The sequence below is a fragment of the Chryseolinea sp. H1M3-3 genome (assembly GCF_029360725.1).
GTDB lineage: Bacteria > Bacteroidota > Bacteroidia > Cytophagales > Cyclobacteriaceae > Chryseolinea.
On sequence record NZ_JARKMY010000014.1, the window covers coordinates 115,343 to 230,685 of the forward strand.

92 protein-coding genes (1 of these 92 cut by a window edge) are annotated in these 115,343 nt (G+C 41.2%); 38 read left to right on the forward strand and 54 right to left on the reverse strand.

From position 1 onward, the window contains the following. Window positions 1–69: 69 nt before the first annotated feature. Entirely contained in the window at window positions 70–2,721 is a 2,652-nt protein-coding gene (locus P2W71_RS21730; protein ID WP_276373482.1) for a carbohydrate-binding family 6 protein, read from the forward strand. 25 nt (window positions 2,722–2,746) lie between these two features. Here P2W71_RS21730 and P2W71_RS21735 read toward each other — a convergent pair whose 3' ends face one another. From P2W71_RS21735 to P2W71_RS21755, 5 genes are all read right to left on the reverse strand, one after another. Beyond that, complete coding sequence (locus tag P2W71_RS21735; RefSeq protein WP_276373483.1) at window positions 2,747–5,215, reverse strand: ABC transporter permease; 2,469 nt, start codon at window positions 5,213–5,215, stop codon at window positions 2,747–2,749. A gap of 139 nt (window positions 5,216–5,354) precedes the next feature. Beyond that, window positions 5,355–9,572, reverse strand: coding sequence for a two-component regulator propeller domain-containing protein (locus tag P2W71_RS21740; protein ID WP_276373485.1), 4,218 nt, complete (start codon window positions 9,570–9,572; stop codon window positions 5,355–5,357). Window positions 9,573–9,887: 315 nt separating this feature from the next. Next, window positions 9,888–11,414 carry a DUF5050 domain-containing protein gene (locus P2W71_RS21745; RefSeq protein WP_276373486.1) on the reverse strand — a complete coding sequence of 509 codons (1,527 nt, stop codon included), beginning with the start codon at window positions 11,412–11,414 and terminating at the stop codon, window positions 9,888–9,890. 66 nt (window positions 11,415–11,480) lie between these two features. Further along, window positions 11,481–13,205: a RagB/SusD family nutrient uptake outer membrane protein gene (locus P2W71_RS21750; RefSeq protein ID WP_276373487.1), complete on the reverse strand. Its 1,725-nt coding sequence runs from the start codon at window positions 13,203–13,205 to the stop codon at window positions 11,481–11,483. Window positions 13,206–13,223: 18 nt separating this feature from the next. Then, window positions 13,224–16,328 carry a TonB-dependent receptor gene (locus tag P2W71_RS21755; RefSeq protein WP_276373488.1) on the reverse strand — a complete coding sequence of 1,035 codons (3,105 nt, stop codon included), beginning with the start codon at window positions 16,326–16,328 and terminating at the stop codon, window positions 13,224–13,226. A 337-nt stretch (window positions 16,329–16,665) separates the two neighbouring features. Here P2W71_RS21755 and P2W71_RS21760 point away from each other — a divergent pair, with 337 nt between their 5' ends. The 4 genes from P2W71_RS21760 to P2W71_RS21775 all read left to right on the forward strand — a co-directional run bounded on the left by P2W71_RS21760 (window position 16,666) and on the right by P2W71_RS21775 (window position 19,437). Further along, on the forward strand, window positions 16,666–17,538 hold the full coding sequence (locus tag P2W71_RS21760) for a poly(3-hydroxybutyrate) depolymerase (RefSeq protein ID WP_276373490.1): 873 nt from the start codon (window positions 16,666–16,668) through the stop codon (window positions 17,536–17,538). A gap of 15 nt (window positions 17,539–17,553) precedes the next feature. Beyond that, entirely contained in the window at window positions 17,554–17,925 is a 372-nt protein-coding gene (locus P2W71_RS21765; protein WP_276373492.1) for a VOC family protein, read from the forward strand. Window positions 17,926–17,949: 24 nt separating this feature from the next. Then, entirely contained in the window at window positions 17,950–18,750 is an 801-nt protein-coding gene (locus P2W71_RS21770) for a helix-turn-helix domain-containing protein (protein ID WP_276373493.1), read from the forward strand. 63 nt (window positions 18,751–18,813) lie between these two features. Then, window positions 18,814–19,437, forward strand: coding sequence for an SDR family oxidoreductase (locus tag P2W71_RS21775; RefSeq protein WP_276373495.1), 624 nt, complete (start codon window positions 18,814–18,816; stop codon window positions 19,435–19,437). A gap of 72 nt (window positions 19,438–19,509) precedes the next feature. On the opposite strand, the gene P2W71_RS21780 is transcribed toward P2W71_RS21775, so the two are convergent. The 4 genes from P2W71_RS21780 to P2W71_RS21795 all read right to left on the reverse strand — a co-directional run bounded on the left by P2W71_RS21780 (window position 19,510) and on the right by P2W71_RS21795 (window position 22,455). After that, a complete protein-coding gene (locus tag P2W71_RS21780; protein ID WP_276373497.1) occupies window positions 19,510–19,887 on the reverse strand; it encodes a VOC family protein in 378 nt (125 codons plus the stop codon). A gap of 21 nt (window positions 19,888–19,908) precedes the next feature. Further along, window positions 19,909–20,448, reverse strand: a complete 540-nt coding sequence (locus P2W71_RS21785) for a DUF4199 domain-containing protein (protein ID WP_276373498.1) — start codon at window positions 20,446–20,448, stop codon at window positions 19,909–19,911. Between the two features lie 113 nt (window positions 20,449–20,561). Further along, window positions 20,562–21,032 carry a LuxR C-terminal-related transcriptional regulator gene (locus P2W71_RS21790; protein ID WP_276373500.1) on the reverse strand — a complete coding sequence of 157 codons (471 nt, stop codon included), beginning with the start codon at window positions 21,030–21,032 and terminating at the stop codon, window positions 20,562–20,564. 58 nt (window positions 21,033–21,090) lie between these two features. Continuing rightward, on the reverse strand, window positions 21,091–22,455 hold the full coding sequence (locus P2W71_RS21795) for an enolase C-terminal domain-like protein (protein WP_276373501.1): 1,365 nt from the start codon (window positions 22,453–22,455) through the stop codon (window positions 21,091–21,093). Between the two features lie 341 nt (window positions 22,456–22,796). On the opposite strand from P2W71_RS21795, the gene P2W71_RS21800 reads away from it, so the two are divergent. The 3 genes from P2W71_RS21800 (at window position 22,797) to P2W71_RS21810 (ending at window position 28,414) form a co-directional block, all read left to right on the forward strand. Continuing rightward, window positions 22,797–25,001 carry a beta-galactosidase trimerization domain-containing protein gene (locus tag P2W71_RS21800; RefSeq protein ID WP_276373502.1) on the forward strand — a complete coding sequence of 735 codons (2,205 nt, stop codon included), beginning with the start codon at window positions 22,797–22,799 and terminating at the stop codon, window positions 24,999–25,001. A gap of 321 nt (window positions 25,002–25,322) precedes the next feature. Beyond that, complete coding sequence (locus P2W71_RS21805; protein WP_276373504.1) at window positions 25,323–27,707, forward strand: ABC transporter permease; 2,385 nt, start codon at window positions 25,323–25,325, stop codon at window positions 27,705–27,707. Between the two features lie 140 nt (window positions 27,708–27,847). Beyond that, window positions 27,848–28,414: a cupin domain-containing protein gene (locus P2W71_RS21810; RefSeq protein WP_276373505.1), complete on the forward strand. Its 567-nt coding sequence runs from the start codon at window positions 27,848–27,850 to the stop codon at window positions 28,412–28,414. Window positions 28,415–28,425: 11 nt separating this feature from the next. Here the strand turns inward: P2W71_RS21810 and P2W71_RS21815 are convergent, their stop codons facing one another. Together P2W71_RS21815 and P2W71_RS21820 are read right to left on the reverse strand one after the other, a co-directional pair. Continuing rightward, a complete protein-coding gene (locus P2W71_RS21815) occupies window positions 28,426–28,752 on the reverse strand; it encodes a hypothetical protein (protein WP_276373506.1) in 327 nt (108 codons plus the stop codon). 15 nt (window positions 28,753–28,767) lie between these two features. Continuing rightward, the gene (locus tag P2W71_RS21820) at window positions 28,768–29,142 is read right to left on the reverse strand and encodes a MotA/TolQ/ExbB proton channel family protein (protein WP_276373507.1); all 375 of its coding nucleotides are present in this window, start codon (window positions 29,140–29,142) and stop codon (window positions 28,768–28,770) included. Window positions 29,143–29,360: 218 nt separating this feature from the next. Here P2W71_RS21820 and P2W71_RS21825 point away from each other — a divergent pair, with 218 nt between their 5' ends. The 9 genes from P2W71_RS21825 to P2W71_RS21865 all read left to right on the forward strand — a co-directional run bounded on the left by P2W71_RS21825 (window position 29,361) and on the right by P2W71_RS21865 (window position 36,949). Further along, on the forward strand, window positions 29,361–30,401 hold the full coding sequence (locus tag P2W71_RS21825; RefSeq protein WP_276373508.1) for a histidine kinase: 1,041 nt from the start codon (window positions 29,361–29,363) through the stop codon (window positions 30,399–30,401). A gap of 12 nt (window positions 30,402–30,413) precedes the next feature. Then, window positions 30,414–31,121 carry a LytTR family DNA-binding domain-containing protein gene (locus tag P2W71_RS21830; RefSeq protein ID WP_276373509.1) on the forward strand — a complete coding sequence of 236 codons (708 nt, stop codon included), beginning with the start codon at window positions 30,414–30,416 and terminating at the stop codon, window positions 31,119–31,121. Window positions 31,122–31,224: 103 nt separating this feature from the next. Next, a complete protein-coding gene (locus P2W71_RS21835) occupies window positions 31,225–31,920 on the forward strand; it encodes a porin family protein (RefSeq protein WP_276373510.1) in 696 nt (231 codons plus the stop codon). Window positions 31,921–31,931: 11 nt separating this feature from the next. Continuing rightward, window positions 31,932–32,555: a hypothetical protein gene (locus tag P2W71_RS21840; RefSeq protein ID WP_276373512.1), complete on the forward strand. Its 624-nt coding sequence runs from the start codon at window positions 31,932–31,934 to the stop codon at window positions 32,553–32,555. Between the two features lie 262 nt (window positions 32,556–32,817). Beyond that, on the forward strand, window positions 32,818–33,849 hold the full coding sequence (locus P2W71_RS21845; RefSeq protein ID WP_276373514.1) for a DUF4097 family beta strand repeat-containing protein: 1,032 nt from the start codon (window positions 32,818–32,820) through the stop codon (window positions 33,847–33,849). Between the two features lie 115 nt (window positions 33,850–33,964). Further along, the gene (locus P2W71_RS21850) at window positions 33,965–34,384 is read left to right on the forward strand and encodes a VOC family protein (RefSeq protein WP_276373517.1); all 420 of its coding nucleotides are present in this window, start codon (window positions 33,965–33,967) and stop codon (window positions 34,382–34,384) included. 71 nt (window positions 34,385–34,455) lie between these two features. Further along, entirely contained in the window at window positions 34,456–35,928 is a 1,473-nt protein-coding gene (locus tag P2W71_RS21855; protein ID WP_276373519.1) for a DUF6298 domain-containing protein, read from the forward strand. Between the two features lie 157 nt (window positions 35,929–36,085). Then, window positions 36,086–36,289, forward strand: a complete 204-nt coding sequence (locus P2W71_RS21860; RefSeq protein WP_276373520.1) for a DUF3606 domain-containing protein — start codon at window positions 36,086–36,088, stop codon at window positions 36,287–36,289. A gap of 63 nt (window positions 36,290–36,352) precedes the next feature. Next, on the forward strand, window positions 36,353–36,949 hold the full coding sequence (locus tag P2W71_RS21865) for a chemotaxis protein CheB (protein WP_276373522.1): 597 nt from the start codon (window positions 36,353–36,355) through the stop codon (window positions 36,947–36,949). A gap of 2 nt (window positions 36,950–36,951) precedes the next feature. On the opposite strand, the gene P2W71_RS21870 is transcribed toward P2W71_RS21865, so the two are convergent. After that, window positions 36,952–37,446 (reverse strand): DUF1648 domain-containing protein, encoded by a 495-nt coding sequence (locus P2W71_RS21870; protein ID WP_276373524.1) that lies wholly within the window; start codon window positions 37,444–37,446, stop codon window positions 36,952–36,954. A 128-nt stretch (window positions 37,447–37,574) separates the two neighbouring features. On the opposite strand from P2W71_RS21870, the gene P2W71_RS21875 reads away from it, so the two are divergent. Then, window positions 37,575–38,375 (forward strand): hypothetical protein, encoded by an 801-nt coding sequence (locus P2W71_RS21875; RefSeq protein ID WP_276373525.1) that lies wholly within the window; start codon window positions 37,575–37,577, stop codon window positions 38,373–38,375. A gap of 47 nt (window positions 38,376–38,422) precedes the next feature. On the opposite strand, the gene P2W71_RS21880 is transcribed toward P2W71_RS21875, so the two are convergent. Next, a complete protein-coding gene (locus P2W71_RS21880) occupies window positions 38,423–38,623 on the reverse strand; it encodes a 4-oxalocrotonate tautomerase family protein (protein WP_276373527.1) in 201 nt (66 codons plus the stop codon). Window positions 38,624–39,391: 768 nt separating this feature from the next. Between P2W71_RS21880 and P2W71_RS21885 the strand changes: the two genes are divergently transcribed. The 3 genes from P2W71_RS21885 to P2W71_RS21895 all read left to right on the forward strand — a co-directional run bounded on the left by P2W71_RS21885 (window position 39,392) and on the right by P2W71_RS21895 (window position 43,405). Then, window positions 39,392–41,359 (forward strand): TonB-dependent receptor plug domain-containing protein, encoded by a 1,968-nt coding sequence (locus P2W71_RS21885; RefSeq protein WP_276373528.1) that lies wholly within the window; start codon window positions 39,392–39,394, stop codon window positions 41,357–41,359. A gap of 5 nt (window positions 41,360–41,364) precedes the next feature. Next, entirely contained in the window at window positions 41,365–41,874 is a 510-nt protein-coding gene (locus P2W71_RS21890) for a YfiR family protein (RefSeq protein ID WP_276373529.1), read from the forward strand. 196 nt (window positions 41,875–42,070) lie between these two features. Continuing rightward, entirely contained in the window at window positions 42,071–43,405 is a 1,335-nt protein-coding gene (locus tag P2W71_RS21895) for an NAD(P)/FAD-dependent oxidoreductase (RefSeq protein WP_276373530.1), read from the forward strand. Window positions 43,406–43,451: 46 nt separating this feature from the next. Here P2W71_RS21895 and P2W71_RS21900 read toward each other — a convergent pair whose 3' ends face one another. Then, entirely contained in the window at window positions 43,452–44,555 is a 1,104-nt protein-coding gene (locus tag P2W71_RS21900) for a DUF5009 domain-containing protein (protein ID WP_276373532.1), read from the reverse strand. Between the two features lie 261 nt (window positions 44,556–44,816). On the opposite strand from P2W71_RS21900, the gene P2W71_RS21905 reads away from it, so the two are divergent. The 3 genes from P2W71_RS21905 (at window position 44,817) to P2W71_RS21915 (ending at window position 49,555) form a co-directional block, all read left to right on the forward strand. Then, window positions 44,817–45,878, forward strand: coding sequence for an amidohydrolase family protein (locus tag P2W71_RS21905; RefSeq protein WP_276373533.1), 1,062 nt, complete (start codon window positions 44,817–44,819; stop codon window positions 45,876–45,878). 47 nt (window positions 45,879–45,925) lie between these two features. Continuing rightward, window positions 45,926–48,850 (forward strand): glycosyl hydrolase, encoded by a 2,925-nt coding sequence (locus P2W71_RS21910; protein WP_276373534.1) that lies wholly within the window; start codon window positions 45,926–45,928, stop codon window positions 48,848–48,850. A 66-nt stretch (window positions 48,851–48,916) separates the two neighbouring features. Further along, a complete protein-coding gene (locus tag P2W71_RS21915; RefSeq protein ID WP_276373535.1) occupies window positions 48,917–49,555 on the forward strand; it encodes a DUF6624 domain-containing protein in 639 nt (212 codons plus the stop codon). 89 nt (window positions 49,556–49,644) lie between these two features. Here P2W71_RS21915 and treS read toward each other — a convergent pair whose 3' ends face one another. Beyond that, window positions 49,645–52,980, reverse strand: coding sequence for a maltose alpha-D-glucosyltransferase (gene treS / locus P2W71_RS21920; protein ID WP_276373536.1), 3,336 nt, complete (start codon window positions 52,978–52,980; stop codon window positions 49,645–49,647). A 341-nt stretch (window positions 52,981–53,321) separates the two neighbouring features. Between treS and P2W71_RS21925 the strand changes: the two genes are divergently transcribed. Further along, the gene (locus P2W71_RS21925; protein ID WP_276373537.1) at window positions 53,322–55,793 is read left to right on the forward strand and encodes a transglycosylase domain-containing protein; all 2,472 of its coding nucleotides are present in this window, start codon (window positions 53,322–53,324) and stop codon (window positions 55,791–55,793) included. A gap of 127 nt (window positions 55,794–55,920) precedes the next feature. On the opposite strand, the gene P2W71_RS21930 is transcribed toward P2W71_RS21925, so the two are convergent. Continuing rightward, complete coding sequence (locus P2W71_RS21930) at window positions 55,921–57,135, reverse strand: response regulator (RefSeq protein ID WP_276373538.1); 1,215 nt, start codon at window positions 57,133–57,135, stop codon at window positions 55,921–55,923. Between the two features lie 164 nt (window positions 57,136–57,299). Here P2W71_RS21930 and P2W71_RS21935 point away from each other — a divergent pair, with 164 nt between their 5' ends. From P2W71_RS21935 to P2W71_RS21960, 6 genes are all read left to right on the forward strand, one after another. Next, window positions 57,300–57,800, forward strand: coding sequence for a GNAT family N-acetyltransferase (locus P2W71_RS21935; RefSeq protein WP_276373539.1), 501 nt, complete (start codon window positions 57,300–57,302; stop codon window positions 57,798–57,800). A gap of 61 nt (window positions 57,801–57,861) precedes the next feature. Beyond that, window positions 57,862–58,833: a VWA domain-containing protein gene (locus tag P2W71_RS21940; RefSeq protein ID WP_276373540.1), complete on the forward strand. Its 972-nt coding sequence runs from the start codon at window positions 57,862–57,864 to the stop codon at window positions 58,831–58,833. After that, window positions 58,830–59,483 carry a tetratricopeptide repeat protein gene (locus tag P2W71_RS21945; protein WP_276373541.1) on the forward strand — a complete coding sequence of 218 codons (654 nt, stop codon included), beginning with the start codon at window positions 58,830–58,832 and terminating at the stop codon, window positions 59,481–59,483. Before P2W71_RS21940 ends, P2W71_RS21945 begins: the two co-directional genes overlap by 4 nt. After that, window positions 59,480–60,091 carry a hypothetical protein gene (locus P2W71_RS21950; RefSeq protein WP_276373543.1) on the forward strand — a complete coding sequence of 204 codons (612 nt, stop codon included), beginning with the start codon at window positions 59,480–59,482 and terminating at the stop codon, window positions 60,089–60,091. The genes P2W71_RS21945 and P2W71_RS21950 overlap by 4 nt, the downstream gene beginning before the upstream one ends. Before the next feature lie 46 nt (window positions 60,092–60,137). After that, the gene (locus P2W71_RS21955; protein WP_276373544.1) at window positions 60,138–61,316 is read left to right on the forward strand and encodes an acetyl-CoA C-acyltransferase; all 1,179 of its coding nucleotides are present in this window, start codon (window positions 60,138–60,140) and stop codon (window positions 61,314–61,316) included. 200 nt (window positions 61,317–61,516) lie between these two features. Then, entirely contained in the window at window positions 61,517–62,935 is a 1,419-nt protein-coding gene (locus P2W71_RS21960; RefSeq protein ID WP_276373545.1) for a toxin-antitoxin system YwqK family antitoxin, read from the forward strand. Window positions 62,936–63,781: 846 nt separating this feature from the next. On the opposite strand, the gene P2W71_RS21965 is transcribed toward P2W71_RS21960, so the two are convergent. Beyond that, a complete protein-coding gene (locus P2W71_RS21965) occupies window positions 63,782–64,258 on the reverse strand; it encodes a hypothetical protein (RefSeq protein WP_276373546.1) in 477 nt (158 codons plus the stop codon). A gap of 166 nt (window positions 64,259–64,424) precedes the next feature. Here P2W71_RS21965 and P2W71_RS21970 point away from each other — a divergent pair, with 166 nt between their 5' ends. The 6 genes from P2W71_RS21970 to P2W71_RS21995 all read left to right on the forward strand — a co-directional run bounded on the left by P2W71_RS21970 (window position 64,425) and on the right by P2W71_RS21995 (window position 70,172). Continuing rightward, the gene (locus tag P2W71_RS21970) at window positions 64,425–65,387 is read left to right on the forward strand and encodes a phosphoribosylaminoimidazolesuccinocarboxamide synthase (RefSeq protein WP_276373547.1); all 963 of its coding nucleotides are present in this window, start codon (window positions 64,425–64,427) and stop codon (window positions 65,385–65,387) included. A gap of 3 nt (window positions 65,388–65,390) precedes the next feature. Then, window positions 65,391–65,771 carry an STAS domain-containing protein gene (locus tag P2W71_RS21975; RefSeq protein ID WP_276373548.1) on the forward strand — a complete coding sequence of 127 codons (381 nt, stop codon included), beginning with the start codon at window positions 65,391–65,393 and terminating at the stop codon, window positions 65,769–65,771. Window positions 65,772–65,850: 79 nt separating this feature from the next. Continuing rightward, window positions 65,851–66,771 carry a ribonuclease Z gene (locus tag P2W71_RS21980; RefSeq protein ID WP_276373549.1) on the forward strand — a complete coding sequence of 307 codons (921 nt, stop codon included), beginning with the start codon at window positions 65,851–65,853 and terminating at the stop codon, window positions 66,769–66,771. 165 nt (window positions 66,772–66,936) lie between these two features. Beyond that, window positions 66,937–67,713, forward strand: a complete 777-nt coding sequence (locus P2W71_RS21985) for a queuosine precursor transporter (RefSeq protein ID WP_276373552.1) — start codon at window positions 66,937–66,939, stop codon at window positions 67,711–67,713. Window positions 67,714–67,833: 120 nt separating this feature from the next. Beyond that, window positions 67,834–69,573, forward strand: a complete 1,740-nt coding sequence (locus tag P2W71_RS21990; RefSeq protein WP_276373553.1) for an ABC transporter ATP-binding protein — start codon at window positions 67,834–67,836, stop codon at window positions 69,571–69,573. A 212-nt stretch (window positions 69,574–69,785) separates the two neighbouring features. Further along, window positions 69,786–70,172, forward strand: a complete 387-nt coding sequence (locus P2W71_RS21995; RefSeq protein WP_276373554.1) for a hypothetical protein — start codon at window positions 69,786–69,788, stop codon at window positions 70,170–70,172. A 91-nt stretch (window positions 70,173–70,263) separates the two neighbouring features. Here P2W71_RS21995 and P2W71_RS22000 read toward each other — a convergent pair whose 3' ends face one another. The 25 genes from P2W71_RS22000 to P2W71_RS22120 all read right to left on the reverse strand — a co-directional run bounded on the left by P2W71_RS22000 (window position 70,264) and on the right by P2W71_RS22120 (window position 103,934). After that, window positions 70,264–74,058: a T9SS type A sorting domain-containing protein gene (locus tag P2W71_RS22000; protein WP_276373555.1), complete on the reverse strand. Its 3,795-nt coding sequence runs from the start codon at window positions 74,056–74,058 to the stop codon at window positions 70,264–70,266. Between the two features lie 609 nt (window positions 74,059–74,667). Next, window positions 74,668–76,569 (reverse strand): nucleoside-diphosphate sugar epimerase/dehydratase, encoded by a 1,902-nt coding sequence (locus P2W71_RS22005; RefSeq protein WP_276373556.1) that lies wholly within the window; start codon window positions 76,567–76,569, stop codon window positions 74,668–74,670. Beyond that, on the reverse strand, window positions 76,566–76,763 hold the full coding sequence (locus P2W71_RS22010) for a hypothetical protein (protein ID WP_276373557.1): 198 nt from the start codon (window positions 76,761–76,763) through the stop codon (window positions 76,566–76,568). The genes P2W71_RS22005 and P2W71_RS22010 overlap by 4 nt, the downstream gene beginning before the upstream one ends. After that, the gene (locus P2W71_RS22015; protein ID WP_276373558.1) at window positions 76,763–81,361 is read right to left on the reverse strand and encodes a T9SS type A sorting domain-containing protein; all 4,599 of its coding nucleotides are present in this window, start codon (window positions 81,359–81,361) and stop codon (window positions 76,763–76,765) included. The genes P2W71_RS22010 and P2W71_RS22015 overlap by 1 nt, the downstream gene beginning before the upstream one ends. Before the next feature lie 190 nt (window positions 81,362–81,551). Next, on the reverse strand, window positions 81,552–82,682 hold the full coding sequence (locus P2W71_RS22020) for an aminotransferase class I/II-fold pyridoxal phosphate-dependent enzyme (RefSeq protein ID WP_276373559.1): 1,131 nt from the start codon (window positions 82,680–82,682) through the stop codon (window positions 81,552–81,554). 445 nt (window positions 82,683–83,127) lie between these two features. Continuing rightward, complete coding sequence (gene xrtF / locus P2W71_RS22025) at window positions 83,128–83,676, reverse strand: exosortase family protein XrtF (protein WP_276373560.1); 549 nt, start codon at window positions 83,674–83,676, stop codon at window positions 83,128–83,130. 155 nt (window positions 83,677–83,831) lie between these two features. Further along, window positions 83,832–84,458, reverse strand: a complete 627-nt coding sequence (locus P2W71_RS22030; protein ID WP_276373561.1) for an acetyltransferase — start codon at window positions 84,456–84,458, stop codon at window positions 83,832–83,834. Window positions 84,459–84,605: 147 nt separating this feature from the next. Further along, the gene (locus tag P2W71_RS22035; protein WP_276373562.1) at window positions 84,606–85,238 is read right to left on the reverse strand and encodes an acetyltransferase; all 633 of its coding nucleotides are present in this window, start codon (window positions 85,236–85,238) and stop codon (window positions 84,606–84,608) included. Then, window positions 85,225–85,830 (reverse strand): sugar transferase, encoded by a 606-nt coding sequence (locus tag P2W71_RS22040; protein WP_276373563.1) that lies wholly within the window; start codon window positions 85,828–85,830, stop codon window positions 85,225–85,227. The genes P2W71_RS22035 and P2W71_RS22040 overlap by 14 nt, the downstream gene beginning before the upstream one ends. A gap of 108 nt (window positions 85,831–85,938) precedes the next feature. Then, window positions 85,939–87,057 carry a glycosyltransferase family 4 protein gene (locus P2W71_RS22045; RefSeq protein ID WP_276373564.1) on the reverse strand — a complete coding sequence of 373 codons (1,119 nt, stop codon included), beginning with the start codon at window positions 87,055–87,057 and terminating at the stop codon, window positions 85,939–85,941. Between the two features lie 168 nt (window positions 87,058–87,225). After that, on the reverse strand, window positions 87,226–88,218 hold the full coding sequence (locus P2W71_RS22050; RefSeq protein ID WP_276373565.1) for a polysaccharide deacetylase family protein: 993 nt from the start codon (window positions 88,216–88,218) through the stop codon (window positions 87,226–87,228). Then, complete coding sequence (locus tag P2W71_RS22055; protein ID WP_276373566.1) at window positions 88,215–88,820, reverse strand: hypothetical protein; 606 nt, start codon at window positions 88,818–88,820, stop codon at window positions 88,215–88,217. The genes P2W71_RS22050 and P2W71_RS22055 overlap by 4 nt, the downstream gene beginning before the upstream one ends. Window positions 88,821–89,433: 613 nt before the next feature. After that, complete coding sequence (locus P2W71_RS22060; protein ID WP_276373567.1) at window positions 89,434–90,414, reverse strand: GNAT family N-acetyltransferase; 981 nt, start codon at window positions 90,412–90,414, stop codon at window positions 89,434–89,436. Window positions 90,415–90,500: 86 nt separating this feature from the next. Further along, window positions 90,501–91,649 (reverse strand): glycosyltransferase, encoded by a 1,149-nt coding sequence (locus P2W71_RS22065; RefSeq protein ID WP_276373568.1) that lies wholly within the window; start codon window positions 91,647–91,649, stop codon window positions 90,501–90,503. Beyond that, complete coding sequence (locus tag P2W71_RS22070; protein ID WP_276373569.1) at window positions 91,642–92,757, reverse strand: glycosyltransferase; 1,116 nt, start codon at window positions 92,755–92,757, stop codon at window positions 91,642–91,644. Before P2W71_RS22070 ends, P2W71_RS22065 begins: the two co-directional genes overlap by 8 nt. Continuing rightward, entirely contained in the window at window positions 92,754–93,908 is a 1,155-nt protein-coding gene (locus tag P2W71_RS22075) for a glycosyltransferase family 4 protein (RefSeq protein ID WP_276373570.1), read from the reverse strand. The genes P2W71_RS22070 and P2W71_RS22075 overlap by 4 nt, the downstream gene beginning before the upstream one ends. Then, the gene (locus P2W71_RS22080) at window positions 93,890–95,527 is read right to left on the reverse strand and encodes a hypothetical protein (RefSeq protein ID WP_276373571.1); all 1,638 of its coding nucleotides are present in this window, start codon (window positions 95,525–95,527) and stop codon (window positions 93,890–93,892) included. Before P2W71_RS22080 ends, P2W71_RS22075 begins: the two co-directional genes overlap by 19 nt. A 48-nt stretch (window positions 95,528–95,575) precedes the next feature. After that, a complete protein-coding gene (locus P2W71_RS22085) occupies window positions 95,576–96,820 on the reverse strand; it encodes a polysaccharide pyruvyl transferase family protein (RefSeq protein WP_276373572.1) in 1,245 nt (414 codons plus the stop codon). Between the two features lie 30 nt (window positions 96,821–96,850). Next, window positions 96,851–97,780, reverse strand: coding sequence for a glycosyltransferase (locus tag P2W71_RS22090; RefSeq protein ID WP_276373573.1), 930 nt, complete (start codon window positions 97,778–97,780; stop codon window positions 96,851–96,853). Further along, window positions 97,777–98,514 (reverse strand): FkbM family methyltransferase, encoded by a 738-nt coding sequence (locus P2W71_RS22095; protein WP_276373574.1) that lies wholly within the window; start codon window positions 98,512–98,514, stop codon window positions 97,777–97,779. The genes P2W71_RS22090 and P2W71_RS22095 overlap by 4 nt, the downstream gene beginning before the upstream one ends. Before the next feature lie 4 nt (window positions 98,515–98,518). Then, window positions 98,519–99,541 (reverse strand): glycosyltransferase, encoded by a 1,023-nt coding sequence (locus P2W71_RS22100; RefSeq protein WP_276373575.1) that lies wholly within the window; start codon window positions 99,539–99,541, stop codon window positions 98,519–98,521. A 37-nt stretch (window positions 99,542–99,578) separates the two neighbouring features. After that, window positions 99,579–100,421: a glycosyltransferase family 2 protein gene (locus P2W71_RS22105; protein ID WP_276373576.1), complete on the reverse strand. Its 843-nt coding sequence runs from the start codon at window positions 100,419–100,421 to the stop codon at window positions 99,579–99,581. Window positions 100,422–100,428: 7 nt separating this feature from the next. Beyond that, the gene (locus P2W71_RS22110) at window positions 100,429–101,580 is read right to left on the reverse strand and encodes a glycosyltransferase (RefSeq protein WP_276373577.1); all 1,152 of its coding nucleotides are present in this window, start codon (window positions 101,578–101,580) and stop codon (window positions 100,429–100,431) included. Window positions 101,581–102,187: 607 nt separating this feature from the next. Further along, window positions 102,188–103,150 carry a glycosyltransferase gene (locus P2W71_RS22115; RefSeq protein WP_276373578.1) on the reverse strand — a complete coding sequence of 321 codons (963 nt, stop codon included), beginning with the start codon at window positions 103,148–103,150 and terminating at the stop codon, window positions 102,188–102,190. 4 nt (window positions 103,151–103,154) lie between these two features. Further along, window positions 103,155–103,934 (reverse strand): glycosyltransferase family 2 protein, encoded by a 780-nt coding sequence (locus P2W71_RS22120; RefSeq protein ID WP_276373579.1) that lies wholly within the window; start codon window positions 103,932–103,934, stop codon window positions 103,155–103,157. 153 nt (window positions 103,935–104,087) lie between these two features. On the opposite strand from P2W71_RS22120, the gene P2W71_RS22125 reads away from it, so the two are divergent. Continuing rightward, window positions 104,088–104,855 (forward strand): FkbM family methyltransferase, encoded by a 768-nt coding sequence (locus tag P2W71_RS22125; RefSeq protein WP_276373580.1) that lies wholly within the window; start codon window positions 104,088–104,090, stop codon window positions 104,853–104,855. 68 nt (window positions 104,856–104,923) lie between these two features. Here the strand turns inward: P2W71_RS22125 and P2W71_RS22130 are convergent, their stop codons facing one another. The 12 genes in view from P2W71_RS22130 to P2W71_RS22185 are tightly spaced (at most 48 nt apart) and all read right to left on the reverse strand, a layout consistent with a single transcriptional unit that may run on beyond the window. Continuing rightward, a complete protein-coding gene (locus tag P2W71_RS22130) occupies window positions 104,924–106,069 on the reverse strand; it encodes a glycosyltransferase (protein ID WP_276373581.1) in 1,146 nt (381 codons plus the stop codon). A gap of 21 nt (window positions 106,070–106,090) precedes the next feature. Next, window positions 106,091–107,038, reverse strand: coding sequence for a class I SAM-dependent methyltransferase (locus P2W71_RS22135; RefSeq protein WP_276373582.1), 948 nt, complete (start codon window positions 107,036–107,038; stop codon window positions 106,091–106,093). Window positions 107,039–107,075: 37 nt separating this feature from the next. Beyond that, window positions 107,076–108,062: a glycosyltransferase gene (locus P2W71_RS22140; RefSeq protein WP_276373583.1), complete on the reverse strand. Its 987-nt coding sequence runs from the start codon at window positions 108,060–108,062 to the stop codon at window positions 107,076–107,078. Between the two features lie 48 nt (window positions 108,063–108,110). Next, entirely contained in the window at window positions 108,111–108,944 is an 834-nt protein-coding gene (locus P2W71_RS22145; protein WP_346659969.1) for a DUF5672 family protein, read from the reverse strand. A gap of 12 nt (window positions 108,945–108,956) precedes the next feature. Next, complete coding sequence (locus P2W71_RS22150; RefSeq protein ID WP_276373584.1) at window positions 108,957–109,757, reverse strand: FkbM family methyltransferase; 801 nt, start codon at window positions 109,755–109,757, stop codon at window positions 108,957–108,959. Window positions 109,758–109,784: 27 nt separating this feature from the next. Beyond that, window positions 109,785–110,756: a hypothetical protein gene (locus tag P2W71_RS22155; RefSeq protein WP_276373585.1), complete on the reverse strand. Its 972-nt coding sequence runs from the start codon at window positions 110,754–110,756 to the stop codon at window positions 109,785–109,787. 8 nt (window positions 110,757–110,764) lie between these two features. Next, the gene (locus P2W71_RS22160) at window positions 110,765–111,475 is read right to left on the reverse strand and encodes a PIG-L family deacetylase (RefSeq protein WP_276373586.1); all 711 of its coding nucleotides are present in this window, start codon (window positions 111,473–111,475) and stop codon (window positions 110,765–110,767) included. A gap of 6 nt (window positions 111,476–111,481) precedes the next feature. After that, a complete protein-coding gene (locus P2W71_RS22165) occupies window positions 111,482–111,958 on the reverse strand; it encodes a GNAT family N-acetyltransferase (protein WP_276373587.1) in 477 nt (158 codons plus the stop codon). Beyond that, window positions 111,942–112,919 (reverse strand): hypothetical protein, encoded by a 978-nt coding sequence (locus P2W71_RS22170; protein WP_276373588.1) that lies wholly within the window; start codon window positions 112,917–112,919, stop codon window positions 111,942–111,944. The genes P2W71_RS22165 and P2W71_RS22170 overlap by 17 nt, the downstream gene beginning before the upstream one ends. Continuing rightward, complete coding sequence (locus P2W71_RS22175) at window positions 112,906–113,730, reverse strand: amidohydrolase family protein (protein ID WP_276373589.1); 825 nt, start codon at window positions 113,728–113,730, stop codon at window positions 112,906–112,908. The genes P2W71_RS22170 and P2W71_RS22175 overlap by 14 nt, the downstream gene beginning before the upstream one ends. Beyond that, window positions 113,727–114,380 (reverse strand): methyltransferase domain-containing protein, encoded by a 654-nt coding sequence (locus P2W71_RS22180; RefSeq protein WP_276373590.1) that lies wholly within the window; start codon window positions 114,378–114,380, stop codon window positions 113,727–113,729. Before P2W71_RS22180 ends, P2W71_RS22175 begins: the two co-directional genes overlap by 4 nt. Further along, window positions 114,364–115,343 carry the 3' portion of a hypothetical protein gene (locus P2W71_RS22185; protein WP_276373591.1) on the reverse strand. It continues 31 nt past the right edge of the window, so the window shows 980 of its 1,011 coding nt (coding positions 32–1,011); its start codon lies off the right edge, out of view; its stop codon occupies window positions 114,364–114,366. The genes P2W71_RS22180 and P2W71_RS22185 overlap by 17 nt, the downstream gene beginning before the upstream one ends.

Sequence of the window (115,343 nt, forward strand, 5' to 3'; positions counted from 1 at the left end):
GACAAAACTTCATACCACAGTACCTTAGCAGAGACTAGAAATAATCGTTCAAAACAAAAAAGCTTTCATATGCTTCAAAGAATTTGCTTTTATTTAATCCTCTGCGGCAGCTTCACCCAAGTCTTTGGCCAGCAATCCGTTGATATTTACTATAAAGAATCGTCTGAAGTAGCATTTGCCGTTGTTAAAATAAGCGCAAGTTTAAAGCAACAGGGATACGAAGTAAAAACCAATCTCAAAGCAAGCCAGCGCGCAAAAGGAAAAGGAATTAACATTATCTTCAATAAGATTGGTGACACGGGGTGGACGAAATCCATTACTCATGTGTCACCATCTGTGACTTCCACCATTGAGCCAGAAGGCTTTAACATTCAGCAGAACATAAACGAAGGAGTATCCAACATCTTTGTTAGCGCACAAGATCAGGCCGGCTTGATGTATGGGGGCCTTGAGTTAGCAGAACTGATAAAATTTAAAGGAATACCATCAATCACCAATATTCATCAAAATCCCTACATGAAAAAGCGTGGTGTAAAGATGAATATCCCCCTGGATGTCCGGACGCCTAGCTACACCGATATGTCTGACGCTGCCCAACAAAACATTCCTGAAATGTGGAGCATGGAATTCTGGAAAGAATATATGGATAGTTTGGCTAGCTACCGATATAACTTCGTTTCATTGTGGAGCCTGCATCCCTTTCCATCACTCATAAAGGTGCCCGAGTATCCAGATGTAGCATTAGATGATGTACATCGTTCAAAGGCAAAATTCCAGGAGTACTATTCTACCCGCGCAACGGGATTCGACGCTCCGGAAATCATAAACAACTATGAGATTGTTAAAAAAATATCAATCGATGAAAAAATCAAATTCTGGCAGGCTGTGATGCAATATGGAAAAGAGCGGAACATACAGTTTTACATCGTTACCTGGAATATTTATACCTGTGGTACCAATGGAAAATATGGCATTACCGACGATATCAAAAACGACGTTACAAAAGACTATTTCAGGAAAAGTATCAAACAGTTATTCTTAACCTATCCTTTGCTGGCAGGCATTGGTTTAACCACGGGTGAAAATATGCCCGGTGCCGATTTCCAAGCGAAGGAAGACTGGTCATTTGATACCTATGCGCAAGGGGTTATCGACGTAACAAAAATTCAACCCGAACGCAAAATCACACTGATCCATCGGCAGCACGAGGCAGGTGCACTCGACATCGTTAAAAAATTCAGTCCCCTCATCGAAAACAAAAATATCAATTTCGTTTTCAGTTTTAAGTATGCCCAGGCCCATGTGTATAGTTCCACAAAACAAATTCACCATCATGAATTCGTAAAACAGATCCAGGAAACTGAAAAATTCAAAACCTTATGGACGCTGCGCAACGACGACGTATATTACTTCCGTTGGGGGTCACCAGACTTTGTAAGGGATTTCATCACGAATATTCCGATGGACGTTACTGAAGGATATTACTATGGATCCGATCAATACGTTTGGGGGCGTGAGTTTCTGGATAAATACCCGGATACAAAAAGACCGATTGAAATTGCAAAACATTGGTATCAGTGGATGCTTTGGGGTAGACTTGGATATAATCCGACAATCAACAACAGCTTGTTTATAAATTATCTTGAGCAGAAATATCCTGAAACAGAAGCGAAAAAACTTTTTGAAGCTTGGCATTCCGCATCCATGATCTATCCGCTTACCACAGGGTTTCACTACGGGGCACTTGACTTTCAATGGTACATCGAGGCCAGTAAGTCAAGACCAGAACCCGCACAAACGGCCTCCGGCTTTCATGACGTCAACCGCTTCATTACCCTGCCGCCCTATAAAGCAACGGACTTTCTTTCAATTCCGGATTATGTTCAAATGAAATCTGCTAATACCTCATTTACAGGTACAACACCTTTTGAAGTCGCAGAAAATATAAATCACTCAGCCAACGATGCATTGAGATTTGCAACGCGAGTTTCCCCGCATGACAACGACGAATTGTTTAAGACAATTGAAGACATAAAAGCGATGGCGTATCTGGGAAAATATTACGCTCATAAAATAAATGCAGCTACTTATCTTGCTTTGTTTAGGAAAAATGAAGGCAACAATCATCATGTGGAAATGATCGATGAATTAAACAACGCTGCATTGTATTGGCGCTACTATTCGTCGACTGCTCTAGCAAGGTATAAAAATCCTCTATGGACAAATCGTGTCGGCCATGTCGATTGGCGCGACATATACAGGTACGTGATTAAAGATATCCTCGATCAACAGGGTGAAGTTCATTTACCGAATATGGAAACAACGCCTGGCGGAACAATCCTTGAAGCAGAGGCAGCCATCCTTGAAAATGCTAAGGTGTCTTCAGAAACGCCAGGTTTTACCGGCGAGGGATATGTATTTAGCTCGGATTCTGCTAACAAAATTACCTTAAGCTATATTGCTCCCACAACTGGAAAATATATTATCGAATTCCGTTACGCATGGAAACCTACTGTTGATATTAGCAAAAATTCATTTGCTACGATAACAGTAAACACGAATAATGGCCCCTCCAATGACATTACCTTCTGGCCAAGTGGAACTGCCCAAAATTGGGTTTGGGACCAAATTGAAGTCAGCTTCACCAAAGGTGAGCAAAGACTATCGTTTACCCTACCAGAAGAAGTTCAGTTAGATCATGTTAATGTGTATAGGCGGTAGGTGGTAATGGTAGCATAAAACAATTTCACTCATACTTAATTGCTTTGATTGGATCGGCCACCGAAGCCTTAAAGGTTTCATAGCTAACCGTCAATAGTGTAATGATCATCAGCGCAGCAATACAAAATACAAATATCATGGCGCTCAACGGTATCCGATAAGCAAAGCCGCTTAGCCATTGATCTGACAGGTACCACGATAAAGGTATGGCAACAGCGCTGGCAATTAAAAATAAAACTATAAAGTTCTTTAGAAACATTTTCACTATTTGGCTGGACGACGCCCCCATCACTTTACGGATACCAACCTCCTTTGTTTTTTGTTCTGCTGTGTAAGAAGCAAGACCATATAGACCAAGTATGGTTATTGCTAATGCCAGCACAGCAAAACTTTTCGCCATGCCTGAAATTCTGCGCTCCGTTTCATACATCCTGTTGAACTCGTCTCTTAGAAACCAATAATCAAACCCAACTCCAGGTATAACTTCTTTCCATGTTTTTTCCAGGAAGGCGATCTTTTCGGCAATCTTTCCTGCAGGTAGTTGAACGTAAACAATTTTATCGATCTGATGCGGCCGGGGATTAAGAACCAAGGGTTCAATTGTATAGTGCGCCGATCGGAAGGGAAAATCTTTTATTACCCCGATAACATTTCCATGTCGTCGAGATTGAACATGTTCAGCAGAAAGCCCTATCACGTCCTCTGGTGTTTTATTCAGCGCTTTAACGGCTGCTTCATTCATCAGAAATGCGGATGAATCGGCGGTATTATTAGGATCAAAATTTCTTCCCGCGATAAATTCAAGATCATAGGTCGCAGGAAAATCAAAATCTACGTTAAGTTGATTCCATTGGTATTCCTGATCACTGACATCTGCAAATCTATATACAGCGCCTGTCGGACCAAAAAAATCAAGCCGAGGCAAGTGATTTCCAATAGTAACATGTTCAATATCCGGGTCCGACAAAACAGCGTTCTTAAATGGCTGATACTTTTCCGGAGGAGCGCTTCCGCCATATCGGATTGATAAAATTTGATCTCCTTTTTCATTGAGCTTCGACTCCTGCATTAAATTCATTTGCTTTAGAATTACAACGGTAGCGATCACCAGAATCATCGCTACACTGAATTGAAGGGTAACCAGTGACGTACGGAACAGGTCTGCACCCTTTCCCTTGGTAAGCTTACCCTTCAAAACTTCGGCTGGCTTGAAAGCCGAAAGAAAAAAAGCGGGATAGCTGCCGCCTACAATGGTGACAAACACAACGGTGAGACTGATGATCAAAATTATTTGAGGATTGAACAGATCCAGTATTCCAAATGACTTGTTTGAAAGTGTGTTAAACGCGGGAAGTAAAACTACTACCAAGACCATGGCGACAACCAGCGATAAAAGCGTGACCAATCCGGATTCTTGAATGAATTGAAACGCTAATTCCGAGCGCATGCCGCCGAGTGACTTTCGCATGCCGACCTCCTTCGCGCGTTTAGATGAACGGGCTGTAGCGAGGTTCATATAATTTATGCAAGCGATAACCAATATTAGAATTGCAACACCACTGAAAATTGCAAGGTAAGTTTTATCTCCTCTGGTGTTGGCTTCCCAACTCATGCGTGAATCAAAATGAATATCTTTCATATTGACAACATCAAATCCCAGTTTACCCCCCTGTGCCTGAAATGCCGAATCAGTCTTAAACGTTTCTTCCGTCAGCCTGGCCAACTCAGTTCTTAAATTTTTGGTGTCCGATCCTGGTGTTAATTTCACGTAAGTGTAAAAGAAACCACTGTTAAAGCTCATGCTGTTGTAATACTGCTCAAAACCATTTGCCTGCTGCTGATCAAAAATCATTTTTACAGACAGGCTATTGATGATGTATTTTGGCTTGAAGTGAGAGTTTGATGGATAGTTTTTGTATACGCCCGTTACCACGAGTTCAATCTCTTGACCATTCCCCAGGAAAGGGTGCTTCATAGTAATGGGCTGATTCAACGCTTCCTGATTACCAAAAAGGGTTTTCGCACCTTCCTCGCTCAGCAATATGCTATTGGATAATTCTAACGCTTTTTTCGGGTTACCATTGATCAATGGAATATTCAGTACTTCTCCAAAGCCATTGCTAACCCACCGGATTTCTTCCGTTAAAATAATTTTATCTGTTGGCTTGTGATGCAAAGTAGTAGGATAACCAAACCAATCTTCTTTGGCAACCGATTCAACCTCGGGCAAAGTTTGCTTCAGACGATTCGCCCAGCCACCAGGTACCAATGGAAAATAATCAATTCGTCCTTCCCGGTTATGAATGCTTACAGCCAATGCATAAATGTCCTCGTAACCAGGATGGTTAGTGTTGTAGCTCAACTCATCTTCTACGTATAGAAAAATGCATATGGCACTGGCAAGCCCAACCGCCAAGCCAAAAACATTGATAAATGTATACGACTTTTGTTTTAGAAAATTTCTGAAGGCGATAACAAAGTAATTGCGTAACATATAATGACGTTATGTTCCTGAAATTAACGAACGATTTACAGTTTCGATACCTTACTGAATGGATTTCAATAAAAATACCACAAGGTGGTGGATCAAAAAGCACTTACCTCACGAATTGTAAGTTCGGATTTTCCTTTTATCAGATATCTATTCCCGACTCAATTTTCGTCATGTACTCTGATGGACTTAAACCAAATTGTTTTTTGAAACAAGTTCGAAAGTATTGCAAATCATTGAAGCCAACATTATAAGTTACTTCGGCGACTGTCAATTTTTGTTGCTTCAGTAATTGAGCGGCGCGTTTCAAGCGGATGGTTCGTATAAACTCGACCGCGGTTTGACCAGTGAGTGCCTTTATCTTACGATATACTGCCAGGGAATCCATTTCAAGTTCTTTTCCCAGACTCTCTACTCTGAAATTTGAATCAGCAATATTTTTTTCAATGATCAACAGTACGTTCTTTAAAAATTTTTCGTCCAGAGAAGTTATACTGATCTCCTTAGGTTCCAGTATCAACTTTTTGCTTTCGGTAAATCTTGCCCTCAATATTTCACGGGATCGGATTAAATTTTTTGCCCGAACCTTCAACTCATATGAGTTAAATGGTTTTGATAAATATTCATCAGCTCCTGTTTCAAGTCCTTCGATTTTGCTTTCTAAATCCGCCTTTGCAGTCAATAATAAGATAGGAATATGCGAAGTGTAAATATTATTCTTCAATGTCCGGCATAACGTTATTCCGTCCATGCCTGGCATCATGACATCTGAAATAATCAAGTCGGGAATCATTTCCATTCCTTTCTTAACGCCATCATTGCCATCTGCTGATTCAAATATCTGAAAGCATTCTTCCAGGCTTTGTCTGATGTACGTGCGCATATCCGTATTGTCTTCCACTATGAGGATGCGCGGCAAATCATTGTGTCCTTCATTTTCCGTTGTCATTTCCAATGAGGGTGCCGGCCCCAAAGCATAGATGTTATCAAACCCAATAATAGTTTTATTGCCGGCAACAATTGGCCCATCACTTTCATCAATTTCTGCCGCGGTCAAATGATCTTTGCCCAATAAAAACAATACTTTAAAGGAAGATCCTTTTCCTTCAATGCTTTCAACACGTATTTCGCCCTTGTGCAATTCCACTAACTCTTTTGTCAGCGACAATCCAATACCCGAGCCCTCCGAGTTGCTATGGTGAGCAACCTGATAGAAGTGATCAAAGATTGAACTGATGTACTCTTGAGGAATTCCAGCGCCACTGTCTGTTACTGCAATTTCTATCTTCTTATTAAAATCTTTGTCTTTCGATTTTTCTGGCAAAGCAATAACTCTTACCGATAACTTTATTTCACCTTCGGGTGTAAACTTAAATGCATTTGATAAAAGGTTGGTGATGATCTTTTCAAACTTATCGGGATCAAAATAAACCAGCACTGGCTCAACGGGAAATTCGAAAATAAATTTAATCTTCATCCGCTGCGCGTAGGAATCAAATGCCGCGACAATTGGTTTCAGAAATTGAACGACATCCAGACAGGAAGTTTTCAACTTCATGCTTCCTGCTCCCAGTTTGGAAAGGTCCAGGAGCTGGTTGATAAGCCTCAGCAGGCGTTCTCCGTTCCGAATAACCATTTGATATTGTTTCCGGATATCGCCTTTAAAGTTTCCTGCAGCCATATCTCTTATCGGACTAAGAATCAACGTGAGGGGTGTACGAAACTCGTGCGAGATGTTTGCAAAGAAATATGATTTCAGTTTATCCATTTCCTGCATTTTTGTTAATTCAAGGTGTTCTACCTTAAGATCATTCTTGAGACGTTCACGGTTGATGAGGTTTTGTCGGTACCATAAAAACAAAGCTATAACCGCCATAACATAAACTGTGTATGCCCACCAAGTCTTCCACCACGGTGGATTAACAATAATTCGCAAGGTGGTTCCTTTGTCATTCCAAACACCATCGTTGTTCGTGGCTTTTACACGGAATGTATACGACCCAGGCGGCACTTTTGCATAGCTAGCCTTACGTTGAGGACCTGCATCGTGCCAGTTCTTGTCATACCCCTCCAGATAATATGAGTACCTGTTTTTGAATGCTTGCGAATAATTTAAGGCGGCAAATTCAAATGTGAATTCGTTTTGTGTGTAGGGCAAGATGATTTCTTCCGTTTCGGTAATGTTCGACTCTAAAGGCGAATCAGCCAAGCCGGGTTTTATAAGATCATTGTAAATCCAGAAGTTAGTTATATAAACCGGAGGAATATTGGGATTGTCGGTAATCTCATTGGGATAAAAAGAATTGAACCCGTTAACGCCACCAAAGAAAAACTCGCCCGACTTACTTTTCAAAAACGATCCGCGAATAAATTCCTGCGCTTGTAAGCCGTCGGCCGTATTATAATTTTCGACGTGAGTGTTTACTGGGTCAAACTTGCTTATACCTTGATTGGTGCTCACCCAAAAATTTCCATCACCATCTTCAATTATTCCATACACTACATTGTCTGCCAATCCGTCCTCTTTCCTAAATGCTTTAAATGTTTTTGTCTGATAATCGAATTTGTTCAATCCTGCCCAGGTTCCAATCCATAGATTGTGCCGGCTGTCTTCGTAGATAGCGTTGATCAAATTGCTACTGAGGCTTGTCGGGTCTTTGGGATTATAGCGGTAACTGGTGAAGATAGGTTGGTCCCTTTCATCTTTTTCCATGTGTATTAGTCCGCCACCCTCTGTGCCTATCCACATATTCTTTTTACTGTCTTCAAACATGGTAAACACCCTGTTGTGACCGATAGCCCTTGGGTTGCTCACGTCGCGTTTGAAATGAATAAATGAGTCTGTTGTCCTGTCATACAAATCCAACCCTTCGTAAAATGCGCTCACCCACAATTTTCCAGCACTATCTTCAAAAATTGAAAACACATAATTCGATCCAATACTTTTAGGATCATTAGGATCATTATAATAGCGATGGAAGATGCCGGTCTTTTTATCCAACCTGTTCAATCCGCCCTCCCAGGTTCCAACCCACAGATCGCCATAGCTATCAAGTTCAAGTGAAATTACAGAGTTACTACTTAAACTTTTAGAATCGCTGGGATCATGGACATAGTGTGTGTATTTATTTGTTTTCCTGTCCAGGTAATTGAGTCCGCCGCCGTCTGTCCCTATCCACAAATTTCCTTCGTTGTCCTCGACGAAACAGAGTACGTCATTGTTTGCAAGTTTATGATTGCCGGAAGGCGGAAGTATATGATGTACGAATTTTGTATGATACTTGTCCCATTTGTTGATACCGCGGTTTCTTGCCCCGATCCAAATGGTGCCCATTTTATCTTTATAAACCGACCATATTGAATTGCTGCCAATGCTTGTTGGATCAAGGGGATTTGGCCAAAAATTAGAAAACGTCTCAGTTTTTTTATCGTAAATGGTTAATGCGCCATTCTCCATTCCTATCCAGAGTCTTCCTAGGTTATCTTCCGCAATGCTCAATACAATGTTATGAATGAGCCCTGTAGGGTCTTTTATGTTTGGTTTATACCTTTTGAAACTATAGCCATTTTCGTTTTCTACAATAAGATTCAATCCTTCGCGTGTACCCACCCAGGTATTTCCTTCAGAATCCTTTAATGAAGAATATAAATAGTTGCTGCTGATTGTCGATTCATTTTGCGGGTCATGCCGATGGTGGATGAACTTATTTTGCTTACGATCGAAAAGATCGAGGCCACCGCCATAAGTTCCTACCCATAAGTTTGATTTTGCGTCTTCGAAAATCACCCGGACATGGTTGTTGCTAAGGCTGAAATTATTGTAAGGGTCTTTTTTAAAATGTTTGAATTTCGTCGATCCTGGTTCTAATAGATCCAGCCCTTCCTTCTCGGTGCCGATCCACAAATTATTTTTGCTATCACGGTACAGGTCCGATATCCAGTTATCACTGAGCGTGTTTGGGTCGCCGGCTTTCGGCTGATACCGAATAAAAATATCCCTTTTTCGATCGTATAAATTCAGACCTGCATCCACCGTTCCTACCCAAAGGTTTCCCAAGCTGTCCTCAACCAACGAGTTTATAAAGTTCCCACTCAAGCTTGTGGTATCATCGTATACAAATTCATAGATCTTAAATTCCACACCATCATACCGATTCAATCCATTCCGCGTCCCAAACCACATAAAACCTTTTTGATCCTGAAGTATACAGGTGACTGATTTTTCGGAAAGACCTTCAGAGAGCTGTTCGAACTTGATATTGCTAATGGTGTTGGAATACTGGCCAAACGAATTGAAATGGGTACAGAAAATTAACCCTGATACCACGCATATTAATGTGGATAACCTAAATAAAATCATATGACAGTCACGGTTGCGCACGCCCAATATTCGTTGCCTTTCGCACATTTGCTTCTTATAAAATAATAAGAAAATAATGGTCTAAGCTATCGATTGGTGGAAAATTCCCGTGAATTTTATGCAGGTGGTCATAAAAAGAAAAAAGACTTTAAAGGCAACTAAAAAAGCACAGTTGCATGAGACCTTGAGGCTGTTTGATTCTGAAAAGTCTATTCATAATAAAAGCAATAGGCCGAAGCCTATTGCTACTTACTCATCACAAAACCCAATTAACGTGATGAAAGACCTGTAACTCTTTAGGGTTTTAAATGCAATTTATTTACCTGAATTGCTCACGAAAGCAATGCTTTTACTGTCGGGCGACCAGGATGGAACATTGATTGTTCCCTGGCCACCATACAGATAAGCAATTACTTTCGGAGCTCCTCCAGCCGTTGGCATTAACTTTAATGTTACTCTCTTATAAGACGGGTGACTGTTGACCGGAATATCATAAGGGAATGATATATATGCGATCCACTTTCCATCTGGTGATATGTGCGGAAACCAATTATTGTATTGGTCGAAAGTCAGCTGTTCATGTCCGGTTCCATCTGGTTTCATCCGCCAGATTTGCATGGTCCCGGATTGGCTACCATTGTAGTAAATATATTTTCCATCGGGTGAATACTCGCAGCCATCGACATGTTCATTTTTAGCAGTATTGGTAAGCATTACTTCTTTGCTTTTTCCATCAATAGTTTTTTTGTAGATGTCGTACGTTGGATTGTCGGGGCGTGTCGCGACATAGACAACTTCTTTATTGTTCGGCGCCCAGCCATGCAGATAAGACGGTGTTTCCTCCGTGATCAGCCTTGGCTCACCACCTTCAACCGGAAGGACATAGACGGCTGAACCACCACCTGTTGCTCCTTCGCGATGATTGCTGATGGCAATCATTTTACCGTTAAATGAGATCACATGATCATTATTAAGCCTGTTGGCGCTTCCCGTATTTAATTTTTGAGGCTCTCCGCCTTCTACCGGAACTGTGTACAATGAGCCATCCATGTTGATCAACAATTTTTTACCATCAGTCATCCAGTTGGGAGCCTCAAACCGTCCATTTTTTTCGTAGATAACTTTTCTTTTCCCATCAAAAACATTCATAGTTTCAAGACGGCAACCGATCCATCCTTCTTTACCGGGGTTATAATTGTCGGGCACAGGACGGTCAATGCGTACATTCCAAACACGTGCCTGCTCAACAACATCTTTGTTATGTGACGAAATGAACAGACCGACCAACACGGAGTCCTTCAGGCTGTTCAATGTATGAGAACCTAGCATCTGAAGTGGTTCTCCCGGGTGGGCTGCACGCATGATGATGTTTTTACCGACACGCTCCAATTGCATGATGGTGTAATTAAATTTCGGAGGAAAGATTTCATCCTCCGGATCACGCATAAAAGCCCCCCGAAGTTCACGCCACTGAAGAACAGTAAGCCCATCGCCGTGTAGGGTTGCATTGATACCTGCTGCCTTTTCATCCTCTGACTCTCTAACCATCAAACCGATTTTACGATGAGGATCTGTTCCCTTTCCTATGAATTCAAAATTTGCGGTAATAATAAAATCACCCCCAATTTTATTATACAGATAGTTGAATTCATCACGTTCAAACCAAATGTTATATCCCGCTCCTTTCAAAGTGTATGATTGCGTAGCTTCGTCGTAAGATGCACCGCCTGCATTGATCGGTTTGCCGATGTCTTTGTTGTTCTTAAATATCCCAATGGTTTTTTGCTGAGCGAATGATATTCCGCTTACAAGGCACCAGGCAAAAACGAATACGTATTTCATAAGTAAAACTTGGGTTTTGTGTATAAGAATTATTGTGAGGTGATTGATTGTTTCATAATTAAGACGCTATTCCCACTCGGGATTTTGTTTTAACACACCCCTGCTTAAATCTATTGCGTCTAGCGGAATAGGAAACACAAGGTGCTTTTCTGTCGCAGGAATGTCGATGTTAATATTTGGAATAGTTCGCTCTTCATTTTCGAAATAGGTGTTGATGGTCTCAGGCAATATTTTCCAACGCATCAGATCAAACAGCCGATGACCTTCCATCCCCAATTCTATCCTTCGTTCGAAACGGACGGCGCTGCGGGCAAACGATTGGTCCGGAAAACTCGGATAAGGTTCTATCTCGTAATTAGTAGGATTAACACCAGGCACCGTCGGTACATAAGTCATGTTCTTGGCCCTGTTTCTAACTTGGTTTACATAATCTAACGCTGTGCCTAATTCGTTTATTTCAACCAACGCTTCTGCCGCCATTAGCAATACATCTGCATAACGAATGATGTTATAATTAATACCTGGCCGCGCTTGTCCCCATGCGCCGCCATTCCCTTTTGCTTCGGTCTCGTCGGCGCGGTACGTACTTTTAGAAGCGATGTACGGACCTCCTGCAGATTGAACCCTCACCCAAGCAAACCCGGGATTTCTTCCCCATCCATTAAAATCAATATCCCGTCTGCCGACCGTATAGTCTAACCGTGGATCGAGGGGTCCGGCATGTACCGTGAATGCTGTAGGAACTGGATTGCCATTTTCATCTAAAAGAACCGTACCATTTGAATCCGTTTGGTAAGAAGATATCCCTTGGTCATTTTTGACATCGCTTTGATTCCACGACTCCAAAAGAGGAAGTCCCGCACCATCCGTTTGAAATGAATTCACCAGGTCTTGCGAGGGTTGATAAAATCCACAGCAAGTATTCAAAGGACCACCAGCCGGATGGTTCAATGTGCCCCCTCTGTTTCCATTGAAAGACTCACCGGCATCATTTAAGAATTGAATCGCAAAAACGGATTCCGATTTGTTTTTGCCTGCTAAGTTAAAATTATCCACGTATTCGGCATTCAATGCATGAGGTCCGTTATTGATGACATCCTGAAGTATCGATGCCGCTTCACTCCATTTTTCCTGGTACAACAAAACTTTGCCCATATAAGCTTTGGCGGCCCAGCGATTTGCTCGTCCAACCTGGGCCTGTGTTTCCGGAAGGTTGTCGATGGCAAACTGAAAATCTTCTTCAATCTTATCCCAAATAGGTCCGGGATTTGGTTTGTTTGGGTCTAACAGATCATCTTCTGAAATAAAAGGAATGTTTCTGTAGGTGCGCTGCAATTCAAAATTGAAATGCCCTCTTAAAAACCTGGCTTCAGCAATCTGTCTTGTAAGATCTACACCTTCCACCAGCTTAGCTTGTGCTAAAACTGCGTTTGCCCGATTTACACCGGCAAAGGGTCCAATCCATTCGTCCTTAATCCATGGGTTACCAGTAGACCAATCGTAGTGTTCCAGCAGATACAATTCATTCTGGTCGCCATTGTCAGCGCCTTTGTGAGCGTCGTCAGAGACAACATCAAACCACCAGTTATCACCACTCGAACGATAGTCCTGGGAAAGACCATATCGAAAGCCATCGAGCATTGAATATGCGCCAATTAAAAGAAGGTCTACACCTTGTTCCGTCGCCAATGATTCTGAATCCAAACTACCTTTCAATGGCACTTCTGTAAAATCCTTATCGCAGGAAATCACTGCTACAGTCAATATGAATACTATTATTTTCTTTTTCATCTCATTACTTACTTTAGTTCAGAAACTAAACTTTAAGCCCAGCAAATATGATTTTGCAATCGGGTATCTCCCTTGATCTACCCCTATCGTTAGATCCATTGCGGGTGGATTCGGGTCGTCGCCGGCATTACCAGTACCCATTTCCGGATCTGCTCCTAAATAATCTGTAATCGTGAAGAGGTTTATTCCTTGCAAATAGATTTGTGCGTTCTTAACACCAAGGTTTGGAAGATCAAAATTATACCCGATTTGAAGGTTACGCAATCGCATATAGGAGCCGTCCTCAACAAAATATGAATTTGGTTGTGACTCGTTGTTCACGATACTTGTGTGTAAAGCCGGAAGTTTAGCGTCACGGTTCGACTCACTCCAGGAATCTAATACGCGAGTGCTGCGATTGCTATTGAAGAAGCTTGGGAAATCTGTACCGATCTTGGTGAAGTTGTAAACCTCATTGCCTTGGACGCCTTGAAAAAATAAAGTGGCAAAAAACTTATTATAACCCAGATTGATGTTGATGCCATAAGTAAAATCCGGGTGAGGATTTCCCAATACAACTCTATCAAGATCGTTGATAACCCCGTCATCATTGGCATCTCTGTAACGGAATCGTCCGACGCCTGCCTGAGGCGTTGCGAAACCCTGGGAAGGCGCAGCAGCCACTTCGTTAACATCCTGGAAAATACCAATAACTTCGCGCCCATAATAGTATGATATAGGAAGACCTTTGGAAGTACGGGTTATCACTCCTGAACGAAAAACCGATCCGAGTAGAAATGCATTAGGATTATCATCGTTAAGTTTAACAACTTTGTTTTTATAAGCCGACACGTTGACCCCTACATTCCATTTAAAGGTAGACTGTTTGGATGTATTTCCATAGCTGGCTGAAATATCCACACCCCTATTGTTTACCTCCCCGGCATTTATAAAGGGCGATAAGGCATCGATGGAAGTCGTTGGCAATGGATCGATGACAATCATATCTTTTGTATCCCGGTCGAACACATCAAAAGACAAATTCAAATCATTGTTAAATAACGCAAGATCAAAACCAACATTGAACTGCCTTGAGGTTTCCCATTGCAGGTTTGGCGTACCTAAAAATGTTAAGACCGCGCCGGTAGAAACGGCATTGCCACCGATAGGGTAGAAACCAATTTCCTGCTGAGCAGCATACCGGTTTAGATAAGGATTGGTTCGGGGTACATCCTGGTTACCCAATAATCCATACGATGCTCTCAACTTCAACCTCGAAATGAACGACACGCTTTTTAAAAATTCTTCTTCACTTATAATCCATCCAATGCTTCCCGATGGAAACACTCCCGTGTTGTAGCCACTGGCAAATCGTGATGATCTATCTCTTCTCAAAGAAAACGTTGCCAGATATTTACCTTTAAAAGCATAATCGGCGTTAAAGAAGTAAGAATATAGTGTGCTTTTGTCATAAACACTCGTCGGCAAAATTGTAGGCACACTTGTGCCAGCCACAGGAATAATATAGTCAGGGTCTTCCAACAGAAAATCGCGGACATTTATATCGTTGATTCTGTTCTGCTGACTCAAGGCCTCTATTCCTGCTAAGGCGTTTAGGCCATGATCGCCCATTGTTTTGCTCCATCGCAGGGTATTGGTCCATACCCATGAATTACTTACTCCGTTGATTTCCCGCAGTGTATTGGTTGCACGAGGTTCCGGAGCTTCTGGATTTTTGCGCGTGATAAAGTTCTGTTGATTGTCATTATAGGTTACACCAATCGTGGTACGTAAAGTAAAATTTTTCAAGAACACTCCTTCGAGGTAAGCATCACCCAACAAGCGAAGATTTCTGTTGAAGTTATCTTTTCCACGGATTAATTCTGCAACAGGATTATTTGTGTTACTCAGCCCTGATGAAGTAGACGGTCCGGATCCACCAAAATTTCCACCTTCATCATATACAGGAACGAGTGGCGGCGTTGCTTGTGCTAGTCCGATCTGATTTTGCGCTAACTGATCTGTATACGCCAAACTTAAGTGTTCTCCAAATCTGATATTATCGGTAACATCAAACTCCGTATTTATTCGCGTTGCATAACGCTCAAAACCAGTATGCATCTGAATACCTTCAGCATTTTGATAACCTAAGGCAACCAAATATTTACTTCGTGTTCCTCCACCTTGTAACGATAAATCATAGTTTTGGATGGGTGCTGTTTCAAAAATTTCGTTTTGCCAATCGGTACCTTGACTTGCACGTGTAATCTTGTTGGTAACAGGGTCATAGGGTAAGGCATCCGTACCGCGAATAAAGGTTGGAATTACAGGGTCAGGACCTGTGCCATATTGAGGATGGCTAAGGGGTGCATTGGTGTTTTTAAAACTTTGCCAAATAACTTCACCCATCTGCTGAGAATTTAACATCTCCTGCAGTTTTCCAACTTTTTGTATTCCAACGTAAGAATTGAAACTGAATAAAGGTTTGTCACCTTTGACACCTGATTTTGTTGTTACGATAATAACGCCGTTAGACGCCCTTGCGCCATAGATTGCTGCGGACGCATCTTTTAATACATTGATAGACTCTATATCATTAGGATTTATTTGAGCCAGCACATTGGGATCTGTAGTCTGCATACCATCGATAACATATAAAGGTCCGTTATCATTGGTTGTTCCAAATCCTCTAATCCGAATCAAAGGTGTAGTGCCTGGTTGCCCCCCTCCCACGACATGAACCCCTGACGCACGACCTTGCAAGGCCTGACCTGCGTTAACAATCGGAAGCGCTAGCGCCTGTTTTGTGTCGATCTGTGACATTGCGCCTGTAACCAGTTCCTTTGATTGAGATGTGTATCCAACCACGACCAATTCTTGCAATGCGGTAGCATCGTCGACCAATTGTATATCAACAGTAGTTCGCGATCCAACGGCAACTTCTTGTGTAGCAGATCCAACGTACGAGATCACTAAAACATCCGAAGCAGCGGCCTGGATGCTAAAATTACCGTTTACGTCGGTTACGGTGCCCTTCGTCGTTCCTTTGATAACTACATTTACGCCCGGAATTGGCTCACCCGATTCATTGGTCACCAATCCAGTAACTGTTTGTTGCCCAAAAGCAACAAAGCTGACAAACATGAAACACAAAAGTATTACCCTCTGCGGTTTCAAAATGCGCGTCACAATTTCTAACATAGTCTGGGTTCGTTTTTTTATTGTGTGATCCAGTTGGGTTAGTTCTGAATTGGATCAAAATTGATAGGAAGTTGCAAGAATTAGCGATGGTGGAATTAACAATTAACGGGGGTGTTTTTAAAAAAATGGTTGAAATTAGCTTGTTCAATCGGTTTAATACCGAAAACTGTAACTACAGCTTTCCATTTTGGCTTAGAGGGCCCAAAAATTTCCCAGTCATCCAAACATGGATTTCGCAATTCGTTTTTTACGTTTAACTTTTATGCCTAAACATATATCCATGATAAGATTCTCCGGGATTTTTCTGCTCTGTTGTATAATTTCAGAAAATAAACTCTTTGCTCAGGTCATCAGTGATTCTCTCCGTGTAGACGGAAATTACCGGTCGTTCTATTTCAACACGTCGCAACCGCCGAAGCCGGGCGCCAGTCTAGTTTTTTTACTTCACGGATCCGGCGGAAATGGAAAGGATATGATTAACAAAGCCACGCAGCTTGCGCAAAAAGCCGGGTCGGAAAATATATTGCTTGTCTATCCAAACGGGTATAAAAAATATTGGAATGAATGCCGGAAGGTAGCCAGCTCACTTGCAAATAAGGAGAACATTGACGAGCAGGCTTTCTTTTTAGCAATGATCAACTACTTCAAGGAAAAATATAAGATTGACGACAAAAAGGTTTTTGCCATCGGAAGTTCCGGCGGAGGCCACATGTGTTATAAGCTTGCGCTGACAATCCCTGAAAAATTCCGTGCTATTACGGCACTCATCGCTAATCTTCCCGACGATCAAAATATGGATTGCACTGAAGCAAAAGTTGCTGTTCCTGTGATGATTGTCAACGGAACGGCTGACCCCGTCAATCCATACGAGGGAGGTTTAATGCCCGCCGGGAATTTTATCATGGGAACCGTCAGATCAACCAACGATACCTTCCAATATTGGGCGAGGCTTGCCGGCTATAAAGGCGATCCGACCAAAGAAAATATTCCAGACAATGACCCTGCCGACGGAAAAAAGATAGAACGGTATACCTATCGCGCTCCTGGTAAACCAGAAGTTGTTTTGTTAAAAGTGGTTGGGGGCAAGCACGATGAGCCTAACGACATCAACGTCTATGTCGAGGCCTGGGAATTTTTCAAGCGACAACTATGAATTTCTGAATTTTGTATGAGAGTCATCCCGATTATCAAATGTATCGATATGGAAAAGTCGGTTGCTTTTTATACAAACATCCTTGACTTTGAGCATGTAGGCACCTGGTCTTCTGAAGACTTCCCTGCTTACAGTATCATCAAAAAAAATGAAATTGAAATTCATTTGTCTACTCATTCCGGTGATGGCGTGCTGGGGAATGTTGTTTATCTGGTTGTAGAAGATGTCGACAGCTTGTTCAAGCGTTTCTTAGCCAGAGGCCTTGACATCTCTTACAAAATAGATTCGCCAGTACACCAAGGTCCCGTAAATCAGACATGGGGATGGCGGGAATTTTATGTCACAGACCCGTCAGGAAATACCATGCGCTTTGGGGAAAAACTTTAACTCAAGTTGTTCGTTCATCTTTTAATGAAATATGCGCAATTACTTCCTCCCGCATCGATCAGTAAATATGTGAGATATTTTTGGGTGTTGGAAAACGATACACCCACGAAATCTTTCAAGATGTTACGTCCGTTAGCCGATGGTTGCCCTGGAATATTTTTTCAACATTCCTCGGCAGGAACGTTTTACGACGCCTCGAATAGGATTCTTCCTGAGGTTTATCTATACGGACAAACTATCACCCCCACCGAATTTTACATTCATGGAAATTTAAAAACCCTTGGTGTTTGCTTTTTTCCTTATGCGCTTAAATCAATATATGGATTGAATGCCAGTGAATTAACAGACAATTGTTTGGATATAACATTGCTCACTGCACAACTGAGGGATCAATTGGTCAATGCGAATTCTACTCAACGTCAGATAGAAATATTTGCATCTCACATTGCTGAGGAGATCAAACAAAAGAATCCTACGCTCGATGGTGAAACAGAATATGCGCTAAGACAACTTATAAAATCGAAGGGGATTGTCTCATTAAAAAGTCTTCAGCAAAAATTAAAATTGTCAGAGCGGTCATTGGAAAGAAAATTTAGTCAACAGATTGGAATATCTCCCAAGTTATTTTCAAAAGTGTGTCAGTTTCAGGCTTCTCTTCATCAATTAAGGCAAAACAACTATACCAACTTGTCTGACATTGCATATGATAATGGTTTTGCCGATCAATCGCATTTCATCCGCACATTTAAAACTTTTGCTGGAATTTCGCCTTTGCAGTTTCAAAAAGGAGGCCGGAAGTCAACCGAAAACTTTTCTCTTCTCTAAAGCTGCGCGTCGGTTTTATTCTATTTTTAAGGCGAGGGGACCCATAGTTTTGGTATAAAAACTATGAGAGTAATTATTTTTGGCGCCACCGGTAGTATAGGGCGACTGTTGGTTGAACAAGCTCTGGCCAAAGGGCATCTGGTCACGGCCTTTCTACGTGATCCATCCAAGCTTTGCATCAGCCATAGTAATCTCAAGGAAATTCAAGGTGATGTTCTATCCTTTGCCACTGTAGAAGACGCAGTGAGAGGTCAGGATGTTGTTTGCTGCGCGCTTGGCGATGGAAACAAAGGCAAGTTACGCGCTGAGGGTACAAAGAATATTCTTCTTGCGATGCAAAAAACAGGTGTTAATCGTTTCATTTGCCAAACTTCTCTAGGTGTAGGCGACAGTCGCGGTAACTTGAATTTCTTCTGGAAGCATATCATGTTCGGTCTGCTGCTGAAGAAAGCTTATCAAGATCACGAGGCGCAAGAAAAGTATATCATGCAGAGTTCGATCGATTGGGTAATCGTGAGGCCAGCGGCATTTACTAACGGACCGCATACAGGTCAATACCGTCATGGTTTTGACGCCGATGACAAAACGATAACACTCAAAATTTCACGGGCCGACGTCGCCGATTTTATGTTGAGGCAAGTCACCGACAACCGCTACATTAGGAAAACGCCAGGTTTGTCATATTAATGGAATAACATGAATGGATAAAAACAACGATTTAGATTGACTCTAAAATAGATCGTCAATCTAAATCATTCTTTAAAACTGATGTAATTGAATCAGATTGCCACACGTATCTTCAAATATGGCTTCAATTCCGTAATCTGTTTTCGTAGGTTCTTTTCTAAACACAACACCCTTGTTTTTCAATCGCTCATGCTCTTTATAAATATCACCGGCTGTAAAAACTATGACTGGTAAACCAGAAGCAAACAACCCTTCCTGATAGGTTTTTGCAATAGGATTGTTGTTAGGCTCAAGAAGTAACGATGTGCCTTCTGGTTCTTCCGGCGACGCCACAATCGCCAAATATGCTTCCGGTACATACATTTTCTTTACGAAACCCAGGACCTCGGTATAAAACTTGTATGCTTCGATGGGGTTGTGCACAAATACACTGGTTAGTCCGATTTTCATATTGATAAGTCTGTTAGTTTATTATGCAGCCGCAGGTGATGATGCTTTTGTTTTTCGCTTTAGAAAGAGCGCGCTGATCAATGAAATAATAAGACCGACAGGAAAAACCTCTGAGAAAGTAATCACTACAACAAATAGCGGATTCTTATACATTTCTTTAAAGTTGGCCATTTCGGTTGTTTTTTCTCTCAGCTCCTCTTCGGTTGCACCACTCTCCCGCGCATCCTTTAATACATGTGGAATATATTTATCCAGAAAGTCGGGGATAAAAATGTAGTAATCGATCAGCCAGACGATAACATATATTGCCGAAGCTATGAGGGTAATATATAGACCTGTTTGAAAAGCTTTTCCGAACGTGATCATGCCACCATTATATTTGTCCCGGTAATTTTTAACTCCCACAAAAACCAGGGAAAAAACTGCTATCATTCCGGCATAGCCTACAACATCATTGGTTTGCATATCAGGATTGGTGTAACACTCGTTCGCAGCATACACCATAAATGACGTAATGATCAATCCCGCTACCGATCCGAAAACCCATACATTTTTTTTCATACGATTATTCTTTTTGACTTCACGACAAAAATGTAGCGTAACCGTCATTTTTGACTCATACTTTAGGATGAATTTGGAAGGGCTGGGAATATTTTCAGCCTTAAGGATGATCTTTAAGGAATAATACTAAGCTTTTTAGCTTTGTCTACGGCTTGCGTTCTGCGCGCCACGCCTAATTTTTCAAAAAGATTACGGGAATGAGTTTTAACCGTACTCAGCGAAAGGAATAATTTTTCCGCTATTTCATGATTGCTCAATCCCTCCGCCATCAATTGTAAAACTTCTATCTCACGCTTACTTAGATTGAGATTCGTCAATGCCGTTTCATTTAATTCGAACGCATTGTTGTTAACGTAAATTTGTTTTTCTACAATAACAGTCTCGATTTTTGGTTTTGTCAATTTTAGCGCCAGCCAAATTCCCAACCCGGTAAAAATCAGCGCAATACCACCCGCGTAAACTTCGAAAGCATGATCGATAATAATGAAGCGCAACTGAAGCCATTTCAACAAAAACAGCAACAAGGCCATCGATACACCATAAAGGATGAGACGCTTATTCTTGATTAGAAAATCTTTGGCCATCGACGACTGCAATTTGCTCATCACAAATCTACAATCGCCAAACGAAAATGTACAATTATCAGGGCCGGATTAAAGTCCCATCTCTTTTTCTAACCTGCCAGTTCGATTTGGTTGTTATGGGATACTTAGCAGCCTCTTTTTCATTAATGTCTACACCGATACCCGGAACTTCATTAACAGACATGTATCCATTTTTCATTGTTGGGCATCCTGAAAAAACCTCGAGCATCTTATCAGAAAAAGAAACTGCCTCCTGAATTCCAAAATTCCAAACAGCAAGATCGATATGTGCGTGCGCTGCATGGCCTACTGGCGAGACATCGCCCGGACCGTGAAAGGCGGTTTTAATATTAAACCACTCTCCTAGCCTGGCAATTTTCATCGCAGGTGTAATGCCTCCGATTTGAGACACATGAACACGGATGTAGTCAAACCATTGATTCACCATGGGCATTTTAAATTCATTAATGTTGTTGAACAGTTCTCCCATAGCAATGGGTACTGACGTGCTTGCGCGAAGTTGTTTAAACCATTCCATGTTCTCCGGAGAAAAAGGATCTTCGATAAAAAACGGGTTATAATCTTCCAGCTTTTTGATCATATTAATGGCATCCATCGGTTGAACCCGTTCGTGAATATCGTGTAACAATTCGACCTCTTCCCCACAACGTTTGCGCACAACGTCAAACATTTGTGGAACGGACTTGAGGTACAATCTTTCATTCATGTAGTTATCAGACGCCATTCCAAAACCAGCTTCTTTAAAGTCAGGCTTATCGGCTGCTCCCGCTGCTCCAACCGCCCCATACCCCCCCTGTTGTATACGAACATATTTGAAACCATCGGCAATAATTTTCTGCGCATGATCTGCAACAGCTTCCGGTGTATTGCCGCTGGCATGTGTATAACATGGAACGGCGAAACGCACTTTCCCTCCAAGCAATTGATACACCGGCATGTTTGCGCGTTTTCCTTTTATATCCCACAGCGCTTCATCCAGCCCACTTATCGCGTTGTTTAAAACAGGACCATTACGCCAATACGAACTTACATAAACGGCATTCCACATGTCTTCAATGTTGTCAACATCTCTGCCTATACAAAACTCATTCAGATAGCTGTTGATGGCGGTGACCACAGCAAAAGCCCTTTGTGTAAACGTAGCACATCCCAAACCATATAAGCCAGGTTCTGTTGTTTCAACTTTTACAACAATCAGGTTTGATCCCTGCGGCGCCGTTGCAATCGCTTTTACACTCTTGATTTTAACCGGCGGCAATCCCTTGGCATAAGAAGGTGTAACATAGTCTTCTGCACGCGACTGGTGCGTTCCTAGCAATCCTAAAACACCAGCAGCAGAACTAACGCCAATCATTTTTAACGCTTCTCTGCGCCCTGATCTGAGATTATTTTTTGTTTCCATGTTATATGTAGGTTGGTTGTGGTTTAATGTATTCAAGCTCGCAAAACCTCACCTTAAATTTGATGGAAAAATTGTGGAATCCTAGTGTGGGTAATTGTTGTCGACAAGATATTTAAAAGACATGCGCTTATCATAGGAAAGCAAATACAAAAATGGCTTAGGCAAAATTTGATTGGTTATCATTCTTAGGGCGCTGGATTCACCAGCTTCTCACGTATCGAATTATGAACATGTTCTATTGACATGACCGATTACGGGTAGTTTCCAGTCGTATTTAATTCCTGTCCTCTGCCATATTATTTCTTGTGTTTTCCTTCCGAAATAATATATCTTACTTAACTATGGACAGACGAAAATTTATTAAAACATCCACTGTAGTTGGTGGTGCGGCAATTTTTGGAAACACCTTTGCCAGGTCAACACAGCCTTTCAATACTGCAATTGAAGCACCGTGGTTTGACAGGTCCATGCGGTGGGCGCAGTTGGCCTTCGTCGAAAATGATCCTGGCCGCTACGACCCGGATTTTTGGCTCGACTATTTTAGAAAGATTCATGCCGATGGTGTACTTCTAAGTGCCGGAGGAATTGTAGCCTTTTACCCAACTACTATCCCATTGCATCATCGCAGCGATTGGCTGGGAAATTCTGATCCGTTGGGATATTTAGTGAATGGCTGCCGCAAAATGAACATGTCGATTATTTTAAGAACCGACCCACATGCCGCGCGGCAAAATGTTTATGAAGCGCACCCCGATTGGATTGCCGTTGGGGTTGACGGGAAACAACGGAGACACTGGGCGAACAAAGATTTGTGGGTAACCTGCGCATTAGGTCCTTTCAATTTTGAGTTCATGACTGCAGTGAATAAGGAGATCATGGAACGTTACCAACCCGAAGCCATATTTTCGAACCGATGGTCTGGCCATGGTATTTGCTATTGCCAACATTGCAAATCAAATTTCAAGAACTTCTCAGGGTTCGATCTACCGAAAACAAATCAATCGGGGTTGAGCACGGCCATGGCGAGTGGTGATTTAAATGATCCTGCGTACAGGCAATACAGGGTGTGGCGAACAAACCGGTTGAAAGAACTTTGGTTCTTATGGGATTCAGAAATAAGAAAACAGAAGTCAACAGCCCGTTACATTCCGAATGGTTTTCCCGATAAGCTTATTACGGGCCAGCATTCAGACTTTTTCTTCGCCGATCAGCAAGCACGAAGTGGCATCATTCCACCATGGTCCAATGGCAAACATGCCAAAGAACTCCGTGCTACCATGGGGATGAAACCCCAAGTCGGAATTTTTAGTGTGGGTATTGAGGAGCAATATCGCTGGAAAGACTCCGTTCAAAGCAATGCTGAAATCAGAGTGTGGGTGGCTGAAGGTGTTGCCAACGGACTTCGCCCCTGCTTCGTAAAGTTTGGCGGCTACATTTTTGACAAGCGATGGATGGACACCGTTCAGCGCATGTATCAAAAATATTATGACATTGAAAAATACCTTAGAAACACGGCCCCCATCGTTCGTGCCGGCGTTGTTTATTCAGAGCAGACCGATCAAAACTACGGCGGCAAACCGTGGCAAAAAAATTATGATGATCACGCCTATGGAATTTATCACGCATTGATTGAAGATCGCATTCCCTTTGAAATGGTGAATGACCGTTTGTTGGATGAGCAACATCTTAAAGACTACAAGCTATTGATACTTCCCAACATTGCGGCTTTGTCGGATGACCAATGTGATCAACTTCGAAAATTTGTAGACCGTGGAGGGAGTTTGCTAGCAACCTACGAAACCTCCCTTTATGATGAGGAGGGAAAACCCCGAACCGAGTTTGGTTTATCCGACGTATTTGGCGTATCGTACAGCCACAACGTTGAAGGCCCATTGCAGAACAGTTATTTAAGGTTAAACGGCGATCCGAACACTAAAGGCTTCCATCCCGTTTTAAAAGATCTGGCGGATGCTTATCGTATTATTAATGGAACGCACCGCGTGAATGTTACCGCTAAAGGAGATTTTCCCAGTCCGGTTACGCTGGTCCCCACATACCCGGATCTTCCGATGGAAGATGTTTACCCGCGAAATACGGACACCGATATCCGTGAACTTTATTTAAGGGAATCGGGTAAAGCAAGGGTCGCTTATTTTACCGGTGATCTGGATCGAACTTTTTGGCAAATTCAGAGCCTTGACCACGGCAGGCTTTTAAAGAACACGATCCGGTGGGCATTGAATGAAGAACCTATGGTGAATGTTAGGGCACCAGGTGTAATTGACGTAACAACCTGGCGTCAGGAAAAATCCATGACCGTTCACCTGGTCAACCTTACCAATCCAATGATGATGAAAGGACCTTTCCGGGAGCTGATACCCGTGGATGCAAAAGTAGACATACGGATTCCTGAAAATATGAAAGTGACTGGAGTGAAATTACTTTTGCGTGGCGACAAGGTGGATTACAAAATAAATAACCAAGTTATATCCGTATCCATTCCGCGGATTGAAGACCATGAGATTATCGGAATTGATATCGGTTAACGGACTCCTTTAACCTCATTGCAATAAAGATTGACTTAACAAAAATTAAAATAGATTCAATAGGGCCTCCAACGAAATCGAATGCACGAAACAGTCGAATAAAGTCCCGGCCATCAGGATGAGAAATGCGTTTCAATCTGGTGCGAATCACACATCAACATTCAGACAGCCCACAATTCCGCATCAATAATTGATCGATCGACCGAGGCCTCAAAAACACTAAACACGCCTCGCTCAGCATCTACTTTAAAAACCAATATGTTATATTTGTTCGCCCGAACTTAAATGGTAAAAAATTATTTGAAAATCGCTCTCCGCTTCATGTTGAGGCAAAAGGGCTTTTCGATCATCAACATTGCCGGCCTAACCATCGGCATCACCTGCAGCCTGCTGATTATTCTTTACATCCAGGATGAACTCAGTTATGATAAATTTCATTCTGATGCAGAGCGAATCTACCGTTTAGGGACCAAAGGCGTGCTGGAAGGCAAAAAAATAAACTCAGCGCAAACGGGTGTCAAGGTAGCAGAAGGACTTGAGCAAGACATATCCGAAATTGAAAGCACAGTTCGCATAGCGAGTTGGGAAACTTTTCCGGTTCGGTACGAAGATCAATCCTTCACGGAGGCTAAATTGTTATTGGTTGATCCCAACTTCTTTCGGTTTTTCAATTTCAAATTAATCGAAGGGCATCCCGACAGCGTCCTTCAGGGGGAAGGAAAAGTTGTCATGACCGAATCGACCGCTAAGCGATATTTTAATTACAAGGGGAAAGGCGATCGATCACCGCTTGGAAAGACATTAATTCTTGCACAAGGATATACTGCAAAAGTCACGGGTATTGCCGAAGATCCGCCACTCAATTCTCATTTTCATTTCACATTACTCCTTTCTCTGTCTTCATACACAAGCGCAGAACCCGGAGACTATATGACAAGACGGGTTTTCACGTACTTCAAAATCAAACCAGGTGAAACGACTGAAAATGTGTTTGTCAAATTCAATAAGATCATTGAGTATAAAATTGGTGCAGAACTCGAACAGGTACATCATACAACCCTCGCCGATTTTAAAGCGGCTGGCAATGATGTTGCTTTTTTTTCGCAGCCGTTGCTTGACATTCACCTAAGGTCACAACTGAATGATGAGATCGAACCCAACAGCGACGTTCAATACCTCTACACCTTCGGAATCATCGCATTGTTCATAACATTGCTGGCATGTATCAACTTTATGAACTTGTCAACAGCCAGGTCAGCAAGCCGGGCGAAGGAAGTTGGCATCCGCAAAGCAGTAGGTGCTCCATACAACCGGTTGGTAACGCAATTTCTCTTAGAGTCCTATTTGTTTATTATCCTGGCCGTTGTGATTTCCTTGCTCCTGATCATAGCCATCTTACCAATATTCAATTACTTCACGCACAAGCAACTCAGCATTTCTGTACTTGTACAACCGGCATTTCTGGGGCTGACCATTGGATGTATTGTATTGTCAGGGTTACTGGCCGGAAGTTATCCAGCCTTTTATTTATCCCACTTCAGTCCAGTTGAAGTATTAAAAGGCAAACTTCGTGAACAACTACGCAGTTACGGAATAAGAAACGGGTTAGTGATTTTTCAATTCTTTATTTCGTCAGTCCTTATAGTTTCTACTTTAGTTGTGTATTTACAAATCCGATATATACAGCAGGCAAACGTTGGTTTTGATAAGGCAAATGTCATCAACCTGCTACACACGCGAAACCTGGGTAAAAATGGTGTTGCATTTAAAAAAGAATTGTTGTCGCATGTCGAAATTGTTTCTGCTAGTTATGCAAGCAGGCTTCCGCCTAACATTGATTGGCAATATTTATTCAGACTCGTGGATACGGAAAAAGAATATCTTTTCAATGTGTACGAGGTCGATTGGGATCACCAGGAAACAATGCGGTATGAAATGGTAGCCGGACGTTTTTTTTCTGAACAAAATCCTGCCGACACTAACGCCGTCATCCTCAACGAAACTGCTGCCAGACAACTCGGACTTACAATCTTCAAAGGAAAAAAACTTTTTTCTACTTATGACCATTCCAACCGTGAACGGGAAATCATAGGAATTATTAAAGATTTCAATTTTGCATCTTTGAAAGAACCGATTCAACCGTTGGCTATCACCCTTGGGCCGCAACCAAATTGGGAGATTGGTATCCGGCTTTCACCGGGCAACACCCAAGAGAAGATCGGGTTGATAAAATCGATCTGGAACAAGTACGCCAATCATGCACCGTTTGAATATACTTTTCTGGACAAAAATTTTGAGGCTACGCATAAAACAGAAAAACGCATCGGATTTATTTTTCTATTGTTTACGTCGCTCGCAATATTCATTGCATGCCTGGGTTTGTTTGGATTGGCGACCTTCACTGCAGAACAACGAACCAAGGAAATTGGAATCCGAAAAGTTGTTGGCGCCAGCATTCAAGATATCGTGTTAATGATCAACCAGGACTTCATGAAGCTAGTAGGGGTAGCCAACTTGTTAGCCTGGCCTGTTGCCTGGTGGATCATGCATTCGTGGTTAACGCAATTTGCGTTTCGGATATCGTTTCCATGGTGGTCATTGCTTTTTGCATGTATCATTACGTTGCTAATTGCATTTATCTCGATAAGTTTTCAAGCTGTAAGAGCTGCCAGAGGTAACCCTGTAAAATCTCTGCGAAACGAATAGAGGTGTAGTTTGTTGGTGGCGCCGTTGCTTCGATACCTTTCGTATTACAATCATTTATTTTTGCTTAATTATTCTCATTTGCTGCGATTGTGAGAAAATCAGCGCACCTTACCAAACATTATATCTTAATACCTACTAACATGGCAATGGAACGGAGAAATTTTCTTTTCGGGGCTTTGGCGTTATTTCCCTCAACAGCTTTTGGTATCATCAAAACTAAAATATTAAGAACAATAAAAGGGTTCAAGGTGAACGCGAATGAAGCAAGGTTTGGTGAACGCTATAAAATGAAAGGCGTCACATTAAACAACCTTGATATTAAAATCTCGGGTTCGGATACGGATGGTGACCTGGCTGTGTTAGAGCAAACAGGCCTTACTCCAAACGGAGGGCCGCCGTTGCACGTTCATCCTTTTCAAGATGAGTGGTTTTATGTTGTAGAGGGCGAGTATCTATTTCAAGTTGGAGACGAAAAGCATACCGTGAAAACAGGTGATACGATCTTCCTTCCTAGAACTGTACCGCATGCCTTCATCCAGCGAACGGAAAAAGGGAAAATGATTGTTTCATATTTGCCTGCTGGAAAAATGGAAGCTTTTTTTAAAGCGACTGACAAATGGACTTCACCTCCTTCAAAAGAGGAAATCGCAAAAGTCTTTGAAGATCATGATATGAAAGTGGTTGGACCACCCTTAAAATCGCAATAAATTTTAAAGCTTTATGGTTGTTCAACTTTTTTTGAAGCTAATCCGATAGCGCCGTATAACGAAATTAAAATAACCATCAGGCCTCCTACAAAAAGTAGCATCGGAATTTGCAGTGCCTCCAGGAACATTGGGAAGGAAAATAAATCCCTCTCAAATAAGTCGATCATTACACTGATGCCGATTAACACTGCCAAGCAAATCCATGCCAGTAATAATGCAACGGTGTATCTAAACGCCCCTTGCCACCTTTTCCGAAATTCTGGTATCCGCCCTACACCAACAACAATGAGACACACCAATGCAATGCCAATGATCATTAGAAATACTACCAAGGTCATAGGCTAGAATTTTAATTAGATTTTTTTTACCCTTAACTTCAAAATAATATACGCCAGCATCGAAATAAAGAAAATAATTAAACCATATAGAATATTGATAAGCGCTACTTTTAATCCACCCATAATAACCTGAAACGGAATAACTTGCTCGCTGCTTTCCAAAACATCAAACGCTATGAAAAGGCCAAACAATGTTCCGAATGTTCCAAAGGCCACTGCAAGTCCACTAATGTGTTTGATCGCTTCCAGCCATTTCGAGTCAATCAACTTTTTTTTCAATTTGCTAATCAAAATGTATCCAATGATCGTCAGGTTACAAAGAAAAAGTAGTGTCAACGGGTGCATGTATTCAACGCCGCCTGAACGATAGGTATCTAATAGGTTTGACATAAGATAAAGTTTAAGTTTATTTTTTATTTCAACAAGTTTATCAAGAACATTAAAGTAAAACCGGCTTATTAGATAAAGTGATGCTTTGGACCCCGCTCTTACCTGTGGCGTGCCGCATATGGCGAAAGGGTTCAAAACAATGTTGAATGGGATACTTGGCGAAATGTCTGCACCAGATATTATTAGCTGCGCATTTTTTTCTTTAATATGTGATCGGTATGGATCGGACCGCGACTTTGTTGAATTCATTTTTTACGAAACAGCGCTGGGTAGTTCACGTTTTTTTCTGGCTGATGATCCTTGCGTTTTATGTAATATTCTTCGGCCGGAAAAATGAGAATTATTCGATGACCTTTTTCTTTGTTGGCCTGCTCATGCCGATAACAATCGCAACAACTTATTTTGTCAACTATGTACTCATTCCCCGATACCTGATGAAGGAGCGCTATATCATTTTCGGATTATACTTTATTTATACGTTGTTGGGATCTTTATTCCTGGAAACCGTTATCACCCTGATTACATTTATCGTTGTGGCGGAGGTGACCATCAAAAACATGAGTCCCGCCTCTTTCGATCTTGTGTTTATGTTAACATCGTTACTCATGGTAATTTTTTTTGCCAGCGGTATTAAAATGCTTTTGCGTTGGAAAAAATCAACTGAAGATTACCAGACGCTGATGCGTGAAAAAGTCGAGACAGAACTGAAGTTCTTAAAGACCCAGCTTAATCCTCACTTTTTATTTAACACGTTGAACAATTTATATTATCTGGCAACAATTAAATCGGATAAGGCGCCTCAAGCCATCCTCGCATTAAGTGATGTACTGGATTATGTTCTTAAAGAAGGAAGATCGACGTTTGTGTTGCTTGACAGTGAATTAAAACATCTCCGTAATTATGTGGCGCTGGAGTTGCTTCGGTATGAAGACCGCGTTAATGTGAACATCTCTGTTACCGGAAATACGCGAGAACATGCTATTGGGCCAATGATACTAATTACGCTGATGGAAAATGCGTTCAAGCATGGCGTAATGCCGACAGCAGGAAAATCATGGATAACGATGTCAATTTGTTGTGAGCCGGGCCACATTCATATCGAAATTCGCAATAGCTGCAAAGAGAGAGTAAATGGTCATGGCATTGGTTTGGAGAACTTGAAGAGTCAGCTTAATCATTTATACGATGACAGATATCAGCTCGATATTGTAAATGAAGATGAACGAGAGTTCGGGATCATCCTCATGATACGTCACTAAACAGCCTCAAGAATGAAATTCAAATATCTGGTTGTAGATGATGAACCATTGGCGCGCAAATTGATTGCAACGCATGCTTCCAAAATTGAAGGGCTAGAATTAGTTTGCGAATGTGCTAGCGCCATCGAAGCAAGCAATGTACTTCGAAGTAAACCGGTTGATCTCATTTTCCTGGACATTCAAATGCCGGAGATCGATGGACTGAAATTTATTAGTACCTTAAAAAATCCTCCGAGTATAATTGTCACCACGGCATTTCGGGATTTTGGTCCGGAAGCTTTTGATCTTGACGTCATCGATTATTTGTTGAAACCAATTTCTTTTGAACGGCTATTAAAAGCAGCAAACAAGTTTTTTGAAAGAAAAACGGCAGCCTCTTCAAAAGTTCTTGAGTCTGTGGAAGAACCCGCCTTTATTTATCTGCGTGCGGACAGAAAGATGCACAAAATTGCCACCAGCGACATATTGTACATTGAAAGTTTAGACGAGTATGTAAAAGTTTACTTGCGTAACAGGATGCTCATTACCAGGGAGGGAATCAGTATTCTCGAAACAAAACTTCCTGCCGAACAATTTGTAAGGATCCACCGTTCATTTCTCATTGCGGCTAAGGCCATTTCAACCATTGCCTCAGATGGTGTGGAGGTTGGTGGAAAGATTCTTCCCTTTGGACGCGCTTACAAGCAAAGTGCATTGGCAGCGCTAAAGGTTAAAATTTAAATTGAGTTCCTGTTTATTCTCAAGCCAGTTTCCGTATTCGCATTTTAAAATTAACTTCAGGTAGCGCTTTGATCTAAAAAAGGAGCAACCTAAGTTGAGAATTATGAAAGCCCTCTGCCTCACAATCATTTTGGCATTAAGTTGTCTTGTCACCCGGTCCCAAATTCTTTATCCGCGCATTGGCGCTACTGCATCTGTCAACACCTACAATCCCACGCCTTACGATATAAAGCCGCGTGTCGGGTTTTTGATCGGTGTCGGCTATCAGCTTAAGCTGACGAATACGGTATCGGCACGGGCTGAATTGAATTATGTGCGCAACGCATACGAAGCCAAATACGCAGTTGATATTTATATTCCTGATGGCATGGATACATATGAATTACATGAGTCGGCATCCAACCGGTATAATGTTTCATACCTTGAAGTACCGGTTCTATTAAAAATAAAATTGCTGCACAAGGATTTTTTTGTAACCGGCGGCCCATCAGTAGCCTTAGGGTTAGGGGGATCGCATCGATATAACTTTAGCCGCACGTCCAGCTACCTGGATCCTATACAGGAAGCTGGGTCAGGCAAAATAAAGTTTGATGGGGGCCTCGCTTCAAATAAAGGGGACATACATTACGATAGCCAGTGGGACGTTGGTTTCCAGGCCGGCATTGGAGCCCTTTTATTTAAGAAATTGCAGGTTGAATGCAGACAAAGTTTTGGCACCATCAATCTTTACAAAAACATTGACTCCAAAAATCGATATCTCCAGGTTTCGTTCTCCATCCCGATTCCCCTTGGAGATTAACAGAGGTAAAAATGCTGGGTGTGTTGGCACAGACGTTCAAAAGTTTGATCGAGAAATATGCGGGTCCTGATGCGTCTGAACAATGCTGGCTTGAACTATCGTCTGCTTATTCAGAACCGAGCCGTCATTATCATACACTCACGCATCTGTATCATTTGCTCGCACAACTTTTACCTGCAAAACAGGAAATAAAAAATTTTGACGCAGTGCTTTTTGCCTTGTACTACCATGATTTTATTTACAACGTTTCCGCGAAAGACAACGAAGAAAAAAGCGCTGAGTCCGCATCGAGTATACTGAACGAATTGCATGTGCCTAGGGCCACCATCGACAGTTGCCTGCAGCATATCCTCGCCACGAAAATTCATGCCCTAAGTGAAAGCCATGACACCAATCTTTTTACCGATTCGGATCTCGCCATCCTTGGTCACGAGTGGAATAGCTATCGTACATATTGCGAGCAGGTCAGACAAGAGTATGCCATCTATCCCGACACCCTCTATAAACCGGGGCGAAGAAAAGTACTCGAACACCTTCTTGCCATGAAAAGCATTTTTAAAACCGACCGTTTCATTAAACAATTTGAAAATCAGGCCCGGCTGAACCTCGCGCGGGAAATCAATGACTTACTTTAAGCGTTTACCGGCTTTAGCAAAGCTTTAAAGTGATTTAAATTTGAGCTCATCCATGCAACCTTTCCAAAGCTCTCGCAGTCTCTAATAAAATTGGTAACCAGAAATTCTTGTTCGGATTCGTGCATTATTGGTATAAATACGAACACTGTTGTGACCGGATAGGGCATTGAAATGGAATAAAGCCGTTATCAGGTCATGGCACAAGGATTGGGTGCCGAGATTATTGTTCATCAGTTATTCAAACCTCAACACACTTAATCTAATGAAAAAAGCTTTTAATTTTGTTTTCCTTGTTGCCTTTATCACGTTGGTGATAAACACTCAAGCCCAGGATCGCGAACCTTATATCACAAAATCATTTTCAAATGAGTCGATTAAAGAACTCTATGCGCGTACTTCCGGAGGCAGTATTACAGTAGAAGGTGGTAACGAACAGGCACGCGTTGAAGTATTCATCAAGGGTAACAATGGAAAAACGCTTAGCAAAGATGAAATCAAAGAGCGCCTTGATGAAGACTATAAATTAACAATTGGTGTTGAGGGCAATGAGCTGAAACTGATTGCCGAACCTAAGGATAAGTTCTTTAACTGGCGTCACGCGTTGAGTATCTCTTTTAAAGTTTATGTGCCTCAAACTATCTCGACTGACTTGAGTACCAGCGGCGGAAGCATAGACATGCGTAATTTATCAGGCACCCAGAGTTTTTCAACCAGTGGTGGCAGTCTAACACTTGACAAGTTGAGCGGCAAGATCAAAGGCAGGACTTCCGGAGGAAGTATTCATGTTAGCAATGCAAAAGACATGATAGACCTGGCGACTAGTGGCGGAAGCATCGAAGCCGAAAATTGCAATGGAAAACTTTCACTTTCAACGTCAGGCGGGTCGATTAGCCTGCATAATTTAAAAGGCACAGTAAAAGCAAATACCAGCGGTGGCCCTATACGCGGCGGTGACATTACCGGAGAGCTAACTGCACACACATCGGGTGGCAGCGTTGACCTCCGTGATCTTGAGTGCAGTGTAGATGCATCAACAAGCGGCGGTAATATGGAAATTGAAATCGACAAGCTGGAAGAATATGTTACCATTAGCAACTCCGGCGGAAACATTCACGTAACCATGCCCGGCAATAAAGGCGTAAACCTCAATCTTCGAGGTGACCGGATAAATTTGGAAAACATGAATAATTTCAATGGAGATAAGGAAGACCATAAAGTGGAAGGAAAAATAAACGGGGGCGGTATACCTGTAAATATCCAAACCAGTGGCAGAGTTACAGTTGCCTTGAATTAAGACAATCAATCCTTACTAATATCTTATAAAAGGCGCACAGGATTTTAATCCGTGCGCCTTTGCCTTTTGCGGAACCTTAATAATTGCATAAATTGATTTCATATCAACCTGCACTATGCAACCAGTGGAACTTCCCATCACTTCATTACAACATATTGGGATTCCGGTCACCAATTTAGAAAAGTCAAAGGCATTTTACGAAAAGCTTGGCTTTACCAATGTGATGGAATCTACATTCGAATTTAATGACAGTCAAGGTACTTGTGTGATGATGAAGCTAGGCGGTATACTGATGGAGTTATACCAAATGCCTTCCTCCGAATTAGGAAAAATAAAAAATCGTAACGATGGGCACATCGATCATATCGCCTTTGACGTCACTGATATCGATAAAACATTTCTGACGCTCAAAACTGCTGGCTTCATCGTGTTGGAGGACCAACCAATTTTTTTAAACTTCTGGAAAAATGGATGCAAGTTCTTTAACATCGTTGGTCCGGATGGTGAAAGATTGGAATTTAATCAGATACTTTAGTTGTAGCAACGTGACAAATTAAAAATGTCCGCTGTGACGTTTCTTTGAACAACATACACAAAATAAGCACCATGCGTTTTGTAAACATTTGTATTCTTTGTTTCATCTTTTCAAACCTATCTGCGCAGCACATCTTTCATGGCCCTTTAAAAAAAAATAATACAAATCCACGCTACTTCACTGATAACCGAGGTAAGGCAATTTATCTGACAGGTTCTCATACCTGGGAAAACTTGCAGGACATGACATCGGCCTCTGAGCCGGTATTCGACTACAAATCCTACCTCGACATGATGGAAAAAAATAATCATAATTTCATGAGGATGTGGGCATGGGAACAAGCACAAATGGCACCCTGGAGCTCGGAAGTTATTGTTGTAAATCCGTTACCTTTTGCTCGCACCGGACCAGGCCTTGCAAATGACCAGCTGCCAAAATTTAACCTTACAAAGTATAATCCTGAATATTTTGATCGCCTTCGTCAACGGATTATTGACGCAGGTAAAAGAGGTATCTATGTTTCCATCATGCTGTTTCAAGGATGGAGCCAGGATCGAATTGATTCAAAAGTTGGCAATCCCTTCCCCTACCAGCCATACAACGTAGCGAATAACATCAATAAGATCGGCGCCCCGGAAACGCCGGAGGATTATGATGACAGACCAAGCCTTCATAGCATGTTAATACCCGCAAAGCTTTTGCTGATTCAGAAAGCATACGTTAAAAAAGTGATCTTAACCGTAAATGATTTGGATAATGTTCTGTATGAAATCATCAATGAAGGCGGTGCAACGGAGTGGCAATATCACATGATAAACTTCATCAAAGAAACTGAGGCTACGATGCCGAAACAACATCCGGTGGGAATGACACATCGCGGTGATAAAAAAATGACGAATCAAATTTTATTTGATAGCCCAGCAGACTGGATATCACCTAACTATACGCCTTATCCTTGGAAATTGGCGGACTCGATACGAATCACGTCGTTCAAGGAAGATCCGCCGGAAGCCGATGGGACGAAGGTGGTAATCAATGATACTGATCATTTATGGGGGCACGGGGGAAACCATAAGTGGATATGGAAGAGTTTTTTGAGAGGGCTAAATCCAATTTTTATGGATCCATGGGAACCACTGCCGGGAAAAAAAAATGATGATAAGGCAGAGGGTTGGTTATACAATAGCGATGGGATTTCGAAAGATGATAGAAATTATCCGGATTGGGATTTGATCCGTCGGCACATGGGCTATACGTTGGATTTCGCCGATCGATTAAATCTGGACAGAATGATTCCCCATAGTGAACTTTCTTCTACAACGTACTGCCTGGCTGACGTTGGGCAGGAATATTTAATCTATTTCCCTGATGGTGGAGAAGCTAAAATCAATTTACAAAATGGTGAAGGAAAATATAAAGCGACGTGGTTTATACCGTTGATTAATAAAACGATAGTAGCACCAAAACAAATCACGGGTGGCGCAATCGTTCAAATGGAGTCGCCTACTTCATTGGACGCCGTTCTTCATCTAATAAGAAATTGACCTAAGCGTGAAAAAAAATTCGTATTCACATTCTTCATTATGGAAATTTAGCTGTGGATAAACATCTACAGCCCTATCTGAAATCAATTGATGCGCTTCATTATCCCCATTATTCTCCATGGAATAATTTTTGCAATAATTTTTTGAAACGATGATTATGAATGAGGATATAAAAGATCGTGATGAAGAAGTGGATAGGATCCACATGGATGAAGGATATGAAGTGCAGGCGTGGTGCGAGTTGTTTGAAATTAGTATCGTAGATTTAAAACATGCCATAGAAGCGGTGGGCCCGAGTGCCGTTAAAGTGAAATATTATTTAGAGGAAAATAATATCCGACGAAGCGAGCATTTAAGATGACCAATGGGCGTAAACTTATTAACTATTTTAACTGTTGTAAAACGTAAGACTTCCGAATAAATCATGAACAACGACTTCCTTATCGTAGGGATAGGTGCGTCAGCGGGTGGTGAATCATCGCTATATGATTTTTTTGAAAATACCCCGCCTTCCATAAATGCATCTTTTATTGTCGTACGACATTTAAAACGTGATTTTCAAAGTCAAATGAAATTTTTGCTGTCGCGGCATACACGTTTACCAGTATATACCATCCGAAACGGCGAAGAAATCAAGCCCGGATGTATATACCTCATGCCGGAAAACACTACCGCTACAATTAAGGATGGCTATCTGTTGTTAAAAGAACGGACGGCTAAAACCGATGTAAATTACGCCATCGATGAATTTTTCACCTCACTTGCGCATGATGTAAAAGATCGGGCTGTAGGAATTATTTTATCGGGTATGGGTAATGACGGAACAAACGGTGCAAATGCCATTGAAGAGTACGGAGGAATGGTCATGGTGCAGGATCCGAAGTCAACGAAATTTGATTCCATGCCGAATAGTGTTATCGCGAACGACTTTCCAGACTACATTCTGCCGGCCAGAAACATGGGCCAACATCTGATGGAATATATAAAGTCCAAAGAAAAGAAAAGAGCTTTTAATCTGTGAGACTATCGCAGTTTGAAGCCTCGATAAATGAAAATCGCATTAACACCAAAAATCATCGCAAGAAAAAGTGGGAGAAACATGACGCCAATGCCGTTCATCTCGCCTAAGCCATTCTGCACGGTGGCATATGTCAAATAACAGAACCCAAACACAATGATCAGTTTAAGAATTCGCAGCATCAAAACGGAATTTCTGTACTGACGTTCTGCGTTTTCTTCTGTGATCTTATAAGGAAAATTGAAACGGTGGGAGTACCTTAAAGCTGCTGTTAACATCGAATAGACTACAAACGCCAGGATCGGTAAGATCCAAACAGTGGACTTGTTTCCAAAGGCATCAGGCTCTCCGGCCGCGTTATAGTGTTGTGGAATTGTTGTTGGAAGCTTACGGTAGTATAACAGCATGATTGCAAACATCAATATCAAGCCCGACGCGGATACAAATTCTATGACCCGGTCGGTATTGGACATTGCAATTTTTACTCTCGGGCGTTGCATACATCTTGAATTACTAATATCATTTAAGTTACTAAAATTTCGTTTGGAAGAAATATCGCTGTAGAGTATCGAAATCGATAATCTTTCCAATCCTCTCAGTATCTTTAGTATACGGAAGCCAAACTCATATGAAAAGACCATTCCCTTTTTTACTACTCTTTATAGTTATCAACACAACAATACGCGCGCAACCATTGGTAGGAACATGGGAAATGATTTCTATCAAAGGCATTAACGCCGCAGGCGAACGGTTTGCCAGCGATGCATCATCAAACCGCGAAATAAAAATAATAACGCCGACGCATTACATGCTCATCGCACAGGACGTGGAAGGTGATTCGCTTGTATTCAACCGCTGTTATGCCGGAGCCATCCGCGTCGATGGTAATAAATACGATGAAATTCCGATGCTTTCTTCATCCCCTATTTTTGATAATGTTAAAACAGACTATACATGGAAGATAGTCAACGACAAGTTCGTTCAAGCAGGTACTCTCATCCGGCCTGATGGAAAGAAAGTCATTCTGGAAGAACTAGTTTTCGGTCGGGTGAAGGCTTCGGCATCGTATATCAACAATCCAACGAATGGCACCTGGAGGCTTTTGTCGTCTACGTATGTCACCGCAGATGGAACTCGTCATTCGGATTCAAATGAAACTGTGAATGCGCTGTTTATTATCACACCCACGCATTGGATGTATGCCAGCAGCAGGGATAAAAAATTCGAACATGTTATGGGGGGCGGCTATACGATGAAAGATGACAAATATTATCCGGCGCTGGATTTTGCGTCGTTCCCAAAAAAACTCTGGGGCGAGACTGAGATGACACAAAAAATAGATGGCGAAAAACTTTACGTCACGGGTACGAGCATTTTTCCTGACGGGCGAAAATTTATATGGAACGACGTGTTTGAAAAAGTGAACTGATAGATCGCCCATTCACAAGCATAGTCTGTATTTACATTTGCAAATCGCTAGGACTTTTTTCGCCGCACTGTAACCTGCTCTCCCCCAATACCCCAATTATCGGTCGATACTTCATCGATAACAACCACGGTAGTAGCCGGATTCTTGTTCAATACTTTTTGAAGCAATTCTGTTACCCCTTTTATAAGTTCAGCTTTTTGTTGTGATGTTACACCATCATCAGTGATTTTAATATTTACGTAAGGCATTGTTCGTACTTTATTAATTAAAAACAAATTCTAATTTAGCGGCATTCCAATAGCCCAGGTATTACGTTGTAAATCTTTAAAACTCGCGAATATCAGGATCAACCTGTTCGTTCAAAGGCTTTTCAATTACCTCTCAACCTAAGTCTACTCCTTTACTAAATGTACACCGCGTACCTATACATGAATCAAGCGTTGATTGGCCGGATGAGTTTCACTTGAATCCGACAACATAACCCTTAGTCATCAACCTTTACCTCTTTCAGCGATTTTCATACAAACGAAATTTGTTAAAATCATTTTAGAAATTTAAATCTGCTTAAGGATATACACAAGCTTTTCAATTTCAAATGTTCTTTTAATCACATTGTCGGTGTCATAAATTATAAGAAATCTCATAGAATACTGAAAAACCAGTTCAAATAATACATTTATGTAATGACTTAAGTGGGCTGTAGTGAATGACAAGTTTCGAGGCTAAATGAAAGATAGCCTAACGTTACAACGTTTGAGTTACATGCCATTTTAAACACCATCCACGCGGTTTATTGATTCTCCCATCAACAGCCTCCGATAAGTTGCAATAAACGTCGCCACGCCATTCTATTTTGTCGACACACAAACACACGGGTACGTGGGAATATTATAACTTCGTAATGGCTGGATTGTGAGTATTTTTTAACCTGTATGTCGGGAGTCCATGTTGCCGTTTAGCAACAGCTAAGTGCTGAAACATTGCTTTTTATTTTTTATATAATTAACGTTTTTATTATGCGATTAGAATTCAGCTATGCATTTTCTGTGCTAGCGATCTCCTGTTTCTCACTGCAAGCCCAGGACCTTGATTCAATCATGAGCCTTAACGCATTTACTGAAGAAAGTGATCTTCAAAAAATGCTTAACAAAAATGTCTCAGTATCTTCCCAAAACCTGACATCGCGAGAAACCCCAGGTATTATCAGCGTTGTGACCGCCGAAGAAATACAAAATAGTGGTGCACGTGACATGGTTGATGTCCTTCGGCTAGTACCAGGTTTTGATGTTGCACACGACCTTTCTTTTGTGAAGGGTCTTAGCCTTCGCGGCAATTGGGCAAATGAAGGAAAAATTCTTGTGCTGATGGATGGTCAACCTTTTAATGAATTGCTTTATCAAAGCGTCGCCGTCGGCAACCGCTTTCCGGTTGACGCCATTGAACGCATTGAGATTATTCGCGGCCCTGGCTCAGCACGTTATGGCGGGTCTGCAGAATACGGCGTCATAAACATCATCACCAAGGCTGCCTCCAGTCTCAATGGCGTGGCAGTCTACGGTACAGCAGGTTTTCACAAAGATGCCACCGGCCGAACCAACGGTGGGGTTATGACATCTCATAAAGGACAAAAATTTGCATGGGATTTATCGATATTTAAAGGAAAAAGTATTGTAAGCGATCAACTATATCAGGATATTTTCCTTGCTTCAGAACCTGTTTCTTTAGTTCATGAGTCTCACGCCGATCCGCTGAATATCAACCTTGGATTGAAATACAACGGACTATCCGTACGCACCATGTACGATCAATTTGAAAACGCCGACCCAATATCAACTGCATCCTTCAGCAACTATGCACTTGACATAGAGTACAAAATAAAACTTTCTGACAAATTCAGATTGACCCCCCGTGTTCAATATATGAACCAAAAGCCATGGCAATACGATTTTGAAGATACACCCGAAGTGGATTTTAATGTGCGGGCGTTGCGTACGCTTGGACAACTGGATGCCGACGTAGACATCAGCCGAAAAGTAAACCTGAATTTTGGTGCGCTTTATTTTAGCGACAAGGGTATAGACCTTTCAGTAGATGAAACCATGTTAAAGATGCATAACGTTGCGTTCTATGCACAAGCATTATTCAAACATCGGCTAGCAAATGCAACCGTAGGTTTCAGGTTCGAAAAAAACACCAAGTTCGCCTCCGCATTTGTGCCTCGCGTAGCGTTGACAAAAAAGATTCAAAACTTTCATTTCAAGGCTCTTTATAGCGCATCGTTCCGGTCGCCTTCCCTATACAATGTGCTGATTGATACCACTGGGGCAAAGCCCGAAAGGTCTAACGTGTTTGAGTTTGAAGTCGGTTATCAGTTTACACCTGAAATGCTGCTGTCTCTTAATGCCTTTCATATTTCCACGCGAGATGTTATTGTATATGGATCGGAAGGCGAAGGCGATACCTTTGTGGAGTGGTATGAAAGTTCAGAGAAGTCAGGCACCAAAGGAGTTGAAGTTGTCTACAGCATTCGTAAGAAAAAATGGTACTCTCATTTGACGTACTCCTTTAGCCAGGCCTTATCTGACAATGCAGTAGAAAAATACCGGATACCACAAACCGACAAACAATACGCTGGAATGGCAGCACACAAGGTAACACTGAATACCAATGTTTACCTCACTCCAAACTTAAGTTTTAGCCCAACCATGATTTATGTCGGCACACGTTATGCCTATACTACATCCGATGAAAACTACGAACTAATATCCAATGAACTGGAACCCTACACTTTGGTAAATGTATTCTTGAATTACAAAAATCTACTACCAGGGCTCACGTTAGGCGCAGGCGTATATGATATGTTTAATGAGCGGCCATTAATGCCGCAGCCTTACCACGGCGGACTAGGTGCCTATGCTCCTATCCCAGGTCGCAGTCGTGAATATGTTATCAAACTTTCTTATCAGGTAAACTTCAAGAAATAACTATTATGCATTTCTCTAAATTATATTTTTTGCTCACAGCGCTTGTCTTTTCATTCACTTCAAAAGCGCAAACAACTAATTATCAGGTATACGCACTGTATGTTGTAAACATTGCCAAATATTCTTCTTGGCCCGCACTTTCCGGCGAGTTTAACATTACTGTATTCGGCAGGTCAAAAGTGTATGATGAATTATTAAAACAAAATGGCAAAATGGTAAATGGCCATAACATGAAGATCACGCAAGCTGAAAATATCAGTGACATCGGTCATCCCCAAATCATTTACCTGGCGGATGGAAAAAGTAACACGTTAGATGATCTTATCAAAATGACGGAAGGAAAGTCTGTCATGATTATTTGTGAACGAGAAGGTCTCCACAAGCGGGGTGCAGGTTTCAGTTTTGTAGTGATGGATAACGGAACCCTGCGGTGCGATATCAATGCGTCAGAACTTGAGAAACGTCAAATCAGACTTTCCAAAAACTTGAGTGCATTGACGAATTCATCGATATAAGGTTGGAACCCTCTCAACTAAGAGTGAGACATTGAATAGCCAAAGTGTGCTGTCGCTTTTCGTAACGATATCTTTGGTTAAACTGTAGCTGGAAAAGATTGTTTACATTGTAATTTGCCGTCGTTTAGTACAATTTTTTAAAATATTAAAGATTGTCCTGCACGCGGAAGAAATTTCCATTGTTAACATCGACCGTATGAAGCCACAGGCCGCACGCATTGCAAAAACCGACAAACCACGGGTGGTTATTCTTGGCGGTGGGTTTGCTGGCATAGAGCTCGCCAAGGCATTGCGACATGCGCCGGTTCAGATTGTATTAATTGACCGCCAAAACTTTCACACATTCCAACCGCTGCTTTACCAGGTTGCCACGGCCGGGGTAGAACCGTCGTCTATCATTTATCCCTTTAGAAAGATCTTTGATGATGATTCCAATTTTTTCTTTCGCATGGCAGATGCGATATGTGTCGATACCGCGAACCGAATTCTGGAAACGTCCATCGGTTACATTCACTACGATTTTCTCGTGGTTGCCACAGGCGCTACTACGAATTTTTATGGTAATGAACAGATTCAATCAAAAGCTATTCCTATTAAGGCTATTGAAGACGTGCTCGCATTAAGAAATACAATACTTACAAATTTTGAAAAAGCACTTCAAATTCAGGATGAACAACAGCTAAACAGCTTAATGGATTTCGTCATTGTGGGTGGCGGCCCTACCGGCGTTGAAATAGCCGGAGCGTTGAGTGAATTGCGAAAGCATGTGTTTCCCAAAGACTATCCAGAACTCAATTTTGTCAATATGGATATCCACCTGATCCAAAGCGGTTCACAGCTTTTAAAAGGAATGTCGAACGAGGCATCTGCAGAAGCAAAAGCAATACTTGAAAAAGCCGGTGTGAAATTGTGGATGAATTGTCGCGTTAAATCTTACGACGGACTTATAGTAAAATTAGATACTGGCGAATCACTTTGTACACGAACATTAATCTGGGCTGCCGGCGTCACAGGAAAAGTTATTGAAGGTTTCCCGGCTTCTGTAGTCGCCCCGGGCAACAGGCTAAAGGTAGATGCTTGCAACCGCGTTGAAGGATATTCAAACATTTTCGCTATTGGCGATATTGCCGCCATGGTTACGCCCGAAAACCCTGAAGGATATGCCATGATGGCTCAACCAGCGATACAGCAAGGCAAATGGTTGGGAAAAAACATTAAACGGTTGCTGGCGGGCGAAGCGCTTCAGCCCTTCCGTTACAACGATCAGGGTTCTATGGCAACGATCGGCCGAAACAAAGCGGTTGCAGACCTAAAAATTTTCGGCCATACCTATAAAACTCAAGGATTCAAAGCGTGGTTTGTCTGGATGTTTGTACATCTCATTTCACTCATTGGTTTTCGAAATCGCCTGATCGTATTCATCAACTGGATGTGGAGTTATTTTACTTACGATACCGGAATCCGCTTGATCATCGGAAAGAAAAAAGAAAATGTTCCTGTCGAGGAAGTAACAGAAAAAACTATGGTTTAAGTGTTTGCATTGCAAAAATCCCAAATTCTAACGCCAGTAATTCATCTCAAATCTTAAAAAATATTCCCTTCTTATAAAGAAATCTGCACATCCCCCACTCTAAAGTAAAAATCACCAACGATGTGATAATCGCCATCAAGCCCAGGGGAATGTTGATGAAACTCATCAAGCCATTCGATATGGCAGCGATGTAACCATTAAACCACCTGCCGCCAACAATTTCAATAAAGAGATAAATAAAAAGGGAATTCATGCCCACGATAATAAAAAACTCCACATATTTTTTGTGCTCACGCAAATCGATCCACCAGTAGAAGAAGCAAAGCGCAAGCAAACACCATCCACCGGACGCGAGTACAAATGAAGATGTAGCAATGCGTTTAATGATCGGCGTGATCGTCACATCCATTACATAGCCTGTCACGAGTGCAATAGCGCCTGTAATCAAAAGCCATTTTAGTTTTTCTCCAGGTGCCAAGGAAGTGAGCAATAGCTTACCTACCAACGCTCCCCATATCGTATGGGCTGCTGTAGGCAGAAAGTTGATGGCAACCCACCCTCCCCCATTAATCTTATTCATTAAGACAAGGTCCATGTAATTGCCAAAATTATGCTGGTCAGTAAAAGGTTGATCAAAATTCGGAATGTTTGTAAAGCGGTATAATATTTCTGTCAACACCAGTAAACCCAGGCTGAATGCGATTTGCGCTGAAAATGACCATCGGAAAATGAAAAATGCAATCAGCGTGGTGGCCGAGAGTTGTGTGAGTACATCCCATAGCTCAAACGATAGACCACCCGGGCGAACAGCATAGTCCAGCACACCCCAAAAGAATAACCACCCTGACCTTTTTAACACTTTAACAAAAGACACACGCCACGGAACACCTTGAACTTGCTGCCGATGCAACGAATAGGCCATCGCTGTTCCTGCCATAAACATGAAACCCGGTTGGATGAGGTCCCAGAACCGTAGACCGTTCCATGGGTGATGAAAAAACTGTTGAAAGAAAAGTTGGATGACACTCCCTTCCGTCACTTCATAAAGATTTTCGTACAACCGCGCGCTCTCCAACATTAACAATACCATGATGAGTCCTCGCATAAAATCAAGCGAAAGAAGTCGGCTTTTGACAGGTGGAAGGGTCATAATAAGATGATGGAAATTTCCTTTTTCTAATTACAACTATTAAGAGAATAATGCAAGACGCGAATTTTCAAACTTTAAGCAACTTGTCTGAAGATCTGATAATTGCTCGTTTAATAAAACGCCCAACACATTCAATCCATACTCGTCAACTAAGCAGAGCAAGGACTACTGTTAAATTTATGAAATACAAGTCCGGCACTTCACCAGTCTCATTGTCCTCTAGATTAGAATTCGTACTTTCAGTCAACAATAGGTATTACTATGAAATATTTCCTTTTCATCGCGATTATCTTGGTCTGTTTCTCTTGCACATCTGACTTTTATACCGCAGCCGATTTTGGTAAGGTGGGGAAGATTGATACTCACATGCACCTCAATGCCAAGCATCTTGCGCTCGCGGAACAAGCCCAGGAAGACAACTTCAAGTTACTTACAGTAAATGTGGATGTCTCTAGTTATCCTTCGCTTGAGGATCAGGAACAGTATGCAATACACCAAATAAAGCATTTCCCTGACCGCGTTAGTTTTCTGACAGCATTTACGTTAACACAATGGGATTCTGCAAACTGGTCGGACATAACGATTGAGCAATTAAAAAAGTCGTTCGACAAGGGTGCTTATGGAATCAAACTTTGGAAAAATATCGGAATGGTTTATAAAGATGCAGCAGGAAAATTCATCATGATCGACGATCCTAAATTCGATAGCGTCATTCAATATATCATCGACCAGGATAAAACCGTGATGGCGCATTTGGGCGAACCAAAAAACTGCTGGCTTCCATTGGAACAAATGACCGTGAATAATGACCGAAGCTATTTCAAGGCACATCCGGAGTATCATATGTATCTGCATCCGGAATATCCATCGTATGAGGACCAGATCAATGCACGCGACCGGTTTGTCGAAAAACATCCGGACATGCGGTTTGTTGGCGCACATTTGGGAAGTCTGGAATGGAGTGTGGATGAACTTGCCAAACGTTTAGACAAGTTTCCGAACATGGCTGTTGATATGGCTGCACGCATTCCTCACCTTCAACACCAGTCTAAACTCGACCGGGAAAAGGTAAGGCAATTTTTAATCCGGTATCAAGATCGAATTATCTATGCAACAGACTCAGGAATTTCCGCCGATGCTAATATCGAAAATGAAAAAAAGGATCTTCACAATACATGGATCAACGACTGGAAATATTTTGTAACGGATGAAACGCTAACTTCGCCTCACGTGAACGGCGACTTCCAGGGACTACAGTTACCAAGGACAGTCACCGACAAGATTTATCGGGAAAATGCGATGAAGTGGTTTAAGATAAAGTAGTCGACCGGCCGAGTCCTTAAAATATTTGTTATTTAAAAAATTACAGCTTGAACCTCGAATTCACAAAATTAGAAAAAACTCCCTCCGGCTTCAGCATCGGTGGACGGCTTACGATCATATTAACCTTGTTAGGGCTTGTTTTCAGTCACCTATCTTTCGCGCAATCTCCGGATACACTTGCCGTCAATTTCAAAAATCCCCCGCAGCAGTATGGTATCCGTTGTTGGTGGTGGTGGCTGAATGGTAACGTTACGCAAGCGTCTATTACACGCGATCTGGAAGAGATGAAAGCCAAAGGTTTTAGTGGCGCTTGTATTTTTGATGCCGGCGGACAAAATCAACAAGGCAATGGCAATGTTCCTGAAGGGCCGATGTTCGGCAGCCCCGAATGGAGAGAGTTGTTTGTTCATGCGGTACAAGAAGCTAATCGTTTGGGCTTAGTGTTGAGCCTTAGTATTCAAAGCGGCTGGAACCTTGGTGGTCCGGATGTGACAGCGGAAGAAGCAACGAAACATCTTACCTGGTCGGAGGTAACGGTGAAAGGGCCGGCTAATTACTCGCAGGTTTTACCAATGCCAAAGATCCGCGATAATTTTTATCGCGATATCGTAGTAGTTGCTTTCCCGAAAAGAAATGACTTGCCTCAACGGCCACCCATCAAAGACTTGGACTTAAAAGCCGCCTTCCGTGAAGGCGACCGGTCCGGATTTAATACGGAGAAAGTATTAGAAGATGAAGCGCCGACAGCCAATGAGCAGGATGCGCTTACGCATGACGTTGTCATATTAAAAAGCAAGTTGGGAGCCGGTGGCAAACTGACCTGGCAAGTACCAGCAGGAGAATGGACCATTATGCGGTTTGGCTTTACCACTAGCGACGCACATGTCTCGACATCCAGCGGAAAGTGGCAAGGAAGGGTCATTGATCATATGAGCGCCAAATATTTTAACCGCTACTGGGATACCCATGTTAAACCACTCCTGGATGTAGTTGAACCTATGACAGGCACAACGCTTCGTTATCTTCAAACCGACAGTTGGGAAGGTGGCGGCTTGAATTGGACCGATAATTTCGCAACAGAATTCAACAAGCGCCGCGGTTATGATATTTATTCTTACCTCCCCGTTATCGCCGGGAAAATCATTCAGGACAGACAAACCAGCAACGCATTTCTTGCCGACTTCCGGAAGACGATAAGCGATTGTATAGCAGAATATCATTACAAGGTGTTTGCCGATCGTGCCAGCGAATATGGCATGGGTCTGCAACCTGAATCCGCAGGACCGCATGCCGGGCCGTTTGATGGATTGAAGAATTATGGATACAGCGAAATTATGATGAGCGAATTCTGGTCGCCTTCACCACATCGATCAAAACCCGAAGATAGATTTTTTGTAAAGCAAGCTGCAAGCGCTGCGCAGATCTATAATAAGCAATTGGTAGGAGCCGAATCGTTCACCACCATTGGAAGACATTGGAATGATGTGCCATGGTCGATGATGAAACCACCATTCGACCGAGAGGTTTGCTCTGGGCTCAATCTTGTTTTCCTGCATACTTTCACCAACTCTCCAAAAGAAATGGGGCGGCCTGGCCAGGAATATTTTGCCGGTACACACTTGAATCCGAATATAACGTGGTGGGAATTCGCGGGAACTGTTTTCGATTATTTTAAACGCTGTCAATACTTACTGCAAAAGGGATATGTTGCAACGGATGTGCTGTACTATTATGGCGATCACGTGCCCAACATTGGACATTTAAAAGCTTTCGATCCGGCAAAGGTATTACCCGGTTATGATTATGATTTAATTAATGAGGATAGGCTTTTAAAACTTACGGTAAAAGACGGACTGATAACACTACCGCATGGTAAAAATTATAAAGTGCTGGTTCTTCCTTCTTTAAAAATACTTTCGTTGGCGGCATTGAAGAAAATTCACGATCTCGTTCTCGAGGGCGCTACAGTCATCGGTGACAAACCGACGCACATGATGAGTTTGTCCGGATACCCGGAAAGCCAGACCACCTTTAATAAATACACAAACGAATTGTGGGGAGAAAGCGCATCAGCCGAGGGCCAACGTCAATCGGGAAAGGGCATCATGATCTGGGGTCAGACGGCCAGGGAATTTTTACAAAAAGGTGGGATCGCCCCTGATGTCGAATTCATGGGTACAAAGGACGATGAGGGATATGACTACCTTCACCGTGTCATTGGGAACATGGACGTATATTTTATCAGCAGCCAGAATGAAAAGCAAGTCACAGCGAATGTTGCGTTCCGCGTTTCGGGGAAACAACCGGAGCTTTGGAATCCGCTGACAGGTGAGGTTCGAAATGCAAACGCCTTTCAACAGGGTAACGGCAGGACTATAGTACCGTTAAGTTTTGATCAATATGGATCGACATTTGTGATTTTCAGAAAGCCACTGCCTTCAACAGCATCGGGATCAGCAACAACAAATTCAGTAAAATATAATGTAGTGACAGCCATTAAAGGACCATGGAAAGTATCGTTCGACTCAACGTTGAATGTAGCCAGTCCGTTGAATTTCACAACCCTGGTTAGCTGGACAAAGCATCCTGAAAAGTCACTTCAGCATTATTCCGGAAAAGGCGTGTATTCAACTACTTTCGATTTTCCTGTCATGAAGAAAAATGAACGATATTTTATTACGCTCGGAAGCGTGCAAGATGTAGGTATCGCAAAAGTGAGCTTGAATGGGAAGGAAATTGGTGTTACGTGGACGCCTCCCTTTCAGTTAGAAATAACCAAGGAACTTTTACGGAAGGGAAATAGACTTGACGTGGAGGTAATCAATTCATGGCGTAATCGTTTAGTCGGTGACCGTGGTTTACCAAAGGAAAACCGGCTTACAAAAACGAATATCACCATCAAACCCGAATGGCAATTGCTGGAAGCAGGTTTATTAGGGCCTGTCGAAATCAGCATTTTGGAAAAAAAATAGTCTGGTGTTATAAACTTATTGCTCGCGTGTTTCATCAACAATGCATGCTGTTATAAACTCCTCACAATGCAACAATGTATTCTGGTATCATGGTGTTTTTTTATTTCCCATTTAAGTCTGGCGCAGATACCTACTATAGACGACAATCCTGACGGCTATGCGTACAATAAATCCCTGGCAGAGCAGCTCCAAAACATTCATATTGAAGATCAGCAATACCGGAAGAAAATTGAAGAAACCGAAAACAACTTCGGAAGAAACTCCAACGAAATGAAAGATCTTTGGAATGCTATTAGCAGAAAAGATTCTATTAATACCATCAAAGTAACCCGGATCCTGGACGAACATGGCTGGCTAGGACCTGAGGTGGTAGGTGATCAGGGAAACACGACACTTTTCCTGGTCATTCAGCACGCGAATCTAAAAACGCAGGAAAAATATCTTCCAATGATGAGAGAAGCTGTAAAAAATAAAAAAGCATTGGGAAAACAACTGGCCTTACTGGAGGACCGTGTCGCACTCCGACAAGGAAGAAAACAAATTTACGGAAGTCAAGTATACAGGAATGATTTAACGGGTAGCTTCTACCTGGCACCCATTGAAGATGAACCTAATGTAAACAAACGCCGCGCGGCCGTGGGATTAGAGCCCCTGGAGATCTATGCCAAAATGCATAACATAGATTATAAACTTCCTGAAAAGTAGACGTTCAATGATGCATGATTTTGAATGCACGAAGGCAACGTACCATGATCAAAGTAATCCCAATCATAAATATCTCCTAATCATTCTAATCAAGATTCAGACCCTACTGAATTATTTACAAGCTCTTTAATTCCCCGTAACGGTATGACTACCCAATTCGGGCGGTTGTTCATTTCATAATTCAATTCGTAGATAGCTTTTTCAAGCAGAAAGGTGGTCATCAACGTCTGCAAGTCGTCTTTTGATTTAGGAATGAATCCACTCCCTTTTACTGTTTCGAGATATGCCTTCATGAAAAATCCACTCATATAATGAAACCATTGCTCGGCATACGGTACAAGTTTGTTAATGTCTTCGTTTCGGATTTGATTATCTAAAAACAATCCGCCATACGCCGCATAGTGAAATGAACGAATCATACCGGCTACATCCCGTAAAGGAGAACGCTTTAACCGACGTTCGCTGTAACTTCTTGCAGGCTCTCCTTCAAAATCTGATATAAAGAAATCCTTACCGGTAAACATCACCTGACCCAGATGGTAATCGCCATGAATCCGGATCTTCACCACATCGATCTTACGTTTGTATATGTTCTTAAAAACTTTTAATATATCATCCTTCATTGCGAGGACTGCTTCTGCCTCCGGTTTTACATCCGGAGAAAGCCTGTCCAGGTTTCGGCTTTGATTATTGAACGTGCCCCGCACAAGAGATTGTAACCCTGCAAATAGAGACCTTTGATAATGCAACGAATAGGGTTCGGGCTTAAAATTAGGAAAATCAACCCCTGACGCCAACGCAAGATGCATTTCGCCGGTGCGTATACCCAGGAGGTGAGCCCGTTCTGCTACCGGCGCTTCCAATAGTTCCTTCATTTCGGGAGGAATATCCTCGTAAGCCACGGGGTCAAGAATGCTACCCTTCAACGGAGGCAATGTCTTAATTTCTTGTTGCGAAAGTATCCGTTCATTGAAATCATCAAGCCTGTCGAGCATATAGGTCCATGCATCGCTGCTGCTCTCTACCATTTCCTGCATCAGCGCCAATACCATTCCGGCATTTTCATACTTCCATTCTATCGCTCCGATAAATGCGGGAACATTTTTGAACTTGGCGTATTCCGTTAGAAATTGTACAATCTCAAGATCGGGATTAATAGCCCGGTCTACCTTCCTGAAAAACTTCAAAAAGAACTTATTGTCATAGGTAATGGACGTGTTACTTTGTTCTCCGGAAATTACTTTAGGCATTATTTTCGGATGCGATTGCACATGCTTCTTCAATACTTTATCAGCATAAAATTCGATCTCGCTATTCTTAAGGGAAATGCTTTGATTCAAGGACATTTTGTTAATAATCATCTGCTGAAATTCACTGCCATAGATAGCATCATAGAGAATTCCTTCCTCCTCCCCTACCTTAAGCCGGCAGATTACTGCTTGGGGACAATGATCCGCTATTTTTGTTGCAACGTCTCCTTTACCAAAGACAACCGGTAGCTGGTACGTGTCAGGCAAGCCACTGTCATACTGTACTTCAATTAAGAACACGATGGCATGATCGTTCTCCTGCAACGGTATCCGTGCATGTTTTATGATTTTAATGCTTTCAACAATTCGTCCTTTGCCTCCGAACCACCTCATTTTAAACAGATAATTGTAAAGCACCTTCTGCTCCAGCGCTTCAAGCATCTTCTCGTCGATCAGTCCTTTCCATGTCTCCACCTGTAGCAGCGGTAATGCCTTTGGTACCTGCGACTCAGGATGTGCTTTTTCAAGAATAAACCATAAGCAATCATGACCTCCCAATGTCAGGAAGTATGTTGTTGCTGTTTTAATCGGCGGAAATTTATTCTTGCTGAAAATTTCTACCGGTATATATCCTTTATAGGTTTCGAGGTCCAGTTCTGCTGGTTGAATGTATCTGGAAAGATTAACGACTACTAAAATTGTTTCATCTTCATAGCTGCGCGTAAAAGCAAGAATCTTCGGGTTCTCCGACGAAACAAACTTCATGTCGCCATAACCAAATGCTTTGTACTGCTTCCGTTTGTTAATCATCCGCTTTGTCCACCACAATAAAGAAGACGTGTTCATACTTTGCATCTCGACATTCACAAACTCGTAGTGATACTCGGGGTCAAGAATGACTGGCAAATAAAGGCGGTGGGGATTTCCCTCAGAAAACCCGGCGTTGCGATCCGACGTCCATTGCATGGGAGTCCGGACGCCATCGCGATCGCCCAGGTAAAAATTATCACCCATTCCAATCTCATCGCCATAATAAATCACCGGCGTTCCTTTAAGCGAAAACAAAAGATAGTTCAGCAACTCAATCTTTTTTCGGTTGTTGCCCATGAGTGGCGCTAGCCTATGTCTTATACCGAGGTTGATTTTAGCCTTCGGATCTTTTACATAAACGCGATACATGTAATCACGTTCTTCATCTGTAACCATCTCCAGTGTAAGCTCATCATGATTCCGTAGAAAGATTGCCCACTGACAATTGGCCGGAATTTCGGGCGTCTGGTCAAATATGTCTGTAATGGGGTATCGATCTTCGGTTTGCAACGCCATGAACATACGCGGCATGATCGGGAAATGATAGTTCATGTGACATTCATCCCCATCTCCAAAGTAAGATGCTGAATCTTCAGGCCACATGTTTGCTTCCGCCAGCAACAGGGTACCGGGATATTTTTCATCGATGTGCTTCCTGAGTTTTTTCAGGAATGCGTGGGTCTCAGGCAAGTTTTCACCGTTCGTACCTTCCCGTTCAAAAAGATACGGAACAGCGTCGAGTCGAAAACCATCCACACCCATGCTGCACCAATAATCCAAAATCTTAAACACTTCCTCCTGTACAACAGGACTATCATAATTAAGATCAGGCTGATGATGAAAGAAACGATGCCAGTAATATTGTTTAGCGACGGGATCCCACGTCCAGTTAGAACTTTCGAAATCCTGAAAAATAATTCGTACGTCTTTATACTGGGTAGGGTCATCCGTCCATACGTAAAAATTCCTGTATGGAGAATCCTTAGGAGCTTTTCGCGCCCGCTGAAACCAGGGGTGCTGATCAGAAGTATGGTTAATAACCAGCTCCGTAATTACTCTAAGACCTCTGTAATGTGCTTCTTTTAATAATTGTTTGAATTGCTTGATATCACCATAAGCAGGATTTATGTTGTAATAATCAGCAATATCATAACCATCATCTTTCTGGGGTGATGGATAAAAAGGAAGTAGCCAAATGGTGTTGACACCCAAGTCCTGGAGATAGTCCAGCTTTTCCATTAAACCTTGAAAATCACCGATACCATCACCATTTCCATCCCGAAATGCTTTGATATGCAGTTCATAAATTATCGCGTCTTTATACCAATAAAGTTTATCATCCAAGACTGATTTGACTTCCGCCATAGAGTTAGTAACGATCTAGTTTCTTTTAAGCATATACTTTTAAGCATATACTTTTAAGTATATATATCTTTATAGGTATATACCATGAACGAGGCTTTTTGTTTTGAGAGGCTTTAAAAGAAATCCGTTTAAATCAATCTATGCCCTCATTCATCCAAACGGTTGGTTCGACTCGCATTAATTAAGTGCAGCGAAATTATCATATAGTAACACTGACTACATCCGACTAACCGATTATGGCTTATAACTAATTTCAGCATTTTTATGTTAACCATCCTGAATACTTGCGGCCTAGTTCCTGAGGTACTAACTTTCGCGATTGATTCGGTGGTGTATCGGTTATGCAGTCATTTATAGAAAAGCTAAAATATTTTATTCGGGATTTGTTCTTTGTTGCCGTAGAAAAGGTGCAGCCTCTTCTCATGTCCCTTTGGCGGCAGTTCAATCGATTACTACAATATCTTAAGACCCATCCGAAGGCAAAAAGGTGGACGATTATCGCCGGGCCACCTATCTTATTGTTGCTGATTCTTTTAATCATTGTATGGATTGAGACGCCCAGCAAAAAGGAATTACGGAACATTCAAAACCAGGTGGCTTCGGAAGTATTCAGTTCAGACAGTGTTTTATTGGGACGATATTACATTCAAGACCGGACAGAAGTCCAATATGAAAACATATCGAAGGAAGTGATCAATGCGTTGATAGCAACAGAAGACGCTCGCTTTTATGAACATGAGGGGATAGATTTTGTCAGCCTGGGTCGGGTAATTGTCAAGTCCATCTTTTTACAGGACGAGTCCGCAGGAGGTGGCAGTACCCTATCACAGCAACTTTCAAAAAACCTGTATCCGCGTGAAAAGTATTGGGTGCTCTCCTTGCTGATCAATAAGCTTCGCGAGGTGAGTACAGCTTACAGGTTGGAAAACCTCTACACTAAGGAAGAATTGTTGACCATGTACCTGAATACTATTCCCTTTGCGGATAATGCCTTTGGGATTCAGGCTGCGGCTAAACGCTTCTTTTCCACGACTGCCGACGCACTCACAACCGATCAGGCCGCCATGCTTATCGGCCAACTTAAAGCAACCCACAATTACAATCCGCGGCTCTTTCCAAAACGCGCGCTGGAAAGGAGAAATGTTGTTTTGAATCAAATGGTGAAATACAATTTCCTTGAGGAAAAGAAAGCTGAATCGCTCAAGAAGCGTTCATTGGGTTTAAAATACAGCAAGGTTTCTCATCACCAGGGACTGGCACCATATTTCAGGGAGTATTTGAAAAGCGAGTTGATATCATGGTGTAAAACGCATACGAAGGAAGACGGTACGCCTTATAATTTGTATACCGATGGATTAAGAATATATACAACGATCGATTCTAAATTACAGCTGTACGCCGAAAATGCACTCGTACAACAAATGACAGAGGTACAAAAACAGTTCTTTGATCATTGGGGAAAGGAAGTGCCGTGGAAAGGTAAAGAGTCTCTTGTACAGGAAGCGATAGTCCGGTCACCCCGTTACCAGCGCCTGAAACAGCAAGGACTTTCTGAAAAGGAGATCATGGCGATCATGCAAAAAAGAATACCCATGCGGTTGTTCACCTGGCAAGGCGAGAAAGATATCAAAGCGAGTCCCATTGATTCCATCAAACACCATCTTCAATACCTAAACGCCGGATTTCTGGCGATGGAACCGGCGACAGGAGAAGTGAAAGCATGGGTAGGTGGAATTGAACATGATTTCTACCAATATGATCATGTTAAAACTTCCACCAAGCGGCAAGTGGGGTCTATCTTTAAGCCTATCGTATACGCCATGGCCATTGAAGAGGGAATTTTGCCGTGCGATCTTTTTTCTGCACAGCAGGAAACTTATATAGATAAAGAAGGTGTAAAATGGACGCCGCGGAATATGCAAAACGATTACAACGTTCAATATTCTATGCGTGGAGCATTGGCTTATTCTGTAAATACGGTAGCCGTAAAACTGATTCAGGAAGCCGGCGTAAACAACACGATTGAACTTGCCCGAAAGATGGGCATTAGCAGTGAGCTACCGGATGTACCTTCCATTGCCCTTGGCTCTTCATCCATTTCGTTAATGGAAATGACAACGGCCTATGCCTGTCTCGCCAATGAAGGCGTAACCAACCTGCCATTTTATATTAAGGAGATTTATGATCTGGAAGGAAAGGTTTACAATGACTTCAAACCTAAAGGCTCTGGTAAAAGGGCAATTTCAAAGGAGACTGCATTGCTGGTAAGACAATTAATGCAGACTGTTGTTCATGAAGGTACTGCTTCGCGATTACGGTGGAGGTATGGCATTTATACGGATGTAGCCGGAAAGACCGGAACGACGCAAGCCAACGCTGACGGCTGGTTCATGGCGATTACACCTAAGCTGGCCATTGGCTCCTGGGTTGGTGCTGATGATCCGCGCATTCGCTTCCGTAACACAAAATTAGGACAAGGTTCTAATACTGCCCTTCCTATCGCAGCGTACTTTCTGAAGCAGGTGAATCAGGATCCTAACTTCAAATCCATTTCTTCCGCAAAATTCAAACCCCTACCCAATGAGTTGCAGCAGGAATTACAGTGTGATCTTTATGAATTGGACGATGTGTTGTGGGCTGATATTGAAAAGACGATCTTTAAGAGAGACTCTATTATGCATGCTGATTCCTTAGCAAAACCTCCTCAGGAAACGTTTTTGGAAACACTCTATAAGCGTAAACTACGCATGCAACAAGCCGCACACCGGCGGGATTCTATTAATGCCCTACCGATAAGGGTAGACGGCGGATGAGGCGGTGAAACAAATCATGGCGACCAAAAATTTAATTTGGGCTAACGGATCGGCAATGGTTACTTCAGTTGTCGACCCGTGTATTATGTGTTTGGATTTTTGTCTTGCAGACCGGGGCGATGGGATTTTACTCCAATAAATTTTCCTTCGCTTTTAATGTAAAGTAAAATTCTGATCCCTTACCTACCTCCGACTGAGCCCATATTCTTCCATCGTGGCGCTCGATAATTCTTTTTACCACCGCGAGCCCAATACCCGTACCGTTAAATTCACTTTCGCTGTGAAGCCGTTGAAAGATTGAGAACAGTTTGTTGTAATGTGCCATATTGAATCCGGCACCATTGTCTTTAACGAAATAAATAAGGTCGCCATTTTCATGTTTACCTCCTATTTCTACCTTTGGAACTGGGGTTTTCTGTGAATATTTTATAGCATTCGAAACCAGGTTTATCCATACCTGCTTCAACATGCTGTTGTCACAATAAGCATTTGGCAATTCGTGAACGACAATTTCCACATTTGTAACAGGCATCGTTTTGGAAACTTCCTCCATCACGTCGTCGACAAGTGCTCTCATGCTTACATCCACTTTGCTGATCTCGGCATTTGCCTGCCTTGAAAATGAGAGAAGGTCTTTTATAAGATTTGACATCCTGTCGACAGACCCCATGATGTGATTAACAATCTCGAGCACTTCATCATCAAACTTTTCAGGATACATGGTCTGCAGCAAACCTGCAAGTCCTGTAATGCTATTGAGTGGCGACATTAAATCATGCGAGATAGAATAGTTGAACGAATCAAGTGACTGTAACTGCTCGAGTTTTTTTGCAAGATCCTCGTTCAGCGCCTTTATCTTTGCTTCCGATAATTTCCTTTCAGTGATTTCCCACTCCAGTTTTCTATTTGCTGCCCGCAACATTTTTTCTTGCCGCACGAGCTGACGATTTTTTTCACTCAGCTCAACAAACGCACGAACTTTTACCTTGAGTAGTTCCGCAATAATAGGCTTGCTGATATAATCGACGGCACCGGCTTTATAGCCTTTGTAAATATTGCCCTCGATGTCCATTGCCGTGAGAAAAATAATAGGAATATTTTTGAGCTTTTCACGTTCATAAATAAGCGCGGCCGTCTCAAAACCATTCATGCCCGGCATCAAAACATCCATGATGATCAGGTGGAAATCCAGGTCTTTGAGGAGGTAGGCGAGGGCTTGTTTACCTGAGTTTGCTTTAACCAGGTGATAATTTTCATCTTTTAATATTGTTTCTAAGGCGAATAGATTTTCATCGCGGTCATCAACCAACAATACTTTAAACTCAGATGTCTCCTCTACCATATGGCTTGTTAAATAAGAACTGTACTCCTCCATAAACATAAAAACCTCCTAAAATTGTATGCGGTACAAGCTCTTTAAACGCATCTTTGTTTAAACCGCTTTCTCATTTAAAATGTTCAACAGGCTAACTTCCCGATCTTCCATTCGTCGTATATTTCACTTATATGGTAAAAATAGTTGAAGGCACGGTCCTTGAAATACCCTTTATTAAGGAAATTGCGGAGGAAACATGGCCACACACCTACGGTCAGATCCTGGAACCGCTGCAACTCCGTTTTATGCTCGATACCATTTACAGCAAAAACACATTGGAACAAGCTATGACAGAGGGGTCTCAAAAATTCCTGTTACTGAAAGACCTTGACGGATATCAGGGGTTTGCTGCATACGGGCGGCGGCCAAACGAGCCCGCCGTATTCAAGCTGCATAAAATATATGTCCGCCCAACCTGCCAGGGAAAAGGATATGGGAAAATGCTGATCGATGAAATCAAGTCAGACCTGCGGAAACAAGGAATCACATTTCTCGATTTAAATGTAAACCGCCATAATCCAGCAAAGGAATTTTATCTTAAACTTGGATTTAAAGTTATCCGTGAAGAAGATATTCCCATTGGCCCATACTGGATGAACGATTATGTAATGAGATTGATCCTTGATCCATGAACCATCACAACAACTAATCAAAAATCAATCGCTAAATTGCCATTTGAAAAAATAAAACATCATGCTCTGGTATAGAGATCTGGGATTGACGGAAATTATTTTTATAGCAGCCTTTGCCGCTTTTTATATATTTTACTTTATCAGGATTATTCGTATAGCGAAGCAGTTAAAAACACCATACCGAAATGTGTTTGTAAAACTGTTTTTAAGAACAATTTACTTTGCATTGTTTATGATCGCGCTACTGGGTCCCTCCTTTGGCGGTTCTAAGAAAGAAGTAAAGTCAGTAGGAAAAGATATCGTGATATGCGTAGACCTTTCCAAGTCCATGGATGCATTTGATATTCAACCTACACGGCTTCAAAAGGTGAAATTTGAGATGAAGAAAATCATCTCTGCTTTTAATTCCGATCGCATCGGTATCATCATCTTTTCGTCGGAGGCGTTTGTACAATGTCCACTGACTTTTGATCAAAATGCTTTAAATCTTTTTGTAGAAACGATGAACTCCGGATTGGTGCCGGCTTCGGGAACGGATTTTGCACCTCCTCTTCGAATGGCATTAAATAAACTGGAAGAAGATTCGGGTGGCCCAAATGCGCAAGCCAAATCAAAAATAATCATACTCATTAGCGACGGTGAAGATTTTGGAGAAGAAACGGACGATGTAGCACAGGAAATAGAGAACAAAGAAATTAAACTTTATACACTGGGTGTAGGCACTGAAAAAGGTGGCAATATTGCTTCCGGTACCGGACTTAAGACCAATCGACAAGGCCTGATTGTTCAGACAAAACTCAATCCAAAACAATTAAAATCATTAGCCAGCAAAACTGGTGGTCAATATTTCGAAATCAATGAAACTAAAAACGATGTTTCACGCTTAATAAATTCGATCAGTAAGATCGAAGGTGAATTACGGGATGCCCGCTTCATCGATGTGACTGCCAATAAATATTTTTATTTCCTGGCATTAGCAGCAATTTTTTTGCTGATCGATATTCTGATTAACGTCACGACCGTAAGAATATGAAGTTTATCCTGGTATCAATTTTGGCATTCCTGATAATCGATCCCACAAAGATCGCAAAGATCAACAGTGCAAAAAAGGAAGCGCGGGAAGCCTACATGAAAGGTGAATATAAAAAAGCGGCCGCCGTGTATGCCTACCTGGCGGATTCATTGGAAGTTCGTGAAGATGAAGTGATGCTTAATCTCGCTCATTCCCATTTTCAAAATAAAGACACCGCCAATGCAATACCTGCATACCAATCGCTTACGGCAAGTGCTCAAGGTCACATTCGTTCAAAAGCTCAACAGCAATTGGGAATCCTGAACCACCAGCAAGGAAAACTAAAGGAAGCGTTGGGCCACTTTAAAGAGGCCATTAAAGCAGATAACAGTAACGTTGATGCGAAATACAATTATGAATTGCTAAAGAAAAAGTTAGACGAGCAAAAAAAGAAAGAAGAGGAAAAGAATCGTAATAAACCAAAGGAGCCTTCAGCGTATGCCAAAAAACTTAAGCAGCAGGCAGATGATCTTGTGGCCCGATTCAAATTTTCTGAGGCCGAAAACCTCATGAACGAAGGTGTTAAAAGAGATCAGTCGGTTTTATATTATGATGATTTTATCAACCGCTTGAAAGAAGTTATAACTATTGACAAATCCAAATCGCAATGAAAGCTGTCATTTTAACCCTGCATTTCTGTATTGCCGTGTCTGTAGTTTCTTTTGCACAGAATGCACAGGCATATTTCAATACCTCAGCGAATCACTATGTTCAAAACCGCCGTGATGATGCATTGCGTTCTGTTACTGCCGGAATACAAAAATATCCCAACGATCAAAAGCTAAAAGCGCTGGCTGACAAATTAAAAGACGAAAAACAGAAAGAAGATCAGAAGCGAAACCAGGAAAACAAAGAGCAACAGGAAAAAGAACAACAAAAGAAAGAGCAGGAGAAAAAAGAGCAGCAGGAAAAAGAGCAGAAAGAACAAAAAGACCAGCAAGACAAGAACGATCAAAAAAGCGAAGAAGAGAAAAAAGACCAGGAAGCCAAAGACAAAAAAAGTGGCGAGCAGGATAAGGATACCCGAGAAAACAAAGAAAACAAAAGCGAAAAAACCGACAACAGTCCTCAGCTTTCCCAGAAATTGCAACAGATGAAAATGAGCGAAGAAAAAGCTAAAATGATCCTGGAAGCAATGAAGAACCAGGAGATTCAATACCTTCAGCAGAACAAACGAAAAGCAACAAAACCAAGAGAGTCGAGCAAACCAGACTGGTAACAACGTCAATACTTCGAACTTCAACACTACAACACTTCAACACCTCATGAAAGAAGTATACATCATCTCCGCCGTCCGCACACCCATTGGAAGCTTTGGCGGTGGGTTAAGTTCCGTAACCGCCACCAAGCTCGGTGGTATTGCGTTTAAAGGTGCGCTGGAAAAAGCCGGGGTGGACCCAAAATTTGTTCAAGAGTTATTTGTCGGCAATGTCATACCTGCAGGTTTAGGACAAGCGCCTGCAACACAAGTAGCAGCGAACGCAGGCTTAGGATTTGAGATCCCTTGTACCTTGGTAAACAAGGTATGCGCATCGGGAATGAAGGCTGTTATGCTTGGCGCGCAATCCATCATGCTGGGACAAAATGATGTCGTGTTAGCCGGGGGTATGGAAAGCATGAGTAATATTCCTTATTACCTGATGAAAGCGCGCACCGGTTATCGATATGGTCACGGCGAATTATTGGATGGTCTGCAATATGACGGCCTCACGGATATTTACAACCACTGCGCTATGGGTGTATGTGCCGACAACACGGCCAAAGAAATGAACATCTCCCGGAAGGAACAGGACGACTATGCTATTGCTTCCTATAAAAGATCAGCAGATTCCTGGCGTACAGGAAAATTCAAAGACGAAATTGTTCCGGTCGAGGTGGTTGATCGAAAAGGAAATACAACCTTGTTTTCTGAAGATGAAGAGTACAAAAATGTGAACTTTGAAAAAATACCTTCGCTAAAACCAACTTTCAGCAAGGAAGGGACGGTGACTGCGGCAAACGCGTCTACTCTTAACGATGGGGCTTCCGCGCTCGTGTTAATGAGCAAGGAGAAAGCACAGGAACTGGGCGTAAAACCGATTGCTAAAATTCTTGGATTCGCTGATGCCGCGCAGGATCCTATGTGGTTTACCACAACTCCATCTCTCGCCATTCCCAAAGCCATGAAACACGCCGGCGTGAATAAAAAAGACGTTTGGTACTATGAGATCAATGAAGCATTTGCTGCCGTTGCACTCGCTAATAATATCAAGCTGGACCTGGATGTTGAACGCGTAAACGTAAATGGTGGGGCTGTTGCACTTGGCCATCCATTAGGTTCGTCAGGGTCACGGATCATCACCACATTGATCAATGTTCTAAAACAAAACAATGAATCCATCGGCGTTGCAGGTATATGCAACGGTGGTGGAGGCGCCTCTGCCATTGTCATTGAAAAGCTTTGAAAATGGATGTTAGCCGAACCTTTGTGCTAGTTGCTTTCCATACCGACATAAAATCGTTTTAGATCGCGGATAACCTCCAACAACATCACCAGTTTCCCAACGTTATCTTATCTTAAGCTTGAATTCCTCAAAGGATGTATTGCCACGTACGTTAATCCTTTGATTTTTTAAATTTGTGCGAACCTTGTTAATATCGACACATGGCACCCAACCTGCAATCTTATTCTTTGAATCTTCGTTCTTTCCGATGCTTCTGGCAAAGCACACCGTGCTCCCTTGCATTCACAAGAAAAAAAGATTCTAAAGCTGGTTTCGGGAGATTTGTTATCCCTATTTTATTAGCCTTCACATCCTTTTCCGCATGTGCGCAAAAAGAAGTGCGCACGTATTACGACAATAAAAAAGAACATCTGCAGGAGAAATATTTTGTCTCCAAAGAAGATGAGCAAAGATTTATCGGTAAGTACCAACGTTTCTATGAAAGCGGTGGTATCATGCTCGAAGGAAATTTCGAGGATGGCGAAAAATCTGGTGTGTTCACGGAATATCATGAAAACGGTAAGCCTGCACGCAGACTGAATTACGTGAATGGCATGCGCCATGGAGCCGTTCAGGTTTTTGACGAAGATGGAAGGCCATTTCAAAAAGCATACTATCAAAACGATAAATTGGCCGATAGCATTCAACTTTATTTTGACAATGGGAACGTTAAGCGCGAATCTTTTTTTGTGAAAGGAAAACCTGAAGGTCTTGTTAAAGAGTATTATCCCAGCGGAAAACTTAAAAAAGAAATTAGTTATCAGAAAGGTAAGCCCAATGGGATCACACGCACTTTCTACGAGGATGGCAAAGTAGAGACTGAGGCCAATTACGTTGACGGTATCATGAGTGGTTTTTATAAAACCTATTTCATCAATGGCCAGTTAGAGACGGTCGCCACGATGGAAAAAGGATCTAAAAACGGTCAGTTTAAAACATACAATCGCGAAGGGAAGCTAATTCTGGAAGGTAGCTTTATAGGCGGAAGACTCCATGGAGATAATACCGGATATTTTGACGATGGTTCTGTGCAGCATCGTTTTCAATATAAGGATGGAAAGAAAACAGGTACTAATTTCGAATATTTTCCCTCTGGTAAGATAAAAACCAAAGAACAGGTTGCAACTAATGGGATAGATGCGCTCTTAGAAGAATTTGATGAATCCGGCACATTAAAAAGTGAAAAAAAATTGAGGAACGGAATAGCGCATGGGCTATGGGTTGTTTATTGGCAAGACAAAAAAATTCCGAAGACGAAAGAAACTTATGAGAACGGAAAGCTTCAAGGTATCCGTTATACTTATTATGCCTCGGGAAAAATCCAAAAAGAGGAATCTTATAAATTTAATTTGCTCACCGGCCCTGTGAAAACATACTACGAAACCGGCGCACTGGAATCGGGGGGGGAATTCAGGTCAAACAGAAAGCAAGGTTTGTTCACAAGCTATCATTCTAATGGAAAAATTAAAGAGCAAGGAGAATATGCCGGAGATAAAAAACACAAGGAATGGAAACAATATGATGAGAGCGGAAAGCTGATGAATACCACGATTTTCAAAGCCGGACTTCCTGTAAATTAAAACTCGCCGAAAAAATTTGAACACCGAATATCGAACACCGAACAGGGAATGATGAAGGGTCGGGCTTAACATCCGCACCTTGAATGCTCACCATCAGCGACTCAAACAAGTTTTGAAAGATTAAAATCCATCGAAGCAGCATCCGATCATTATTCGATGTTCGGTGTTCCTTGTTCGGTATTCAAATTTGAACACCGAATATCGAACACCGAGCAAGGAATGATGAAGTGTCGGGCTTTAGCACGCGCACCTTTTAATGTGTTCATCATCAGCGAGTCAAAAGGTTTTGAAAGATAAAAATCCATCGAAGCAGCATCCGATCATTATTCGATATTCAGTGTTCCTTGTTCGATATTCAAATTTGAATAATGAATATCGAACAAGCCTGCCCGCCGGTAGGCCGGGAACAAGGAATGATGAAGGGTCGGGCCTTATCAGTCAGCCCCTTTAATGTTCATCAACAGCGACTCAAATAGTTTTAGAAGATAAAAATCCATCGAAGTGCCATCCGATCATTATTCGATATTCAGTGTTCCTTGTTCGATATTCAAATTTGAACACCGAATATCGAACACCTAACAAGGAATGATGAAGGATCGGGGGCCTTATTAGTCAGCCGCTTTTATGTTCATCATCAGCGACTCAGATAGTTTTGGAGGATAAAACTTCATCGAAGCGGCATCCGATCATTATTCGATATTCAGTTCCTTGTTCGATATTCAAATTTGAATAATGAATATCGAACACCGAACAAGGAATGATGAAGAGTACGACTTTAATCATGAGCACCTTAACGTCCATCATCACCGTCTCAAATAGTTTTGGAAGATAAAAATCCATCGAAGCTTAAATCACAGGAATAAGAAAGTATTCCATCATTTCATTGACCACAAGCATAGCCGTGGGAATTGATAGTTTTACTTTCGGCGCCAATTCCCTTTGTTCTTTTGCTACCACCTTTTTTTCCGATCGTGCTAGAAAACCTTCATCTTCAACAATCGAATATGTACTGTATTGAAATGGAATTGGCTCTGCAAATAAAGTAATCACCCGCTTTTCTTGAAAGGCAATACCCTTTAAAAATTGATTAAACAACCTGCGATAGTCATGCTCATCGAAAGGTTTGTCGAATTTACCAATCTGGGCATGCGCTGTGTTGACGTTGTAAGTACCCAAACGCAAATTTCCCGAATCGATATCATTTTCTAAAAACGCACGTTTTACTGCGTTTAATAGTATGGCTTCGGTTTGATCGCCCGCATCAGCAGTTTCCAAGAAGTCATCATTTTTAATAAGGATTTCAATTTTCTTTTCTCTGTGCATAACGTCTACGTATTTTGGACATCAAACGTAAATAACCCCGCCTCCCTGAAAATGTTTAGAATCCGAACGTCACCACGTCGCAAACACGTAATATCACATAAATCCTCACCAAACATTGTAAACTTAGCCGCCTTAAACCTTAATTTGCAGGCATAATTCGCATTTCATGGAGGCTATTAAAGAAACCCATTTTAATTTTCCAGGGCAGACAGGTTTTTATCGGGGTAAAGTTCGAGACGTATATTATTTTGGGGATTTGATGGCTATGGTCGCCACAGATCGTATTTCGGCATTTGATGTTATTCTCCCCCGGGCAATTCCAGACAAAGGAAGGGTACTCAACCAGATTGCAGCCTTCAACCTGCAGGCAACAAAGCAAATCGTTCCAAACTGGGTGCTCGAAACACCAGATCAGAATGTTACAATCGGCTTTAAATGCGAGCCTTTTGCAGTAGAAATGGTCGTCAGGGGATATTTAGCCGGGCATGCCTGGCGCGAATACAAAGCGGGTAAAAGACTAGTATGCGGTGTACCACTACCGGAAGGATTAAAGGAAAACGATAAGCTGCCTACGCCGATTATCACGCCGACAACGAAAGCCCATGTCGGTCATGATGAAGATATCTCCCGGGAAGAAATTCTTAAACGGGGAATAGTTTCCGAATCTGACTATAAAATCCTGGAGGACTATACGTATAAACTCTTTAGCAAAGGAACGGAATTGGCGGCCGAACGAAATCTAATCCTGGTAGATACAAAGTATGAATTCGGCAAACACAATGGAAAGATCTTTCTGATTGATGAAGTACACACGCCCGACTCGTCGCGTTACTTCTATGCAGAAGGTTATGAGACCAGACAAAGGAACAACGAACCTCAAAAACAATTATCGAAGGAATTTGTAAGACAATGGCTAATCGAAAATGGATTTCAGGGAAAGGAAGGCCAGCAAATTCCTGAAATGACAGACGCGATCGTTGCCTCAATTTCTTCACGTTATAAGGAGCTGTACAAGCAGGTACGGGGTGAGTCCCTTCCATTGGTAGATTACGGCCAGATGAACCAAAGAATTGAACAAAGCATTCTGAATTCGATAAATTCCGTTATCTTGGAAACCAAGAAAATCTAATCTATGAAGTATACTATTGATAAGCAGGAAAAGTACAGTTTATTGCGCCTACACGAGGATAAGCTTGATTCCAGTGTAGCGCCCGGCTTGAAATCAGAATTGATAACCCTGCATGCTGAAGGAGTAAGAAACATTGTTCTGGACATGGCAGAAGTAAAGTACACTGATTCTTCAGGATTGAGTGCTTTACTCGTTGGTAATAGAATTGTACAGGAGGACGGAGGTATTTTCATATTGACAACACTTTCAGATCATACGCTTAAACTGATCAAGATCTCTCAACTCGATAGTGTGCTAAACATTTTCCCAAAAGTTGAAGAAGCGATCGATGCCGTCTTCATGCATGAAATTGAGAAGGATCTAAAAAATTCCGACGGTAATTAATCATTGAGTTGATTGAATACAAAGAACCAAAGCCGACGAAGCTTTGGTTTTTTAATTTTCCTATAAACGACTTTCAGAATTGAGTTTTAAAATAACCATTCTAGGATCAAGTGGGGCATTGCCAGCTTATGGGAGACATCCAACTTCACAATTGATAGAAATTCAAAACCGGTATTTTCTTGTCGATTGCGGCGAAGGAGCTCAAATGCAGCTCATGCGATTACAGGCAAATTTCCATCGCATCAATCACATCTTCATCAGTCACCTGCATGGCGATCACTACCTCGGTCTCATGGGACTGATCTTCACCATGCATTTGCAAAAAAGAGTAAATGACTTGCACCTTTACAGTCACCGTGGCCTGGATGAAATCATTACCACGCAATTGCGTTATTCACGTTCAGCACCCAACTTCAAAATAATATTCCACCTTCTTGAAAAAGGTGTTAAAGAAGTAATCTATGAAGATGATGTCATGACGGTCGAGACCATCCCCCTCTCCCATAAAATCCGTTGTTCAGGGTTTCTTTTCAAGGAGAAGGTCAAACTAAGGCGGATTGATAAAACTAAACTGCCTCAGGGTTTATTGATTCAACAGGTTGCCGGATTAAAACTGGGGCGCGATGTGCTCGATGCTGAGGGAAATGTTATTTATTCAAACGAATCGCTGACATTTCCACCTAGGAAATCGCGATCGTATGCTTTTTGCTCTGACACAGTGTTTGACGAAGGATTGGTAGAGCAACTCAAAAATGTTGACCTCCTATACCATGAAGCTACCTTCATGACGGAAGAAGAATCGAAAGCAAAAGAGACCAAACACAGCACAGCAAAACAAGCCGCTACCATTGCGCTGATGGCAGCAGTGAACAGACTTCTACTGGGACATTTCTCTGCGCGTTACAAAGAATTAAATCCAATTTTGGAAGAAGCAAAAGCGATATTTGCAAACAGTGCGCTGGCACTTGAAGGAGAAGTGTTTTCAATTGATGAGGGATAGTGACTTAGTGACTCAATATCAGGCTTTCAAGGTTTGATAACATAATCTAAGAGTTTGTTAAGCATAGTTGTCATGTCTGTATATAATTTTAAATAATGTGAATGTCCGTATCACCAGTTATGCATTCTTTCTCCATCCATCTTAAAACTGCAATGGTAGGCCCTTATGATTTCTCTTGATCAAAAACGCAACAGACTTTTTACGATCCTCGCCGGGATTTTTATAACCAATGCCTTATTGGCCGAGATGATCGGTGTAAAAATATTCTCCGCAGAATCAACGCTAGGCCTACAGCCTGCCCACCTGAACATCATGGGTTTTACCATGGACTTTAATCTTACCGCGGGTGCGATCATATGGCCCGTCGTTTTTATTACAACAGATTTGATCAATGAATATTTCGGAAAACCCGGTGTAAAACGGATCAGTTATTTTACAGCTTTTTTGATTAGCTATGCGTTTCTTGTGATCTTTCTTTCCATCCGGCTTTCTCCCGCAGATTTTTGGACGTTGACAAAAGATGCAGATGGGAATTCCTTTAACATGGATTTAGCCTTCAACAAAATCTTCGGACAAGGTCAACGCATTATCATCGGATCGTTAGCAGCTTTTTTAATTGGCCAGTTGGTTGACGTTTTTGTTTTTCAACAACTTCGTAAAGTCACCGGCAGCAAAAAGCTTTGGCTGCGTGCTACCGGCTCAACCCTCGTATCTCAATTCATCGACAGCTTTGTTGTTTTGTTTATTGCCTTTTATGGCGTTTTCACCAATGAACAAATCGTTGCCATTGGCATCACGAATTACATTTATAAATTTTCTGTTGCCATTCTGCTCACGCCTGTCATTTATCTTGGTCATTCACTCATCGATCAGTACCTTGGAAAAGAAGCAGCAGAGAAAATCTCGGCAGACGCAGCGAAAGAAAGCCAGGGATTTTTCTGATTTCCCACGGTGTAGAGACGCGATGCATCGCGTCTCTACCACCAAAAAATTTCGGCATCGGATAAATGTCATCTAAAATAAAAAATTTACTCTCTCGTCTTTCAACAGAAACCCTGATCTATGTCCAAACCCAAAGGAGCCAAATCGAAAGTAACACTTGCATACGTCTTCAAAACGATCATATGGCCCCGTAAAAATCTGTTATTTATCGGCCTTGTATTGATAGTGATCAGCCGGGTTGCTGGATTAGTCCCTCCGGCAGCCACAAAACCATTTGTAGATGATGTCCTCGTGAAGCAAGACTTGAGCATGCTTCCCCAAATATTGATATGGGTTACCGTCGCCATTCTTATACAGGCAGTTACATCTTTCTTATTAACCAAGCTATTAAGTGTCGAAGCGCAACACTTGATTTCTGTCCTCCGATCGAAAGTACAAAAACACCTGCTGCGCCTTCCTACCCGATTTTTTGACAACCAAAAATCCGGTGCGCTGGTATCGCGCGTGATGACCGATGTTGAAGGGGTACGCAACCTGGTCGGTACTGGCCTGGTACAACTTGTGGGTGGTATTTTGACAGCCGTGATATCCATCGGCGTCCTGATCAGCATCAGTCCCTGGATGACACTGTTCATTTTGCTGCCTATGTCAATCTTTGGATTTATCACCCTTAAGGCATTCGCTTATATCCGGCCCATTTTTCGGGAACGGGGCAAAATAAATGCAGAAGTGACCGGCCGGCTGACGGAAACATTAAATGGTGTAAGGGTGATCAAAGGATTTAATGCAGAGCAGCAAGAGATCAAGATATTTGAACAAGGTGTAGATAAGCTTTTTCAGAACGTGAAGAAAAGTCTCACGTCTACCAGTCTCGTCACCAGCTCCGGCACGTTCCTCGTAGGACTTGCCAGTGTCGGCATCATGGGATTGAGCGGTTATTTCAACCTTAGCCCTGGTGATTTTTTGAAGTTCACCATGTTCATGGTCTTTATGATCGCACCGATTGTTCAAATGAGCAACATCGGCAGTCAGCTTACAGAAGCATTCGCGGGTCTTGACAGGACAGAAGAATTATTGAATATCCAGCCAGAAGATGACGGCACGTCCCGTCCCATCCAGATCGGACCTATCAACGGCGAGATCTTGTACGATCACGTTTGGTTTGAATATGAAGAAGGAAAGCCTGTTTTAAAAGACGTAAGTTTTAAAGCACTGCCCGGCTCCGTCACTGCACTTGTTGGTACCTCTGGCTCTGGCAAAACAACCATCGCCGGTTTAGCAGCGTCTTATCTCACGCCAACCGAAGGCATCATTACGGTGGATGGCGTTGATCTTTCCAAGGTTTCCCTGAGCAGTTACCGTAGTCAGCTTGGCGTCGTATTACAGGACGATTTTCTTTTTGAAGGTACCATCCGGGAAAATATTCTTTTTCCCCGGCCAGCGGCAACCGAACAGCAATTGCAGGTGGCTGTGAAGGCAGCCCATGTTCACGAGTTCACAGACCGCTTTGAAAAGGGTTTAGACACCCTTATCGGGGAAAGAGGTGTAAAGCTATCAGGCGGGCAGCGGCAGCGTATAGCCATTGCCAGGGCCATCCTGGCTGATCCCAGGGTATTGATCCTCGATGAGGCCACCTCGAATTTAGATACGGAGTCGGAAGCCTACATCCAGGAGAGCTTACGGGGACTAATGAAGGGTAGAACAACCTTTGTCATTGCCCACAGACTTAGCACCATCCGTCAGGCCGACCAAATCCTCGTTGTTGAAAACGGCCAGATTGTCGAGCGCGGCAAACACGAGGAACTGATTGAAAAGAAAGGACGGTATTTTGAGTTGTATACTTACCAGGCAAGGATTTAAGAAAGCCACAGCTGAAGCTCAGAGTTATTGAAAGGGGCTTCCATCAGCGCTAACGTTTCACCTATACAATAATCATCAATACAACTACAAAAAAATTACCTCACAACGATAGACCTATCAAAAAAAGTGTGCTCCTAAATAAATTTTTTTTATCGATTGTGTTAAAGTGAAATTTATTTCTTTAACTTTTGGGTACTAAACACTTTTATAGCATGGCAAAGAAAGCTAAAAAAGCAGCCAAGAAGGTTGCTAAAAAGGCGGCAAAAAAAACCGCTAAAAAAGCAGCTAAGAAGACTGCAAAAAAATCGGCTAAGAAACCTGCAAAAGCGGCAAAAAAAGTAGCTAAAAAAGCTCCCGCCAAGAAACGCACCTCGATGACGAAGGCTGTAGCGAAAAAGGCGGGATCCATTAAGAGAAGCGTTACTTCGAAAGCAAAAGCATTCTCAGCAGCCGCTGCCGATAAAGCAATGGAGGTTAAAGATGCTGTCGCAGAAACTGCTACATCAATCGTGGAAACGGTAGGTGAAAAACTGGCAGACGCAAAAGAAGCGATCGAAGAAAAGGCTCAAGACATTCAGAAAAACCTATTAGGTACATAATTTTTAACCTAACCCTAAACCCGGAAAAGCGATGGATTTTTTTCATCGCTTTTTTTATGCCGATGAGCTGAAGCTCATGGCTATGGAGGTGCTATTTCATGAATCGGAATGTTCGCTTCCCGCGCAACGTTTCGATTACCGCTACATACGCCCCTTTTGATAAAGGGCTAACGCGAATTTGGTAATCTTCTGTTGTCCCCGTCTGCATTTCTTCCCCGGAGCTTTCCATGACTAATAGTCCCTGGGAATTAAATATTTGGATACGTTTAACGTCGGCTTGAATATCCCCCCGAATAAAAAGGAACTCCCGAACGGGATTGGGGTAAACTGCTAATTCCTGTACGGGTTCATCGATATGCAACGGAATGTACTCATAGATGTCGGTGGAGGTACATCCCAAAGTATCTACTTGTAACTTATAAACACCCGGTTGCATGAGCGGGGTGTAATGCAGCGAGGGCGGTTCAATTTTATTATCATTAAAGAACCACGTATTATTGATCGCATAGTTCGATACGAGTGCTGAGTCGCCCGTTACTGTGATTTCCGCATCTTCATAAGTCCGCACATTTGCCTTCACAGGAATTCGATCACTGGTGCAACCGGATGGTGTTACCGCTTCCACATAATAGCTTCGTGATTTCAGTAGCGGCGGGGTTTCAAAAAAAGTTGATTGCACCTGCGCATCTTGTGAATCTAACTCGGGAAACCAATTAAAAAACACATCATTGCCGTCACTTGAGGCGGCAAACTTGGCCGAAGTTCCGCGGCAAACATCTACGCTGTCAGGAAATACAAATACCCTGGGCTCAGTTTGTATTTTAACTTGATAACTGTTCTGTAACGTGTCAACATAGCAGGAGGATTCCGCTTTTAACGTTAGTATATGCTCGCCGGCGTGTAATGAGTCGGAGGGGAATCTGATTGTTAAATCACTGCTGGCGGTTGGTTTCATGGATGACAACATCCTGCCACTACTGTCCCAAAGAGAGTAGCGGACATCCTCTTCAGCGTTTTTAATACTTATATCGACCATGTCTCCTTCGCAAACAGATGCCGGACCGAGAATGGAAAGATCCACTCGAGGTTTACGCTCTGCCAGTCGCAAAGAGATACGATCGACAGCAAAGGAAGCGGGGTCTTTCGTCACTACAAATTCAACGGGCTGGTTGTGACTTAACAAAGTTTCGCTCTGAAGAAACTTATCGATCAATGTATAATCGTATCGCGAGAAATCGTATTTGGTTGTCAGGCTAAACTGATATGAACCTACTGTTAAATCCTTCAGGTGAATTTGCACAACCGTGTCGCAGGGCATTTTATTGGTGGCATTTATGGCGAGTGACATTTTATCTGATGACAAAAACGATAGATCATAGTTGTCGTTATCAAGCTTAAGCCCATCCCACTCATCCAATGCCGGTTTTGAAAAAGGCCTGACTTTAAAATAAGCGACATCTGATATTGAATCCTTGGACAACCGGATGGCAAAACTCGGAATGCGTGCTGGCTCCTTTCTAAAAAATGTCGCTCCTCCCAGTACTTTTACTCCCTCCCGAATGGTCAATTTTGGATTAGGGCCAGTGGCACGCACCCATACGGACTGACCAGAAGCAATGCGCCCGTCAGGGATTTCCAAATAATTATCATCCATATCGTAATAGCGGTAGATCCCATTGATCTTCTGGTTATCATAAACGGCAATGACAGGAGAAATACTCTCCATTGTCCATCCATCATTTGAAGGTTCGCGCCATTGAATGGCACATGCATAAGGATTCCCCATAAGGTTCCATCCGTTTGAGGGTTCATTGTTCGAAGTAAAGTTGACGGGCAAATCTATCGTACCCTGATTTAATGGGCCCGTCACGTCCCAGATGGTTGCTGCGTTAGCCTTTCTCACAAAAGCAGCATAACCTTTCCCAACGATCAATGGATTATCGCTTGCAAGCCCTGTTGTCGGATATGGTTTCCAACCCTCTTGTAAACCCCCAACCGATTCGTCATAATAATATAAAGAAGGACTTGTTGATTTGATTCCCGGTCCTGTGCTTGGATCCAGAAATTTCCCTGTTACCGGAAAATCATCTTTCAACGATGCAACGGTACCGTTCCCCACCGGTGAGGAAATAAACCGGTATCTCCGTCCCTCCCCTTCCATATGCCGCTGAACCGTTACGTTACCCTCGACAGACGACCCATTCGGCAATAGCCCGACACAGGCGGTACCTGACGGTTCATCAGAAAGAGATAAAAGGGTTACATGACCATTTGTATGTAATGTGGTGTTTGGCGATGCTATCAGAATAGATCCCAGTATGTCCAAGGGATTGGTTACGATCACATCGTTATTGGATTTATTAATGGTCAGGTTCATCAGTGTTTTCCCAGGCGCGTCTAGTTGTTGCGCTTCCGCTCCCATCATGATGAGGTGTCCAGAGTTGAACTCAGCAGTTTCATTTACAGATACATCGCCATATGCAGTAATGGCATTTGCATAGGTGAGCAATTTTCCTCCAACACGGATACCCTTGACAACGATATCCTTTAGCAGGTTTATACCTAATGCATTATTACAAATTAAATTCGTGCCCGGAGCATCGGGATGACCTGCGCCGATCCATTGCTCAGCCCCACCGTTGTATTCAATCGTTGAACCATTTTCATATGTACGTTCACCACGGACTTGGATGTTACCTTTGTTTGTTAACTGGATCGCGCCTTCGGGATCTGTAGAACCCACCAGCAACTTTCCCTTTAAAAGAAAATTGCCGGCAGAATTTGACAAAACAGAAGTCCCGAGATCTACCGTCGCAGTGCTTTCAATGGTAAAATCCAAATTTCCCTGAAAGGAGCTGGCGGATGACAATACCTGTTGGACCGCCGCTCCAATAAATTTAATCGTCCCTTTGCCAGGAGCAGGCGGTGCAATTAAAGTCCCTGCGTTTATTTTAAAATCACTAAATAAGGAAAGGGTACATTGACGTGTCCCTGTACTGTCGGTACTGGTTGACGCCATGTGAATTCGTCCGGGGGAATTCATTTCCATTTCGCCATGAATGTTAACGGTTATGGAACCTTTGGTAGTCAGGTAGCTAATCCCTGTCGACGTTGAATGATATAGAAAATCTTTTTGAACGTTGATGACAGTATTCGAAGGCGTGGTACTGAACCAGACCTTTGACGGACCTTCTATTGTAAAGTCACCTCCGATAGAGATCACAGGATTTTGCGTGGTGGATAGTCGCAGCGCTTGATTATTCGTGCTAAGCACTGTAAAATTTCCGGCGATGTTTCTGAGATATCCGTTCAAGTCAACAAAAGCAGTCGTCTGTTGTGCACAGTTATAAATCACGTGTCCGAAATTCTGTTTCCAACTATCACTGTGCGCAATATTGATATAGCCCTGCGAAGTAAATCCTCCAATTTCAAATGTTGAATTCGGATCCCATGTTGCATACGGGATAAAGCCCAAAGGCCCCTGAAGATGAATATACCTGCTGCCGGATTCAAAAATGGTATTGGATACTGTCGTTCCATTTAAGGTCGCCCCATCCTGCTGCACTAAAACACCGAATACTTGCAAATCCTTTTTCTCCGGAAGGGCGTCCGCCACAAGATCGGCTACAGAACCTGTCCCAACGGTGAGCCTACCGTTTACGACAACATTCTGTAGCGAAATTGTGCTTCCGGCAGGGATCATTACCTCATGGTTCACAACGGTTTCAGTACTGTTCACGACAGTGGGTACCAAATTACTATCCCACACGGTGGGGTCCGTCCATAAACCATGCTTTATTGAAGTAACGATCTGCCCATAACTATTAACAATCACCCACAACGTTAATCCAACAAGAAAGCATACCTTCTTGATGATTAAATACATAATAGCTAACGATGTCGAAAGGTAAGTAGTAGGGAGTTGCGGGGGTATCTGGTTTTCCGGATTAAATGCAGATAATCGGGTATTCGGTAATCGGGGTAATCAGGTATTCGGTAATCAGGGGGTCGGTGATCGGGTAATCGGTATCGGGTATTCGGGTAAACTGGTATTGAACAGGAATTGAATATCGAGCAAGGAATGTTGAATGTCGAATGGAAATCCACCACCGATCAGATGGTAAGCGATCAAAAGAACCGAATACCCGATGACCCGATGACCATTCGTAATCACTAAGGACTTGCACATCTTAAATCCAGCACAACCTTTTCAAGTACCTACCAGCTTACCCGATAACCGAATACCGATTACCTTTTTAAAGGGAAGAAATTGAATATCGAATATCGAGCAAGGAATATTGAATATTGAATGAAAATGCACTGCCGATTGAAGCGAAAGTGATAGGAAAGATCTGTTTTAACGCCTCACCTGATAACCGAATACCTGATGACCAGATTACCTTTCATAATCACTAAGGCCTGCACATCTTAATCCCCCACAACTTTTTCAAGTTCCCCTACCTGATTACCGATAACCGAATACCGATCACCCTTCCTAATTGGGAACATCCAACACCTCAAACCTCGAGTAATTGCTCTTAAACTCAGGAACGATCTCCTTCATCAGTGCTACCATTTTGAGTTCGTTTTTATCGACGATGAGGTCTTCCAGTAAGTTGAGATTCTGGCAAACTTCGTGGTATTCATATTCAGATACCATCGCCTTCAGGATCTTTTCATGGTGGGTAGGGATGGTGTTTTCCTGGTCGTTTAATAATTCTTCGTACAACTTTTCACCATCGCGGAGACCGGTGAAGACAATCTCAATATCTTTTCCTAATTCTTTGCCAGAAAGCATAATGGTCTTTTTAGCAAGGTCATAGATCTTGACAGGCTTGCCCATATCAAAAAGAAATATTTCACCACCTTGTCCCATAGACCCGGCTTCGATGACCAGTTCGCAGGCTTCAGGGATGGTCATGAAAAAGCGCGTAATGTCGGGATGCGTAACAGTTATTGGTCCACCTTTTAATATTTGTTCCTTGAAGATGGGGATAACCGAACCGTTGGATCCCAACACGTTGCCAAACCGAGTGGTAACAAAAGAAGTTTTTGCGATGTCTACTTTGCGATAGTAACGATCCAGTGATTGCACATAGATCTCGGCAATACGCTTGGTGCAACCCATCACGTTGGTTGGGTTCACAGCTTTGTCGGTAGAGATCATCACAAACTTCTTCACCTTATGCTCGACTGCGAGATCGGCCAATGTTCGCGTGCCGAATATGTTGACCATCACCGCTTCGGAGGGATTGCTCTCCATCAGGGGAACGTGCTTGTAAGCAGCGGCATGAAATAAAATTTCCGGATGATAATCTTTAAAAATAGAATTGATTCTTGTACGGTTACAAATATTGGCGACAAACACCAGTAGTTTTGACTGTTGGTTCTTGCCACGAAGTTCTCTTTCGATTTCATAAAGGGGTGACTCTGCCTGGTCCACCAGGATCAAGGTGTGCGGTTTGTACGTCAATATCTGACGCGCCAACTCAGAGCCTATAGAACCAGCTGCTCCGGTAATACAGATTACTTTATTCCTGATTTCTTTTTCGATCTCGGGATTATCCAAACGAATGACTTCACGACCTAACAGATCTTCGATGTTAATGTCCCTGATTTGTTTTAAGTCCCACTCGTTTCGTAGCCATTTTTCAAAAGAGGGGACATAGCTGACTTTAACATGGTGCAGCAACGCCTGGTCTACTATCTCATTCTTCCGTTCGATAGACAAGCTTTTTGTAGCAATGACCATCTTCCTCACTTTATTCTTTTTAACCAGTTCATCGAACTTATCCATTCCGCAGATCCTGGTGCCATTGATTTCCTTATTATGCTTTTTAGGATCATCATCGATGAAGGCAACGAGTTTGTACTGCGTCGAGATATCGGACTCGATCGCTTGCTTAGTAAGAAATCCAGCTACACCTGCGCCGAAAATGACAACCGGTACTTGCTTGGAGTTATCTGATTTAACGTAATTGAAGATATTTTTAACCAAGAGCCGATACTGGTAAAGGAGCAACGAAGAAATGAAAAAGGATATGAATACAACTGAATAAGGAATAACGTTGCGACCAAAATTGTAGAAATAGATGAGGTTGAAAATGGTGACAAAAACGATGCTCAATAATTCGGTTCCAATAATTCGAAGGCCATCTTGAATTCCGGTATAACGAACGATGCCCGCATAACTTTTTGTAACCAAGGTAGCCGTCATGGCGGCGGCAAGGCACAACAAGATGCCATACATCAGGTTGAAATTATCAATTTCCTGGAGTTCGAAATTAAAACGCAATAAGTATGCGAGGTATACGGAAAAGACAATGATCAGCTGATCGATGAGGATTACGACACCGCGCGGGAGGACTGTGAGCTTGCTAAAAAGTTTTTGGATCAAGCTTCGTTATTCTTATTTCTTCCTTTTTTCAATCGATAAATTCCATAGGCTCCCCCTCCTAGAAGCAAGTACTCAATTCCAGTGAGAGGAACGGGCTCAGGCTCCGGGGGTAACGTGGGTATGGTTGGGGGTTGTGCAATCACCAAAATAGTTGTAAACCACAATATCGCTATACTTGATAAGATGAACTTCATTATTTAATCTTTGCAATTTTTTTGACAATAACTTTTTTGCCGTCGAGAATTCTTATGTTATAAATTCCCGTAGCATACGACAACAGGTCAAATTCCCCTTCTTTTACGCTTCCATCCCCCATCAGTGGTTTTGTACCAATTTCGATGCCTTGTGTATTAACTAACGTAGCTGTCACATTGTTATTGGCTGATTTAACCCTAATAAACACTTTATTTTGAGTAGGGTTCGGGTAGATGTTAACTGCAATCTCTCCCTCCATACCTGTTATTTCAAGTGACGCACGCTTACTGCAGGCACCTGAATTTACCTGGACAGTGTATAACCCTGGTTCTAACGCCTCTAAGGTATTGCTTGTTGCCCCTTCGATCAATTCGTCATTTAAATACCATTGGTTCCCCGTTTCCGAGCCTGACGTGAGTATGTTGCCTTCTGCCGACAACGTCAGATCCTCAAGGTTTGACACAATGGCTTGAACTGGTACCCGCGCCCCTTCGCATCCTTGGCTGTTTACCGCAGAAACGTAATAAGTCTTCGATTTAGCCAAATGTGGTGTCACAAATTCGCCATCATTATGACCAGCTATTGGGTTTAAATCGTCCTGGGAATTATACCATTGATACCATCCTTCCTTCGATGCTCCTGCCACTTTCAAGGTCGCCGAACCACTGCCACAGATTGCGCCACTTTGAAGGATCCTGATCTCACCGGCACTCAACTTAGTTATTACGGGTTTTGCGGTAAGGGGCGCTGCAGAACACACACCGGATTGAGCCCTGATCGTAACATTATTTTCCCCAGCTGACAGCGCTGAGGTATTAACTATCAACTGAACCAGTGACCCTGTGCCAGAGACAGGTTCAGAGATTCTAGCGCCATTCAATTCTGCGGAATAGGTTACGCCGGGTTCGGAGCTTTCTAATGTGATAATAGCAGTTGACTTATCGCTACAAACACTTTCACCGCTGGCCGCGATTGTATTGTTAATCGTGGCAGTGCTTCCCTCAATCGCTATCTGGAACCGGGAAGACAACAGATCAATATTTTGGTCGTTTACCGTAAAGGAATATTCTTTTTGACTCCTGATATCAATCCTCTTTTTTTCAACCACATCTAACAAGCCGATGTTGATAAAGGAATCAAAAGATTCCATGCCGACAAAATTCAGCGTGTAGGTACCCTGTTGCATGCCCTCAGTGACCAGTGGAATAATCTTATTACATTCTGCCGTTCCGAGCGCATTGATTACAGCCTTAATATTATCGGAGGTCAATGATGATAGATGAGCATTTTTGTTTTGCATACTCACCTTATAGGCATCAAATTGTCCATCAAATTGGTCGGTTGCTCCTTCGCGGAGCCTGATTACAGCCTCATCTTTTATCTCATTTCCATTCAGGACGATACGGAGTACATTAGGAATCTCTCCTTTCTTATAAAACTGTGTATTCGTTACCGATGTCTTAGCCGCTTCAGTAAAGGTTAATGTGGCATTTGCCGAAGCGTAAACGAAAAAGGATTGCCCTTGCGCGATCGTGCCGCCATATCCTGATGGCGTACCAATACCGTCAACATAGCTAACAAGGATATCAGGTTCTGTCCCTTGGCCGCTGTTGCCATAATTATCACGAAGATACACCGCATTATAAATGGCAGGTGGCAACGTCATATTATCCCAATCAATTGCCGAAGGGTAAGGATTACCGACCAAGTTTAAACCTTCGTATCCATTAACGATTGGTGTCGTAGAAGTCACAGGAACATTAACGTTGCCTTGCCCCAAAATGCCTCTGGAATCATAAGTAAAAGTTGATGTGGCATTTACATATATCAAGAAACCTCGCCCACTGGTTAGCGCAGTGCCAGAAGTAATTGCCGCCCAGGCCTGGGTAGGCTCATTCCAACGATAAGACTTGTCAAGCGGTAATTCTACATCCCAATCCGCTAAAGTTGCATTACTAACAGGCGACGCCAAATAATGGAAACCTTCTCTGGCAACAACCTTTGGTAGATAGCGCTGAACAATTACAGAACCGGTTATTGAAGCACCTGAGGGTAATTGATTGACATTTGCAGTTCGTGTTGGCGTAGATAACAACCGAAGCTGTTCATTACCAGCATTGAAAACTGACCCGGAATTTATAGCTAAACTGTTTTGAATATCTAAATTGGTGCCTGCACTCAATGCCACTGTTGAAGTAGTCGTTTGGTTCACTTCTAAATCAAACAACGTCAATGGAGTCGTAGCATCAATTTGTTGCGGTGCTGCACCAATGAAAGACACTTTAGATTCACCACTTAATAATGTTCCTGCCACCAGTAGGTCTTCTCCGATAGCCACATCGTTATTTGTTCCAATATCAAAGCTACCCTGAAGAACATTAAATGTTTTATTTACGACTATATCGTGGTTAAGAGTAAGCAAGCCTGTTCCCTGTTTGGTTAAATTGCCTAATCGAGTCGTTACCGGGCTTGTAAAAGGTAATTCATTCCCTGTAGTAATATCAGTAGCGATATCGTATAATACATCGTAGCTGCTGATTGCACCTAAAACCTGCGTTATCGAGCCACCGGAATATCGGGTAACCAAACCATTAGGCGCCATAGTTATGTTAAATGAGGGATTATTTACCACGCCGTTGAAAAGATTTAGATTGGTAAGTGTCAGCGGTGACGAGGAGGTGAATGTAGCCGCCGGCCTGTTCATCGTGAGTGAGAAAAGATTAGGTCCTGCGATATTCACATTTGTTGGAAGCGATCCTGTTCCTTCGACTACCAGAGTAGAATTATCAAAAACCGCTAACGAAGCACTACCAGATTGGACATAATTCCCTCGAAGCGTTAGTGTATACGCACTAAACTGTCCTAAAGAAAATGTTCCGTTCGTTTGTGTAAAGGCCCCGCCCACAATAAGAGAATTTCCTAGAAACACAGTTCCCCCTGAGCGATTAATGGTCAAGTTATTCATGGGGTTATTTGGAAACTGGACCGGTGAAAGTAGTAAGTCCCCAAAATTTCCTGAGCCATTAATGACTACATTGGAAAGGGTACTGATCCCAAAGTACCCATTTGTTCTTGAATAGGCACCCCCCAACGTTAAGGTATTGCTGCCGATCAGCAACACCCCCTCTACTTGGTTCAATGCTCCATTGATAGTAACATTGCCGACCAAGGAAACATTATTTGTGTTGTTGATAGTGGTATTAGCTGTAATGGGATGACCTGAGCCGATAAATTGAGCACCCGCTCCATCATAAATTACAGACGAGCCTGCTACAAATGTTCTCGTACCGGTCAACCTGATATTACCTCCCGTAGCATTATTCTGGATGGCGCCTCCCGCATCTAAAGATCTGATATGTACATTTGCATTCGGGTACACGTACAATGCACCTGATCCTGTGAGGGCCGAAGTACCCAAATCTAGAGTTTTTCCAGAAGCGATACCAAAGTTAATAGCGTTAGTAATAACTCCGCCGGTTTTAGAAAAAGCACTTGTTGTCCCAGCACCCGTAAAGTTAACGTTAGCGAATCCGCCCCCGACAGCTCTCGTAATTGTTCCCGCGGTTTGAATAAAATCGCCTTGAATGTTTAAGCTAGTAGTACCCGATCCTGCGCTTGTTTGGGTGCGTAGTGAAACCGTTCCTCCTGACATGGTATAATCGCCCGTCACGGCAACCGTTGTAGAACCAGTGCCCGCAAAAAATACTGTTCCTGCAGTAATATCAAAATTGCCCGGCGTGCTAACACTCCCAATATTCACAATTGAAGTCGCTGACGTATTCAAGATAAGACTAGAGTTATCCAACACACTTAAATTCCCACCAATATTAAGCGTATAGTTGCCAGAGGTCCCAAGGCTTAAAGTATACCCATTCGTTTTATTAATTGTTAGACTTCCATTGACATTTCTGAGTTTTCCTGAAAAGCTTAAATCTTGTGCTTGAGACCTTCCATCCCACACAAAATTATAGAATTGAATAGAAACGTCATCAATTACTGGACTTGCATTGGTCGCAAAAAAGGCAATGGTAGAACCTGTTTGCCAATCTGCGTAAGGTATTCCATCGTTTGACGCATGAATATGGATACCGCCATTAAGTACCTTGTATGTGTTAAATGTTGTAGAATGAGACGCAGGAAGAATAGTGCCCGCATAATTATCGTTTACTATTGTGGCCCCGCTGTGAAGGCGAACGAGTCCGTTATTTTGTAGCTGTGCAAAACTAACTCCATCGTTGTATAGCCTTAAATCATTACCAACACCGTTTAAAATACTTAAAATTCCATCAGATGCTACCTGTAGTACCGCATTGGAACCAAATTGCATCTGGTCTACAAACACCTCGAAACCGTCAGGTACAGTTACTGTGTTACTGGCTGAGATAATGATGATATTACTTGTATAGGAAGGCAAAATATTCCTGTAACCTCCGGCAGATGGCGTTTCAAGATCTTTCCATCCTGAATTATTATATACCTGCCATGTCGATGCTTGGTTCCAATTTCCGGATTGACGGGATCTGTACCATCCGTTTGACTGCCCTAAGACAAAGCCGGCACTCAGACAAAAAAACAAAGCTAAAACTGCTTTTTTCATACGTCGCTTGATGCTTTAACTACAAAAGTAACGAAAGTTTGGAGATGGCCTTTAATTTAGGAAAACTTCAATAGTTATATCACTTAGACCCCTCTTTCGTAACCAGGTTTAATCTTATATTTTACATATTTAACAATATACTTACCTAAGTCTTCAAATTTATTCATAAACAAAACTTTAACGGTTTCCATCATGCGCTTGATCCTAGTGCTTTCACCACTGAACGCCTTTCTGAAATTGTGAGGTTAGAGCTTGAAGGCAAGCATAACCCGTTTTTAAAAAGCACCTCCGAACAATTATTGATATAAGAAGGAGCGTTCTTAAAAACAGGTTGCAGGTGCATTGGTTTCCAGAGTGGGCGACTTTCGATGTTTTCTTCTTCTAATGCTAATCTAAGATCCTCCCGTGTCTTTCCAAATTGAACAGGGTCTACCAATATCGTAGTCAACCAACGATTTGAAAATGCGTCGGGTGGTTCCTCTAAAAAACGTATCCCGGAAAGTCCGCTAAGCTCAGATTTATAAAACGAAAAGTTGCCCCGACGTTGGTGAACCCGCTCATCTAATACACGCAACTGACCAAGGCCGATGCCCGCACAAATATTACTTAATCTATAATTAAACCCGATTTCGCTGTGTTGGTAATGCGGCGCAGGGTCCCTCGCCTGAGTAGCCAGAAATTTGGCCTTTTGAATCCAAGTTGGATTATTCGACACAAGTGCGCCTCCCCCTGAAGTAGTAATGATTTTATTGCCATTAAATGAATAAATTCCCATATCACCGAAAGTACCTAACTTTTGTCCTCGGAAGGAGGATCCTAATGCCTCAGCGGCATCTTCGATTACGGGAACACCATACCGCTTTGCAATGGTGACGATGTCAACAATTTTAGCCGGCATACCATAAAGGTGTACAACGATAATAGCTTTGGGTGTTTTTCCAGTCCGTCTAATCCGGTCTATTATGGCTTCTTCTAATAGTTCCGGATCCATGTTCCACGTCTCTGCTTCTGAATCCACAAAGACAGGCACAGCTCCTTGATAAGCTATCGGGTTACAGGAACCAGAGAAAGTAAATGTAGAGCAGATCACTTCGTCGCCATGTTTTATTCCCAGGATGATTAAGGCGAGATGGATCGCAGCTGTCCCCGAACTTAGGGCCGCACAATAGCCAACACCGTTGTAAGCAGCCAGACCGTCTTCGAAAGCATTTATATTCGGACCAACAGGCGCCACCCAGTTGGTATTGAAAGCTTCTTGGACAAATTTAATTTCTTCTCCGCCCATGTGAGGCGCAGAAAGCCATATTTTCTTTCTGTTCATTTTGGCCTAAAGATAGTGAGTGATATGAATTACGACTACCATGGCAGTTGAATTCTGCAGTTATTCTCCGCTCATTTTCCGCTGATAATAAAATGATGGTATTAGCAACATCAACAACGTCGGGTTTAAGATCAATCGGTGAAGAAAGGAAATGAGCGGCCCATTGTAAGTTGGATAATAAAGTTTTAAGGCAAAGTACGGAACCAAAAAGACAACGACACCTACTAACTGAACATATAATGAAAAAATAATATACTTCCGTTCTTGAAATAGGACGTATATTAAACCAATTGTAAATGCATCATTTAATAGAAATCGGATCGTACGGTTGAAAATAAATTTACTGATGGGTGCCTCAAGTCCTAATAGTCCTGCGATATCCCATCGCTGAAAAAGGAAGACCAATAAGAGGCCCACTGAGCAAATAACCCCTACAATAACCCGGTTAAGCATTAAGTGCCTTAATGTTTTTAGAAGCGAACTTTCGAACCCACCATACCCATAACATGAACACAACTACATAAAGTATGGCGGTAAAAAAGTATTTATGCATAAAGTACATATAGCTCTTTCTATAGACCGACACAAAAAAAAGCAATCCGATGCGAGCAATATTCATCAAATGCATGATCACTAGCCCAACCGGTATAAACCAAATCAGTGGTTTTGTTAAAGGGCCGAATGCAATGAGGAAAGCAACAAAAATAATCATTACATTAATACCATTACACCCTTCATACACCGCCAATACGCTGTTGTTTTCGTGAACTAATTGTGTCGTGGATTTAACACTATCTTTTATTGAGCAATCCCACCCACAAGACGAAAGTGCAATTGCCGTTTGATTTGTAACCCAATGCGTCATAGGATCCGGGCGTGGTTCATAAGCCGTTACATAAAGTCCATACAAAAAATTGCCTACCAAGTAAATTCCCACAAACTTCACGAGGAATAGGATTGTTGGCTTAAATTCATTAATGGAGAAATCTTTCATCTACTATTTATCTAACCCCTATGAATGTCTTTTTGCAATCCTAGCACGAAGGCTCTTTGACAATCTGCATTCGGATTCTACGCCACTATACGGTTAAGTGTCCAAAATTATCGAAAAAATAATGTTGCCTGGAAAAGGAGTGATATTCCACTGATTCAAACTTTCCTAGCCGGAATTCCAACAACCGTTGTCTCCGCTTCAACATCCTTTGTCACCACAGCTCCCATTCCGACTTTGCTGAAATTGCCTATAGTTACGTCATTTAATATGTTAGCGCCAGAGCCCACTAAAACACCATCGCCAATTTTTACCGTACCCGCTATGTTGACGCCTGTCATAACCGATGAGAAACTTCCCAATGCTACGTCATGTCCGACCGTTGTATTCAAGTTAATAAGCACGTGACTTTCAATTCGGATATCTGTAGTAAGGATGCATCCCGCAGTAATGATACTTCCCTCACCAATGGCAACAGATTCTTCGTCCTGAATAATGACGGAAGGATGAATCAACACTGGGAAATATACCCTTGAAGGATCGATCATTTTCACCAGAATGGACTTCGCTGAAGGATCACCAATCGCTATGACGAGATTTACGGGGGTAGTAAACGAATTTAACACATCCAATCCACCAAGCACTCGTATCCCTTTTACAACGGTATCTTTCCTTAATCCGTCATCAATGAATCCTAATGGTTCGAACTGCCCAAGTGCTCGTACCAGCGAAAGTATTTCCTTCCCAAGTCCTCCCGCACCATAGATTAATAGTTGTTCTTTCATGATATCAGTTAAGAGTTATCTGCGAATGGTTATCAGACGACTAGCGATCGCAAATATTAGTCATACAGGCATACTATAATTGGCAAAATACGATAACAAAATCGGCAGCATCCCCTCGCCCCAACACGATTAACTGCCGGCAATTTCTCAAGCTTGAAACTTCAATCCTGAACTTACATACTTAATTACCCTCGCCGGATTGCCTACAGCCACCACGTTGTCAGGTATATTATCGATTACTACAGACCCGGCACCTACAATACTCCATGCGCCTACTTTCTTACCAGGGATAATTGTTGTTCCCGCTCCTATAAAAGCTCCTTCTCCAATATAGACGTTTCCGCACAGAATTACACCAGGTGCCAAATGAGCGAAATCTTCAACTACGCAATCGTGATCGACTTGGGCACCCGTATTGATTATAATATGACTGCCCATTTTCGACTCCGCTTGAACGATTGCACCTTGTAACACCACATTTCCTTCCCCGACTGTTATGTGCGAAGACAGTACCGCTGACGGATGGACAACATTGGCAAAAGGGTGACGCGCCCTTTCCGAAACATTTTTTCGTGTTGCATTATCACCAATAGCGACCACCATCTTAGAGTTCGGGAAGTCGTTAATGTTGTATTCTTGGCGAATTGGGACGCCGTATAATGAGCCATTGCATTTGGGATCATATACGCATACAACAGTATATCCCTGGACTACTGCACAGTCCATAACCACATGCGCATGTCCTCCGGCTCCCTGAACTATAATATTACCCGTTGCCACGAAATTTTTCCATCGTTAATGAGGATTCACTGCTGATCCCTTCCGCTTTAAAAACTTTTATAACCGTCAAAAATAAGATTTTTATATCTAATGCGAACGACACGTTATCCACATACCACGCATCGTATGCAAACTTTTGCTGCCAGGACAATGTATTTCGTCCATTAACCTGCGCCCATCCAGTGATACCCGGTTTTACCAAGTGACGCCTTTTTTGTTCCGAATTATATAAGGGTAAATATTCCTTCAGCAAAGGCCTTGGGCCGACAAGTGACATGTGACCAAGCAGAACATTAAAAAGTTGGGGTATTTCATCAATCGATGTCTTTCGAACAAACTTGCCAACGGTTGTTAGACGCTGATCATCAGGCAACAAAATTCCGTTGCTATCACAATCGTCGGTCATGGTTTTAAACTTAATAACAGTAAACAACTTTCCATTCTTTCCTGGCCTTTCCTGCACAAACCAAACTTTACCATGATTTGCAATAGAAAGCAATAGCACTACAATAATTAGAACAGGAAAAAGAACTACTAATGCAAGAAACGATACAACTCGATCGAAAAAAGGTTTTATAATTTTGAGGTACAAACAGAATGTGGTTTGCACAAAAATAATAGTTCTTTTCAAAAGACACCTGCGCGGATTACTGTTAAGTTTATTCTGGTGTACTATTAGCGGTGCTATTCGACTGATTGCTTATTCCCTTCTTTTACTGGCTTTTAGTTTTAAAGTAGCTTCATATTCCTTCTTCAGTTCTTCCCAAATAATTTCACGCTTAAAATTAGCGGCAACAAAATCACGTGCCAATTGTCCAAAGTTTTGTCGCTTTACGTCATCCACAACCAATTCTTTCATTGCCTTAACCAAAGCCCCCACATCCTTAGAAGGAACTATAACGCCTGTTTTGTTTTGTTGAACAATTTCATTACACCCATTGATGTCTGATACTATACATGGAACCTTCAACAAACTTGACTGCATCACGACATTGGGGAAACCTTCTCGATAACTGGGAAAAACAAAAACATCGGAGGCAATTAACCAAGGTCTGATATCCTGCTGGAATCCAGCTAAGATAATGTGTTTATCATCCATCGCACAGTCATAAATATGCTGGGGCAACGGATCGAGGTCATGCTCAAAAGGGCCTACCAGCAAAAGAAAAGCTTTTTTTCCAGGGTGTAGACTTGCAAAGTCCTCTGAAACTTTTTGAAATGCTTCTATCAACTCAACGATTCCTTTATCACGAACGATACGTCCCACAAAAGAAAAAACAAAATCATTTAGAGAAATTTTATGCTGTTGTCGAATTTCCCTAGCTCGAATTTCGAGTTGGGGTGATCTATCAAAAAAAACAGTATCTATACCGTTGCTACTTCCTTTTCCAATAATTTTTATTTTTTTATCGGGCACATGGAAGTGATCCTGAATGAATTTCTTTAAACCAAATGAATTTGGATAGATCTTATGGGCACAGGCGTAAGTGACCCGTTCAGAAATTTCAAGGACCTTTCGCTTTAATCCAGATGACTCCATTAGCGGCAACCCGGCGACAGTATGCATCCTGACTGGAACGTCACAAATCCACGACGCCAACATCCCCAACAATCCGGCCTTTGGTGTATGAGTATGGACGATGTCTGGCCTAAGTTTTTTTATTTCAAGAATGAGACGCCATAAGCATTTTAAATCCTGAAACGGAGTAACCTTCCTTGTGAAAGGAATTGCAATATGCCTCACTCCATCTTTAATAATATCTCCGACTTCCTTACCATCCGCGCTCATGGTCACTACTTCGAAACCACAATTACGCATGTGATGAAATTGACCCTTCAACAATAAGTGGAGGGAAATTGGAACAGTTGTAATTCTCAGGATTAGAGGCAAAGAAATAATGATTATGTTCTACTACTTTCCGATTTTTTGATATGGGGTTTCCAACGTTTTCATTTAGTAACACCTACTGCCAAAATCAATCAAACTTCATCTATCTCTGTCAATAACCAGATCCGCTACTTCCCCCATACTCAAAGTTCTCATTCCGTATTTCTTTTCACAAATCAAGAAGTGATCCAGTAGCTTGTTCAATTCCGCCATACTCTCTTTTGGATAATGGCCGAAATTGTGGGGATGCCACCAAAGGTGATAGATTTCATTTTTCGTTGCAGCCCGGGTCATTTCTGACTTGATGCGTGCGATCTTTACGTCGTTTAAAATAAATTCTTTTGGCCTATATGGGCGTAATAATCGGCTTGCGGGAATGGAGATTGGAAGACCCGACTGAAAATGAAGATTGCTTAACGCATAGGTATTTTCTTTGCCGATTGGAAAATATGCATCCATTCCTCTATTAAATCGCTTCCAAAGGGATTCTTTTTGTGTACTTCTAATATTCCAGAACCAATCCCGGGGATTATCACGTACGGCAATAAAGCCTTCCTCATAACAAATTTTTAAATATTCTTCATTGAACTGATTTCGTGGAAACACCAGCGACTTAAGTTTCTTTTTGAACATCCCTGCAGCGTGTTGGGCAGCTTTGAGATCTGCCCGAAATTGATCTAGTGTTTGTCCCGGTTCGTTGCAATAATAATGCGCAAATGTATGCGAGCTCAATTCTTGGTAGGGTGTTTTAATGATTTGTTTCACCAGGGTTTGAGCAAAGTGAAATGGATCTTCTGTCTCGCTATCCCCTATTCCGACATTTTTAATATAATGATATGCGGACAATTCTTTTGACCGATATGAAGGCGTCAGCAATGGAATATTTTGCAAAAGGGAACGTTTCGAGTCGTAAAAAAGCATCCCGACAGCCGCCCATGTAACGTGAATCCCGCGTTCACTGAATGCCTTAAGCAATTCAGGAATAATACATCTGGTATTCAGGAAATATTGTCTATAGTCTTGCAAAGGCCACTTTTCAAAGCCGCCCCAGTGCAATTCAAAATCAAGGGAAATTATAAATATGGAACTCATGTCAATGCTTCTTTCTGTAACTCTAGTAAACGTGCTCGCCGAGCACGTTTTATTACCGAAGCTTGATACAACTTCATTTTTTCGGCGTCTAAAAAAGAAATAATTACAAACAGGAACAGTATCATTACTTGGCTTTTTTGCCGCATGGCTAAACCAAGATTGCCCGACACTTGGGCCAGCGCAATGCTAATTGTAATAAAACTTAAGAGGGCACTTTTTGACAAGAAATTTCCACCCCAAAGAAAACGGATCCCGCTTAGGCGGGTAAGCATTTTTAAAGTAAGGAATAAATAAAAAACATTTTCAAAAGAGACAATAAGCCCAAGCAAGCCGCCGGCATCAATAAATAACGGTCTGTATATGAAAGTAAAAACTTGAAAGGGTAATGAATAGGAAGTAATATCGACTCCGGAACTGGCCTTTGTCAATTCGGTAGCGCGATGGGTTAAATCCAGACCTTGCGTTATAAATTCATTTTCATCAATTCCCACAAGACTCAGTACGTCCTGATAAATAAAAAAGAAAGCTATCGAAGCACCTACAACAAATAAAGAGCGCCAAGCCAGCGAAACGCCCTTTGTCGAGAAGACAAAAGCTATCATCGCGGATACCAATATGACCAACATAATGTGCGGACGCACATAATAAATCAGGATACCACCCAGAATAACAGGAAGAACCCGACCTCGAAGATTGCTGATACCGTAAAAGAATAAACCAATACCAAAAAAAATAAGGGCGCCCTTTCCAAAAGAAGTAGACCAGAAATGAAGGTTTGGAAGCAAAAAAAATAATTTCAACAAATCAAATCCAAATAATTTGTGCTTGAATTTGATGTTTTCGCGAAAAAAAATGTAAAAATGTAAGAATCCGAGGAACCCAAAAAAAGAAAAGAGAGCCATGATGGCCTCGTATGAGAAACCAAAAAACTTTATAAATGGGTATCCAACAAATTCTATAAATATGGTGCTTGTTCCATAAAAATCTAACCATGTCGGACCACGAAAATTATATAAAACCTTTTGATAATAATACGATGAATCGGAAGAGTTTAATAATGCATAACCATAATATGCGAATAACAACAGCGTGTGATAAAAAAATAAATTTCTTAGAAACACATGGTCAATGAAAGGATAACGCCTTTTCATTCTACTGATGATTTCAAAAGAAATTAAGCCAGTAACTATTAAAACTATTAGCCCTCCAATCATTTTAAAACAATTCTAGGTCACCGATAGAAGGCGACCACTCCTTAAAGTTTTGCAAGTTAGCCAATTCCGGTAGATTAACTGAGCGAATGGTTACGGTCGGTCCCATCGAGACCTTCAATCCGATGCCGATGATTTTCTGAATATTTTTTGGTACCGTGCCGGATATCGTGCAGTAATCGATGTCCAATGTCTTTTTGTAGTTTTCAAGCTGATGCATTAACCCAGATTCAGATGCATTATCTTTTAGAAAACAATCGGTTATACGCAATTCCCTACCGAAACGGGTATGCTTTATTCGCCCGATAGCCAATCCGGTTAGCAGTGATCCTTTTTCTTCACCTGCGACAATGTAACTCGCTACTGGCACTTTCAAATATCTCCATTTCAAATAAGAAGCAGAAACGTTTGTAACCATGTGCGGTGTACGATTATCGCCGACCAGCGCTTGTAAAGTCGGGTGATTAAGGTAATAATTGATTTGATTAGCTTGAAGATCTACCTCATGAACTTGGTAATTACCAATTACATGGCGTAATAGATGAAAGGGCCGTTGAATACTGAATTTTATGGGAAGCCTACCAGCCTCTTGCCAGCCCATCTTAATATAGCCTGGTTTGCTTTTCGAATTTGGTGTGTTAAATACAAAATCATCTCCCTTCGCCTTGCAATTGTCAATCAATGCAAGGGTGAGTTTTTTAAAAATTCCTTTACCTTGATGTGCAGGATGGGTAGCAGTATCAACTGCCCTTACTGATTTAAATATTTTATCCAATTTACGCCACTCCCAGCGCATAAACGCCCTCACACCAATAAGATTACTCCCTTCATAACAGACCAATACGGGTGATTGGCCAAAGGGATTGTCAAGGTGTTTCCAACGCCAATACCTTACCGATTTAGGCATTTGCGCCTCCCCCAAACTTATTTTCAATAAGTTAACGATCGAGGGAATATCGCTATCATTTGCCGAACGTATTTGCATCTGAACTGGTAAATATAATTCAGCAATTTTTTTCCTAAAAGGTTCTTGAGACCGTTGATGGAAAATATCCATCAATCAGCAAAAAGTCATTTAGAAATCTTTTTACTTGGCTCCGAAAGAGTTTTGGTGTAAAGATTCTCCAATTCATTCACCATCTTTTCCATACTAAAGAATTCAACAACTCTTTTGCGGCTTTGGGACGCAAAATACGCTTTGCGATCTGCAGAACGAAGTAAAGAAATAGCCATCTGACTTAATTTTTGTGGTTCGTCTGTGCTGCATAGCAGACCGTCGATCTCATGCCTAATTACTTCCTTCACTCCACCTGCATCCGTACTAATTACAGGGCATCCAGATGCCATTGCTTCCAATAAGGCAACGGGCAAGCCTTCAAAAATAGATGACATCATGTATAGGTCAAACGTTGCCAGGAAAGGTCTTACTTCCGTTTGAAGTCCAACAAAATGAACCTTCTTCTCGATACCTAACTGCTGTCGTTTTTCCATCAATATTGGTTTTAGAGGGCCGTCTCCAACAATAATAAAGTGTGCTTCCGGAATGGAGGCCAAAATCGTAGAGGCTATGTCCAGCCAAACATCCAACCGCTTTTGAAATCGGAAGACAGCAATGGTCCCGATTACCGGTGCGTCAACGGGAATCTGCAAAACATTTCGAATTTCATTTCGGTCTCCCGTTTGTGGCGTAAAACGGCGAGTATTGACGCCGTTAACAATAACTTGTATAGGACTTGTTAGATTTCGTTTATGCCGCACAATAGATTCAGCCACATCAGCCGATACAGCAATAATGCGGCTAAGCCAATTGAGGGTTGCTAAATTCGTAATCCGGGTTAGAATGTGATACCTTTCCTGCTTATTATGTTCTGTATAGATAACAGGTACGTCCGTATATCTAGCCACCAATCTTGAAACAATGCCAGCCCAGGGAAGGTGAGCATGAATTATCTGAATCTTATGCTCCCGTACATACTTTAGCACTTTTCTTACTTTTAATATCAAGGAGATGTTGTTATTCGCGGCTATGCAAGTAACCCTCCCCCCTTGCGCGATTAAACTGTCCACCATCTGGTTCTTCCAAGGCAAAAAATAGACATAGTGAAACTCAAATTTATTTTTATCGTGTAACCTTAAGGTTTCGGGTAATAACATTTCCGCCCCGCCCCTGCCCAACGATTTTATAATGTGTAAAACTTTATAGGGCGCCGCGCTATCCATGTTTGTGTTTACGGTTTAAAACATTTTGGTATTCCTTTAGGAAACTTGAAGCTATTTCACTGATGCTGAACCTTTCAGTGACAAAATTAAAAGCATTTTTTATTTGCAATTTCACAGCATCGCTTTGAGAAATAACATCAGCCATCGAAGACACAAAATCATCTTCATTACCTTTGGATACTAACCATCCGGTCTCACCCTTTTTGATGACTTCGTGAATACCTCCAACATCATATGCAACAACACCAACGTTTACGCTACAGGCTTCTAAGATAACCGCTGGAAGCCCCTCAATATTGCTCGGCAAAAGCAGTGCATCTGCCTTAGAAATAAGTGATAACACATCCTTTCGGCTTCCCAAAAATATCACTTTATCCTTAAGGTTTTTCTCAACGACTAATTTCTCTATTTCAGGCTTTAGAGGTCCGTCTCCCAGGAGTAATAGGGTACCGACGGAAGAATGCATATGCGAGTACTTTTGAAAAATCGAAATAAGCCCGTGATGATTTTTTTCAAAACTGAAACCACCAACATGAATGAACACTGGTTTTCTTCCATACGCATAAGATAATTCCTCCGGAAAAATATTTTTAATTTTTAAATCGATTCCAATTGGAACAACGACCGTTTTATCCTCGAGGAAAGGGTAAACGGTGATAATGTCTTTTTTACTTAACTCGGAAACCGAAATGATTTTTTCAATTTTTCTCAGTAACAAGCCTTGGAAAAACCTCTTCACTGGATTCCTCAGGTACGCACTGATCGTACTGGCGTTTCTGAAAACGATTTTGTACTGAAGCCGAAATACCATTTTAACCAACACAGCGTACTTTAGTGTATCGCCAGCGTTGGCTTGCACGATGTCTGGCTTAAATGACTCCAAAGATTTGAACAAAGTGTTTAACAACGAAATACTAATCGATGCGGATTTTTCAGCATTTAGATCAATCCATCTCACACCAAGGGGCTTAAAGTCATCGACGGGAGCGCTATAAAGCGATATATATAACACGTTCACGCCATTGCTTGCTAATTCCTTCGAAAGCTGTGCTGCAAAGATCTCTGCACCCCTATACTGGCGTCGCATTACAAGTTGAACAACCTTCATTCCCTTTTGCTCAAACGCTTTAATAGGCCAAGCATCCGTTCATGAACAGCTTCCAAGCGAAAGCATGTCATAAATATTTTTGTGCTATTCTTTCCAAATCGCTCTCGCATCTCCTGATCACTGATCATTTCTTTCATACTGTCAGCGAGACTAGTGGGGTTACCCGATGAAAAAAGGAGGGCATTTTTGTTTTCTTCTACTACCTCTTTATTGTTTTGAATATCGGAGCAAACGATCGGAAGACCAGCAGCCTCAGCTTCAATTAATGCTCCGGGCAGCCCTTCCAACCGAGATGGAAAAACAAAGATATCTGCCGCAATCAAGAGTGATGAGATATCGTTTCGATGGCCTAAAATAGCGACTACTTTTTCAAGTTTAAAAATCTTAATCGATTTAAGAATTGCCTCGGTTTGCGTCCCCTCTCGTCCTACAAGCACCACTTGAATATTTTCCTTGAGATGTCCTAGTTGATTTAATGCATCAAGCAAAACGTCATGCCCCTTTGGATAGCCATGACTTGCAACTTGGATCGCCATTAGTCTATTTCCCGTTTTCAGTTCATTACGGAGTTTTGCTCTGACTTCGGTATTTCCCACAAAGGGATTTATGGTTCGACCACGAGGGATAACGGTTATTCTTGTCGCATTTATTTTTAATTTGTTTCGATAATGAACGGCAACAGACTCTCCATTAGAATGAAAATGATCAACTCCCCAGAACTGGGTGATTAAATCGAAAACACGATATGCTTCCAACTTCATGCGAGAGATATTAGGGTCAGCCAAACGTTGAAGAGAGTACATTTCCGTAACAAGGCTTTCAAGATGTATAAATGAATTTGAAAACCGACTAAACCGGGCTAGAATATTGGCTTGAAATAAAACCGAATGGACGACATCAGGATTAAATTCTTTTACTAATTTATTGAAAGCTTTTAACTTCTTAAAAAACGAATTGCCCTCCAATATGACTATCTCGCTAAATCCAAACTCCCGCCAGGAATAGCTAGGACTTGCAATTTTATAACAAACCAATTTAACGACATATCCTTTCCGTAAAAGCCAGCTGTAAAACGCTAGTGTTGAGTATTCAGCGCCACCAGTATACATGGAATTAAGAAAAACAATCACCTTCATATTTTTGATCTCCATTTTTGGACGTCTACAACCGAAAATTCATTCGCGGAATTAAATGTATGCGTGGCTAATAAATCGGGCTCCCACAAAGGTTGTACATCATCAATAACAACCTCTGCAAATTCAGTTGTTGAAAGTTTAATGATTTGGTAAAAACGTATTGCAGACCCATACTTAGGAGCTCCCACTTGAGAGGGTCGTATTATTTTTTCTTTATGAACAAATATTTTTCCAGCTGGTCTGGAACCTCTTACATCTCGAGACAACGGATTCATTGGATGCGGTTGCCAAATGCCATTCATTAAGTCCTCGGAATAATAAATAGCCAGGTATTGATCCGGTGAATTTCCTTCCCAAGGCTTTATCGTTCCAAATAAATACCATATACCCTCATGGAAATGCAACGTGGGGTCAAAGAATTCAACGTCAGTCAAAATATCTCTTTTCTTCACCCAAATTGATGGGTGTTTAACACATGCATATAAGCTAACTTTTTTTACTGAAGCAGATTCAGGGATCATATACAACGTACCCTCTACCTCTGTAATAAATGGATATGAAAGATGATATTTCTCGCTCAACACCCTCATTGGCTCTTGTGATTCAAGCTTACCATCTTTACTAAATTGTAGTACGCTTATATGAGCTTTTTTTTCCCTGTGAACAAATTCTTCAAAAAAAATAAATACAGCATCGCTGTATTCGACTACAAATGGATCAGCCCAGTCAATTCCTGGAGGTGGCAGCAATTTCGTATAACGAAATAACGACGTTTCTAATTGCCGACTGCCGGCATAGTAATATATACTCCACTGCTGCTGTAAGAATACATCTTTTAATAATTCATTGATTCGTCTCAGCCAAAAGCTGATAAAAATTCTGACTGCCTTACCGTTGGTCGGATTACGAAATAAAGGTTGAGAATAGAATCCCAACACGTAATTATTCTTTGTTTCAGCGAAGAATTTTTCAGGACCATCTTTCACAAAAGAATTTAGGGAAGCACAAAATAATTCTATGCCAGCCCAAAAAGCGGAGATTTGGTTACGGTGGAAGGAAGTCTTATCTGTTTTTGCATACGATTTTCCTAATACCGATCCACCGTCAAGATTACTAGACAATTTTAATAAGGTTACCCCGGTTACAATTTCATTGTTTACAACTTCCCAGAAAGCCGGTGGCCCTCCTCTATTTACCCTATTATCCCCATGGTGTAAAGACCATACCCCATAACGTGCCGATGAAAGAATATCTCCTTTTAAAATTTTAAAGCCAAATCGAATGAGAATATCTAGACGACATTCACGAATTGTCGATAGATCAGAACCAATTATTTCATCAGTAATCTTTGTTTGCTTCGGTTTAACACGAAGTATCTTGTTATTTTTAAGTAGGTCTGAACAATCACGTGTCGAAAACAGATTCGTTTTTGTCTTGAAAATCTTTCTATCAAGCCAAATAAACAATTTATATACCGCGTACTTTGTATTTTTCTGGCTCGCTCTTTTGCCATCGTTTATAACGATTAACCCGATTTCAAATGTCGGATGATTAACTAAATAGTCCAGTATATGGTATTGCCACGCCCGTATCAAGAACGAATCCAATAATAAACCTATCTTATATTTCTTCATCAACTAAGGACTTTGAAGAGTAATTCAGAACCGGGCAAACACTGACTCTCATGAATCAAAGCAGTTTTCCAGACTTAATTTTCGAATGCTATCAAGGTCTTGGATAAAATGATTCACATCATTATTTTTAGAATGCAACGTTTCAATTTGTTGTTTAATTTCATCCGGCCAGTTAGAAGAACCAGTATTTGTGACCGGAATTGGGTAGTTAACCAAATTAAAAACTTCTTTTGTTTTGAAGTGTCTGCCTTCAATCGGAATAACTGGTGTACTGCCTGTTAAAGCCAGTTCGTTGGTGTGCAATCTACAGCTAATTACGAATGAAAAATTTGATAAAAGTGCGCTATATTCTGGATAATTAATAAACTCAAGGATTGGGATCAGGCCATGACGAGCTGCAAAGTGCTCTCCAAGCACCTTGTCACTCACTGGATCATTGGAAATAAAGTACAAGTTATACCCTAATTTTTTGAGTAATTTTATAATTTCTTCCCATGCGTTTATATCATCAGCAACCTTCGTAGCATTGATGCCCACCGCTGGTTTGAGAATATTGTACCTGTTCCTTAACGCTTCTCTCGCCTCTAAGGAGGGGGTTTGATTTAGAAACGCGGAATCAGGAAAGCACTTAATTCTCGCAAGGGGTACCCCAAGGGAAACAAGATTATCGCGAGACATATGACCACGAACAATGATCTCATCCAATTGCTTATACACAAAGCCGCATATTTGCCGCATCGGGCTTTCAACCACTTCGACAGATTGGTTTATCGCGTATGTTTTTTTTCCGATCTTCTGGGCTATACGCAGTTCAAGCAACTGTCGTAGAAAAATGTTGTTATCCCCTACTTCTCCGGCGCCGGAATAAACAATAGAATCAGCAGCGGCTACTGTTAAAAACCTTTTCTTATATGCTTTGGCAAATAAAGCGTCACTATGCACATATTTGCGGAACACGTCCTTTATTCGTTGGTACCATTTATCATTACGAACCTTAAAATCATTAAAGGACAGCAGTTCAACTTTTCTGGTAACAGGAACGAATACAACCGTATGCATAGACGGTTTCAGGATATCAACGATAGATGTCGCCCAAGCTTCAAAAGTCCTTAGCGCGTCTTCCGATTTTTTAAGCTTTTCAATTGAAAAGCCAAAAAGCCCTTCAGGACGACCAGCGACATGTAAATTTTCGGGTGTGCGTTCGTAAAGCTTGATAACCTCATCCGATAATGCCTGATTACCAATGTTTGTAGTCTTTAATTTGGTTATTAGTAAAATTTTTGAAAGGCTCATAATATACAATTGACATTCAACAAACGAAGGTTATAATTTAAATGAATCTGATGAAAATGTCTTTCCCATTTTTCCAGTGACTGCATCAAGAATGGCAAACATAGTAAGTCTACTGTAAACAAAACCAAACTTTATTCCGCGTCTAAAACTAATTAATCCTTTCACCAGACTTTTTATGATCACCAGCATGGCTACAGGAGAGTTGTTACATTTTTTTGACATCAGAAAAATTAGATTTCGAATACTGTAATATTCCCTCCATAAATTATTGCTTCGAATATCAAAGGAGAGCCTCGTAAAATCACTCACAGGAGTATCACGGATGTGTTTCTTTGCACGCTCCCTCAACGCATAGTAGGTGTCTCCATCAACGAAAAGTTTAAAACCTCCCTTTCTCAGACTCAAGCAATAGTCTAATTCCTCTAAACCAAAGAATAGTTCTGGATTGGGAAGGTCGCAACGCCGTGCGGCCTTCCCGCTAATGATGAAAGTGTTATTACCTGCAATAGAATCCACTTCCACAATTCCTTTTAATTCCGCGTTAGGAATTTTTGTAAAGACTGCTGTGCCGATATCAAAGCGATTTCCAGTTAAGCCGAGAGCACCGATTTTTTCTTCGTTAATCTTATCGGGTATTGACAGTAATATCTCAAATGCGTGTGTGATACGAGGTGGGTCATCATCATCACCCCAATAAATCCAATCATACCCTTCAGAGATTAGCTTCGACAGTCCAATTTTGGCCGCTCCAGCAGGGCCAGCATTATATCCAACGGCTACGTATTCGAGCCGAGGATCATTCATTTGCTCAATCAGATTCCTCGTTAGATGGGATTCGCTATTATCTACAATGATCAGTTTTTCTGGAGCGAGGCTTTGTTCAAATATTTTGTGGATAGTGGACGCTAATATGTCCGGCCTCTCATAAGTCATGATGAATCCTGCAAAGTATTTTCTCATGAAGATATTGCTTGATCCTTGTAAATAGCAATTGTATCTTCTGGCTTCGTTAGAAATGCATAACCCATTTCGGTGAGCATTTCCCGGCAAGCACTCTGATCCCGAAATGAAAGGTGTTTATGTTCATATTGAATTAACTTCGGACGTACACCGGAAGACGTAATATGTTTCAACAATTCAAAGTCATAACCCTCTGTATCTATTTGTAATATCAACACCTCCTGAATATCATGTTTTTGTAAAAGCTGGCGAAACGTAAATGTGGGGACGTTAATTTTCCGAAGATTACCTTCTAGACCTGGCAACACTCTTTTATGCTTCAGGAGCGTAGCTTTATCAAAGCTCGCTATCCCGCTTGCCCACATGGGATAGCCAGATACAGGTTCAACATAGAACAATTCTTTGTTACCGCTTACGTTATCGATCGCGCAATTTTCCAATCGAACATGCGGCACGGCAGAATATGCTGTCTGCAATTTTTTAAATATTGGTAATTGTGGCTCAACCAGCAGCGAGGGGATTTTAAAATCCAATATTAACTTTCTTACCGGATCATTAGTTACGCCATCATTAGCCCCTATCTGAACAAGGTCTCCCTTAAATCCATTATGAATAAAAAAACCTGCTAAGTAATACAAAGGATTGGTCTCATTTCCATTTCTAGCCTGCTGTTTAGAAAGCGAGTAGCCTTTTTGTTTTATTTTTTTTAAAAGAAACTTCTTTAATCTATACATAAAGTTATGCCATGAACATCTCTGCCGATTGCTTCCATGTTTTATAATAAACACCTGTTATCAAAGCCTGATTCATTTCCATCCAAAGTTTGTCATCGCTTAAAATAGCAATGGCACGATCCTCAAATTCTTTGTCGCTTGTTGTGACGAAACCAGTAACGCCGTTTACTATTCGTTCTTTCATACTTCCCAAATCTTGGACCACACAGGGCAACCCCATCGCTTGCACCTCTGCGATTGCCAAACAAAAAGTCTCCGCTTTATCGCCCCGATAAAACATGCTTCTCGATGTCTTTATTTCTTCCACCAGTTTATCCTTACGTATGGGCTCTCGCAAAATAACGCCATGACTCTCATAAGACTTAACTTGGTCCAAAACCTTTTTCATGCGGTCTGCTACCGAATTTCCCCAACTTCCATACGTTGCTGGGCCGGAAAATACATGAAGCTCGGCTTTCGGAACTTTTGCATGAATCACTTTCCATCTTTCCATCAGCCAGTCCAAAGAGCGTAGCGGGTTGGATGTAAAAATTACTTTAGGTCGTGCGGGGGTAACAGCTTTTTTAAAATGAAGAAATTTAGTGCTGATTCCATAGGGAATCACACGATGCCGGAATAAAAACCATAACGGAAAGGTTGAACGATGATATAGTCCTGAAAAAACTAGCGTCGGATAACGCCGAATAAGTGATTTTAAATTTACCGGAGAAACTAAATATTTTCCTTCATTGTGTAGCCAGAACAAAATTTTTTTTCCTTTGGGAACTAGAGGAAGAAGAGAAGTGCTCCTATTCACAATGTAAAGGTCGCCTTTAGGAATTTCAGATACGGAAAAATGTTGCCAATCCAGGGAAGCGTCTGTATAAGGTCTTAAGCAATTGTTCCTCACAATCACATAAAAACCAGATTCCCTAAATGCCTGAACCAATTCAATAAAGGCACTTTGGGCTCCGGCAAGTGGTTTTTCATTAATATCTTGAAAAGAAAAATCCTCCTTATCTAAAAAAACAATCGTATTAGTACCCATTCATAAGCAAATACCGATACTTGCATAAGCCCAAACGCTAAATTTTTAAAAGCAGGGGCAAATCCCTTAACATGGATGCAAACATCTTGTGTTTAAAATATATCTTAAAAAGCTTTGCAACTAAGACCAAATAATCGTTGAAAGCAACATCTTGGCGCTTGAAATATGATATGGAAGTCTGAAGCCCAACAATCCTAACCTTATCGTCAATGCTGCGAACTCTATTTTCTGGATGCCTGCGGATAAGTGCAATGGGTGCTGCTAATTCCCCGGCGCGTAATTTACAATGATACGCAAGGCGAAGCCAAAGATCGGCATCCTGTCCGAGTCTTAGAGCAGTATTGAAATATCCTACTTTTTCAAAAACCGACCGGCGCAATGTAATACCAATCGTTGTAAAGTGACCGTACGTACCGCGCACTAAGGCTGCAAATAAATCATCTGGCTGTACAGGTTTCCGAATAGTATAAAGTTTGTTCGGTATAACTTTATCGTTTTCAATAAATCCTGCTGCTCCATAAACACCATCAGTGTCGGGTTGGCTTAGAAAGACCTGAGCAGCTTTGTCAAAATGATTCGGAAGGTAGAGATCATCGGCATCAAGGAACGCTATGAATTCACAGGTTGCTTTTTTCACGCCCAAATTCCTACTAGCACCGGCACCCTCGTTCAACCCATCCGGGTGTTGATAAACTCTTACCTTTTCAAACTTTGCTTCCAATTCTTTACAAATGCTCAACGCATGATCCGGCGATCCATCCTCAACCAATATTATTTCTTTTACTTCAACCAATTGGATCACTGAATTTACTGCGCTCACCACATAATTTGCCGCATTATATACTGGGATAATAACGCTCACGCTAAAAGACTGGCTCATACATCAATCAACCTTTGATGACATTCGTGACGACTTGCTTAAGACGATTCTCCATCGTTTCAATGCAAAATGAATTTACAATGGTGGCCCTCGCATTTTTACCTAACTGACGCCTTAAGTCCTCACCTTGAATGAGTTTTTCCAACGCCTCATATAGTTGTGAATTGCTTCGCTCTTCAACTAACAAACCATTATAATTGTTTTGCACAGCGTCAGGTATGCCAGCGTGGAATGTTGAAACTACGGCCTTTCCACAGCTCATAGCCTCAAGCAAAGCATTTGGTAATCCTTCTTGGTCTCCATGATCATCTGTACGACTATTCAACACAAAAACATCACACTCTCTTAGTGCCTGTAAAACAACGGCATTAGATTGGGGCCCGAAAAAAAACACAGCGTGTTCTAAATTATTTTCCTGAACAACTTTTTTGCATTCCTCCAATTCCTTACCCGCCCCTATAATGTGAAGTTCAATAAGCGCGTACTTCTCATATAAGAGAGCAAAGACACGTACTAAATCTGGCACACCTTTTTTTCCGACGATTCTACCTGCATGAAGAATTTTCAATTTTTTATTCATGACTGGTATCTCGGGGGGGATGAAAACATTTACGTCCACACCGAATGGTATAATCTCCACTTTATTCACGAAATTCTCCAGTGGTAAATTTTTCAGCATGTAAGAACTACATAAGACAATCGACGACGCATATTCAAATAACGGAATGAGTTGTTTCGAGTAATGTTTTTGTCTCAATAAGCCCGAGGCATCGACACCATGAAATGAGACTACTAGCGGAATTTTGAACCGTTTCGCTAATGAAAGGATCGCAATACCATTCCAACCATAATGAGCATGGATTGCATCAATTCTTTCTGTCTTAAATATCCGTCTCAGCAAGTAAGCAGTCGAAAAACTAAATGGCATAGAATTAGGCCATACTTTTCTAGCGATAAAAGTTAGCACGTGATCAATTCGGCCATTGAAAAAATTCAAAAGAATTTGATAGGCCGTGGGTTGTAAAAATTTGTCTTGATTGTGAAACTTAAACGCCATTAAAACGAGGTCAAAATGTCTCGACAACGAAAGCACCTGTCTATGAATAAAGGTTTCACTTACGGCAAAAAAAGAACGATTAAAAATAAGTATTTTGCTCATGAGGTCAACAAGTCTAACCGCTCCACTAGCAAGTCCTCTTTATGCTTCACAATACTATTAGACGGAATGGAATGGCGTATTAAACAATTGGCCCCGATAATGACATTATCGCCAACAGTAACCCCTTTAAGTATAGTAACGTTGCTAGCTATCCAGCAATCTTTTCCTATACTTACATTAGCTTTACTATACTTACTTTTTGAGAGTTTCACGCTGGGAAACTTCTCATATTCATGGTTGTGATCATATATTTTAACCCCCTCTCCAAATATAGTATTGGATCCGATTTCTATCTTCTCAAGACAACTGATAGAACAGTAATTATTAAAAAATACATTTTCGTGAATAATAAGGGTGGCCTTGGGATAAATTAAAAAATTGCAATAGTTTTTACAACGTACATTCTTTTCTATTGTTAATTCTTTGCATACACCGCGAAATAAAAATTTACTATCTCCACCGGAAAAACTTCTATGAATCTTAACATTCGCTCGCCTTCTAGTTGACTCAACATTCAGAAATTGCGAATATCGCTTTATCATCCGAAAGAAAAATAACTGTAGTTTGATTAACGTGATCACCATGGTCTATTCTAATTTACAATCGATTACTTAATCTGCATAAATGCTCTCTTTAGCGCACGTAATGCAAGCATTGGCTTAGCTAGATAAATTAAAAATTTCGAATTTATTGATATTCCAGTGTTCAATAAAAATTGTATTAGGTTATAGTTTGATTCCTCAGTCACTTCATTTAAAATTCTTATTTGCTTTAAAGCTTCCTTTTTCTGATTACTTTCTAATAGACGATTAATTAACGGCTGCATCAGGTTTTTAAAATAAGCTTGAACATGTTCCTTATTTAGTAAAGAAAAGTCAAGATTAATATACTTAGCATAAGCCTGTGCAATCCTCATTCGATTCAAATTTCGAGAGGTTCCTTGGGACTGAATTCTGTAAATGAATAATTGATCTTCAATTCCAAAAAAAGTGGCGCCATTTTTCGCCAATCGTATCCAGTATTCCCAATCTTCGCATCCTACAACATCAAGTGATTCGTTTTGATAGCCTATTTTATCAATCCATTCCCTTTTCATCAAGACGGCTAAATTCGGAATTGGGTTATATGTATACAACTTTGCATACATATCCGCGGAGGGAAAAAAACCATATTCTGTTTTATATAACTCTTTTTTGTTTTTCGATTCATAAAGGATAGTACCACTCGTAAAAAGTACATCCGCTTTATTCTGAAAACCCAATTGAACCTCCAACTTATTTTTGGCCCACACATCGTCTGCGTCTAAAAAAGCTATCCATGTACCCCTTGCAATCTTCAGCCCTGAATTACGCGCCGCAGCTTGTTTTTTGTTTTCTTGTTCAATTAAAATTATTTTTTCGCATTTCAATTGATTCATTTTTACAATAGATGCTGTATCATCTGTCGAGCCATCATTAATGATGATTAGCTCCCAGTCAGTCCAAGTTTGTCCGTATACAGAATCAATAGATTCTTGAATATACTTTGCAGCATTGTATGCAGGCATAATGATAGAAACCAAAGGACTCATTCTGTTATTCAGTTAGGGAAGAAGGCTTGAATAAATGATGGTAATAATAATCCCAATAGAAAAACATCCGTTCACTAAAAGAGGTCATTTTTAGATGCCTAAAGCAAACCATTCGCCACTCCTTTCTAAATTTTTTAAATCCCTTTCCTGCCCCACTTTTGGATTCATTATGAATCAAATAGTTTGAAAAAATTTTGGGCACATAATAGAAGTTAAAATGGCGGGCCATTTTTAACCAGAGGTCAAGATCCATGGCATAATGCAATTGCTCATCCAAAAATCCCACTTTTTTTAAGCAATTATAAGAAAAGAAAATAGAAGGTTGAGGTGGACAAAAATTGCTCTTCCAGTAGCGCAGCATGGAATTGAAAGTTACTTTTTTGGGACGTAAGATGCGACTCTTCGAACGGCCCTCGTATTGCACGATGCAATCTCCGATCCATATTCCCCTGGAATCGTGTGCATAATTTCTGCATACTTCTTCAAAGACCCCAGCTTCGTACCAATCATCGGAATTAATCCAAGCAACAATGTCCCCTGTGGCTTTTTGAAAACCCTTATTGATAGCATGGGACTGACCACGGTCTTTTTCGCTTATCCAATACGAGATCCTTCCTTCGTACTTTTTAATAATCTCCACACTGTTGTCGGTACTTCCACCATCAATAATAATATATTCCAGGTTTGGATAGTTTTGGTCGACGACTGATAGGATAGTTCTTTCAAGGTATTTTCCTTGGTTAAAGCTTGGAGTAATTATGGATATCTTTGGAAATGTCTTCACAAGGAAAGGATTGACTTATAATCTTCAATAAATGGGCAAATTATGCGTTATTTTTATTACTTTTTATTATTCACCAGTTATGCAGAGCCAAATAAAAACAAACGCTCACTAAAACTGAATTCTTAATCCTATAATATATTAGGGGTAATTGATATGAAAAAACTCATTAAAAAAATCATAAATCGAAGCGGCTATGAGATCAAAAAAATAAAGCCCGGATCGAAAGTATCAACCATTGGATCTGATCAACGACCTGTTGGTCGCATGGATTTTTTATTACAAGATTTAAATAAACGTGGTTTGGTTTGCAATTCAGTCTTGGATGTTGGAGCAAATAAAGCAAGTTGGAGTCGCTTAGCAAAACGCGTATTCCCTTCAGCCAATTTTTGCCTAATTGAGCCTCAGCTTGAAATGAAAGAGGAATTGGAAGAGTTTTGTCGAGATTTTGAGGGTTCGATTTATATTCTGGCAGGGGCTGGCTCGCAAAAGGGGCTCTCAACATTCACAGTTTGGGAAGATCTGGCTGGGTCATCATTTGTCCCAAAACCTGACGAAAATTTAAAAAAAGTGGGCAAACAGCGGGAAGTTGAGATTATAGCAATTGATGACCTTATTGGTTCTTCAAGAATAACCGTGCCGGAGTTGATAAAACTTGATATACAAGGTTATGAACTTGAGGCGCTCATGGGCGCATCTAAGACATTCGGTTACACGGAGGCTTATATCATGGAAGTCTCACTATTTCAATTTTTTCAAGACATGCCAATATTCTTTGATGTAGTTAATTTTATGATGGAAAGAGATTACGTTGTATATGATTTCCCCGGGTTTCTGAGGCGGCCAATAGATGGAGCATTAGGGCAATGTGATATATGTTTTGTGAAAAAGAATGGTTTTTTAAGAGCAAACACTTCTTGGTAAACAACTATAAGCGATAGTCCCTAAAAAATAGATCAACACATAAGAAATGAGAACACCTAAGACAATAACTAGCTTGCTGGGCCATCTAACGATCTCAAAAAAGACTTATAGTATTTAATAGGCATTTCTGGAATCGGCGGCAGGGGTAATTGAGATGAAAGCAAATCCGCTAAATCTGAGGAAGAGTTGTATACATGTATACCCTCATATCGTTTGTATGTTCTGGCCCCCCCTGCATCTATGATGACTGGTATGCCTGCTACGAGCATATCCGGAACCTTGGTTAAGGCGCCGGTGCTAAACCCCTGGTTTATTACGACGGCTCTGCAATCTTTAAGCAGCAAATCTAGCTCGATATTATCTATTTGCCCGAGAATATCCAACCCGAGGCCAGAATGTTGCGTTCTTAAGGCGTCAGTCTTAGAACCAGCAATCTTAAAATTATATTTCGTCGAGCTAGTCTGATTTATTTTCTTAATTTGCTCCAGAAGATTAAGCATTCCCTTTTTTGTTGGCGCATTAGTTAATGAACCCACCGATAAAAAAAAACCTGGAGCTCCGTTGCGATCTGCCGTTTCCCTGTACTTACGTATACTCATGAGAGAAGTAAGTAATTCTCCCTGGGGGTAATAGGGTAAAAATTGGGCTTCTATATCAAATAGATTTAACAACCATTGTTCCTCCTCCGAAATCGTAAACACCTTATCACAAACCCTAAACGGTTCAAGCTCCTGCTGTAAAAATTTTAGCTTATCCCTTCCGTAAAATCGGAGTGTTTGGTGCGGGACCAGCGACTCAATATTATGAGGACATGCAATCACCCTCTTTAAATATTTTTTTTTGATTAAATATGGAAGATAAAAAAAATCTGGCAGGGTATTTTCCCAAACAATTGTTGAAGCTTCCTTAATTAATTCACTATGAGCTTCCAGATTTTTAACTTGCCTTGAGACCTTATGTGATTCATCCAAAAGTCTACTAACGGAAAAATTGTGTTTATAAATTTCTGTAGCACGGAATACTTCGGGTATATAAAGGCTGCCTGTTAACTTTTTCTTAAGGGCGACTTTGCCTTGGTTAAACGTGAATTTACAAAGCACCTCACAGATACTGTAGTCCGACGAAAGTATTTCATGTATCTGGCCTGTTCGTTTTTCCCCACCATGTCCGAATAAATTGCTTTTAAAAATTGAAAACGTTAGAACCTTCTTCACAAATGACACAGTTTGAATGGGCTACTTTTTGACTAGGTAAATTGATTGGCCTGTTGTAGACATTAATTGCTCCTGATCGCCGAGTCTAATTCGTTCATGTTTTGTCAAGCATTGGGGCATATTTACTTCGAACCATTGCTTGTACGTCTTTTCAAGGAAGGACGTAAATAGCAGAATCTCAAATGAATCGTTAAATTGTAGAAAAGCCTTCAATAAGTAGGCCTCGTTCCATGATCTGCCCTGCTTAAGCCATTCAGTGGGATATTCAAAAGGATAAAATATATCATGAAAATGAATTATTACACCTGCTTTTAACAGGGGTAGAATTTCGAAAAGAAGGTAATTCAAGTCACTTCCAAATTTTGAAATGTGGGATGAATCCACAAACAAAATGTCGCCCTCACTTAATTCTTGAAAAACAGATGATGAGATGTGCTGAACGAAATCCTTTTTTACGAATATTTGTTCTTCTTGAGTAATAAGCTTATTCAGCCGTAGCTCTGGATAGGGTTCTACAAATGTAAGATGAATTGAATTGTGGAAAAATTTTTCATTCGTATCTAGCATGAGGGCCGACGAAAAACCAGATCCAATCTCAATTATTTTTCGTGGTTTGAAATGTCGAATAACCAAATAAAGAAAAATACCATCGGAAAAACTAAAATATTCATTGTCGAAATAATACCGATACGCAGATGACTGAGTTGTAGGAAATATATCGGCTCTATAGAAAATTTTGAGGCTTTCAAGTAGCGCGAGTTGGCGTTCTTCGTTAAGTGCAATCCCTAGCGGAGGCCGTTCATAGTTAAACCGGGACTCAGAAACTATCTGCGGTGAAACAACCGGGGAATAAAAATGTCCCGGTGGATACAATCCAACTTTCCACACCGCAAATTGTGATTTAAGATTTTCGTATGACTTATATATAGGCAAATATTTCTTTAATACTGAATTAAGGATTTTTTTCATATTCCAAATGGATCAGCGATTAGCCGGCGATTATAGTTTAAATAAATTCTATTAGTCTCGCCATTTTTTTTGTTTTGAAATACTCCCTAGCCGATTCTAATCCGTTATAATAAGGAAAGTAATGAGCAAAAAAACGTTTATATACATGGTTCAATGCTTTATTTTTACCTGCTATTTTTTTCAAAAGGAAATGGATTTCATTCTTCCTGTAAACATACAATAAATCACGCAATGAATGATTTATCGTATCTTTTGGTCTTCTCGAGTTAAATAATAAAAAATTTTGCTTAACCCATTTCCGCAGGCAGGCATACGTTTCAGGAGCGATCTGAGTTTCAACTTTTGTTGCTTGAAGGTTATGCACTCTCCAAGAAGTCAAATATTCTGGAACGTGAACTATGTTTATAAATAAGCTGACGCGCATTTCCCATTCGAAGTCAGCTATGCTTCCACCATCTTCAATAAAAAGACCTAACTCATCAAAGACGCTCTTTCGAATCAAAAGTTGTGTGATTGATGTATATACCGTTTTTATGAAGGCATGTAATATTCCATCATGCGGTGCGTGGCGAATATGTTTCGTGTGCATGATGTCACCGAAAAATTTGGATGACAAAAAAGTATCCCAATTACCATCGATGGCTGGCTTTCCGTTTACGTCAATGATCCTTAAACAACAATGAGCCATATCGCATTGTAGATTCTGATCTAAGACGTTCACCATTTTTTCTATAAATTCTTTGTCCATGGTGTCATCGCTAGGAGCTATACAGATATAATTACCTTTAGCTAATTTTATTCCTTCATTCCATGCATTATAAATTCCTTTTCTTGGTTTTTGATAAAGCTTGAATCTGCGATCAAGGTTGGTAGCCTGATGTAAGTATTCCCACGATCCATTATCAGAAAATCCATCCACAATAATACATTCCCAATCCAAAAATGTTTGATTCTTCACGCTGTCCAAGCGCGCTTGAAGGAATGTTAAATCCGTATTTAGATTAGAAATAATTATACTTACCACGGTGTTGGTAATTTCCCATTAACACAATTTATTGTGATCCAGCCATTATTAACCAATGCTTCGGTCTTTCATGTGTTGCTTAACAATCGGCAGCCAAAATTCTAAGTTATTAGTGTATGGATCGTCAGTACGACACCAACCATGGCAACCGAAGGGAAGAACAAATTGCGTACGTTTATAACACAGGTTAGGATTGGTATCAAACGAGAAATATAGTGCTTGCTCGGCGGAAGGTATAACAAATGTATCTCCACTCAATGGCAAGAAAAACGAATAAAAAAAATCCTCGCTGAAAGCCCATGTCAAGATTTCCTTTTTATATTTTTTTGTGGCTTTATAACTAGATTTAACATTCCGCAAGCTAAGTCCTCCGTTGCCAACTCTAAAATTTTCAGGGTTATTCAGTCCTTTCAATTTCCATTTGAGCCTAACTAAAGGTTTAATTAAAGCGCTTCTTTTTTTCAACAGGTTTTTTGAAATTATTTTATGCGATTCATAAAGCCATGAAACCTCAAGCCATGGGGCACCTATATAATCAAAATTCATGGAACACCATTTTGTTAGCTCATCACGAAACACAAAACAATCCAATTGATAGATAAGCATATATTTATAGAGAAGGAATTCTTTAAAGAACATAGAGGACAATAACAATGCATTATATCCCTTTAAACCTTCAAAAAAATGAAGAGGAAATTGTCTTACCTCAACGCCGTCAAATCGATTATAATAGCTGCAATCGAAGCCGTTTGGAACGACTAAGTAAATGTCATATTTATACAAAACGCGGAGACATTGAGTATACGCTATTTTTTCATATTCGCTCGGCTCACTTTTATAAACAGGAATTACAACACAAGCGAGGTTCGATTTATTTGCCAAATGATCAATACTTTAAATAAAATCCCTATATCCAAAAATATTTAATTGCAAATCCATACCAAGCATGGTATCTCTTTCTACAAAAGGCTTCTTATGGGCATATGCTTCTTGAATATGGTACCTGAATCCCGCTTGCTGCAAAACTTCCAAAATCTCACCTAATGTTTGTCTCTCTTTAATGTGAGAGTGATATTCAATAAATATATTTTGCACACAACTTAGATCACCCCTAATATCAGTCAAAACCTCAAACTCGGCGCCTTCAATATCAATTTTAAGAAAATCAATTGATTCCTTTAAAAGATCTTTCAATCGTCGGCAAGGCACTCTAATGAGATTCTCGGTATCACCTTCCTTAGGTATTCGTCCTGAGAATCCACCCTCGATTTGAAATTCCAAAGTTCCATTGTCTTTCCATATTGCTTCCTGGTGAAGTTCAACACCCATGAATTCTAATGTCTTAATATTTTTTTCAAGGGTTTTGAAAATTACTGGATCCGGCTCAAATGCTTTTATTTTCGCTTGAGGGTAAAGCATTTTGAAATAGTAAATACTTAATCCAATATTAGCGCCACAATCAATAATGAGAGGATCCGGCCTAGAGGATTTGAACTCATATACTTGCTTACGGATTATCTCAGCGTATCCGCCTATCAGGGTTGTCGCATCAACAAAGGAAAATTCAACTCCAAACAAATGAGATGCCCCAGGTGTGTAACGGGGAATTTTGCTTAATCTTTGAATCTCATCTTTGAACTTGTCAGCTTTCCCAAATTGTCTATCAAGATACCGAACCACTTTTTTAATTAGCATATCAAATGTGTTGAAGAACTTTCACCTTCAAATTTTAGTTTTAAAAATCCGTCCAGATTTCTCTACTCCCCTGCCAAATCTTTTTAATAATTTTAATTTTATTTTACTACAATAAAAGATGAAATATGCATAATATAATATATATGCCATTTTCCAGCGCCCAATGGAGTCGTAGATACCCAGCTCTTCTTCTACAAATCTTTTTTGTTCTGGTGTTACTTCCTTACGTATAGTACTAAACAACGTCTTTACCTTTTTGTATTGCTCAGTACTTTTATATGATTTATACTCGCCGGCTTCTATACTTGGGTCACCATTATTGTAAAGCTCAGGTTCCGAACCGTAAAGAAAGAATGGGATGCCTAATTCCGAACAATAAAAGGTATAAGATCCAATCTCATTTGAAGTGGTGTATCGGAATCTTCTAATCAGAGTATAGAAGCGTTCTATGAATAGCTCGTGATAGGGATTTCCAACTGTGACAACTTCAAACCCGTAATCAAAAAAAATTTTATAAACCCCTTTAATTACATCGTGATAATGCAAGCAAATTGAAATAGGATGAAATTCGTCGGGCAAAGCTTTTAATTGCAGAATATAGTTTACAAGATTCATCTTGTTCTCTATCATAGGGGTGGTATGGGAAAGAAACGCGAGGCTGCCTTTCGCATTGGCATCAGGCGCTATTTTATTATACCTGCGGTAAAATACATTCGGAGAAATCACACAATAGCATTTTTTATCTGAATTTTTCTTATACTCTTTCACTAATCTTGGAGAGAAGTATAGCATAAAAGGCGCATCATTTTTTAACTCATAGGGCGACGGTTTTTCACTAACACTTAGCCCGTGCGATAAATATATATTCAATGGTAGCGACCCCGGAAAAAAACCATATTTTCTAAGAACAGCTCCAAATCCATAGACTTCAGAAGTCCAATGTAGCCGCTGCTTTGGTTTCGGTTCTTTGCAAAGAGCAAGAAGTTCGTCTTCAGACATATTGACCATCAATTTGCACCAATGATACCACGAACCAAACAAAATGCTTCGGCGTATTCCTCTCCAATTGTAATCCCCAAACGTTTTGCTTGAATGCGGAGAGCTTCGCCAGACCGAGGATGAGGATAAGATCTTTTTTCAAATTCATATGCCTCCATTGCTTTGATTTTAGCATCGATATTTGATTCTTTCACGGAAACAAAAAAATTTGAAATAAAATGATAGGGATCCGCAGAAGCCCTCCATTCCGTACCCGACGCAGTTTCAAAGGTTATAATTGCTTTTACATTTTCTCCTGGCATTGGCCTACATGCAGTCATTACTGCTTGGAATGTTTTTTGATGATCGATATTTAAATCCCCTCCGTGATGGGTGAAAATCATATCTGGGAGAAAACTCTCTTTCTCCTTTTCTACAATTTTAATGATATCTAGAAGAGGGATTGTATCAAATCTATTGTCAGGTAAATCATATACTGATAAACCATGATACCCAATCGATAACCTAGCCTTTTCAATATTTGATTTATGAATTTTAAGTTCCCTATTCCATTTCGCGACATCCCGTTGATCCGATCTTGATGTGATCCCCTCTCCTAAGATGACCAAATGAGTCTTGATTCCTCTTTCATTAATAAGCAAATTCATTGTTGCTCCTAATCCAAGAATTTCATCGTCAGGATGAGCGACAACAATCATGATTTTCTTGTTTTCAAACATTTTCGTTTATTTCAATACATATTCAAAAACCTTACAATCTACTGCATTTACAATCTTATTTGAAATGACTGTAAAATCAGCAGTAGTAAAACTTTTTATCGAGGAGATATTATCAGACTTCACCTGGGCATTTAAGCTATTAAACAACCGCCCAACTTTGGCTAGTTTAATTAAACTGGTTAACATGCTCCGACCGATGTTCCTACCTCTATATTCTTCATCAACACTGAAATCAATTAATCCTGACTTGCCCACGGAGTCGACACGGAGTTGTCCAACTGGAACTTTCCCATCAAAAAAAATTAACATCAATGTTTCGGATTCTAACTTATTGTTGAACCATTTAACGTGATCGTCCCACCCAATAGGCGCCGGGTTGTGTGCGTTTTTTCTTACCACAGGATCATTGGCCCAATCAAAATATATTTTGCAATCCCTCAGTTGAGCCATGCGAAAGGTGATATCGTCACTTGAAAATTGCATTATAAATATTATTGAGGCCTTGATCGTTAAAGAGTGATTTTCCTAATAAAGATTTCGAATTCCGCGCTTTTGCAGGCCCCAAATAATTTAGATTATTAATAATGAAAGCATCAAAGTTGGATGAATTCCAATAAATCTCATCGTTTAAAAATCCTAAAGTTAAATATTCTTTCATATTAAGAATTTGATCGTCTCCGACACAAATGCCGATGGTGGGGACTCCCAACGACGCCAGTTCATGTAATGTCTGGCCGCATGCAGATATTGCCACGTCTGCCCCCAGCATTAATTGTTTCATTTCTTCGTCAGATACAAAGCCAAAAAAATTTAAACGATCCCGCTGAGACTCAAATTGAGATCCCAGTTCCATAGCATACCTATCACTTCCGGCGACAATTTTTACCTTACTTTTAGAAAATCTCAATAAAATTTTCGATAAAATAGGAATAAGTCCCTTTGTATCACTCCCGCCGAGGGTTAATAGGATATTTTGAATTTCTTCTTTAATCTTTATTTTGAAATTCCCCTGTCTGAAGCTATTTCGGAGAATAACAAAATCTCTTCCACCGACGGCAGTTACGTTGTACTTGACTTTATTTCCAAAAATATTTGGATTAATGATAAGGTCAGGCCCGATGTCAATCCGATGATAGTCATCAAGTGCAATTACCTTATCAAATCTGCTCTTTAACGTACCGATATAATTAAGAGGAATCAAATAAGAATCAAGAAGAACGTGGGAATATATCTTTGGTTCATTAATATCTCCTAATTCTAAAATCCAGTTTCGAACGCTGGCATCAGAATAGACCGTCTCATCCCCTTTTGCATATAGAAAAATTTCAGTAGGGATTTCCCTTTGATCAAAATATTGCTTTAAGGCCAAACATCGACTGTAATGACCATAGCCGATGCCTTCACCTGCTTCAGTGAGAATAAGAAGCCTGTTACCAATCTCCATTAACTAATTTTTGGGCATTCTTATAGAAAATATTATCTATATCTTCTAATGAAAATTTAGATCTATTAAAAAAGTCCAATTGTTGCTCAAACGCATTTCTGAAATTAACGTATGGGATATCTGACCCAAATAAAATTCGTTGAGAACCCAATCGCTTATATGCAAAAGTATAGTCCTGCTCCAACGATGAGCCCAAATAATAATTTAAAGAAAAAGAACTATCTAACATGACATTTTTCTTATCCATTGCCAATAGCATTGCCTCCATAATTCTATAACCACCGCTATGGATTATCACGATTGGAACTTTAGTGATATTATCAGCCACATAGCATGCAAGTTTCATATTGTCATAAGTGTACATCTTCGACGTACCGTAACTCCCGTCAATACAAATGATTTTTTTATTCTGTTCCGCATATTTGCAAATCTCAAGAATTTTCGGGAAGTCACGTTCCTCAATCTGCTGCAAATACGAATTAAACATGTAGGTACTTACACCATGCAGTTTGGTTTCTTCAAGATACCCATCAACAAGCGGATCTCTAAAATCGATTAACGCCGTTAACAAAAATGAATCAAATTTTTGCTTTACATTTTTAACAAATAAAGAAAGCTCTGAATCGCCATAAAAAAGTTTCTGATTGAACAACAAAATATTGACACCTGAAACTTCTTTTATCCCGTCGTAGTGGAGGTTCAAACCCTTAATTAGTCCTTGACCCGTGAGGTTCAAATCATCGTCTATAACCTCATTTACATCAATAGCTATTTTTTGAGGTAAATGAACATTAAAATCGAATATCTTCATTTGTAAATAAATAACATAAATTCCTTTTGTGGAATGGGACTATAATTATGTTTGAGTTCAACATTGGAGCTCATCTTAAGGGCCAACTCAAGTATCTTAGCGGGCTCATAGTAAAAAACAAAATCTTCCTTTGGATAATCCTTGCTAAGGTTTGAGCTTAAAAAATCTACAATAAGGCACTCTCCAACTAATTGAAAAGCTGTGTTTATCAATTGTGCAGCATAATCGTAGTTATTGATCTGATTCTTAAAATTCAGGTTCAAAAGCCCTAGCATTATACCAATATCGGCGACCGGTTGTTGTTTTTCCAGTGTTGCGATATTTTTGACGTCAAAATATAAGTGAGGCACGTCTTTCCAAACGTTTTTTGCCTCATTGATTAGATCAGGGTTTAAGTCCCAGCCAGTATAACTATTAAACTCAATCTCATGTTGAAATAGAAAATTTGCAAAGTCGCCAAAGCCGCATCCAATGTCGATTATCGTCTTTTTTGCAAGTGATACATCCCCCGTTAACACCGCTTCAAATCTTTTCAGCTGTTGTTCTTTTGTTCCCCAACCCAATGTTTTAACGTCGTAACCTAGTTTTTTATAGCGATCTGAATATCGCAAGATCATCTGCTTTGAGATTTTATCAAGAATGTCGTCCATGAGAAATGTTCCTGGCTATTTCGTAAAATAATTCTTCACTTGGATTCAAACAATTTATTGCAGATACATTCTGGATTAACTTTCGCTTATCCACAGAATATTTCGCCGCCGCGCTGTTTACAAAAGGCATAAAACTCGTATGAAACTTAGTTACTCCTATATGTACTTCCTCATCGGTTAACCCTTGTACCCTAGGCATAAGAGGGACTACACACTTATTAGCAAATTCATAAAGGTCATAAAGGTTAATTTGGTTATCGATCACGCCCATTTGCTGAAGAAGATAAACCATTACTTCTGTTTGCGCATTGCCTGCGCTACGCCCCATTCCACGAACGCAGGTGTCTAAGTAAGTCGCACCGGCACGCATAGCTTGCAACGTGTTGGCTACCGCTAAACTGAGATTGTTATGTCCATGAAAACCTAACGGTGTTGTGATGTTTTCTTTAGTACGATCAATATATGTATATACGTCTTCAGGCATCATACACCCAGCAGAATCAACCAAGTAAATAACATCAGCTATTTTCCAACGATCGATTTCCTGAACGATTTTTGTAAATTCATACGATTTTACAGCATAACTTTTCATTAGGTTGACTGCAGTGAACAATCCGAGATCTCTGGCATACTCAAGATATTCCCGTGTTAGCTTAAAACTATCAATGTTTGCACCGATACGTATAAAATCCAGTCCGGCATTCTTTGCGTTTAAGATATCATTCTTAGTTCCTATTCCCGGAATAAAGAAAACGCCTATTTGCGCAGTAGGAGCGCCATCGCGGGCCGATCTTATATAGGTGAGGTCGTTTTCTCTAGATAAACCCGCTTTTGGATTGTTCCAGGCCCCCAGTCCTAGTCCATGTCCCACCTCAATCATTTTAAACCCGAGATTAGCCAGGCCTTTTGTCAAGTCAAAGGTATTTTCCGCAGTTAATTGGAAGTCTACTACATAGGAACCGT

Bases quoted from the DNA above. Each gene is read 5' to 3' on its own strand.
- P2W71_RS21730 (WP_276373482.1), top strand. From the start codon at position 70: ATGCTTCAAAGAATTTGCTTTTATTTAATCCTCTGCGGCAGCTTCACC.
- P2W71_RS21735 (WP_276373483.1), bottom strand. From the start codon at position 5,215: ATGTTACGCAATTACTTTGTTATCGCCTTCAGAAATTTTCTAAAACAA.
- P2W71_RS21740 (WP_276373485.1), bottom strand. From the start codon at position 9,572: ATGATTTTATTTAGGTTATCCACATTAATATGCGTGGTATCAGGGTTA.
- P2W71_RS21745 (WP_276373486.1), bottom strand. From the start codon at position 11,414: ATGAAATACGTATTCGTTTTTGCCTGGTGCCTTGTAAGCGGAATATCA.
- P2W71_RS21750 (WP_276373487.1), bottom strand. From the start codon at position 13,205: ATGAAAAAGAAAATAATAGTATTCATATTGACTGTAGCAGTGATTTCC.
- P2W71_RS21755 (WP_276373488.1), bottom strand. From the start codon at position 16,328: ATGTTTGTCAGCTTTGTTGCTTTTGGGCAACAAACAGTTACTGGATTG.
- P2W71_RS21760 (WP_276373490.1), top strand. From the start codon at position 16,666: ATGATAAGATTCTCCGGGATTTTTCTGCTCTGTTGTATAATTTCAGAA.
- P2W71_RS21765 (WP_276373492.1), top strand. From the start codon at position 17,554: ATGAGAGTCATCCCGATTATCAAATGTATCGATATGGAAAAGTCGGTT.
- P2W71_RS21770 (WP_276373493.1), top strand. From the start codon at position 17,950: ATGAAATATGCGCAATTACTTCCTCCCGCATCGATCAGTAAATATGTG.
- P2W71_RS21775 (WP_276373495.1), top strand. From the start codon at position 18,814: ATGAGAGTAATTATTTTTGGCGCCACCGGTAGTATAGGGCGACTGTTG.
- P2W71_RS21780 (WP_276373497.1), bottom strand. From the start codon at position 19,887: ATGAAAATCGGACTAACCAGTGTATTTGTGCACAACCCCATCGAAGCA.
- P2W71_RS21785 (WP_276373498.1), bottom strand. From the start codon at position 20,448: ATGAAAAAAAATGTATGGGTTTTCGGATCGGTAGCGGGATTGATCATT.
- P2W71_RS21790 (WP_276373500.1), bottom strand. From the start codon at position 21,032: ATGGCCAAAGATTTTCTAATCAAGAATAAGCGTCTCATCCTTTATGGT.
- P2W71_RS21795 (WP_276373501.1), bottom strand. From the start codon at position 22,455: ATGGAAACAAAAAATAATCTCAGATCAGGGCGCAGAGAAGCGTTAAAA.
- P2W71_RS21800 (WP_276373502.1), top strand. From the start codon at position 22,797: ATGGACAGACGAAAATTTATTAAAACATCCACTGTAGTTGGTGGTGCG.
- P2W71_RS21805 (WP_276373504.1), top strand. From the start codon at position 25,323: ATGTTGAGGCAAAAGGGCTTTTCGATCATCAACATTGCCGGCCTAACC.
- P2W71_RS21810 (WP_276373505.1), top strand. From the start codon at position 27,848: ATGGCAATGGAACGGAGAAATTTTCTTTTCGGGGCTTTGGCGTTATTT.
- P2W71_RS21815 (WP_276373506.1), bottom strand. From the start codon at position 28,752: ATGACCTTGGTAGTATTTCTAATGATCATTGGCATTGCATTGGTGTGT.
- P2W71_RS21820 (WP_276373507.1), bottom strand. From the start codon at position 29,142: ATGTCAAACCTATTAGATACCTATCGTTCAGGCGGCGTTGAATACATG.
- P2W71_RS21825 (WP_276373508.1), top strand. From the start codon at position 29,361: ATGGATCGGACCGCGACTTTGTTGAATTCATTTTTTACGAAACAGCGC.
- P2W71_RS21830 (WP_276373509.1), top strand. From the start codon at position 30,414: ATGAAATTCAAATATCTGGTTGTAGATGATGAACCATTGGCGCGCAAA.
- P2W71_RS21835 (WP_276373510.1), top strand. From the start codon at position 31,225: ATGAAAGCCCTCTGCCTCACAATCATTTTGGCATTAAGTTGTCTTGTC.
- P2W71_RS21840 (WP_276373512.1), top strand. From the start codon at position 31,932: ATGCTGGGTGTGTTGGCACAGACGTTCAAAAGTTTGATCGAGAAATAT.
- P2W71_RS21845 (WP_276373514.1), top strand. From the start codon at position 32,818: ATGAAAAAAGCTTTTAATTTTGTTTTCCTTGTTGCCTTTATCACGTTG.
- P2W71_RS21850 (WP_276373517.1), top strand. From the start codon at position 33,965: ATGCAACCAGTGGAACTTCCCATCACTTCATTACAACATATTGGGATT.
- P2W71_RS21855 (WP_276373519.1), top strand. From the start codon at position 34,456: ATGCGTTTTGTAAACATTTGTATTCTTTGTTTCATCTTTTCAAACCTA.
- P2W71_RS21860 (WP_276373520.1), top strand. From the start codon at position 36,086: ATGAATGAGGATATAAAAGATCGTGATGAAGAAGTGGATAGGATCCAC.
- P2W71_RS21865 (WP_276373522.1), top strand. From the start codon at position 36,353: ATGAACAACGACTTCCTTATCGTAGGGATAGGTGCGTCAGCGGGTGGT.
- P2W71_RS21870 (WP_276373524.1), bottom strand. From the start codon at position 37,446: ATGCAACGCCCGAGAGTAAAAATTGCAATGTCCAATACCGACCGGGTC.
- P2W71_RS21875 (WP_276373525.1), top strand. From the start codon at position 37,575: ATGAAAAGACCATTCCCTTTTTTACTACTCTTTATAGTTATCAACACA.
- P2W71_RS21880 (WP_276373527.1), bottom strand. From the start codon at position 38,623: ATGCCTTACGTAAATATTAAAATCACTGATGATGGTGTAACATCACAA.
- P2W71_RS21885 (WP_276373528.1), top strand. From the start codon at position 39,392: ATGCGATTAGAATTCAGCTATGCATTTTCTGTGCTAGCGATCTCCTGT.
- P2W71_RS21890 (WP_276373529.1), top strand. From the start codon at position 41,365: ATGCATTTCTCTAAATTATATTTTTTGCTCACAGCGCTTGTCTTTTCA.
- P2W71_RS21895 (WP_276373530.1), top strand. From the start codon at position 42,071: ATGAAGCCACAGGCCGCACGCATTGCAAAAACCGACAAACCACGGGTG.
- P2W71_RS21900 (WP_276373532.1), bottom strand. From the start codon at position 44,555: ATGACCCTTCCACCTGTCAAAAGCCGACTTCTTTCGCTTGATTTTATG.
- P2W71_RS21905 (WP_276373533.1), top strand. From the start codon at position 44,817: ATGAAATATTTCCTTTTCATCGCGATTATCTTGGTCTGTTTCTCTTGC.
- P2W71_RS21915 (WP_276373535.1), top strand. From the start codon at position 48,917: ATGCAACAATGTATTCTGGTATCATGGTGTTTTTTTATTTCCCATTTA.
- treS (WP_276373536.1), bottom strand. From the start codon at position 52,980: ATGGCGGAAGTCAAATCAGTCTTGGATGATAAACTTTATTGGTATAAA.
- P2W71_RS21925 (WP_276373537.1), top strand. From the start codon at position 53,322: ATGCAGTCATTTATAGAAAAGCTAAAATATTTTATTCGGGATTTGTTC.
- P2W71_RS21930 (WP_276373538.1), bottom strand. From the start codon at position 57,135: ATGGTAGAGGAGACATCTGAGTTTAAAGTATTGTTGGTTGATGACCGC.
- P2W71_RS21935 (WP_276373539.1), top strand. From the start codon at position 57,300: ATGGTAAAAATAGTTGAAGGCACGGTCCTTGAAATACCCTTTATTAAG.
- P2W71_RS21940 (WP_276373540.1), top strand. From the start codon at position 57,862: ATGCTCTGGTATAGAGATCTGGGATTGACGGAAATTATTTTTATAGCA.
- P2W71_RS21945 (WP_276373541.1), top strand. From the start codon at position 58,830: ATGAAGTTTATCCTGGTATCAATTTTGGCATTCCTGATAATCGATCCC.
- P2W71_RS21950 (WP_276373543.1), top strand. From the start codon at position 59,480: ATGAAAGCTGTCATTTTAACCCTGCATTTCTGTATTGCCGTGTCTGTA.
- P2W71_RS21955 (WP_276373544.1), top strand. From the start codon at position 60,138: ATGAAAGAAGTATACATCATCTCCGCCGTCCGCACACCCATTGGAAGC.
- P2W71_RS21960 (WP_276373545.1), top strand. From the start codon at position 61,517: ATGGCACCCAACCTGCAATCTTATTCTTTGAATCTTCGTTCTTTCCGA.
- P2W71_RS21965 (WP_276373546.1), bottom strand. From the start codon at position 64,258: ATGCACAGAGAAAAGAAAATTGAAATCCTTATTAAAAATGATGACTTC.
- P2W71_RS21970 (WP_276373547.1), top strand. From the start codon at position 64,425: ATGGAGGCTATTAAAGAAACCCATTTTAATTTTCCAGGGCAGACAGGT.
- P2W71_RS21975 (WP_276373548.1), top strand. From the start codon at position 65,391: ATGAAGTATACTATTGATAAGCAGGAAAAGTACAGTTTATTGCGCCTA.
- P2W71_RS21985 (WP_276373552.1), top strand. From the start codon at position 66,937: ATGATTTCTCTTGATCAAAAACGCAACAGACTTTTTACGATCCTCGCC.
- P2W71_RS21990 (WP_276373553.1), top strand. From the start codon at position 67,834: ATGTCCAAACCCAAAGGAGCCAAATCGAAAGTAACACTTGCATACGTC.
- P2W71_RS21995 (WP_276373554.1), top strand. From the start codon at position 69,786: ATGGCAAAGAAAGCTAAAAAAGCAGCCAAGAAGGTTGCTAAAAAGGCG.
- P2W71_RS22000 (WP_276373555.1), bottom strand. From the start codon at position 74,058: ATGTATTTAATCATCAAGAAGGTATGCTTTCTTGTTGGATTAACGTTG.
- P2W71_RS22010 (WP_276373557.1), bottom strand. From the start codon at position 76,763: ATGAAGTTCATCTTATCAAGTATAGCGATATTGTGGTTTACAACTATT.
- P2W71_RS22015 (WP_276373558.1), bottom strand. From the start codon at position 81,361: ATGAAAAAAGCAGTTTTAGCTTTGTTTTTTTGTCTGAGTGCCGGCTTT.
- P2W71_RS22020 (WP_276373559.1), bottom strand. From the start codon at position 82,682: ATGAACAGAAAGAAAATATGGCTTTCTGCGCCTCACATGGGCGGAGAA.
- xrtF (WP_276373560.1), bottom strand. From the start codon at position 83,676: ATGAAAGATTTCTCCATTAATGAATTTAAGCCAACAATCCTATTCCTC.
- P2W71_RS22030 (WP_276373561.1), bottom strand. From the start codon at position 84,458: ATGAAAGAACAACTATTAATCTATGGTGCGGGAGGACTTGGGAAGGAA.
- P2W71_RS22045 (WP_276373564.1), bottom strand. From the start codon at position 87,057: ATGCGTAATTGTGGTTTCGAAGTAGTGACCATGAGCGCGGATGGTAAG.
- P2W71_RS22050 (WP_276373565.1), bottom strand. From the start codon at position 88,218: ATGAGTTCCATATTTATAATTTCCCTTGATTTTGAATTGCACTGGGGC.
- P2W71_RS22055 (WP_276373566.1), bottom strand. From the start codon at position 88,820: ATGATAGCTTTTGTCTTCTCGACAAAGGGCGTTTCGCTGGCTTGGCGC.
- P2W71_RS22060 (WP_276373567.1), bottom strand. From the start codon at position 90,414: ATGCAAATACGTTCGGCAAATGATAGCGATATTCCCTCGATCGTTAAC.
- P2W71_RS22065 (WP_276373568.1), bottom strand. From the start codon at position 91,649: ATGGATAGCGCGGCGCCCTATAAAGTTTTACACATTATAAAATCGTTG.
- P2W71_RS22070 (WP_276373569.1), bottom strand. From the start codon at position 92,757: ATGAAGGTTGTTCAACTTGTAATGCGACGCCAGTATAGGGGTGCAGAG.
- P2W71_RS22075 (WP_276373570.1), bottom strand. From the start codon at position 93,908: ATGGAGATCAAAAATATGAAGGTGATTGTTTTTCTTAATTCCATGTAT.
- P2W71_RS22080 (WP_276373571.1), bottom strand. From the start codon at position 95,527: ATGAAGAAATATAAGATAGGTTTATTATTGGATTCGTTCTTGATACGG.
- P2W71_RS22085 (WP_276373572.1), bottom strand. From the start codon at position 96,820: ATGAGCCTTTCAAAAATTTTACTAATAACCAAATTAAAGACTACAAAC.
- P2W71_RS22090 (WP_276373573.1), bottom strand. From the start codon at position 97,780: ATGAGAAAATACTTTGCAGGATTCATCATGACTTATGAGAGGCCGGAC.
- P2W71_RS22095 (WP_276373574.1), bottom strand. From the start codon at position 98,514: ATGTATAGATTAAAGAAGTTTCTTTTAAAAAAAATAAAACAAAAAGGC.
- P2W71_RS22100 (WP_276373575.1), bottom strand. From the start codon at position 99,541: ATGGGTACTAATACGATTGTTTTTTTAGATAAGGAGGATTTTTCTTTT.
- P2W71_RS22105 (WP_276373576.1), bottom strand. From the start codon at position 100,421: ATGAGCCAGTCTTTTAGCGTGAGCGTTATTATCCCAGTATATAATGCG.
- P2W71_RS22110 (WP_276373577.1), bottom strand. From the start codon at position 101,580: ATGAGCAAAATACTTATTTTTAATCGTTCTTTTTTTGCCGTAAGTGAA.
- P2W71_RS22115 (WP_276373578.1), bottom strand. From the start codon at position 103,150: ATGAGTCCTTTGGTTTCTATCATTATGCCTGCATACAATGCTGCAAAG.
- P2W71_RS22125 (WP_276373580.1), top strand. From the start codon at position 104,088: ATGAAAAAACTCATTAAAAAAATCATAAATCGAAGCGGCTATGAGATC.
- P2W71_RS22135 (WP_276373582.1), bottom strand. From the start codon at position 107,038: ATGAAAAAAATCCTTAATTCAGTATTAAAGAAATATTTGCCTATATAT.
- P2W71_RS22150 (WP_276373584.1), bottom strand. From the start codon at position 109,757: ATGCTAATTAAAAAAGTGGTTCGGTATCTTGATAGACAATTTGGGAAA.
- P2W71_RS22155 (WP_276373585.1), bottom strand. From the start codon at position 110,756: ATGTCTGAAGACGAACTTCTTGCTCTTTGCAAAGAACCGAAACCAAAG.
- P2W71_RS22160 (WP_276373586.1), bottom strand. From the start codon at position 111,475: ATGTTTGAAAACAAGAAAATCATGATTGTTGTCGCTCATCCTGACGAT.
- P2W71_RS22165 (WP_276373587.1), bottom strand. From the start codon at position 111,958: ATGCAATTTTCAAGTGACGATATCACCTTTCGCATGGCTCAACTGAGG.
- P2W71_RS22170 (WP_276373588.1), bottom strand. From the start codon at position 112,919: ATGGAGATTGGTAACAGGCTTCTTATTCTCACTGAAGCAGGTGAAGGC.
- P2W71_RS22175 (WP_276373589.1), bottom strand. From the start codon at position 113,730: ATGAAGATATTCGATTTTAATGTTCATTTACCTCAAAAAATAGCTATT.
- P2W71_RS22180 (WP_276373590.1), bottom strand. From the start codon at position 114,380: ATGGACGACATTCTTGATAAAATCTCAAAGCAGATGATCTTGCGATAT.